At 69.1% G+C, this 111,268-nt stretch carries 106 protein-coding genes and 1 riboswitch (2 of these 107 cut by a window edge); of the genes, 65 read left to right on the top strand and 41 right to left on the bottom strand.

Annotated elements, in window-relative coordinates:
* Positions 1–1,072, bottom strand: partial view of a 3-hydroxyacyl-CoA dehydrogenase NAD-binding domain-containing protein gene (locus AC1Q87_RS20910; protein ID WP_492610760.1) — the 5' portion only. Its footprint begins 1,010 nt before the window's first position; the window shows 1,072 of its 2,082 coding nt (coding positions 1–1,072); the start codon lies at positions 1,070–1,072; its stop codon lies off the left edge, out of view.
* A 174-nt stretch (positions 1,073–1,246) separates the two neighbouring features.
* Here AC1Q87_RS20910 and AC1Q87_RS20905 point away from each other — a divergent pair, with 174 nt between their 5' ends.
* The 4 genes from AC1Q87_RS20905 (at position 1,247) to AC1Q87_RS20890 (ending at position 5,781) form a co-directional block, all read left to right on the top strand.
* Positions 1,247–2,026, top strand: coding sequence for an SDR family oxidoreductase (locus tag AC1Q87_RS20905; RefSeq protein ID WP_492610759.1), 780 nt, complete (start codon positions 1,247–1,249; stop codon positions 2,024–2,026).
* A gap of 82 nt (positions 2,027–2,108) precedes the next feature.
* Positions 2,109–5,189, top strand: a complete 3,081-nt coding sequence (locus AC1Q87_RS20900) for an intermembrane phospholipid transport protein YdbH family protein (RefSeq protein ID WP_492610758.1) — start codon at positions 2,109–2,111, stop codon at positions 5,187–5,189.
* Positions 5,190–5,221: 32 nt separating this feature from the next.
* Positions 5,222–5,404 (top strand): YnbE family lipoprotein, encoded by a 183-nt coding sequence (locus AC1Q87_RS20895; protein ID WP_183776208.1) that lies wholly within the window; start codon positions 5,222–5,224, stop codon positions 5,402–5,404.
* 11 nt (positions 5,405–5,415) lie between these two features.
* Positions 5,416–5,781, top strand: a complete 366-nt coding sequence (locus AC1Q87_RS20890; protein ID WP_492610757.1) for a YdbL family probable chaperone protein — start codon at positions 5,416–5,418, stop codon at positions 5,779–5,781.
* A gap of 265 nt (positions 5,782–6,046) precedes the next feature.
* Here the strand turns inward: AC1Q87_RS20890 and AC1Q87_RS20885 are convergent, their stop codons facing one another.
* Positions 6,047–6,253, bottom strand: coding sequence for a DUF4170 domain-containing protein (locus AC1Q87_RS20885; RefSeq protein ID WP_183776214.1), 207 nt, complete (start codon positions 6,251–6,253; stop codon positions 6,047–6,049).
* 189 nt (positions 6,254–6,442) lie between these two features.
* Between AC1Q87_RS20885 and AC1Q87_RS20880 the strand changes: the two genes are divergently transcribed.
* Together AC1Q87_RS20880 and AC1Q87_RS20875 are read left to right on the top strand one after the other, a co-directional pair.
* Positions 6,443–7,879, top strand: a complete 1,437-nt coding sequence (locus AC1Q87_RS20880) for a helix-turn-helix domain-containing protein (protein WP_492610756.1) — start codon at positions 6,443–6,445, stop codon at positions 7,877–7,879.
* A gap of 70 nt (positions 7,880–7,949) precedes the next feature.
* Positions 7,950–9,179 carry a TetR/AcrR family transcriptional regulator gene (locus AC1Q87_RS20875; RefSeq protein WP_492610755.1) on the top strand — a complete coding sequence of 410 codons (1,230 nt, stop codon included), beginning with the start codon at positions 7,950–7,952 and terminating at the stop codon, positions 9,177–9,179.
* On the opposite strand, the gene AC1Q87_RS20870 is transcribed toward AC1Q87_RS20875, so the two are convergent.
* Entirely contained in the window at positions 9,176–10,882 is a 1,707-nt protein-coding gene (locus tag AC1Q87_RS20870) for a GAF domain-containing hybrid sensor histidine kinase/response regulator (RefSeq protein WP_492610754.1), read from the bottom strand. The two genes, AC1Q87_RS20875 and AC1Q87_RS20870, sit on opposite strands and share 4 nt — an antisense overlap.
* Before the next feature lie 191 nt (positions 10,883–11,073).
* The gene (locus AC1Q87_RS20865) at positions 11,074–12,009 is read right to left on the bottom strand and encodes an isopenicillin N synthase family dioxygenase (protein WP_492610753.1); all 936 of its coding nucleotides are present in this window, start codon (positions 12,007–12,009) and stop codon (positions 11,074–11,076) included.
* 84 nt (positions 12,010–12,093) lie between these two features.
* Between AC1Q87_RS20865 and AC1Q87_RS20860 the strand changes: the two genes are divergently transcribed.
* The 4 genes from AC1Q87_RS20860 (at position 12,094) to AC1Q87_RS20845 (ending at position 16,195) form a co-directional block, all read left to right on the top strand.
* Positions 12,094–12,768 carry a YiaD family glycine zipper/OmpA-like lipoprotein gene (locus AC1Q87_RS20860; protein WP_183776239.1) on the top strand — a complete coding sequence of 225 codons (675 nt, stop codon included), beginning with the start codon at positions 12,094–12,096 and terminating at the stop codon, positions 12,766–12,768.
* 147 nt (positions 12,769–12,915) lie between these two features.
* Positions 12,916–14,763: a monovalent cation:proton antiporter-2 (CPA2) family protein gene (locus AC1Q87_RS20855; RefSeq protein ID WP_492610752.1), complete on the top strand. Its 1,848-nt coding sequence runs from the start codon at positions 12,916–12,918 to the stop codon at positions 14,761–14,763.
* Positions 14,764–14,835: 72 nt separating this feature from the next.
* Entirely contained in the window at positions 14,836–15,552 is a 717-nt protein-coding gene (locus AC1Q87_RS20850; protein ID WP_492610751.1) for a CoA transferase subunit A, read from the top strand.
* Position 15,553: 1 nt separating this feature from the next.
* Positions 15,554–16,195, top strand: coding sequence for a 3-oxoacid CoA-transferase subunit B (locus AC1Q87_RS20845; RefSeq protein ID WP_492610750.1), 642 nt, complete (start codon positions 15,554–15,556; stop codon positions 16,193–16,195).
* A gap of 4 nt (positions 16,196–16,199) precedes the next feature.
* Here the strand turns inward: AC1Q87_RS20845 and AC1Q87_RS20840 are convergent, their stop codons facing one another.
* Positions 16,200–17,120: a transporter gene (locus AC1Q87_RS20840; RefSeq protein ID WP_492610749.1), complete on the bottom strand. Its 921-nt coding sequence runs from the start codon at positions 17,118–17,120 to the stop codon at positions 16,200–16,202.
* Positions 17,121–17,317: 197 nt separating this feature from the next.
* On the opposite strand from AC1Q87_RS20840, the gene msrA reads away from it, so the two are divergent.
* Positions 17,318–17,896 carry a peptide-methionine (S)-S-oxide reductase MsrA gene (gene msrA, locus AC1Q87_RS20835; protein ID WP_492610748.1) on the top strand — a complete coding sequence of 193 codons (579 nt, stop codon included), beginning with the start codon at positions 17,318–17,320 and terminating at the stop codon, positions 17,894–17,896.
* Here the strand turns inward: msrA and AC1Q87_RS20830 are convergent.
* Positions 17,865–19,421 carry an ArnT family glycosyltransferase gene (locus AC1Q87_RS20830; RefSeq protein WP_492610747.1) on the bottom strand — a complete coding sequence of 519 codons (1,557 nt, stop codon included), beginning with the start codon at positions 19,419–19,421 and terminating at the stop codon, positions 17,865–17,867. The genes msrA and AC1Q87_RS20830 overlap by 32 nt on opposite strands.
* A gap of 271 nt (positions 19,422–19,692) precedes the next feature.
* Here AC1Q87_RS20830 and AC1Q87_RS20825 point away from each other — a divergent pair, with 271 nt between their 5' ends.
* The 5 genes from AC1Q87_RS20825 (at position 19,693) to AC1Q87_RS20805 (ending at position 26,048) form a co-directional block, all read left to right on the top strand.
* The gene (locus tag AC1Q87_RS20825) at positions 19,693–22,947 is read left to right on the top strand and encodes a TonB-dependent receptor (RefSeq protein ID WP_492610746.1); all 3,255 of its coding nucleotides are present in this window, start codon (positions 19,693–19,695) and stop codon (positions 22,945–22,947) included.
* Positions 22,948–23,070: 123 nt separating this feature from the next.
* Positions 23,071–24,081 (top strand): agmatine deiminase family protein, encoded by a 1,011-nt coding sequence (locus AC1Q87_RS20820; protein WP_492610745.1) that lies wholly within the window; start codon positions 23,071–23,073, stop codon positions 24,079–24,081.
* Positions 24,081–24,959, top strand: coding sequence for an N-carbamoylputrescine amidase (aguB, locus tag AC1Q87_RS20815; protein ID WP_492610744.1), 879 nt, complete (start codon positions 24,081–24,083; stop codon positions 24,957–24,959). Before AC1Q87_RS20820 ends, aguB begins: the two co-directional genes overlap by 1 nt.
* Before the next feature lie 34 nt (positions 24,960–24,993).
* Positions 24,994–25,521, top strand: coding sequence for a GNAT family N-acetyltransferase (locus AC1Q87_RS20810; RefSeq protein ID WP_492610743.1), 528 nt, complete (start codon positions 24,994–24,996; stop codon positions 25,519–25,521).
* Entirely contained in the window at positions 25,518–26,048 is a 531-nt protein-coding gene (locus AC1Q87_RS20805; protein WP_492610742.1) for a GNAT family N-acetyltransferase, read from the top strand. Before AC1Q87_RS20810 ends, AC1Q87_RS20805 begins: the two co-directional genes overlap by 4 nt.
* Here AC1Q87_RS20805 and AC1Q87_RS20800 read toward each other — a convergent pair.
* Both AC1Q87_RS20800 and AC1Q87_RS20795 read right to left on the bottom strand, forming a co-directional pair.
* The gene (locus AC1Q87_RS20800; protein WP_492610741.1) at positions 26,045–26,845 is read right to left on the bottom strand and encodes an acid phosphatase; all 801 of its coding nucleotides are present in this window, start codon (positions 26,843–26,845) and stop codon (positions 26,045–26,047) included. The genes AC1Q87_RS20805 and AC1Q87_RS20800 overlap by 4 nt on opposite strands.
* Before the next feature lie 56 nt (positions 26,846–26,901).
* The gene (locus tag AC1Q87_RS20795; protein WP_492610740.1) at positions 26,902–27,783 is read right to left on the bottom strand and encodes a MaoC/PaaZ C-terminal domain-containing protein; all 882 of its coding nucleotides are present in this window, start codon (positions 27,781–27,783) and stop codon (positions 26,902–26,904) included.
* A gap of 211 nt (positions 27,784–27,994) precedes the next feature.
* On the opposite strand from AC1Q87_RS20795, the gene AC1Q87_RS20790 reads away from it, so the two are divergent.
* Positions 27,995–28,798, top strand: coding sequence for a SapC family protein (locus AC1Q87_RS20790; RefSeq protein WP_492610739.1), 804 nt, complete (start codon positions 27,995–27,997; stop codon positions 28,796–28,798).
* A gap of 60 nt (positions 28,799–28,858) precedes the next feature.
* Here the strand turns inward: AC1Q87_RS20790 and AC1Q87_RS20785 are convergent, their stop codons facing one another.
* The gene (locus tag AC1Q87_RS20785; RefSeq protein WP_492610738.1) at positions 28,859–29,251 is read right to left on the bottom strand and encodes an acyl dehydratase; all 393 of its coding nucleotides are present in this window, start codon (positions 29,249–29,251) and stop codon (positions 28,859–28,861) included.
* A gap of 114 nt (positions 29,252–29,365) precedes the next feature.
* On the opposite strand from AC1Q87_RS20785, the gene AC1Q87_RS20780 reads away from it, so the two are divergent.
* From AC1Q87_RS20780 to AC1Q87_RS20765, 4 genes are all read left to right on the top strand, one after another.
* On the top strand, positions 29,366–30,010 hold the full coding sequence (locus AC1Q87_RS20780) for a CatB-related O-acetyltransferase (protein WP_492610737.1): 645 nt from the start codon (positions 29,366–29,368) through the stop codon (positions 30,008–30,010).
* Entirely contained in the window at positions 30,007–30,294 is a 288-nt protein-coding gene (locus AC1Q87_RS20775; RefSeq protein ID WP_492610736.1) for a hypothetical protein, read from the top strand. Before AC1Q87_RS20780 ends, AC1Q87_RS20775 begins: the two co-directional genes overlap by 4 nt.
* Positions 30,295–30,374: 80 nt before the next feature.
* A complete protein-coding gene (locus tag AC1Q87_RS20770) occupies positions 30,375–32,498 on the top strand; it encodes a protein-disulfide reductase DsbD family protein (RefSeq protein WP_492610735.1) in 2,124 nt (707 codons plus the stop codon).
* Positions 32,499–32,516: 18 nt separating this feature from the next.
* Complete coding sequence (locus AC1Q87_RS20765) at positions 32,517–33,125, top strand: thioredoxin family protein (RefSeq protein WP_492610734.1); 609 nt, start codon at positions 32,517–32,519, stop codon at positions 33,123–33,125.
* A gap of 5 nt (positions 33,126–33,130) precedes the next feature.
* Here AC1Q87_RS20765 and AC1Q87_RS20760 read toward each other — a convergent pair whose 3' ends face one another.
* Positions 33,131–33,568, bottom strand: a complete 438-nt coding sequence (locus AC1Q87_RS20760; protein WP_492610733.1) for a hypothetical protein — start codon at positions 33,566–33,568, stop codon at positions 33,131–33,133.
* Between the two features lie 98 nt (positions 33,569–33,666).
* Here AC1Q87_RS20760 and pgi point away from each other — a divergent pair, with 98 nt between their 5' ends.
* The 8 genes from pgi (at position 33,667) to hisG (ending at position 41,658) form a co-directional block, all read left to right on the top strand.
* On the top strand, positions 33,667–35,283 hold the full coding sequence (gene pgi / locus AC1Q87_RS20755; protein ID WP_492610732.1) for a glucose-6-phosphate isomerase: 1,617 nt from the start codon (positions 33,667–33,669) through the stop codon (positions 35,281–35,283).
* Positions 35,284–35,312: 29 nt separating this feature from the next.
* Positions 35,313–36,167, top strand: coding sequence for an SDR family NAD(P)-dependent oxidoreductase (locus AC1Q87_RS20750; RefSeq protein WP_492610731.1), 855 nt, complete (start codon positions 35,313–35,315; stop codon positions 36,165–36,167).
* Between the two features lie 78 nt (positions 36,168–36,245).
* Positions 36,246–36,602, top strand: coding sequence for an ArsR/SmtB family transcription factor (locus AC1Q87_RS20745; protein WP_492610730.1), 357 nt, complete (start codon positions 36,246–36,248; stop codon positions 36,600–36,602).
* Positions 36,589–37,059 (top strand): SRPBCC family protein, encoded by a 471-nt coding sequence (locus AC1Q87_RS20740; RefSeq protein ID WP_492610729.1) that lies wholly within the window; start codon positions 36,589–36,591, stop codon positions 37,057–37,059. The genes AC1Q87_RS20745 and AC1Q87_RS20740 overlap by 14 nt, the downstream gene beginning before the upstream one ends.
* Complete coding sequence (locus tag AC1Q87_RS20735; protein ID WP_492610728.1) at positions 37,056–37,706, top strand: glutathione S-transferase family protein; 651 nt, start codon at positions 37,056–37,058, stop codon at positions 37,704–37,706. Before AC1Q87_RS20740 ends, AC1Q87_RS20735 begins: the two co-directional genes overlap by 4 nt.
* A gap of 405 nt (positions 37,707–38,111) precedes the next feature.
* Entirely contained in the window at positions 38,112–39,581 is a 1,470-nt protein-coding gene (gene hisS / locus AC1Q87_RS20730) for a histidine--tRNA ligase (RefSeq protein WP_492610727.1), read from the top strand.
* Positions 39,578–40,711, top strand: a complete 1,134-nt coding sequence (locus AC1Q87_RS20725; RefSeq protein WP_492610726.1) for an ATP phosphoribosyltransferase regulatory subunit — start codon at positions 39,578–39,580, stop codon at positions 40,709–40,711. Before hisS ends, AC1Q87_RS20725 begins: the two co-directional genes overlap by 4 nt.
* Positions 40,708–41,658, top strand: coding sequence for an ATP phosphoribosyltransferase (gene hisG, locus AC1Q87_RS20720; RefSeq protein WP_492610725.1), 951 nt, complete (start codon positions 40,708–40,710; stop codon positions 41,656–41,658). The genes AC1Q87_RS20725 and hisG overlap by 4 nt, the downstream gene beginning before the upstream one ends.
* 357 nt (positions 41,659–42,015) lie before the next feature.
* Here hisG and AC1Q87_RS20715 read toward each other — a convergent pair whose 3' ends face one another.
* From AC1Q87_RS20715 to AC1Q87_RS20690, 6 genes are all read right to left on the bottom strand, one after another.
* The gene (locus tag AC1Q87_RS20715; RefSeq protein ID WP_492610724.1) at positions 42,016–44,061 is read right to left on the bottom strand and encodes a M13 family metallopeptidase; all 2,046 of its coding nucleotides are present in this window, start codon (positions 44,059–44,061) and stop codon (positions 42,016–42,018) included.
* A 90-nt stretch (positions 44,062–44,151) separates the two neighbouring features.
* Positions 44,152–45,783: an AMP-binding protein gene (locus AC1Q87_RS20710; protein ID WP_492610723.1), complete on the bottom strand. Its 1,632-nt coding sequence runs from the start codon at positions 45,781–45,783 to the stop codon at positions 44,152–44,154.
* A 112-nt stretch (positions 45,784–45,895) separates the two neighbouring features.
* On the bottom strand, positions 45,896–46,393 hold the full coding sequence (locus tag AC1Q87_RS20705; RefSeq protein WP_492610722.1) for a copper chaperone PCu(A)C: 498 nt from the start codon (positions 46,391–46,393) through the stop codon (positions 45,896–45,898).
* 10 nt (positions 46,394–46,403) lie between these two features.
* Positions 46,404–46,892: a YcnI family copper-binding membrane protein gene (locus AC1Q87_RS20700; protein ID WP_492610721.1), complete on the bottom strand. Its 489-nt coding sequence runs from the start codon at positions 46,890–46,892 to the stop codon at positions 46,404–46,406.
* Positions 46,880–48,931 carry a TonB-dependent receptor family protein gene (locus AC1Q87_RS20695; protein ID WP_492610720.1) on the bottom strand — a complete coding sequence of 684 codons (2,052 nt, stop codon included), beginning with the start codon at positions 48,929–48,931 and terminating at the stop codon, positions 46,880–46,882. The genes AC1Q87_RS20700 and AC1Q87_RS20695 overlap by 13 nt, the downstream gene beginning before the upstream one ends.
* 67 nt (positions 48,932–48,998) lie before the next feature.
* The gene (locus AC1Q87_RS20690) at positions 48,999–49,331 is read right to left on the bottom strand and encodes a DUF2946 family protein (RefSeq protein WP_492610719.1); all 333 of its coding nucleotides are present in this window, start codon (positions 49,329–49,331) and stop codon (positions 48,999–49,001) included.
* A 144-nt stretch (positions 49,332–49,475) separates the two neighbouring features.
* Between AC1Q87_RS20690 and AC1Q87_RS20685 the strand changes: the two genes are divergently transcribed.
* From AC1Q87_RS20685 to AC1Q87_RS20675, 3 genes are all read left to right on the top strand, one after another.
* The gene (locus AC1Q87_RS20685) at positions 49,476–51,278 is read left to right on the top strand and encodes a cation:proton antiporter domain-containing protein (protein WP_492610718.1); all 1,803 of its coding nucleotides are present in this window, start codon (positions 49,476–49,478) and stop codon (positions 51,276–51,278) included.
* A gap of 489 nt (positions 51,279–51,767) precedes the next feature.
* Entirely contained in the window at positions 51,768–52,958 is a 1,191-nt protein-coding gene (locus tag AC1Q87_RS20680; RefSeq protein ID WP_492610717.1) for an OmpA family protein, read from the top strand.
* 134 nt (positions 52,959–53,092) lie between these two features.
* Positions 53,093–54,877 carry an SLC13 family permease gene (locus AC1Q87_RS20675; RefSeq protein WP_492610716.1) on the top strand — a complete coding sequence of 595 codons (1,785 nt, stop codon included), beginning with the start codon at positions 53,093–53,095 and terminating at the stop codon, positions 54,875–54,877.
* Here the strand turns inward: AC1Q87_RS20675 and AC1Q87_RS20670 are convergent.
* Positions 54,874–55,431, bottom strand: a complete 558-nt coding sequence (locus tag AC1Q87_RS20670) for a TMEM165/GDT1 family protein (RefSeq protein WP_492610715.1) — start codon at positions 55,429–55,431, stop codon at positions 54,874–54,876. The genes AC1Q87_RS20675 and AC1Q87_RS20670 overlap by 4 nt on opposite strands.
* 78 nt (positions 55,432–55,509) lie before the next feature.
* Positions 55,510–55,656, bottom strand: a riboswitch (yybP-ykoY riboswitch).
* Between the two features lie 324 nt (positions 55,657–55,980).
* Between AC1Q87_RS20670 and AC1Q87_RS20665 the strand changes: the two genes are divergently transcribed.
* The 3 genes from AC1Q87_RS20665 to AC1Q87_RS20655 all read left to right on the top strand — a co-directional run bounded on the left by AC1Q87_RS20665 (position 55,981) and on the right by AC1Q87_RS20655 (position 59,423).
* Positions 55,981–57,846 carry a ribonucleoside-diphosphate reductase subunit alpha gene (locus tag AC1Q87_RS20665; RefSeq protein WP_492610714.1) on the top strand — a complete coding sequence of 622 codons (1,866 nt, stop codon included), beginning with the start codon at positions 55,981–55,983 and terminating at the stop codon, positions 57,844–57,846.
* A gap of 320 nt (positions 57,847–58,166) precedes the next feature.
* Entirely contained in the window at positions 58,167–59,006 is an 840-nt protein-coding gene (locus AC1Q87_RS20660) for a lipid A-modifier LpxR family protein (RefSeq protein ID WP_492610713.1), read from the top strand.
* 171 nt (positions 59,007–59,177) lie between these two features.
* Positions 59,178–59,423 carry a DUF2798 domain-containing protein gene (locus tag AC1Q87_RS20655; RefSeq protein ID WP_492610712.1) on the top strand — a complete coding sequence of 82 codons (246 nt, stop codon included), beginning with the start codon at positions 59,178–59,180 and terminating at the stop codon, positions 59,421–59,423.
* A 20-nt stretch (positions 59,424–59,443) separates the two neighbouring features.
* Here the strand turns inward: AC1Q87_RS20655 and AC1Q87_RS20650 are convergent, their stop codons facing one another.
* Positions 59,444–60,097 (bottom strand): glutathione S-transferase family protein, encoded by a 654-nt coding sequence (locus tag AC1Q87_RS20650; protein WP_492610711.1) that lies wholly within the window; start codon positions 60,095–60,097, stop codon positions 59,444–59,446.
* Positions 60,098–60,229: 132 nt separating this feature from the next.
* Between AC1Q87_RS20650 and AC1Q87_RS20645 the strand changes: the two genes are divergently transcribed.
* On the top strand, positions 60,230–61,258 hold the full coding sequence (locus AC1Q87_RS20645; RefSeq protein ID WP_492610710.1) for a ribonucleotide-diphosphate reductase subunit beta: 1,029 nt from the start codon (positions 60,230–60,232) through the stop codon (positions 61,256–61,258).
* Between the two features lie 142 nt (positions 61,259–61,400).
* Here AC1Q87_RS20645 and AC1Q87_RS20640 read toward each other — a convergent pair whose 3' ends face one another.
* On the bottom strand, positions 61,401–62,006 hold the full coding sequence (locus tag AC1Q87_RS20640; protein WP_492610709.1) for a class I SAM-dependent methyltransferase: 606 nt from the start codon (positions 62,004–62,006) through the stop codon (positions 61,401–61,403).
* Positions 62,007–62,083: 77 nt separating this feature from the next.
* On the opposite strand from AC1Q87_RS20640, the gene AC1Q87_RS20635 reads away from it, so the two are divergent.
* Positions 62,084–62,878 carry an enoyl-CoA hydratase/isomerase family protein gene (locus AC1Q87_RS20635; RefSeq protein ID WP_492610708.1) on the top strand — a complete coding sequence of 265 codons (795 nt, stop codon included), beginning with the start codon at positions 62,084–62,086 and terminating at the stop codon, positions 62,876–62,878.
* A 62-nt stretch (positions 62,879–62,940) separates the two neighbouring features.
* Positions 62,941–63,942 carry a pyridoxamine 5'-phosphate oxidase family protein gene (locus AC1Q87_RS20630; RefSeq protein WP_492610707.1) on the top strand — a complete coding sequence of 334 codons (1,002 nt, stop codon included), beginning with the start codon at positions 62,941–62,943 and terminating at the stop codon, positions 63,940–63,942.
* Positions 63,943–63,946: 4 nt separating this feature from the next.
* Here the strand turns inward: AC1Q87_RS20630 and htpX are convergent, their stop codons facing one another.
* From htpX to AC1Q87_RS20610, 4 genes are all read right to left on the bottom strand, one after another.
* Complete coding sequence (gene htpX / locus AC1Q87_RS20625; protein WP_492610706.1) at positions 63,947–64,921, bottom strand: zinc metalloprotease HtpX; 975 nt, start codon at positions 64,919–64,921, stop codon at positions 63,947–63,949.
* A gap of 68 nt (positions 64,922–64,989) precedes the next feature.
* Positions 64,990–65,817 (bottom strand): alpha/beta fold hydrolase, encoded by an 828-nt coding sequence (locus AC1Q87_RS20620; protein WP_492610705.1) that lies wholly within the window; start codon positions 65,815–65,817, stop codon positions 64,990–64,992.
* A 117-nt stretch (positions 65,818–65,934) separates the two neighbouring features.
* Positions 65,935–67,419 carry a putative bifunctional diguanylate cyclase/phosphodiesterase gene (locus tag AC1Q87_RS20615; RefSeq protein ID WP_492610704.1) on the bottom strand — a complete coding sequence of 495 codons (1,485 nt, stop codon included), beginning with the start codon at positions 67,417–67,419 and terminating at the stop codon, positions 65,935–65,937.
* 192 nt (positions 67,420–67,611) lie between these two features.
* On the bottom strand, positions 67,612–68,862 hold the full coding sequence (locus AC1Q87_RS20610; protein ID WP_492610703.1) for a dicarboxylate/amino acid:cation symporter: 1,251 nt from the start codon (positions 68,860–68,862) through the stop codon (positions 67,612–67,614).
* Positions 68,863–68,984: 122 nt separating this feature from the next.
* On the opposite strand from AC1Q87_RS20610, the gene AC1Q87_RS20605 reads away from it, so the two are divergent.
* Positions 68,985–70,433, top strand: coding sequence for an AMP nucleosidase (locus AC1Q87_RS20605; protein WP_492610702.1), 1,449 nt, complete (start codon positions 68,985–68,987; stop codon positions 70,431–70,433).
* Between the two features lie 144 nt (positions 70,434–70,577).
* Here AC1Q87_RS20605 and AC1Q87_RS20600 read toward each other — a convergent pair whose 3' ends face one another.
* On the bottom strand, positions 70,578–72,608 hold the full coding sequence (locus AC1Q87_RS20600) for a TonB-dependent receptor domain-containing protein (RefSeq protein ID WP_492610701.1): 2,031 nt from the start codon (positions 72,606–72,608) through the stop codon (positions 70,578–70,580).
* A 64-nt stretch (positions 72,609–72,672) separates the two neighbouring features.
* Between AC1Q87_RS20600 and AC1Q87_RS20595 the strand changes: the two genes are divergently transcribed.
* Positions 72,673–73,452 carry a hypothetical protein gene (locus AC1Q87_RS20595; protein ID WP_492610700.1) on the top strand — a complete coding sequence of 260 codons (780 nt, stop codon included), beginning with the start codon at positions 72,673–72,675 and terminating at the stop codon, positions 73,450–73,452.
* Positions 73,453–73,615: 163 nt separating this feature from the next.
* On the top strand, positions 73,616–74,287 hold the full coding sequence (locus AC1Q87_RS20590) for a CerR family C-terminal domain-containing protein (RefSeq protein WP_492610699.1): 672 nt from the start codon (positions 73,616–73,618) through the stop codon (positions 74,285–74,287).
* Here the strand turns inward: AC1Q87_RS20590 and AC1Q87_RS20585 are convergent.
* Complete coding sequence (locus AC1Q87_RS20585) at positions 74,284–75,156, bottom strand: LysR family transcriptional regulator (RefSeq protein WP_492610698.1); 873 nt, start codon at positions 75,154–75,156, stop codon at positions 74,284–74,286. The genes AC1Q87_RS20590 and AC1Q87_RS20585 overlap by 4 nt on opposite strands.
* Positions 75,157–75,237: 81 nt before the next feature.
* Between AC1Q87_RS20585 and AC1Q87_RS20580 the strand changes: the two genes are divergently transcribed.
* The 3 genes from AC1Q87_RS20580 to AC1Q87_RS20570 all read left to right on the top strand — a co-directional run bounded on the left by AC1Q87_RS20580 (position 75,238) and on the right by AC1Q87_RS20570 (position 78,461).
* Positions 75,238–76,242 carry a YeiH family protein gene (locus tag AC1Q87_RS20580; protein ID WP_492610697.1) on the top strand — a complete coding sequence of 335 codons (1,005 nt, stop codon included), beginning with the start codon at positions 75,238–75,240 and terminating at the stop codon, positions 76,240–76,242.
* Between the two features lie 50 nt (positions 76,243–76,292).
* Positions 76,293–77,066: a tyrosine-protein phosphatase gene (locus tag AC1Q87_RS20575; protein WP_492610696.1), complete on the top strand. Its 774-nt coding sequence runs from the start codon at positions 76,293–76,295 to the stop codon at positions 77,064–77,066.
* 225 nt (positions 77,067–77,291) lie between these two features.
* Positions 77,292–78,461: a pyridoxal-phosphate-dependent aminotransferase family protein gene (locus AC1Q87_RS20570; protein WP_492610695.1), complete on the top strand. Its 1,170-nt coding sequence runs from the start codon at positions 77,292–77,294 to the stop codon at positions 78,459–78,461.
* A 125-nt stretch (positions 78,462–78,586) separates the two neighbouring features.
* Here the strand turns inward: AC1Q87_RS20570 and AC1Q87_RS20565 are convergent, their stop codons facing one another.
* Positions 78,587–80,410: an ABC transporter ATP-binding protein gene (locus AC1Q87_RS20565; protein ID WP_492610694.1), complete on the bottom strand. Its 1,824-nt coding sequence runs from the start codon at positions 80,408–80,410 to the stop codon at positions 78,587–78,589.
* A 241-nt stretch (positions 80,411–80,651) separates the two neighbouring features.
* On the opposite strand from AC1Q87_RS20565, the gene AC1Q87_RS20560 reads away from it, so the two are divergent.
* The 3 genes from AC1Q87_RS20560 to AC1Q87_RS20550 are packed head-to-tail and all read left to right on the top strand — an operon-like array spanning position 80,652 to position 84,230.
* Positions 80,652–82,097 carry an MFS transporter gene (locus tag AC1Q87_RS20560; protein ID WP_492610693.1) on the top strand — a complete coding sequence of 482 codons (1,446 nt, stop codon included), beginning with the start codon at positions 80,652–80,654 and terminating at the stop codon, positions 82,095–82,097.
* A gap of 37 nt (positions 82,098–82,134) precedes the next feature.
* Complete coding sequence (gene pabB / locus AC1Q87_RS20555) at positions 82,135–83,469, top strand: aminodeoxychorismate synthase, component I (RefSeq protein WP_492610692.1); 1,335 nt, start codon at positions 82,135–82,137, stop codon at positions 83,467–83,469.
* Positions 83,466–84,230, top strand: coding sequence for an aminotransferase class IV (locus tag AC1Q87_RS20550; RefSeq protein ID WP_492610691.1), 765 nt, complete (start codon positions 83,466–83,468; stop codon positions 84,228–84,230). The genes pabB and AC1Q87_RS20550 overlap by 4 nt, the downstream gene beginning before the upstream one ends.
* Here the strand turns inward: AC1Q87_RS20550 and AC1Q87_RS20545 are convergent.
* Genes AC1Q87_RS20545 through AC1Q87_RS20535 form a run of 3 tightly spaced genes read right to left on the bottom strand, consistent with a single transcriptional unit; the run spans position 84,220 to position 85,807 of the window.
* On the bottom strand, positions 84,220–84,744 hold the full coding sequence (locus tag AC1Q87_RS20545) for a TadE/TadG family type IV pilus assembly protein (protein ID WP_492610690.1): 525 nt from the start codon (positions 84,742–84,744) through the stop codon (positions 84,220–84,222). The two genes, AC1Q87_RS20550 and AC1Q87_RS20545, sit on opposite strands and share 11 nt — an antisense overlap.
* Entirely contained in the window at positions 84,735–85,358 is a 624-nt protein-coding gene (locus tag AC1Q87_RS20540) for a TadE/TadG family type IV pilus assembly protein (RefSeq protein ID WP_492610689.1), read from the bottom strand. Before AC1Q87_RS20540 ends, AC1Q87_RS20545 begins: the two co-directional genes overlap by 10 nt.
* 56 nt (positions 85,359–85,414) lie before the next feature.
* Positions 85,415–85,807, bottom strand: coding sequence for a pilus assembly protein N-terminal domain-containing protein (locus AC1Q87_RS20535; protein ID WP_492610688.1), 393 nt, complete (start codon positions 85,805–85,807; stop codon positions 85,415–85,417).
* Positions 85,808–86,112: 305 nt separating this feature from the next.
* On the opposite strand from AC1Q87_RS20535, the gene AC1Q87_RS20530 reads away from it, so the two are divergent.
* From AC1Q87_RS20530 to AC1Q87_RS20480, 11 genes are all read left to right on the top strand, one after another.
* Entirely contained in the window at positions 86,113–86,289 is a 177-nt protein-coding gene (locus AC1Q87_RS20530; RefSeq protein WP_492610687.1) for a Flp family type IVb pilin, read from the top strand.
* A 95-nt stretch (positions 86,290–86,384) separates the two neighbouring features.
* On the top strand, positions 86,385–86,561 hold the full coding sequence (locus AC1Q87_RS20525) for a Flp family type IVb pilin (RefSeq protein WP_492610686.1): 177 nt from the start codon (positions 86,385–86,387) through the stop codon (positions 86,559–86,561).
* A 125-nt stretch (positions 86,562–86,686) separates the two neighbouring features.
* Entirely contained in the window at positions 86,687–87,202 is a 516-nt protein-coding gene (locus AC1Q87_RS20520; RefSeq protein ID WP_492610786.1) for an A24 family peptidase, read from the top strand.
* 139 nt (positions 87,203–87,341) lie between these two features.
* Positions 87,342–88,205 (top strand): Flp pilus assembly protein CpaB, encoded by an 864-nt coding sequence (gene cpaB, locus AC1Q87_RS20515; RefSeq protein WP_492610685.1) that lies wholly within the window; start codon positions 87,342–87,344, stop codon positions 88,203–88,205.
* The gene (locus AC1Q87_RS20510; RefSeq protein ID WP_492610684.1) at positions 88,202–89,788 is read left to right on the top strand and encodes a type II and III secretion system protein family protein; all 1,587 of its coding nucleotides are present in this window, start codon (positions 88,202–88,204) and stop codon (positions 89,786–89,788) included. Before cpaB ends, AC1Q87_RS20510 begins: the two co-directional genes overlap by 4 nt.
* Positions 89,785–90,468 (top strand): CpaD family pilus assembly protein, encoded by a 684-nt coding sequence (locus AC1Q87_RS20505; RefSeq protein WP_492610683.1) that lies wholly within the window; start codon positions 89,785–89,787, stop codon positions 90,466–90,468. The genes AC1Q87_RS20510 and AC1Q87_RS20505 overlap by 4 nt, the downstream gene beginning before the upstream one ends.
* Positions 90,468–91,955, top strand: coding sequence for a CpaE/TadZ family protein (locus AC1Q87_RS20500; protein ID WP_492610682.1), 1,488 nt, complete (start codon positions 90,468–90,470; stop codon positions 91,953–91,955). Before AC1Q87_RS20505 ends, AC1Q87_RS20500 begins: the two co-directional genes overlap by 1 nt.
* Positions 91,956–93,482: a TadA family conjugal transfer-associated ATPase gene (locus AC1Q87_RS20495; protein ID WP_492610681.1), complete on the top strand. Its 1,527-nt coding sequence runs from the start codon at positions 91,956–91,958 to the stop codon at positions 93,480–93,482.
* Between the two features lie 6 nt (positions 93,483–93,488).
* Complete coding sequence (locus tag AC1Q87_RS20490; RefSeq protein ID WP_492610785.1) at positions 93,489–94,466, top strand: type II secretion system F family protein; 978 nt, start codon at positions 93,489–93,491, stop codon at positions 94,464–94,466.
* Between the two features lie 4 nt (positions 94,467–94,470).
* Positions 94,471–95,457 carry a type II secretion system F family protein gene (locus AC1Q87_RS20485; RefSeq protein WP_492610680.1) on the top strand — a complete coding sequence of 329 codons (987 nt, stop codon included), beginning with the start codon at positions 94,471–94,473 and terminating at the stop codon, positions 95,455–95,457.
* Between the two features lie 46 nt (positions 95,458–95,503).
* Complete coding sequence (locus AC1Q87_RS20480) at positions 95,504–95,689, top strand: oxidoreductase-like domain-containing protein (RefSeq protein WP_492610679.1); 186 nt, start codon at positions 95,504–95,506, stop codon at positions 95,687–95,689.
* 6 nt (positions 95,690–95,695) lie between these two features.
* Here the strand turns inward: AC1Q87_RS20480 and AC1Q87_RS20475 are convergent, their stop codons facing one another.
* Positions 95,696–97,324, bottom strand: a complete 1,629-nt coding sequence (locus AC1Q87_RS20475; protein ID WP_492610678.1) for an ABC-F family ATP-binding cassette domain-containing protein — start codon at positions 97,322–97,324, stop codon at positions 95,696–95,698.
* A gap of 113 nt (positions 97,325–97,437) precedes the next feature.
* Positions 97,438–98,148: an oxygen-binding di-iron domain-containing protein gene (locus AC1Q87_RS20470; RefSeq protein WP_492610677.1), complete on the bottom strand. Its 711-nt coding sequence runs from the start codon at positions 98,146–98,148 to the stop codon at positions 97,438–97,440.
* Positions 98,149–98,227: 79 nt separating this feature from the next.
* On the opposite strand from AC1Q87_RS20470, the gene AC1Q87_RS20465 reads away from it, so the two are divergent.
* On the top strand, positions 98,228–98,683 hold the full coding sequence (locus AC1Q87_RS20465) for a hypothetical protein (protein ID WP_492610676.1): 456 nt from the start codon (positions 98,228–98,230) through the stop codon (positions 98,681–98,683).
* 4 nt (positions 98,684–98,687) lie between these two features.
* Here AC1Q87_RS20465 and lepB read toward each other — a convergent pair whose 3' ends face one another.
* From lepB to AC1Q87_RS20450, 3 genes are all read right to left on the bottom strand, one after another.
* The gene (gene lepB, locus AC1Q87_RS20460) at positions 98,688–99,443 is read right to left on the bottom strand and encodes a signal peptidase I (RefSeq protein ID WP_492610675.1); all 756 of its coding nucleotides are present in this window, start codon (positions 99,441–99,443) and stop codon (positions 98,688–98,690) included.
* A gap of 84 nt (positions 99,444–99,527) precedes the next feature.
* The gene (locus AC1Q87_RS20455) at positions 99,528–99,929 is read right to left on the bottom strand and encodes an Ltp family lipoprotein (protein ID WP_492610674.1); all 402 of its coding nucleotides are present in this window, start codon (positions 99,927–99,929) and stop codon (positions 99,528–99,530) included.
* A gap of 187 nt (positions 99,930–100,116) precedes the next feature.
* Entirely contained in the window at positions 100,117–100,944 is an 828-nt protein-coding gene (locus AC1Q87_RS20450; RefSeq protein ID WP_492610673.1) for a TauD/TfdA dioxygenase family protein, read from the bottom strand.
* Between the two features lie 84 nt (positions 100,945–101,028).
* Between AC1Q87_RS20450 and AC1Q87_RS20445 the strand changes: the two genes are divergently transcribed.
* Positions 101,029–101,709 (top strand): Crp/Fnr family transcriptional regulator, encoded by a 681-nt coding sequence (locus tag AC1Q87_RS20445; RefSeq protein ID WP_492610672.1) that lies wholly within the window; start codon positions 101,029–101,031, stop codon positions 101,707–101,709.
* Here the strand turns inward: AC1Q87_RS20445 and AC1Q87_RS20440 are convergent.
* Entirely contained in the window at positions 101,706–102,599 is an 894-nt protein-coding gene (locus AC1Q87_RS20440; RefSeq protein WP_492610671.1) for an NAD(P)/FAD-dependent oxidoreductase, read from the bottom strand. The two genes, AC1Q87_RS20445 and AC1Q87_RS20440, sit on opposite strands and share 4 nt — an antisense overlap.
* A gap of 104 nt (positions 102,600–102,703) precedes the next feature.
* On the opposite strand from AC1Q87_RS20440, the gene AC1Q87_RS20435 reads away from it, so the two are divergent.
* A complete protein-coding gene (locus AC1Q87_RS20435) occupies positions 102,704–103,141 on the top strand; it encodes an Rrf2 family transcriptional regulator (protein WP_492610670.1) in 438 nt (145 codons plus the stop codon).
* Here the strand turns inward: AC1Q87_RS20435 and AC1Q87_RS20430 are convergent.
* From AC1Q87_RS20430 to AC1Q87_RS20420, 3 genes are all read right to left on the bottom strand, one after another.
* Positions 103,138–104,952: a flavin-containing monooxygenase gene (locus AC1Q87_RS20430; RefSeq protein WP_492610669.1), complete on the bottom strand. Its 1,815-nt coding sequence runs from the start codon at positions 104,950–104,952 to the stop codon at positions 103,138–103,140. The genes AC1Q87_RS20435 and AC1Q87_RS20430 overlap by 4 nt on opposite strands.
* A gap of 349 nt (positions 104,953–105,301) precedes the next feature.
* Positions 105,302–105,727: a hypothetical protein gene (locus AC1Q87_RS20425; RefSeq protein WP_492610668.1), complete on the bottom strand. Its 426-nt coding sequence runs from the start codon at positions 105,725–105,727 to the stop codon at positions 105,302–105,304.
* A gap of 167 nt (positions 105,728–105,894) precedes the next feature.
* Positions 105,895–106,875, bottom strand: coding sequence for a hypothetical protein (locus AC1Q87_RS20420; RefSeq protein ID WP_492610667.1), 981 nt, complete (start codon positions 106,873–106,875; stop codon positions 105,895–105,897).
* A 187-nt stretch (positions 106,876–107,062) separates the two neighbouring features.
* Here AC1Q87_RS20420 and AC1Q87_RS20415 point away from each other — a divergent pair, with 187 nt between their 5' ends.
* Complete coding sequence (locus AC1Q87_RS20415) at positions 107,063–108,094, top strand: NAD(P)-dependent alcohol dehydrogenase (protein ID WP_492610666.1); 1,032 nt, start codon at positions 107,063–107,065, stop codon at positions 108,092–108,094.
* 195 nt (positions 108,095–108,289) lie between these two features.
* Here AC1Q87_RS20415 and AC1Q87_RS20410 read toward each other — a convergent pair whose 3' ends face one another.
* Together AC1Q87_RS20410 and AC1Q87_RS20405 are read right to left on the bottom strand one after the other, a co-directional pair.
* Positions 108,290–108,664 carry a hypothetical protein gene (locus AC1Q87_RS20410; protein WP_492610665.1) on the bottom strand — a complete coding sequence of 125 codons (375 nt, stop codon included), beginning with the start codon at positions 108,662–108,664 and terminating at the stop codon, positions 108,290–108,292.
* Positions 108,665–108,733: 69 nt separating this feature from the next.
* A complete protein-coding gene (locus tag AC1Q87_RS20405) occupies positions 108,734–108,916 on the bottom strand; it encodes a hypothetical protein (protein ID WP_436059857.1) in 183 nt (60 codons plus the stop codon).
* Between the two features lie 55 nt (positions 108,917–108,971).
* Between AC1Q87_RS20405 and AC1Q87_RS20400 the strand changes: the two genes are divergently transcribed.
* Together AC1Q87_RS20400 and AC1Q87_RS20395 are read left to right on the top strand one after the other, a co-directional pair.
* Positions 108,972–109,181: a hypothetical protein gene (locus AC1Q87_RS20400; protein WP_436059858.1), complete on the top strand. Its 210-nt coding sequence runs from the start codon at positions 108,972–108,974 to the stop codon at positions 109,179–109,181.
* Positions 109,182–109,990: 809 nt separating this feature from the next.
* Positions 109,991–110,167 carry a hypothetical protein gene (locus tag AC1Q87_RS20395; RefSeq protein WP_436059859.1) on the top strand — a complete coding sequence of 59 codons (177 nt, stop codon included), beginning with the start codon at positions 109,991–109,993 and terminating at the stop codon, positions 110,165–110,167.
* 16 nt (positions 110,168–110,183) lie between these two features.
* Here AC1Q87_RS20395 and AC1Q87_RS20390 read toward each other — a convergent pair whose 3' ends face one another.
* Positions 110,184–111,038 carry a tetratricopeptide repeat protein gene (locus AC1Q87_RS20390; protein WP_492610664.1) on the bottom strand — a complete coding sequence of 285 codons (855 nt, stop codon included), beginning with the start codon at positions 111,036–111,038 and terminating at the stop codon, positions 110,184–110,186.
* Positions 111,039–111,145: 107 nt separating this feature from the next.
* Here AC1Q87_RS20390 and AC1Q87_RS20385 point away from each other — a divergent pair, with 107 nt between their 5' ends.
* Positions 111,146–111,268, top strand: the 5' portion of a protein-coding gene (locus AC1Q87_RS20385) for a leucyl aminopeptidase family protein (protein WP_492610663.1). Its footprint extends 1,260 nt past the window's final position; 123 of the gene's 1,383 nt are visible here — the first part of the coding sequence; its start codon is at positions 111,146–111,148; its stop codon lies beyond the right edge, outside the window.

Raw genomic sequence — 111,268 nt, 5'->3', positions numbered from 1 at the left:
CGGTGATGCCGCCGCGCGAGGCGGTGCGCTCGTAGTTCTTGCGGATGGTGGCCAGGCCCCGGTCCAGCGGCTCCTGCTTCTGCTCGACGATCACCACCGGAATGCCGGCGTTGGCGAAGTTCATGGCGATGCCGCCGCCCATGGTGCCGGCGCCGATGATGCCGACCTTCTTGATCGGGATCAGGGCAGTGTCGTCCGGCACGTCCGGGATCTTCTGGGCGGTGCGCTCGGCGAAGAACGAGTAGCGCTGGGCGGCCGATTGCGGGCCGGTCATCAGCTCGCCGAACAGCTTGCGCTCGACGGCCAGACCCTCGTCGAAGGGCAGGTTCACCGCCGCCTCGATGGTCTGGATGTTGTATTCCGGGGCCAGGAAGCCGCGGAACTTGCGGGCGTTGGCCTTGCGGAAATCGGCGAAGATCTCGGGCTTGTCGCGGGCGGCCTCGACCTTTTCGTTCTGGTCGCGGATTTTGCGCAGGGGCTTACCTTCGGCGACCACCTTCTTGGCGAAGGCGAGGGCGCCTTCCTTCAGCTTGCCTTCTTCGACCAGCTCGTCGGTCAGGCCGCCGGCCAGGGCTTCCTTGGCGCCGACGTGGCGGCCCGAGGTCATCATTTCCAGGGCGCGCTCGGGGCCGACCACGCGGGGCAGGCGCTGGGTGCCGCCGGCGCCCGGCAGCAGGCCGAGGTTCACTTCCGGCAGGCCGAACTTGGCCGACGGAACGGCGACGCGGTAGTGGGCGCACAGCGCCACTTCGAGACCGCCGCCCAGCACGGTGCCGTGGATCGCGGCGATCACCGGCTTGGGCGAGTTTTCCATCATGTCCTGCACGTCGGTCAGGCTGGGACCAGCCATCGCGCCGCCGAACTCGGTGATGTCGGCGCCCGCGATGAAGGTGCGGCCTTCGCAGATCAGCACGATGGACTTGGCGGCGTCGTTGGCGATGGCGGCCTTGAAGCCTTCGAACAGGCCCTCGCGGACCTTGGCTGACAGTGCGTTCACCGGCGGAGAGTTGAGCGTGATCACCGCGACGTCGCCGTCGAGCGTGAGGTCGGTCACCGAATTGATCTCGGCCATGTGGCGCATCCTCGATTGCTTGGAGAGGGACGGCTCGTGGCGTGGCCGCCCTTGGATTCAAACGGTTGTTTACAGGCCCCGCTTGGCCGGCGCGAGTCAAAAATCCGTAGGGTTTTCGAGCGTCGAACGTGGGTCTATCACCCCTACAAGACATCACCTTAGGGGAAGCAAGACATGGCTCAGGGACTGTTCTCGCTGGAGGGCCGCGTGGCTCTCGTGACCGGCGGCTCGCGCGGCATCGGCAAGATGATCGCCAAGGGCTTCCTCGATGCGGGCGCGGCCCGGGTCTACATCTCCTCGCGCAAGCCGGCCGCCTGCGACGAGACCGCCGCCGAGCTCGGCGAGCGCTGCATCTCGCTGCCGCAGGACGTCTCGACGGTCGAGGGCTGCCAAGCCCTGGCCAAGCGCCTGACCGACGCCGAGCCGAAGCTCGACATCCTGGTCAACAACGCCGGCGCCGCCTGGGGCGCGCCCTTCGACGAGTTCCCCGAGAGCGGCTGGGACAAGGTCGTCGACCTGAACCTGAAGTCGCCGTTCTTCCTGACCCAGGCGCTGCACGGCGCGCTGAAGGCCGCCGCCAGCCATGAGCAGCCGGCCAAGGTCATCAACATCTGCTCGATCGACGGCATCCGCCTCAATCCGCAGGAGACCTATTCCTACCACGCGTCCAAGTCGGGCCTGATCTATCTGACCCGCCGCATCGCCGCCGAGCTGATCAAGGACTCGATCAACGTCACCGGCATTGCGCCGGGCGCCTTCGCCTCGGAGATGAACCGCGTGGCCCGCGACCAGGGCGACGAGATCGCCAAGCGCATCCCCTCGCGTCGCATCGGCCGCGACGAGGACATGGCCGCGGCCGCGATCTACCTGGCCAGCCGCGCCGGCGACTACGTGGTCGGCGAGACCATCGCCGTCGACGGCGGCGTGGCCCTGGCGACCACGGGCGGCCTCTAAGTCCGGGTGTAAACTTCCGACAGACGGCCACGCTTTCGACGGTTTTGCGTTATCAACTGCTGGTGAGCAGCAGGCGTCGCGTTTGACCGAATCCGAAACGAACCCGCCAACCCGGGCGGCCCGGCGCCGATGGCGCCGGGTCCATACGGCGCTGGCCGCCGGCGTGATCGTGGCCGTCGTGGTCGGCGGCACGGTCTATCTGACCCGCCGGGCGATCGCCCGCGAGCTGCTGGTCGGCTGGCTGGAATCGCGCGGCGTGCCGGCCGACGTCGAGTTCCGCGAATTCGAGTTCGGCGGCTTCACCGCGCGGGTCCGCGCCGGGCCCGAGAAGGATCCCGACGTCTCGGTCGAGCGGGTCGAGGTCCGCTACGGCTTCACCGGCTTCTGGTCCGGCGAGGCCCCCGGCGTGCGGGTCACCTCGGTCAAGCTCTACCGCCCGGTGGTCAAGGGCGCGTTCAGAGCTGGCAAGCTGAAGCTCGGCACGCTCGATCCGCTCATCGAAGAGTTCACCAGCCGGCCGCCGCAGCCGCAGGGGCCGCAGCCGCGGGTCGAGATCCACCGCGGCGTCGTGCGGCTCGACACCGACTACGGTCTGTTGAAGGCCAGCGCCGACGCGCGGCTGGCCGATGGCCGGCTGATGGCGATGGACGCGCGGCTCGAGCCCGTGGCGCTGAAGGGCGAGGGCGTGGCCGCGCGGCTGGGCGAGGTCAGCCTGAAGGTGGCGACCACCCGCGGGCGCGTGGACGTGCTGCTGCTGGCGCCGGTCGAAGACTTGGACGCGCAGGGCCTCAAGGCGCAGGACGGCCGCGTGCGGCTGTCGGTCCAGGGCCCCTATCCCGATACGGTCCGCAAGCGCGGCGAGGGCCGCCTGATGGCGCGGCTCGAGGCCTCGGCCGCCCGTGCGGCGCTTGGCGAGGACAGCTTAGACGAGCTGCGGCTGGTCGCCAATTTCGACGGCGCGACGCGGGGCTGGATCGAAACCCTGGTGCTGGAGGGCGACGGCGACCTGCAGGTCGGCGCACGCGGCGGCAAGGCGGCCGGCTTCACGCTGGCCGGGCTCAAGGGCGAAGTCTCGCTGGGCGACGTGCGCTGGACGCGGTCGGCCGACGACGTGGTCTCGGGCGAGATCAGCAGCCGCTTCTCGGCCGACCAGGCGCGCGGCGGCGACCTGCGCCTGACCGACGCCCGAGGCGAACTCGGCGGCCTGGCCGCCTATGACGGCAAGCGCGTGGACCTGGCCCTGCGCGGGGCGCTGACTTCGCGCGGCGGATGGTCGGGCCTGGGACCGGTCGCGGCGAGCGACCCGGCCGAGACCGCGGCGCTCAAGCGGGCCCTGGCCGACTTCCAGCTGACCGCCAGCTCGATCGCGCTCAACGCCTCGCGCGAGGGCGTGTCGGTAGGCCTCGGCCAGCCGGCGGTGGTGCGCACCGCCAGCGGCGGCGAGCTCAAGCTCCACCGGGCTTCGGGCGGGCCGATCTACGCGAACGGCGCCGGCGGCTTCGACGTCCTGGTCCGCGGCGGCGGATTGCCGGAGGCGACGCTGGCGGTGTCGCGCTATCGCCTGACCGACGACGGGATCGTCGCCACCGCGGCGCTGCAGGCCAAGGGCGGCTTCGCCCCGGTCAGCGCCGCCAGCATCGACGCGGCCGGCGAGGTGCGCATGACGGGCGGCGCCGTCGACTTCGTCGCGGCGCGCTGCGTCGTCCTGATCGCCGGTCACGTGGAGCTCGGCGACAGCGACCTCGAGCGGGCGAGCGGCGAGCTGTGTCCCAGCGCCGGCGCGCCGCTGATCAGTCTGCGGGGCGAGACCTGGCGGCTGCGGGGACGGGCCAAGGGCGTCGCGGCCGCGCTGCCGTTCCTCGAAGCGCGCGTTTCCCAGGCCGCCGGGTCCATCGACCTCTCCGGGGCCGGTGCGTCGATCAACGGCCAGGTCGCGGTGAGCGGCGTGCGTCTCGACGACACCGCCGCCGAAACCCGCTTCAACCCCGTGCGCGCGAGCGGTCAGGCCCGGGCCCGCGGCGGCGGTTGGACCGCGGACTTCGCGCTCACCGATCTGGCCGGGCGACAGTTGGCGACGGGCGATCTGCGCCACGGCGCCGACGGGCGCGGCGTGCTGGCCTTCGACACCGGCATGCTGAACTTCGAGGACGGCGGGCTGCAGCCGATCGGGCTGTCGCCCTTGGCCGCGATCGTCGCCTCGCCGGCCAACGGCCGGGCCCGCTTCGACGGCGAGATCGCCTGGGCCCCGGGAAGCTCGACCAGCCATGGGACGCTGACCGTCGAGCGGATGAATTTCCTCAGTCCGATGGGCCCCGTCAGCGGCCTCGCCGGCCGAGCCGAGTTCAACAGCCTGATCCCGCTGACCGCCGCGCCCGGGCAGGTGTTGAAAGCCGAAGTGGTCAACACCCTGGTGCCGCTGACCGACGTCGACGTGGTGTTCGGGCTCGAGCAGGACGCCGTCACCGTCGGCGGCGCGCGGCTGGCCATGGGCGAGGGGACGCTGTCGTTCGAGCCGTTCCGGGTGCCGTTCGACCTTAGCCAGCCGTGGAGCGGGGTGCTCGACATCGAGGGCGTGCAGGTGAAGGACCTGGTCGAGGCCTCGCCGTTCGGCGACCGGGTCGACCTGGAGGCGCGGCTGACCGGCAAGGTGCCGTTCGAGGTTCGCCCCGAGGGGGTTCGGGTGAAGAGCGGGACGCTGCGGGCCATCGAGCCGGGCCGCCTGTCGATCCTGCGCGAGGCGCTGGTGCCGGTGGCGGCGGAGGGCGGCGAGGTGGTCGGCGCGGCCGTCGAAGGCGCGCCGACGGTGCCGGTCGCGCCTGTCGCGACCGAGGCCGGCGAGATCAACGCCTTCAGCGAATTCGCCTATCAGGCCATGGAGCACCTGGCCTTCGACACCCTCGACGCCGAGGTCAACAGCCTGGAGAACGGGCGGCTCGGCGTGCTCATGCATCTGAAGGGCGAGCACACGCCCCCCAAGAAGCAGGAAATCCGCCTGACCCTGATGGACCTGATCCGCCGCGACTTCCTGAACCGGTCGCTGCCGCTGCCGTCGGGGACCAAGGTCGACTTGACCCTCGACACCAGCTTGAACCTCGATCAGATCCTGAAGGACTTCGGCGAGTACCAGGCGTTGCGCGGTTCACAAGCCGTTCAGCCGGAATGATCCACCTTGGCCGTGAATTTGGAGACCACCATATGATGAGAACCTTGCCAGCCGTGGCGGTCCTGGCCGGAGCAGCCCTCACCAGCGCCTGCACGCCGACCGTGCGGGTCGAGGTGGCGCCGATCTCGATCTACGCCAAGCTGGACGCCGACGTCCGGCTGCGCCTGGACGACGACGTCAAGGCGCTGATCAAGCAGAACCCGAACCTGTTCTAAGGGGATAGAGCATGACCTATCGCAATCTGATGGCGCCCGTCGCCGCCGTGGTCGCCACCCTCACCCTGGCCGGCGCGGCCCACGCCGATCCGGCCGCCGCCAAGGCCGCTGTCGACGCCGCCAAGGCCCAGGGCGTGGTCGGCGAGCAAGCCGATGGCTTCCTCGGCTTCGTCAACTCCGGCGCGGCCAGCGCCGATGTCCGCGCCGCGGTGGCCGAGATCAACGCTGGCCGCCGCCAGCTCTACGCCCAGGCCGCCACCCAGAACGGCGTCAGCGCCACTGCGGCCGGCGCCTCGGCGTTCCGCACCGTGGTGCAGGGCAAGCTGCGCCCGGGCGACTTCTACCAGGACGCCGGCGGCGCCTGGGTCAAGAAGTAGGCGTCACGCCGAATTCAACGCGAAAGGGCGTCCCGCGAGGGGCGCCCTTTTTCGTTTTCGCTGGTGGTCGCTGGCGGTGATCGGGGCAGGGAAGCGACCGAATACAAGCTTCCCCGCCCGTCACCCTATCCGCCCCCCTTTCGGAGGTCCCGGATGCCGTATCCGCGGCGGCTCGCGCGCCGCGGCAAGAACTCAAAAAAGTGAGCCCGCCCCACCCCGAAAGATCGGGCGGGCTCAAGGAGAGACAACTGGAAGCCCCGTGACCCTAGGCCGGCAGTACGAGCTGTTCGGACGCGATGGCGAAGCGCATGGTGGCCTGGCTGCGGGTCTCTTCGGACACCTTCGCCCAGGCCTGCTTGGCTTCGTCGCGGCTCTCGTACGGCCCCAGCACCTGGGGCGCGCCGTTCTTCAGCTTGGTGAAGGCGAGGCAGCTGTATTCCCCGCCGACAACCCAGAACCGTTCCTTGGTCATGGTCTCTTGCTCCCCCGGCTGGCGCCGGAACTGAGTCTTGTGAAAACCGATTTCGCCGGCCCGTGCTGTGAGCCGTCGATCGAACCTAGCTGTTGGCCGGGCGGGGGCGAAGAGGCCGGCTTGTGCAACAAGGCTCACTTGTCACAGTGCGACCTTGTAAATGCTGTAAATCTGTGACAACCCGACAGCATGGCCGTGACCACCACCGACCGGAAGCTGTTCCTGGGCGCGCGCCTCAAGCGCCTGCGCCGCGACCTGGGCCTCACCCAGACCCGGATGGCCGAGGATCTCGGCGTCTCGCCCAGCTATCTGAACCTGCTGGAGCGAAACCAGCGGCCGGTCACCGCCCAGGTGCTGCTGCGGCTGGCCGAGGCCTATGACCTCGACCTCAAGAGCCTGGCCACCGACCCCGAGGACGGCGGCGCCACCGGCCTCTCGGAAGTGTTCTCCGACCAGATGTTCCGCGACCTCGGCGTCGCCCGCCACGAGATCGCCGAGGTCGCCGAGAGCGCGCCGGGCGTGTCCGAGGCCATCGTCCGTCTCTACCGCGCCTATCTCGACCAGCGCAGGCTCACCGACCTGGGCGCCATCGGCCGTCCGGAGGAGGGTTCGAGCGGCCCGGCGGTGCTGCCCTCGGACTGGGTGCGCGACTTCTTCCAGGCCCAGAAGAACTATTTCGCCGAGCTGGAGGAAGCGGCCGACGCCCTGACCGCGGACCTCGCCTGCGAACCGCTCGACTTTGCGATCACCGCGCGCGAGCGGCTGGCGGGGCGGCACGGCATCTCTGTGCGGGTGGTGCCGGTCGAGGTGCTGCCGGAGTCGGTGCGCCGCTACGACCACCACCGCAAGCGGCTGTTCCTGTCCGAGGCGCTGACCGCCGAGGGCCGCGCCTTCGCCCAGGCTTATCAGCTGGCGATCCTCGAATACGGCCCGCTGCTCGACGCGCTGGTCGAGCGCTCCGGGCCGCCCGACCGCTCGACCCGCGGCCTGCTGAAGGTGTCGCTGACCAACTACCTGGCCGCGGCGGTGATGATGCCCTACGCGGCCTTCCACGAGGCGGCCGAGCGCAGCGCCTACGACATCGAGCTGATCCGCGCCCGTTTCGGGGTGTCGTTCGAGCAGGCCTGCCACCGCCTGACGACCCTGGCGCGGCCCGGCGCGCGCGGCGTGCCGTTCTTCATGCTGCGGGTGGATTCGGCCGGCAACATCTCCAAGCGCTTCGCCGGTTCGACCTTTCCGTTCTCGCGCTTCGGCGGCACCTGTCCGCGCTGGAACATCCACGCCAGCTTCCGCACGCCGGGCCGGATCGCCACCCAGATCGTCGAGACCCCGGACGGGCAGCGCTACTTCACCCTGTCGCGCACGGTCAGCCGCTTCGCCACGCCCTATGCGGCCGGCGACACCGAACTGGCGATCGGGATGGGCTGCGAGCTGAAGTTCGCCGAGCGGCTGGTCTATTCGCGCGGCATCGACCTGCGCGACCCGGTCGCCACCGCCATCGGCCCGGCCTGCCGGATCTGCGAGCGGCCGGCTTGCCCGCAGCGTGCGGCCGAGCCAATCAACCGTACACTGATGGTCGACGACTTCACCAAGTCGATCTCGCCGTACCCCTTTGCGTCGGGCTGACGCCTTGCGCGGCAAGGGGCTTGCGATAGAGAAGGGGACAGGGGCGGTGCAAGGCGTGCCAGGGGCTCGGATGGCGGAACGTAAGGGCGTGCGGGCGACGGACCGCTTCCGCAGGAAGCGCGACGCGATCCTTGACGCTTCCACCGTCCTCCTGAACCAGCGCGGCGTGAAGGGCCTGACCCTGGCCGACGCCGCCGCCGCGGTCGGGCTCTCGACCACCAGCGTCACCTACTACTTCAAGCGCAAGGACGACCTGGCCGCCGCCTGCATGATGCGCGGCATCGCCTGGCTGCAGGAAGCGGCCGAGACCGCCGTGGCCGAGCCGACCCCGGCCGACCGGCTGCACCGGCTGCTGGAGCTCTACTTCGAGCGCGTGCGGCGGATGGCGATCGGCGAGGGGCCGCCGATGCCGACCCTGGCCGACGTGCGGGCGTTGAAGGATCCGCACCGCGCCCAGGTGATCGAGGCCTTCGCCAAGGTGTTCCGCAAGGTCCGCACCCTGTTCGAGGCGCCCGAGCTGGCCTGGCTCAACCGGGGGCGCCGCACCGCCCGCACCCACATGCTGCTGGCTCAGCTGTTCTGGTCGGGGGCCTGGCTGAACAAGTACGACCCCGAGGACTACGGCCGGGTGCGCGAGCGGGTGTTCGACATCCTGGTCGGCGGCCTGGCGGTCGAGGGCGCGAGCTGGGCGCCGGCGCCGGTGCCGCTGGCCGAACTGGCGGCGAGCGAGGGCGCGGAGATGAGCCGCGAGACCTTCCTGCTGGCGGCGACGCGACTGATCAACTCGCGCGGCTATCGCGGCGCGTCGGTGAACAAGATCTCCGAGGCGCTGAACGTCACCAAGGGCTCGTTCTACCACCACAACGACGCCAAGGACGACCTGGTGGTCGCCTGCTTCGACCGCACCTTCGAGGTCATGCGCCGGGTGCAGCGGCTGGCCATGGCGCTGGAAGGCGACCAGTGGCTGCGGATCTCCAGCGCCTCGGCGGCGCTGGCCGAATTCCAGCTGTCGCAGTACGGCCCGCTGCTGCGGGTCTCGGCGCTCTCGGCCCTGCCCGAGGAGATCCGCATCGAGCAGGTCGCGCACTCCGACCGGGTCTCGGACCGTTTCGCCTCGATGATCTCCGACGGCATCGTCGAGGGCTCGATCCGGCCGGTCGACGCGGCCATCGCCGCCCAGATGCTGAACGCCACCCTGAACGCCGGCTCGGAGCTCACCTTCTGGCTGCCCGACGTCACCCAGAAGGCGGCGCCGGCGGTGTTCGCCCGCCCGCAGCTGATGGGGATCTTCGCCCGCTAGGCGCGCAGCGCCACGACGTTGGAGCCTTGCGCAGCGCGCGCGACCTTGTCGGCCCAGACCTGTTCGACCACGTGCAGCAGCCGCTCGGCGGTGATCGGCTTGGTCACGTGGCCGTCGGCGCCGGCCCGCGCCGAGGCCTCGGCATGTTCGGGCATGGCGTTGGCCGTCAGGGTGTAGATCGGGGTGCGACGGCCTTCGCGCGCCTCGCGGCGGCGGATCGCCGAGATCGCGGTCAGCCCGTCCATGACCGGCATCTGCATGTCCATCAGGATCAGGTCGAACGGGCCGCGGGCCGCCTCGTCGACCGCCTCGGCGCCGTTCTCGACCGAGACCAGGTCGATCCCCGCCGCGCCCAGGATCAGCTCCACCACCCGGCGGTTAGTCGGGTGGTCTTCGGCCAGCAGCACCCGCATGGCGTCGAGCTCGGCCTCCTCGGCGGCGTGGGCCTCGTGCTCGCCCCACATCTCCACCGCCCCGTGGCGGCGCGGCAGTTCCAGCGTCAGCACGAAGGTCGCGCCCTTGCCGATCACGGCGCTGGCGCTCAGCTCGCCGCCCATCGCCTCGGCCAGCGAGCGCGAGATGGCGAGGCCAAGCCCCGTGCCGCCGTACTGGCGGGTGATCGAGCCGTCGGCCTGCTGGAAGCGGCCGAACAGCCGCTGGCGGGCGGCCTCGTCGAAGCCGATGCCGGTGTCGGCGACGGTGAACGAAAGGTGGGTGGTGGTCTCGTCGCGGCGGGCGGCGACGGTCAACCGCACCTCGCCCTCGGACGTGAACTTGACGGCGTTGCCCAGCAGGTTGGTCAGGATCTGGCGGATCCGCGGACCGTCGCCCTCGAACGCTCCCTGGGCGTAGGGCTCGATCTCGACCTTGAGCGTCAGGCCCTTGGCCTGGGCGCTGGCCTCGAACAGCGCCGCGCAGGCGCCCACCGAGGTCGCCATGTCGAACGGCTCGGGCCGGATCTCGATGCGGCCGGCCTCGATCCGGGCCAGGTCGAGAATGTCGGTCAGCAGCGCTTCCAGCGTCTGGGCCGAGGTCTCGATCAGCTCGACCATCTCGGCCTGGTGCGGGCTGAGCGGCGTCTTGGCCAAGGCCCCGGCGATGCCCATCACCCCGTTCAGCGGCGTGCGGATTTCGTGGCTCATATTTGCGAGGAACTCGCTCTTGGCCTTGTTGGCGGCCTCGGCCTCGCCGGCGTACTTTACGAGGTCGCGCTGAGCATGGTGGCGCGAGCACTCGTTCGAGGCGATGGCGGCCAGGTCGATCAGGTAGCTGGCAAGGTCGCCGTCATAGGCGTGCGGACCACGGCTGGCGACGCAGACCACGCCGATCGGTTGGCCGTCGGCCAGCCGGATCGGAGCGCCGGCGTAGAAGCGCACGGCCTCGGGGCCGACGACGTGCGGATGGCCGCAGAAGCGGGCGTCGGTCAGGGCGTCGGCGACCCACAGCAGCTGGTCCTCGCCGACCACGACCTCGGAGAACGACTGGTCCTGGCAGATCTGCTCGTCGGTCCAGCTCGGGCCGACGCTCGCGTGCCAGGTGCGCTCGGCGCCGACCATCACCACGTCGCCCAGGTCCAGCCGGGCGAAGGCGCGCGCCAGGCGGCCGATCCGCTCGAAGGTCGGCTTCAGCTCGTCCAGATCGAGGGTGGCGATGGCGGCCAGCCGCGCGGCCTCGGCCTGCGAGGCCGATTCAGGCTTGGACATGTTGATCCCCCCGGGCCGCGTCCTTGCGCCCAAGATCGGGCGGCGCGGTTAAGTTTCCGTCTTTTTCCGAACGCCGTTCGGCAACCTTTGGTCGATCAGTTGTGGAAAACTGTCAAGCTTGGGGATTTCTTGCAGATATGGCGTGCAGCATGGCGAAAACCGACCCTCCGGCGCGGCGGGGCGGCTTCCGCCTATAGAAGCTTGATCTCGCGCAAACGTTCCTTGAGGAACTCGTCGGCGGTGATTGGCGCCAGCCCGCGGTCGGGATGCTCGGGGGTGATGCAACCTGGCAGGGTGCGGATCTCGTAGTCCGGATTGAAGTGCAGGAAGAACGGCGTCGAGTAGCGCGCGAAGCCGCGGCGCTCGGGCGCCGGATTGACCACCCGGTGGGTCGTCGAGGGCAGCACGTGGTTGGACAGCCGCTGCAGCATGTCGCCGATGTTGCAGACGACGGAGCCGGGCGGCGGATTGATCGCCAGCCACTGGCCGTCGCGGTCCAGCACCTCCAGCCCGGCCTCCTCGGCGCCGAGCAGCAGGGTGATGACGTTGATGTCCTCGTGCGCGCCGGCGCGGATGTTGGGCCCGTCCTTGGGCACCGGCGGATAGTGCAGCAGCCGCAGGATCGAGTTGCCGAAGTTCACGGTCGGATCGAAGAACTGGCGGTCCAGCTTCAGATAGACGGCGATGGCTTCCAGCACCTGCCGGCCCATGCCGTCCAGCGCGTTGAACAGCCAGGCGATCTCGGTGTGGAACGCCGGAACCTCGGCCGGCCAGACATTGTCGGGCATGAAGTCGCGGAACGGGTGGCCGGGCGGCAGGTCGCGGCCCATGTGCCAGAATTCCTTGAGGTCGAAGTGCTTGGCGTCCTTGGCGGTCTCGATGCCGAACGGGGTGTAGCCGCGCTGGCCGCCGGTCCCGACGACATAGGCGCGCTTGACCTCCTCGGGCAGGGCGAAGAAGGCCTTGGTGGCGGCCAGCGCCGCCTCGATCCGCGCTTGCGGCAGGTCGTGGTCGGAGATCACCGCAAAGCCGTAGCGGGCGAACGATCCGCCCAGATCATGGGAAAAGCCGTCGAAGTCGCCGTCGAAACGCTTGAACGAAACCGGCTTGATCGTCTCTGTCGTCACGTTTGAACCTTCGTCCCGGCTCGCGGGAACCTTGACCGTAGCGCTCGCGTTCGCACCTGAGTTTCACGATCGAGGAGATCGCTTATGCGCAAACTGACCGCCCTCGGGGCCTGCATCCTCGGGGCAGGGGCCCTGGCCGCCTGCACCACCACCGACCCCTACACCGGACAGGTCGTCCGCAACAACACCGGCACCGGCGCGATCGCCGGGGCGCTGGGCGGCGCGGCGCTGGGCTATCTGACCAACACCAACCGCAGCGAGCAGGGCCGCAAGAACGCGCTGATCGGAGCGGGTATCGGGGCGCTCGCCGGCGCCGGCGTCGGCAACTACATGGACCGCCAGCAGGCCGAACTGCGCCGCGAACTGGCCGGCAGCGGCGTCGAGGTCCAGCGCCAGGGCGACAACATCGTCCTGCAGATGCCGAGCGACGTGACCTTCGGCTTCGACCGCTCCGACATCCAGCCGCAGTTCTACGGCGCGCTCGACGACGTGGCGCGCAGCCTGAACAACTATCCGCAGACCCTGGTCGACGTGATCGGCCACGCCGACTCCACCGGCCGCGCCGACTACAACCAGACGCTCTCGGAACGCCGGGCGCTGTCGGTGGCCGACTACCTGACCGGCCGCGGGGGCGTGCTGCGCGACCGTCTCTATGTGGAAGGCCGCGGCTCGACCCAGCCGATCGCCGACAACTCGACCGACGCCGGCCGGGCCAAGAACCGCCGCGTCGAAATCGTGCTGCGGCCCTACACGGGCTGACGGGCGCCGGCCTGCCCCATCGGCGGGCAGGCCGGTCCCTCGCGCTGCTCAGGCGGCGGCCCCCCGTTGCGCCAGGGGGTCTTTTGACACCACATACGCGCGAGAGCCGCCCCGCTCGGAGGGGCGGTCGAACGTATTGGAGCGTCGATGGCGGCAGAGGCTGCGGGGATGAATCTTGGGCACGCCGTCGCCCTGCTGGCCGCCGGCGTCGTGGCCGTGCCCCTGTTCCGCAAGCTGGGGCTGGGATCGGTGCTCGGCTATCTGGCCGCCGGCCTGGTGATCGGTCCGTTCGGGCTGAAGCTGTTCGCCGATCCGGAAGCGATCCTGCACGTCGCCGAACTGGGCGTGGTGCTGTTCCTGTTCCTCATCGGCCTGGAGATGCGGCCCAGCAAGCTATGGAGCCTGCGCGGCGAGATCTTCGGGCTCGGCGCGGCCCAGGTGCTGGTCTGTTGCGTCCTGCTGTCCGGCGTCGCGATCCTCGGTGGGTTGCCGCCGGCCGCGGCGGTGATCGGGGCCAGCGGCTTCGTGCTCTCCTCGACCGCCGTGATCATGAAGATGCTCGACGAGCGCGGCGAGACCTCGACCGAGGCTGGCCAGCGCGCGGTCTCGATCCTGCTGCTCGAAGACCTGGCGGTGGTGCCGCTGCTGGCGCTGGTGGTCGTGCTCGGCTCGATGGGCGGCGGGGCGGTCGAGAGCGGCCGCCCGGTCTGGCTCGGCCTGCTGATTGGTCTCGGCTGCATTGCGGTGGTGATCGCCGCCGGCCGCTGGCTGCTGAACCCCTTCTTCCAGATCCTGGCCCGCACCGGCGCGCGCGAGATCATGACCGCCGCCGCTCTGCTGGTGGTGCTGGGCACTGCGCTCTTCATGCAGTGGGGCGGACTCTCCATGGCCATGGGCGCTTTCCTGGCCGGGGTGCTGCTGTCGGAATCGACCTTCCGCTTCCAGCTCGAGGCCGACATCGAGCCGTTCCGCGGCATCCTGCTGGGCCTGTTCTTCCTCAGCGTCGGCATGTCGCTCGACCTGTCGGTGGTGGCCGCCGAATGGGGCCTGATCGTGCTCGGCGTGCTGGCCTTCATGATCGTGAAGGCGGCGGGCATCTACGGCGTCGCGCGGCTGTTCAAGGCCGGTAACACCGAGGCGATCCAGCGCGCGGCGCTGTTCGCCCAGGGCGGCGAGTTCGCCTTCGTGCTCTATGCCGCGGCCGTCGCCGCCGGCGTGATGGACGGGCGCACCAGCGCGGCGATGACCGCCATCGTCATCATGTCCATGGCGCTGACCCCGCTGGTGGTGATCGTGCTGAACCGGGTGCTGCCGCCGCCCAAGGAATCGATGGACGGGGTCGAACTGGCCGCCAACCTCGAAGGCCGGGTGCTGATGATCGGCTTCGGCCGCTTCGCCCAGGTGGTCAGCCAGCCGCTGCTGGCCCGCGGCATGGAAGTCTCGTTGATCGAGACCGACGTCGAGATGATCCGCGCTGCCGGCACCTTCGGCTTCAAGGTCTACTATGGCGACGGCACCCGGCTCGACGTGCTGCGCGCCTCGGGCGCGACCAATGCCGAGGCGATCCTCGTCTGCGTCGACAAGCCGGAGGTCGCCGACAAGATCGTCGAACTGATCAAGGCCGAGTTCCCGCTGGCCAAGCTGTTCGTCCGCGCCTTCGACCGTGGCCACTCGCTGCGGCTGATCAAGGCCGGGGTCGACTACCAGATCCGCGAGACCTTCGAGTCCGCGCTGGCGTTCGGCAAGAACGTCCTCATCGAGCTCGGCGTCGACGAGGTCGAAGCCGCCGAGATCACCCGCGACGTTCGCCGCCGCGACACCGAGCGGCTGGAACTGCAGGTCGCCGGCGGTATCGCCGAGGGGCGCTGGCTGATGCGCGGCAACATGCAGACCCCGACGCCGGAGCCGTTCTCCGTGCCCCGCAAGGAGGGCGAGGCCGGCAACAAGGAGGCGGCCGACGCCATGAAGAAGTCGCCCAAGGCCCTGGCTGAGTAATTCTTCGCCATCTGATGAATTTTTTCACCTTACCCTGTTCTCAACGACGCGCTGGCAGCTTAAAGGGGCCTCATGGCTAAGACCCGCAACGACGCCGTGGACGCCCTGGCTGGGCTGCTGTTCGACGGCATGACCATCATGGCCGGGGGCTTCGGCCTCTGCGGCATTCCCGAGAACCTGATCGGCGCGATCAAGGAATCCGGCGTCAAGAACCTGACGGTGGTGTCCAACAATTGCGGGATCGACGGCTTCGGCCTCGGCGTCCTGCTCGAGAGCGGCCAGATCAAGAAGATGATCTCGTCCTATGTCGGCGAGAACAAGCTGTTCGAGCAGCTGTACCTCTCGGGCGCGTTGGAGCTGGAGTTCAATCCGCAGGGCACCCTGGCCGAGCGCATCCGCGCCGGCGGCGCCGGGATCCCCGCCTTCTTCACCAAGACCGGCGTCGGCACCCTGGTGGCCGAGGGCAAGGAAGTCCGCGACTTCGACGGCGAGACCTATGTGATGGAGCGCGGCCTCGTCGCCGACCTGTCGATCGTCAAGGCGCACACCGGCGACGCCGAGGGCAACCTCGTCTATCGAAAGACCGCCCGGAACTTCAATCCGATGATGGCCACGGCCGGCAAGGTCACCGTCGCCGAGGTCGAGAACCTCGTGCCGATTGGCTCGATCGACAAGGACCACATCCACACCCCCGGCATCTTCGTCGACCGCATCATCAAGGGCGCGGTCTACGAGAAGCGCATCGAGCGGGTCACCACCCGCCCCCGCGAAGAAAAGGCGAGCGCGTAAGATGGCCTGGACCCGTGACGAGATGGCCGCTCGCGCCGCCAAGGAACTGCGCGACGGCTTCTATGTGAACCTGGGCATCGGCATTCCAACCCTGGTCGCCAACTACATCCCGGACGGCATGCACGTGACGCTGCAGAGCGAGAACGGCATGCTGGGCATGGGCCCGTTCCCCTATGAGGGCGAGGAAGACGCCGACCTGATCAACGCCGGCAAGCAGACCATCACCGAGCTGCCGAGCTCGTCCTACTTCTCCAGCGCCGACTCGTTCGCGATGATCCGAGGCGGCCATATCGCCTTGTCGATCCTGGGCGGCATGCAGGTGGCGGCGAACGGCGACCTGGCGAACTGGATGGTGCCCGGCAAGATGGTCAAGGGCATGGGCGGGGCCATGGACCTGGTGGCCGGCGTCAAGCGCGTCGTCGTGGTCATGGACCACTGCGAGAAGTCCGGCGCGCCCAAGCTGCTGAAGGAATGCAGCCTGCCGCTGACCGGCGCCGGCGTCGTCGACCTGCTGATCACCGAGCTCGGCGTCTTCGAGATCAACCGCGGCAAGACGCCGGTGAAGCTGATCGAGCTGGCCCCGGGCGTGACGGTCGAAGAGGTGAAGTCCAAGACCGAGGCGGCGTTCGAGGTCGCGGCTTAGGACGTCAGTCGAACCACAAGGTGCGCCAGGCCACGGCGAACGACGTGAAGTCGCCGCCGTACCTGGTCAGGGCGCCCTGGGAATAGCTGAACTGCAGTGACTGGCGCTGGGTCACCGGCACGGCCAGCGTCAGGCCGATACGGGCGTTCTCCTGGCGATTGATGTCGCGCACTCCGCCGGTCTTGGTGGCGCCCCCGGTGTAGTAGGTGGCGTTCACGCCGGCCCAAAGTCCGGGGCGGAACGTGTAGGTCAGGTGGGCCTGGAACGTGCCCATCGGCTCCTGAGACCGGATCAGGCCTCGCAGGAAGTCGTCGTTGTCCGCATAGATCCAGACGCCGGCATAGGCATCGGCCTGCCACTTTCCCATGGGATAGGCGACGCCGATCTCCGGCTTGAACGCCCAGCGATTGGCGCCGAGGTTGATGATCTTGTCGGGCATGTACTCGCCGGTCGGCGCGACGACGAGCAGGCTGGTCCCGATGATCGGGCCGGGCGTCCTGGCCGCGAAGGCCTTGGGCGAGAGCGCCGGCCCGCCCACCAGCAGGGTGCTGAACTTCAGCCGCACGTCGCCGAACCCCGAACGCGAGATCGCGCGGCTGGCCTCGCCGACGTTTCCCTCGGCGTCGCCCCACAGATAGGGAACCGCCACGGTCAGGCTCGACTGATGGCCGCCCAGGTCGAACACCCGGCTGTAGCCTGCGGTGGCCAGGTTGATCTCTGCGTGCGCGTCGGAGATCGGGCCCGACGCGTCGAACAGGACCTCGCCGGTCGAGCGGCCGTAGCCGGCGACCACAAAGTTCGCGCCGACCGGCGACGGCGAATAGGAGCGCGGCTCCAGCTCCTGGGCGGCGGCGCCCGACGCCGCGAGGGCGGCAAGCAGGAGGCCGCTGGCGAGCCTCAGGTGTTCCACCAGTCGGCGGTTCATCGTGACTCCTCGGGCGAGGGCGCTTAGATTCTCGCCTAGTGGGACCGCAGCGCCCGTCCCCGGCTATCAGGTGAAACCCGCCCGCGCGCGCGGCCAGAACGCGCAGGCGCAAGGCATCCGCCAGCCACGCGGGATCGTATCTCCACCAGACAGCGGCGGGTCTTGTTCCGCCGCCTCGAGGTGAGATCATGACGTCCATGAAGACTCTTCGCACCGCCGCCGCCCTGGCGACGCTGAGCACCTTGGCTCTGGCCCCGGTCGCGCAGGCGGCGACCGCCGTATTCGCCGGCGGCTGCTTCTGGTCGACCGAGAAGGCGATGGAGAGCCTGCCCGGCGTGACCAGCGCCGTCTCCGGCTACGCCGGCGGCGCCCTGCAAAACCCCACCTACCAGAACCATCGCGGTCATCTGGAGGCGGTGAAGGTCACCTACGATCCCGCCAAGATCAGCTACGCCAAGCTGGTCGACGGCTTCTTCCACCACATCGATCCGACCGACGCCGGCGGCCAGATCTGCGACCGCGGGCCGTCCTACACGACCGCGGTGTTCGTCGCCGACGACACTGAGACCGCAACCGCCCAAGCGGTGAAGGCGCAGGTCGCCAAGACCCTGGGCAAGCCGGTCGCCACCCGTGTCCTGGTCGGCGGCAAGTTCTGGCCGGCCGAGGCCTATCACCAGGACTACGCCAAGAAGAACCCGGCCAATTACGAGGCCTATCGGATTGGCTGCGGCCGCGACCGGGCGCTCAAGGCTGTCTGGGGACCGGCTTACCGGTGACCGGGTCGCGGGGGGCCGGGGCAAAGCCCTCGGCGATGAAGAGCTCGGCCTTGCGCTTGCGCTTGCGGTCCAGCCAGATGCTGACGATCTCCTCGTCGGAGGCGGCGCGGAAGTCGGCCTTCATCTCGTCCAGGAACACCTGCTCCAGGCTGACGGCCAGCACCCGCTTGCCGTCGGCCGCGGTCAGCGGGGCGACGGTCTCGGCCTGGTTCTGCGGATGGGCCTCGCGCACCCACATCTTCAGCGGCGGTTCGCCGTTCTTGCCGAAGTAGTCGCGGCCGTAATAGGCGGCGGCGTTGAACAAGAAGCGGTCGTTGACGGCGATGGCGCTCAGCGAGCCGGGCGGCTCACGCATGGCGCGGTTCGCGACCGCCTCGGTCATCTGCTCCCAGCCTTTGGCCCGCTTGAAAGCGTTGGACAGACCCACGCGGTCGGCGAAGCCGGTGTTGAGCACGCAGGCCAGGAACACCGCGGCCACCGCCCCCTGCAGCGCCAGAGCCGCGATCAGCCACCATCGGGCGCGCCAGCGGATCAGCCAGGCGGCGACCACGATCACGCCGGGGACGTAGCCGGCCCCCGACCAGTTGGCGTTGGCGCGGCTGATGAACGCCTGGCCCGTGACGATCAGGATCGCCGGCAGCGCGAAGCACAGCAGCAGCACGTCGGCGGGCTGCAGCCGGCGGCGGAAGGCGAGCACAGCTGCGCCGCCCAGCAGCACCGCGAACGGGATCGGGCCGAACACCCCGAACTGCGAGGCCAGGAAGTCGCCCAGCTCGCCGAGGTTGAACAGCTGGTGTCCGCTCCAGTTGGCGTTCGCCGCGGTGTGCTGCACGGTCGAGAAGCCGTGCGCGGCGTTCCACATCAGGTTCGGGGCGAGGACCGTCAGCAGGGCGGCGAGGGCGGCGAGCGCGGACCTCAGGTTCCAGACCCGGCGGGCGTCGGGCGACAGGGCCAGGTGCAAGCCCAGGCCGATCAGTCCGTACACCGCGGCGTACTTCGACAGGAACGCCAGGCCGAGCGCCGCGCCGAAGCCGGCGGCCAGCCAGAGCCGGCGGCGCGCATCGCCGGCCGGCATCTCGACATAGGCCAGCAGCGCCATGGCCAGGAACATCAGCAGCGGGGCGTCGGTGGCTGCGACCAGCGAGGAGAGCTGCACCGCCGGCATCAGCAGATAGAGCACCGCGGCGGCGAAGCCGGTGGTCGAATCATAGAGCCGCCGTCCGATCGCGAACACGCAGAAGGTCGTCACGGCGTGCAGCAACGGCGCGGCGAACCGGACCCAAGGCTCGGCGTCGCCGCCGATCGAGGTCGTGGCCCAGATCAGCCACGCCACCATCGGTGGTTTCGAATAGTAGCCCCAGTCGAGGGTGCGCGACCAAAGCCAGTACTGGGCTTCGTCGGGATAGAGCTCCAGCGGGGTGGCGAACAGCGCGACCATGCGGACGGCGGTCAGCGCCAGGGTGATCATCAGCACCGCCCGCCAATGGCGTTCGATTCCGTGCGCTGACAGTGGGTTGCTGGCCAAGGTCGCCTCGTGGGTCGCGAATGGGCGGAAATTTGCGCGGCCCGGCGTGTCTGTAAAGCGACAGGCGCCGGCTTATTTGGCGTCCGTCACGTCAAGTGACCAAGCCGTCACGATTCCGTCACCCACGGGCGAATTTTCCAAGCTATAGGGACCACCAGGAGTGGGGGGCCTGGACCCTGCGTTCATCCCATTCCCGATGGATTAGGGGACCTCAATGCGAATGATGAATAGGCTCGCCGGCGGCGCGGCGCTGACTGCACTTGTGTGCGCCATGTCCAGCGCGGTGTACGCGCAGGAAACCACCGGCTCGGTGCGTGGTCAGGTTACGGACGAAAATGGCGCCGGCGTGGCCGGCGCGACGGTTTCGGTGACTCACGTCCCGACCGGCGCCACCTCGACGTCGGTCACCGGCGCCGACGGCTACTTCTCGGCGCGCGGCCTGCGCGTCGGCGGTCCGTACCGCATCGTCGCCACCGCGACGGACTTCGAGCGCACTCAAGCGACCCTGCAGAACGTCGGCGTCGGCGATCCGGCCAACGTCCGCCTCGACATGTTCCGCGCCGGTTCCGCGGCGGTTGAAGAACTGGTCGTCACCGGCGCGCTGGCCGCGCCGAGCCAGGGCGGCCCCTCGACGAACTTCTCGGCCGCTGCGATCGAATCGCTGCCGTCGATCAGCCGCGACATCAAGGACTTCGCCCGTCTCGACCCGTTCGCGACCATCGACGTCTCGAACCAGGACGCGCTGTCCTTCGCGGGCACCAACACCCGCTTCAACCAGCTGACCGTCAATGGCGTCCGCCAGAACGACGATTTCGGCCTGAACGGCAACGGCTATCCGACCCAGCGCTCGCCTTTCCCGCTCGACGCGGTCGGCGCGGTCAACGTCTCGATCGCCCCCTACAGCCCGATCAACAACGGCTTCACCGGCGGTCAGATCAACGCCGTGCTGAAGTCGGGCGGCAACGATTTCTCGGGCTCGCTGTTCGGTGAAAAGACCGGCCGCGACTTCCAGGGCGACACCATCCGCGGCGCCCCGGCCGGCTCGGCCTTCGAAGAGAAGACCTGGGGCGCCACGCTCGGCGGCCCGATCATCAAGGACAAGCTGTTCTTCTTCCTGGCCTACGAAAAGTTCGACGGCGAACTGGGCTTCGACGAAGGCCCGACCGGCTCGGGCGCCTCGGTGGTCATTCCGCGCATCACCACCGGCGCCGTCGACCAGTTCCAGGCCGACACCCAGCGCATCTATGGCTACGACCCGGGCAACTTCCTGTCGGGCGCCTTCCCGGTCGAGGACGAGAAGAAGCTCGTCAAGCTGGACTGGAACATCACCGACAACCACCGCGCCGAGTTCACCTGGCAGAACACCGTCGGCAACTCGCTGAACGGTTCGGTCACCTCGACCTTCGCCCAGGGCAACAGCGTCACCCAGCCGCGGATCGGCCTGGAGACCAACGACTACAACAAGATCGAGGAGCTGACGGTCTACACCGCGCAGCTGAACTCGCAGTGGACGGACGCCTTCTCGACCGAGCTGCGCTACTCGCGCAAGGAAACCGACACCCAGCAGCTGCCGCTCGGCGGTCTGAGCGTCGGCCAGGTTGACGTCACCGTGAACGACATGCCGGGCGTCCTGCCGGGCGCGGGCAGCGCCCAGTTCCGCTACGGCGCCGACATCAACCGTCACGACAACTATCTGAACGTGAAGGTCGACACCTTCGAGGCGATCGCCCGCTACCACTACGGCATCCATGACTTCATGGTCGGTCTGCGGACCGAACAGGACGACGTCTTCAACGTCTTCGTGGCCAACTCGCTCGGCTCGTACACCTTCTCGAGCTACGCCAACTACCTGAACAAGATCGCCTCGGGCTTCACCCTGACGGGCGGCGTCGATCCGAACGGCGGCACGGTTCCGGCCGCCCTGGGCACCGCGCGTCTCGGCGCGGCCACCTTCGGCTACCGCCTGACCAGCGCCTACGCCGAGGATCGCATCCAGATCCTGCCGAACCTCGACGTCCTGGCCGGCGTCCGCATCGACTCGTACTCGATGGACGACATGCCGACCTACAACTCGGCGTTCCAGTCGCGGAACGGCTTCTCGAACCAGCAGAACCTCGACGGCAAGTACGTCGTGCTGCCGCGGGTGTCGTTCAACTGGGCTCCGACCGACCGTCTGCGCGTGTCGGGCGGCTTCGGCGGCTTCTCGTCGACCGGTCTGAACGTGTGGGTGTCGAACGCCTTCTCGAACAACGGCGTCAACCAGACCAACGCCAACTGCGCCGGCGCGGTCCTGACCAACGTCGACATCACCAAGGCCCCGGCCGGCTGTACGTTCACGCCGCGCGGCGGCAACACCAACGTCGTCAGCCCGTCGTTCCAGATCCCGGTGACCTGGAAGGGCAACCTGTCGGTCGGCTACGAGTTCGACCTCGGCCGCTTCGGCGACGGCTGGCTGGTCCAGGCCGACTACGTGCGGATGTCGAACCAGAACGCCCTCTACTGGACCGACCTGCGCGCCCGTCAGATCGGCGTCGCGCCGGACGGTCGTCCGGTCTACGGCCGCACGACCACGGGCGACCTGACCGGCAACTCCTACGACATGATGCTGGCCAACACCGACAAGGGCGGCTCGGAATCCTACGCGATCACCATCGCCAAGGAGTGGAACGAAGGCTTCCTGGAAGGCCTGGGCGGCAAGTTCATCTACACCCACACCGAGTCGACCGACGCCAACCCGATGACCAGCTCGATCGCTCAGTCGAGCTACACCCGGTTCGCCTCGTCGGACGTCCAGAACCCGCCGGCGGCGACCTCGGACTACGAGATCCGCGAGCGCTTCGCGTTCGACGTCTCGTACGCCCGCAAGTTCTTCGGCGACTATGAGACCTCGTTCCGCATGTTTGCGCAGAGCCGCACCGGCCTGCCGTTCAGCTACACCTTCGCCAACAGCGCCACGAGCGGCTTCGACAACGACTTCGGCAACTCGGTCTCGAGCTTCTCGGGTCGTCAGGCCTCGTCGAACGCCCTGCTCTACGTGCCGGCGGCGGCCGGCGGCCAAGTCACCGCGACCTCGGACCCGCGCGTCAACTACGCGGCCGGCTTCGACGTGGCGGCGTTCAACGCCTTCCTGCAGCAGTCGGGCCTGATCGGCTACGCCGGCAAGATCGTGCCGCGGAACTCGTTCAACAATCCGGACGTGACCACGGTCGACCTGCGCATCAGCCAGGAACTGCCGGCGTTCTTCCCGAACGGCGCCAAGCTCGAGGTCTACATGGACATCGAGAACCTCGGGAACCTGCTCAACGACGAGTGGGGCATCGTCGAGCAGTACGACTTCTACCGCGGCGTGCCGGTGGTGAACGTCCAGTGCGGGGCCGGCGCCGCCGGCGCCTGCGCGGCTCCGGGCGCGACCTACACCTACTCCGGCACGGGCGTTAACGGCGCCTTCCAGCAGCCGGTGAAGCCGTTCCTGCGCAGCGAGAACTCGCTGTGGCAGATCAAGATCGGCGCGAAGTACAAGTTCTAGGACTTCGGTCTTAGAGCCAGATCGGAAGGGGCGGCTCGGCGACGGGCCGCCCTTTTTCTATGCGACGCTTGACGGGGGGACCGCGTCCGCCCATCTGCGCGCGTTCACTAGATGAAGGCAGCCATGACCGTTCTCGTTCCCGCCGAATGGGCTCCGCACCGCGCCATGTGGCTGGGCTTCCCCAGCCATGACGAGGGCCTCTGGGAGGAATACCTCGCCGACGCCCAGCAGGAGGTCGCCGCGCTAGCCCGCGCCCTGGCCGGCCCGGGCGGCGAACGCGTGCGGCTGATGACCGGCAGCGACGAGGGCGAGGCCGCCGCCCGCCGGATGCTCGGCGACGTCGCCGGAATCGAGATCGTGCCCGGCCGCTTCGGCGACGTCTGGCTGCGCGACACCGGGCCGATCTTCGCCAAGCGCGGCGGCGCCGACGTCGCCCAGGGCTTCCGCTTCAACGGCTGGGGCGGCAAGTACGACTTCCCGCACGACGACGAGGTCGCCGGCCAGATCGCCGCGGCGTCGGGCGTGACGCTGAACCAGCACGACTTCATCCTCGAGGGCGGCGCGGTCGACCATGACGGCGCCGGCACGGTGCTGACCACCGGCCAGTGCGTGCTGAATCCCAACCGCAACGCCGGCTGGACACAGTCTGCGGCCGAGGCGGCCTTCGCCCAGGCCTTCGGCGCGACCAAGACCATCTGGCTGGGCGACGGGCTGGCCAATGACCACACCGACGGCCACGTCGACAACCTTGCCCGCTTCGTCGCGCCCGGCGTGGCGGTCTGCCCGATCGGCTTCGGCCGCGGCGACGTGAACCTCGAGGCCTATGACGACGCCGCGCGGCGCCTGTCCGAGGCCACCGACGCCCAGGGCCGCAAGCTGAAGGTCGTGCGCGTTCCTTCGCCTGGCTGGATCGAAGGCGTCGACGGCCGCGCCGCGCCGGCCAGCCACATGAACTTCATCATCGCCAACGGCGCGGTGATCATGCCGACCTACGGCGAGGGTCAGGCCGCGGACCTGGCGCTGCAGGCGCTGGAAAGCGTCTTCCCCGACCGCAAGGTCATCGGCCTGCCGTCCACCGCCGTCCTCACCGGCGGCGGATCCTTCCACTGCATCACCCAGCAGGAGCCCGCCTGATGGCCCGCACGATCAACGTCGCCGCGATCCAGACCAGCTACGGCATGGACATGGCGGCCAACATCAAGAAGACCGAGGCCTTCATCCGCGAGGCCGCGGGCAAAGGCGCCCAGGTCATCCTGCCGTCCGAGCTGTTCCAGGGGCCGTACTTCTGCGTCACCCAGGAGGAGCACTGGTTCGCCCAGGCCTATCCCTGGCGCGAGCATCCGGCGGTTCTCGCCCTGGCGCCGCTGGCGGCCGAACTGGGCGTGGTGATCCCGATCTCGATCTTCGAGCGTGAAGGCCCGCACTACTTCAACAGCCTGGTGATGGTCGACGCCGACGGCTCGCTGATGGGGCTCTATCGCAAGAGCCACATCCCCGACGGTCCCGGCTACCAGGAGAAGTACTACTTCCGGCCTGGCGACACCGGCTTCAAGGTCTGGGACACCAAGTTCGGCCGCCTGGGCGTCGGCATCTGCTGGGACCAGTGGTACCCCGAGTGCGCCCGCGCCATGGCGCTGATGGGGGCCGAGGTGCTGTTCTATCCGACCGCCATCGGCTCGGAGCCGCATGACCCGACCCTCGACACCGCGCTGCCCTGGCGGCGGGCGATGCAGGGCCATGCCGTCTCCAACGTCATCCCTGTGGTCGGCGCCAACCGCATCGGCTTCGAGCCCTGGGACGGCTACCCGAACGGCGGCCAGACCTTCTACGGCTCGTCGTTCATCTCCGACCATCGCGGCGACCTGGTCTCCGAACTCGGCCACGCCGACGAGGGGATCATCCAGGCCAGCTTCGATCTCGATTTCCTGCAAGGCCACCGGGCCGCCTGGGGCTTCTTCCGCGACCGCCGCACCGATCTCTACGGGTCTCTGACCGGCCTGCGGCCGGCCTAGCTGCGGCCGGCCTGGATCATGTAACCTCGTTTGCATGATCCAGACCGAACGCCTGATCCTTCGCGCCTACCGCGAAGAGGACCGAGCGGACTTCGCCGCCCTGAACGGCGACCCGCAGGTCGGCGCGTGGCTGGCCGGCACGCTCGACCGGGCCGGCAGCGACGCGCTGCTCGACCGGTTTAACGCCCACATCGCCGAGCACGGCTGGGGACCTTGGGCCGTGGAGCGCAGGTCCGACGGTCGGCTGATCGGCATGACCGGCCTGGCCAGCGTCAACGAGGCGCTGCCGGTCGGCCCGGCGATCGAGGTCGAGTGGCGGCTCATCCCCGCGGCGTGGGGACAGGGGTACGCCAGCGAGGCGGCGAAGGCGGCGCTGGCCTGGGGGTTCGCGAACCTCGACCAGGAGGAATTCCTGGCCTTCACCGCCGACACCAACCTGGCCTCGCAAGGCGTGATGCGGAAGATCGGCATGGTCGCCGATCCGGCCCGCGACTTCGATCACCCGCGGCTCGCCCCGGACCATCCGCTGAACCGCCACGTCGTCTACGTGGCCCGCCGATGAGGCTGGAGACCGAACGCCTTATCCTGCGTCAGTGGCGTGAAGAGGACCTGGAGCCGTTCGCGGCGATGTCCCGCGACGAGGAGGTCATGCGCTGGCTGGGCGGGGTGCTGACCCGCGAGCGAGCCAGGGCCTACATGGAGCGCGCCCACGACGCCTTCGCGCGGCTGGGCATGGGCCGCTACGCGATCGAGCGGCGGTCGGACGGCGCGTTCGTCGGCGCTTGTGGCCTGATGCCCTCGTTCGAGGAACTGCCGGTCCCGCCGTTCGTCGACATGGGCTGGCGACTGAGCCGCCAGGCGTGGGGCCACGGCTATGCGACCGAGGCCGCCGCCGCGGTGCTGCAGGACGGTTTCACCCGCCTGGACCTGCCGGAGATCGACGCCATCACCGCGGCGGTCAACCTGCGCTCGCGCGCGGTGATGGAGCGGCTCGGCATGACCTATGACACCGAACTCAGCGGCTTCCCGGGTCCAGGTCACGCCGAGGGCGATCCGATGCGTCCGACCGTCCGGGCCGTGCGACCCTAGGCGGCGCAGCCGCTCGGCGCGGCCTTGGCGCGGGCGATCTCGCCGCGGGCCTTCTTCATGTCGGACAGGAACTGCGGATCGCCGTGCAGCCTCGCGACCATGGCGCTGGCCAGGGTGCGGCCGGCCTCGATGTCGCTGGCGTAGTGCACGCCGCAGATGATCCGGCTCTCGCCGATCTGCTTGCCGACGCCCAGCATGTCGTCGGCCTTGGCCGGGGCCAGCTCGGCCAGGATCAGCGCCCAGGCCCAGCCGGTCATCGAATGGCCGGACGGGTAGGAGGCGTTGGTCTTCATCCAGTCCTCGCGCGGGATGCAGATCGGCTTGTCGTCGCCGATCATCGGGCGCGGGCGGTCGTAGTGGTCCTTGGCCGGCTTGCCGACGGTGCGCACGTCCAGCTCGACGCGGTGCATGATCTTCAGCGCCGTCGGCGTCTGCTTCTCGTCGATCGAAACGCCCAGCTTGCAGGCGTACTGCTTCAGCGCCCCGCCGCCCCACAGGTCGTTCTCGACGATCGCCTGGTTCCAGCGCGGCGAGCCGGCCAGGGCGCGGGTCTCTTCGTAGCGGGCGCGGTCGGCTTGGCCGGTCAGGCTCTGCGGCGCGGGCGGCGGGCCAAGCAGGGCCGCGCCATTGAGGTCGCCCTCGGCGAGATAGCCGGTCAGGTCGGTGGGCAGCGGATTGAGCGGGGCGGGCGCCAGGCTCTCGTCCACGGGCGGCGCCTCGGCGGGCTTTGTGGCGGCGCAGGCGGCGAGGCCGGCGGCCATGGCCACGCCGGCGACAATACTGAAGCTACGGGTCATGGGCGCCTCTCTAGAACGGCTCCCACGCCTTGGGAACCGTTCCGGAGGTGGGCGAACTACCGCAGGACGGTGAGGCCGTTCTTGATGACGGTGGCGTTGCGCGCCTTCACGCGGGCCTCGAACGAGATGTTCTTGCCGTCCTTCCAGATGTCCACGGTGATGGTGTCGCCGGGGATCACCGGGGCCGAGAAGCGGGCCTGGTGCGAGTAGATCTGGTCGGGATCGAAGTTGACGACCTCCTGCAGGATCGCGCGACAGGTGATGCCGTAGGTGCACAGGCCGTGCAGGATCGGCTTGTCGAAGCCGGCCTTCTTGGCGACGTCCGGATCGGAGTGCAGCGGGTTGCGGTCGCCGTTCAGACGATAGAGCAGGGCCTGGTCGTCGCGGGTGTCGAAGTCGACCGAGATGTCCGGGGCGCGGGTCGGCACCACGTGCGGCTCGGGCGCGCCTTCCGAAGGGCCGCCGAAGCCGCCGTCGCCGCGGGCGAAGGTGGAGCCGGTCAGGGTGGCGACCTTCTCGCCCTTTTCGTCGGTCCAGACGGTTTCGTTGATGATCACCGCGCCCTTGCCGGGGCCCTTGTCATAGGCGCCGACGGTGCGGCCCTGGGCCGTGTAGGTGCCCGTGGCGGTCAGCGGCTTGTGCAGTTCCACCTTCTGCTCGCCATGCACGACCATCAGGAAGTTGATCTGGCTGGGGCGGTGGCCAGCCGGCATCTCCGGGGCCGGGCCCGCCGTGCCGCGCATGCTGGAGGCCAGCACGGTGGCGGCGGTCGGAATCACCTTGAGATTCTTTTCGTAGACGAAGGCGAGCTCCGTCTCGTTCATCTGGTCGCGGGCCATGCCGACGCCCAGGGCGTAGAGCATGACGTCCTTGTCGCCGTAGGAAAACGTCCTGGGCGCGGTCTTCTGGTCGAGAATGTCGGGATAAAAGATAGCCAAAATATATCCTCCGGTATGTGACCTTGGCGGCCTTATCGAATGAGACGAATTGAAGCGGTTCGGCCCGTCGGAGGCAAGCCGGCTGCGTGCAGGTTTGCGGGCGCCTGCCCGATCAGGTAGAAGCGGCGACTTCGCTCGAGACGGCGCACAAGCCAAAACAACCGCCCGCTCGCGCAATCCCATCATCGCCCAGGATCATCGAAGGTATTTCATGGCGAACGAAACCCCGACCGGCATGGGTCAGATCACCGGCAACGTGCTTTTCTATTCGAAGCCGGAACCGCTCTCCATCGACCTGCACAGCGGCCTGGGCGTGAAGAGCCTGCCGGGCCCGTTCACCTTCGCCAAGGAAGGCCACGCGGTCCCGCTGACGGTCACCGAATTCGGCGTCTCGTCGCTTTGCGGCCCAATCATCTTCGTCGGCGACGACAAGATTCCGCTGGCGGTCATGGGCCTGAACCTCGGCCAGAACATGTTCCTGCAGGAAAACGGCCTGTTCGAGCCGGGCGTCTACGTCCCGGCCTACATCCGCCGCTATCCGTTCGTCTTCGCCACCGACAACAACGCCGGCCAGATGGTGCTCTGCATCGACCGCTCGGCCGAGTTCATCGTCGATAAGGCCGAAGCCGACATGCTGTTCTTCGACGCCGACGGCAAGCCGACCGAGTACACGCAGAACTGCATCAACTTCTGCAACGACTACGAGATGGAGCGCCAGCGCACCCAGAGCTTCGTCGATCTGCTGAAGGGTCTGGACCTGTTCGAGACCAAGAAGGCGCTCTTCACCCCGACCAACCCGGACGGCAGCGCCGGCCCGCAGCAGACCATCGCCGAGTATTTCGGCGTCTCGGAAGAGAAGCTGAACGCCCTGCCGCACGACAAGTTCATCGAGCTGCGCGACAACGGCGCCCTGGCGCAGATCTACGCCCACCTGGTCTCGCTGGCCGGTTGGGACCGCCTGATCGCGCTGGCCATGGCCCGCGCGCCGCAGGTTCCGGCTCCCGCCAACGCCTAAGGCGCGGGCAAGGCTGAACATCGGAACGGCGGGCCGCGAGGCCCGCTGTTTTCGTTTGGCCTATCGGGCGAAGACGCTGCGGGTCAGGCAGGAGAAGACCAGCCGCCCGTCTTCGTCGAGCAGGTCGTGCTGGGCGATGATGATGCCCTTGCCGTCGCCGACCGGGTCCTTGCCCATTACCGTCATGCGGCCGCGCAGCAGCTCGCCGGCCGGCGGATTGCGCGCCCAGCGCAGGGCGTCGACGCCGAGGCGTTTGGTCTGCGGCCACTCCAGGGCCGAGGCGGCGTCTAGCCGGCACCAAAGCGCATAGACCATGGCGTCCGGCGCGCCGCGTTCGGTCGGCCAGCCCGGCGCGAAGGCGGCGATGAAGGCCTCGAGCGCGGCAGGCTCGACCGGGATCTCTCCCAACGAAACCACCTGACCCATTTCGATGTCATCGAATGACGCGGGCACGGTACGCACTCCAGTTCCGGAAAAACGCTGATTCGCCGATCATCGCGCCTGACGGTGACAAGTCGAGCTTTTGTGCTTTGTTTTGGCCTCGACCGGCGTCTAGAGACCGGGATCATGACTTCCCCCAAGCACTGGTCTCGCGTCGAGTACCTCCACGAGACGGTCAAGAACCCCAACATCCACATCCGCGGGACTGGCAGCTACTACAGCGACGCCTGGTCGGGCTCGTTCGAGGACAGCGTCGTCCGCTACCATTACGGCGACGCATACAGTCTGGCGGCCTGGGAGCCGCAGTGGCCGATCGACCAGCTTCATATCGGCGACTACGTCTGCATCGGCGCCGAGGCCGTTATCCTGATGGGCGGGAACCATACCCATCGCACCGACTGGTTCAGCCTCTATCCCTTCGAGGACGTCATCCTCGAGGCGTATGCGGGCAAGGGCGACACGGTGATCGGCGACGGCGCGTGGATCGGGATGCGCGCCATGCTGATGCCGGGCGTCGTCATCGGCGAGGGGGCCGTCGTCGCCTCCGGCGCCATCGTGACCAAGGATGTCGCGCCCTACATGATCGTGGCCGGCAATCCGGCGGTTCCCGTGCGTCCGCGGTTCCCGGAGGCCACAGTGGCGGCCCTGACCGCCCTGCGGATCTATGAGTGGGACCGGGCGAAATTCCAGGCGCTGAGGCCGCTGCTCTGCGCCGACGACATCGCCGCTCTGCAGGCCGCCGCGGCCCGCTATGACCTGGAGCATGCGTGAGCGGCTGGCTGATCGGGGTGATGCTGGAAATGCCCGGCGAGCCGGCGCCCGTGCGCCACTTCTTCGCGGTCGGGCATGAGGACCGCAACAAGGCCGAGTGGACCGCCATCGACCGGGCCATGCTGATCGGCGGCGTCGCGACCAGTCCGGTGAAGGGGCTGGAGCCGGTCCACGTCATCGGTCCGCTGGCCCCGCGCACCGTCAAGACGTTGGCGCTGAAGCCGGGCGAGGTGCGTTCGCTGGGCTGGAAATGGCCGCGCCGCTGGTTGGCCTTGGTCGAGTAGTCCGGTCGCGACGTCAGCGTCGCTTTGCGTGCGCGCTCCGGCGGGCCATATAGCGGGACGTACCTGATCGGGATGACCGGATGACGCGCCTTCTTGCGAAGCTCCTGGCGGCTTTCACCCTTGTCTGGGCGCTGCCTGCAGCCGCCCAGCCGGTGGACACCGGCCATCTGGTCGCCGAACTCGTCGCCCGCGACCAGTCGATCGCGCCGGGCGCGACCACCTACGTCGCCCTGCGCCAGAAGATCGACAAGGGCTGGCACACCTACTGGCGAAATTCCGGCGACAGCGGCGAGGCGACCCGCATCGTCTGGACGCTGCCGGGCGGCTGGACCGCCGGCGAGATCGTCTGGCCGGCGCCCACGCGCCAGCCGACCGGGCCGCTGATGAACTACGGCTACAAGGACGAGGTGCTGCTGCCGGTGCCGATCACCGCGCCGGCGACCGCCAAGCCGGGTGAGACGGTGACCCTCAAGGCCCACGCCTCGTTCCTGGTCTGCGAAGAGATCTGCGTCCCCGAGGACGCCGAGCTGACCCTGTCGCTGCCCGTCGCCGAAGGCCTGGCCGAGCCGAACCCGGAGTGGAGCGGCCCGATCGCCAAGACCCTGGCCAATGCTCCGGCCCCGGCCGGCCTCAACGCCGCCTTCGCCAAGCAAGGGCCGATGCTGGCCCTGGCGATCACCGGCGAGGCGCTGAAGGGCGCGGACCTCTCCGACGCCTACTTCTTCCCGTTCGACTCCACGGTCATCGACCACGCCAAGCCGCAGGCCATCGAGCGCGGCCCTGACGGCCTGACCCTGGCCCTGACGCCGGGCTACGCCTTCCAGCAGCCGCAGACCCCCAGCGCCATGGCCGGGGTGCTGACCCTGGGCGGAAAGTCCTACGAGGTCTCGGCCGCCGAGGGCGTGCTGCCGGCCGGGGCCGCGGGCCTTGGTCCGCCGGCCAAGGCCGGCGGCGGCGCGTCGCTCGGCTTGCCGCTTGCCGCGGCCTTCGCCTTCCTGGGCGGGCTGATCCTCAACCTGATGCCCTGCGTCTTCCCGATCCTGGCGATGAAGGCCGCCTCGCTGGCCGGCCATGCGCACGAGCGTCGCGCCGCCCAGGGGCAGGGCCTGGCCTTCCTGGTCGGCGTGCTGGCCACCTTCCTGGCGCTGGCCCTGGCGCTGATCGCCGTGCGGGCCGGCGGCGCGGCGGTCGGCTGGGGCTTCCAGCTGCAATCGCCGCCGGTCGTCGCGGGCCTGGCCCTGCTGATGCTGGCCGTGGCCCTCAACCTCTCCGGCGTCTTCGAGGTCGGCGCCTCGCTGCAGGGCGTCGGCACGGGCCTGGCCGGCAAGCGCGGGCTGGCCGGCGCCTTCTTCACCGGCGCCCTGGCCGTGGTGGTCGCCGCCCCCTGCACCGCGCCGTTCATGGCTCCGGCGCTGGGCTGGGCGCTGACCCAAAGCGCGCCGGCCGCCCTGACCGTGTTCCTGGCGCTCGGCCTCGGCTTCGCCGCCCCGTTCGCCCTGGCCGCCTTCGTGCCCGGCCTGCTCGCCCGTCTGCCCAAGCCCGGCCCCTGGATGGACGGCTTCAAGAAGCTGCTCGCCTTCCCGATGTACGGGGCGGCGGCCTGGCTGGTCTGGGTGCTGACCCTGCAGGCCGGCGACACCGCCCTGGCGCGGATCCTGATGGCGGCGATCGTGCTCGCGCTGGGCGCCTGGCTGCTCGGCGTCGCCCAGCGTCGCCACGCCAGCGGGGGCTCGGTGATCGCGCCGGCGGCGGTCGGCGGGGTGCTGGCGCTGGTCGCGGCCCTGGCCGCGGTCTGGCCGAACTACGGCGAGCCCGACGCGGCAGTCGCCGAGTCCGGAGGCGGCAAGGCGAACGTGCCCTACGAGGCTTACTCGCCCGAGAAACTCGCTGCGGCCCAGGCCGCGGGCAAGCCGGTGTTCGTGAACTTCACCGCCGCCTGGTGCGTGACCTGCCAGGTCAACGAGAAGGTCGCCCTGACCAGCCAAGCGGTCGCCGACGCCTTCAAGGACACCGGCGCGGTCTATCTGAAGGCGGACTGGACGCGGAAAGATGCAGAGATCGAGGCCGAACTCGCCAAACACGGGCGAGCGGGCGTTCCGCTCTACCTCGTGTATGGCGCCAAGGGCGGCGAGGGCGTTATCCTGCCGCAGATCCTCACCGAAGGCCTCGTCGTCCGGGCTCTGAAGGACGCGCAAGGCCGCTGACCCCCCAAGGAGGCGCCCATGCTCAGCCGTTCGATCCTTTTCGCCGCCGCGTTCGCGCTCGCGGCGCCCGCCGCCTACGCCGCTCCCGTGGTCGGCCAGGCCGCTCCGGCCTTCACCGCCAAGGACGCCGACGGCAAGACCCGCTCGCTCTCGGAGTTCAAAGGCAAGACCGTGGTCCTCGAATGGACCAACGACGGCTGCCCCTACGTCCAGAAGCACTACAAGTCGGGGAACATGCAGGGCCTGCAGAAGGGCGCGGCCAAGGACGGCGTGGTCTGGCTGACCCTGATCTCCTCGGCCCCCGGCAAGCAGGGCTATGTCGAGGGCGCGTCGGCCAAGGGCTGGAAGACGGCCAACAACGCCGGCTCCACTGCCCTCCTGCTCGACCCCGCCGGCCAGGTCGGCCACGCCTACGCGGCCAAGACCACGCCGCACATGTACATCGTCGATAAGACCGGCAAGCTCGCCTACATGGGCGGCATCGACGACAAGCCGACCGCCGATCCGGCGAGCCTGAAGGGTGCGAAGAACTATGTCTCGGCGGCGCTGTCGGACATCAAGGCCGGCCGCACCGTGGCGACCGCGGTCAGCAAGCCCTACGGCTGCACGATCAAGTACTCGGAGTAGGCGCCCTAGACCGGCGCCTGCGGCGGCGCGGTGATCACCTCGACATTGTCGTTCAGCAGATAGCCCATGTCGGCGACCGCCGCGTCACGCTCGGGGCCGGCCTTGGCCTCCTCGAGCGCCTTCAGCTTCAGCGGCAGGTCCTCGGAGATGCCGCGCAGTATGCACTTCAGGTCGCCGTCCAGATTGCGCTCGGCCAGGCTGCGATGCGCCTGCATGTCCAGCGCCGCCAGTTCGCCGACCTTGATCTTGAACGCCTCGCCGATCGGCGTGCCGGCGCCCTTGAACGCCTCGACCTCGGCCTTCAGCGCCCCGGCGCGCTTCACGATGTCGGCGAACAGCGGCTCGGTGGCGATCACCGGCGGCGGCGTCGCGGCAGGCCCTGCTCCGGCCGGCGCGGCGGCTAGCCAAAGGGCCGAGAGCATGGCGGCGGCGCTGCAGGACATCGGGCGGGACCTTCCTCGAATCGGCCAAGACAGGCCGGGCGCCTTTTGCTAACGGCGATACCGTAAACGCCCCGCTACCGTCTCAAGAAGGGTACCGCATGACCGACCTCGCCGCCGCCTGGACCACGCTGGAAACCGCCGCCCAGAACGCCCGCGAGCGTCGCATCGTCGATCTGTTCAAATCTGAGCCGGACCGGCTGGACACGCTCAGCGTCGAGGCGCCCGAACTGCTGCTCGACCTCTCCAAGCAGCCCTGGTCGCTGGCCGAGGCGCAGGCCGCCCTCGCCCTGGCCCGCGCCGGCGGGATCGAGGCGGCCCGCGACCGGCAGTTCGCCGGGCAGGCCGTGAACCCGTCGGAGGACCGCGCCGCCCTGCACATGGCCCTGCGCGCGGCCAAGGGCGCGGCCTTCGCCGCCAAGGGCGAACCGGTCTCCGCCGAGGTCGACGCCACCCGCGAGGCGATGGCCGCCATCGCCCGCGCCGTCCGTTCGGGCGAAAAGCGCGGCGCGACCGGCCAGCCGTTCAGCGCCATCGTCCACATCGGCATCGGCGGCTCGGACTTCGGACCGCGCCTGGTCTGGGAGGCGCTGCGTCCGCTGGCGCCCCAGATCGAGCTGCGCTTCGCCGCCAATGTCGATCCCGCCGACATGGCCCTGGCCCTCGACGGCCTCGACCCGGCCCGCACCCTGGTGGTCGTGGTCTCCAAGACCTTCACCACCCAGGAGACCATCGCCAACGCCACGGTCGCCCGCGCCTGGCTGCGCGCCGCGCTTGGCCAGGCCGGCGACGCCCACCTGCTCGCCGTCTCCGCGGCGCCCGCCGTGGCTCAGGCGTTCGGCGTCCCGGCCGATCAGATCTTCGGCTTCCGCGACTGGGTCGGCGGCCGCTATTCGGTTTGGTCGGCGGTCGGACTGTCGTGCGTGATCGCGCTGGGTCCCGAAGCGTTCGAGGAATTGCTCGCCGGCGCGCGAGCCATGGACGAGCATTTCCGCAGCGCGCCGCTGGCGGCCAACGCCCCGGTGCTGCTGGCCCTGGCGAACATCTTCAACCGCAACGGCCTCCACCGTCCGATCCGCGCCGTCGTGCCCTACGCCCAGCGCCTGCGTCTGCTGCCCAACTTCCTCCAGCAGCTGGAGATGGAGTCCAACGGCAAACAGGCCGGGATCGACGGCAAGCCGGCAGCCCGCGCCACCGCCGCGGCGGTGTTCGGCGACGCCGGCACCAACGTCCAGCACGCCTTCTTCCAGCTGATGCATCAGGGCACCGACGTCATCCCGCTGGACATCATCGCCGTGGCCCAGGCCACCGAGGGCGAACCCGCCAACCAGACCAAGCTGCTGGCCAACGCCATCGCCCAGGCCGAGGCGCTGATGGTCGGCAAGCCCGAGAGCGAAGTCCGCGCCGAGCTGGCGGGCCAGGGCATGGCGCCTGGCGCCATCGACGTACTGGCGCCGCAGAAGACCTTCCACGGGAACCGGCCGTCCAGCTTCATCCTGCTGGAGCGACTGACGCCCCGCGCGCTGGGCGCGCTGATCGCGCTCTACGAGCACAAGACCTTCGTCGAGGGCGTGCTCTGGGAAATCAACAGCTTCGACCAGTGGGGCGTGGAGCTGGGCAAGACGCTCGCCACCCGCATCCTCGGCGAACTGGAAGGCGGCGCGCGCGGCGCGCATGATCCGTCGACCGAGCGGCTGGTGAGCCGGCTCAAGGCCTAAGACAGAACAACACTAGGGGAGAGACCCGCATGCGCGACCTGACCGGAAAGACCGCATTCATCACCGGCGGGGCCAGCGGTCTTGGCCTGGCCATGGCCCACGCCTTCGGCGGCGCCGGCATGAACGTCATGCTGGCCGACATCGAGGAGGCGCCGCTCAAAGCCGCCGTCGCCGATCTCGAAGCCCGCCAGATACGCACCGCCAGCGTCATCTGCGACGTCGGCGACCGCGCCGCCGTGGTCGCCGCGGCCCAGGCGACGGTCGAGGCCTTCGGCAAGGTTCACGTGGTCTGCAATAACGCCGGCGTCGGCGCCGGCGGTCCGGTCGGCGAGGTGAAGTCCGCCGACTGGGACTGGATCGTCGCGGTCAACCTGATGGGCGTGGTCTACGGCATGGAGGCCTTCCTGCCGCACGTGCGGGCGCACGGGGAGGGCGGCTGCTTCGTCAACACCGCCTCGATGGCCGGAATGATCTCGGTGCCGGGCATGGAGCCCTACACCGCCACCAAGTACGCCGTGGTCGGCATGTCCGAGGGCTGGGCCGGCCAGCTGGCGCCCGAGAACATCAATGTCGCCGTGCTCTGCCCAGGCTTCGTGAAGACCAAGATCAACCAGTCGGGCCGCACCCGGCAGGCGCAGTATGGCGGCCCTGTCCCCAATAATCCGGTGGTCGGCCAGTCCAACGTCGACAATGGCATCGATCCGGAGTTCGTCGGCCGCCGGGTGCTCGAGGCTGTCCAGAACGACGAGCGCTACATCTTCACCCATCCCGACATGCGCGGGCTGGTGCAGGGCCGTTTCGCACGGATCATGGCCGGCTTCGACGCCGCCGACGCCAGCCCGGCGCTGGACGGCCTGGAGTACGCCACCCCCACGCTCGGCTAGTCCGGATCGAGGGCGTCTTCCGAAGCCTTCGATTCACGCCTTGCATTTAACTGATCAGTTAATTAACTTATCGATTAAATGAAGGCGACATCCGACCCGCTCAGCACCACCTTCCAGGCCCTGGCCGATCCGACCCGGCGCGCGATCCTGGCGCGCCTCGCCCTGGGCGAGGCGTCCGTCACCGATCTCGCCGAACCGTTCGAGATCAGCCTGCCGGCCGTCTCGCGCCACCTCAAGGTGCTTGAGCAGGCCGGCCTCGTTTCTCGGACGCGCGAAGCCCAATGGCGGCCCTGTCAGTTGAATGCGGGACCGCTCAAGGACGCCGCCGGCTGGATCGAGCACTACCGCCGGTTCTGGGACGCCAGCTTCGAACGGATGGATGAATACCTCGCCGAGCTCCAGGCCAAGGAGGCACAGGACAATGACCGCGACTGACGCCACCGTCCTTCAGGACGACGAACTGCTGATCGAGCGCATCTTCGATGCGCCGCCGGAGCTGGTCTTCAAGGTCTGGACCAAGCCCGAGCATCTGATGCGCTGGTGGGGCCCCAAGGACTTCACGGTCACCACCTTCGATCAGGACTTCCGCGTCGGCGGCGCCTACCGCTCCTGCATCCGCGACCCGTCCGGCGGCGATCACTGGATGGCCGGCGCCTATCGCGAGATCGTCGACGGCGAGAAGATCGTCATGAGCTTCCGGTGGGAAGACGGCGCCTTCGACGTCGACAACATCGTCACCGTCACATTCGCGAAGCTGGCCGGCGGCCGGACGCTGTTCCGCTTCCACCAGTCCCCCTTCGCCACGGTCGAAGCCCGCGACTCCCACACCGGGGGCTGGGCGTCTCTGGTCGACAAGCTCGTCGCCTATCTCGCTACGGAGGATGCACGATGATCGAGGTTTCCGCCTTCGAGTGGGTTCCGCCCTTCGCCCGCGGCTTGGTCCGCGACCTGCGCGTCCGCTGGGCGCTGGAAGAGGCCGGCGTGCCCTATCGCGCCCGGCTGATCGACTTCGACGACCGCGAGACCGCCGCCTATCGGGCGCTGCAGCCGTTCGGCCAGGTCCCCGCCTATCACGACGGCGAGCTGGCGATGTTCGAGAGCGGGGCGATCGTCCTGCACATCGCCGCCCGCGCGCCGGCTCTGATGCCCACGGACGCGGGCGGTCAGGCCCGGGCGACCACCTGGCTGTTCGCCGCGCTCAACTCGATCGAGCCGCCGATCCAGAACTTGGCCGAGCTCGACCTTTTCAACGCCGACCAGGAGTGGGCGCGTCTGCGGCGGCCTGCCGTCGTCGCCTTCGTGGAGCAGCGGCTGGGCGAACTGGCCGCTAACCTCGGCGACAAGGATTATCTGGAGGCGGACGGCTTCACCGCAGGCGACCTGATGATGGTCACGGTGCTGCGCAACCTGCGCCACACCGACCTGATGGCCAAGTTCCCGACCCTCGCCGCCTACCAGGCCCGCTGCGAGGCGCGGCCGGCCTTCCAGACGGCGCTCGCGGCGCAGATGGGCGACTTCGTGGAGCTCGAGCCGGCATAGCGGGCGATCAGTTGCTCCCCCTCTGGGGGAGCTCCCGGCCGGATGGCCGGAGCCGCGCTTCCTTCTCACCTTGCGGGAGAAGGAAGCATGCCCGCCGCCCCAAGGGGGGCGAATGAAAGCGCCGACTCGCCATCTTCACACTTTGCGTCTAAGACCCGGATCGCAATGACCCGGGTTTCGCACCATCACGGCCATCACCATCCGACCGCACACGCGGGATCGGCCTGGGATCGCATGGCCTAAAAGCGACCCCGCCCGAGCCTCCCGCACCAGCGGATGGGGCTCCGGGCATCCCAGCTCCATCCGTCGAACATCTCCTTCCAAAGGACCCGACGAATGGACATCTCCACTTCCCAAACCCAGCCGCGCCTTGCCGCGCGCGCTGCGACCCGCTAGGCGAGCGCCATGACCGACGCTCCCCGCCCCGAGGCCCGCGCCCCGCGCGGTTTCAACGACCGCCGCGCCCGTGACCTGGCCGCTGAGCGCCAGATCCTGGCCAAGGTCTCCGCCGTCTACGAACGCTATGGCTTCGAGGCCTTCGACACCGGGGCCTTCGAGTACGCCGACGCCCTGGGCAAGTTCCTGCCCGACGCCGACCGTCCGAACGAGGGCGTCTTCGCCCTGCAGGACGACGACGAGCAGTGGATGGCGCTGCGCTACGACCTGACCGCGCCGCTGGCTCGGTTCGTGGCCGAGACCAAGGAAGGGCTTCCCAAGCCGTTCCGCCGCTACGCCTTCGGCCCGGTCTGGCGCAACGAGAAGCCCGGTCCCGGCCGCTTCCGCGAATTCATCCAGTGCGACGCGGACACCGTCGGCTCGGCCCGGCCCGAAGCCGACGCCGAGATCATCGCCATGGCGGTCGAGGGCTTGGAGGCCGCCGGCCTCCCGGCCGGCTCGGCGGTCATCAAGATCAACAACCGCAAACTCCTCAACGGCCTGCTGACCACGGCCGGCGTCCAGAACGACGTCCAGAAGCTGGCGGTGCTGCGCGCCGTCGACAAGCTCGACCGCCTGGGGCCGGAGGGCGTGCGCCTGCTGCTGGGCGAAGGCCGGAAGGACGAGTCCGGGGACTTCACCAAAGGCGCGGGCCTGAACGCGGCCGGCGCCGAAGCGGTGCTGGCCTTTGTCGGCGCGGGCCTGAGCGGCCGGTCCGAAACTCTCGATCAGATCGCGAACATCATCGGCGGCTCGGCCGAGGGCGACGCCGGCCTCGCCGAACTCGCCGCCATCGACAAGGCGCTGACCAGCCTCGGCGTCGGCGTCGAGCGGGCCGCCTTCGATCCGTCGATCGTGCGCGGCCTGGAGTACTACACCGGCGCGGTGTTCGAGGCCGAGCTGCTGCTCAAGACCAAGGACGAGAAGGGGCGCGGCGTTCGCTTCGGCTCGATCGGCGGCGGCGGCCGCTACGACGACCTCGTCGCCCGCTTCACCGGCGAGCAGGTGCCGGCCACCGGCTTCTCGTTCGGCGTCTCGCGTCTGGTCTCGGCCCTGCGCGCCGCCGGCCGCGATCTCGGCGACGCCGTGCGCGGTCCGGTGGTGGTGATCGCCTTCACCCCCGACGACATGGCCCACTACTTCTCGGTCGTGGGTGAGTTGCGCAGCGCCGGCATCCCGGCCGAGGTCTATCTCGGCTCGGCCGGGATGAAGGCCCAGATGAAGTACGCCGACCGTCGCATGGCCCCGGCCGCGATTATGCTGGGCGGCGACGAGATCGCCGCCGGCAAGGTCACCATCAAGGACCTCGACCTCGGTCGAGCGCTGTCCTCGGGCGTCGCCGACAACGCCGAGTGGCGCGAGCAGCGCCCGGGACAGCAGACGATCGACCGTTCCGACCTGGTCTCGGCGGTGCGCAAGATCATCGAGGCCGGTCAGTGAGCGCCGAACCCGCCGTTCCCGCCGAGCCGCTGGCCGCGATCCGCGCGCCGTTCCTGGATCAGGCCGCTGAGGTCGTCGACGCGCCGATCCTGCAGCCGCTCGGCCTGCTGCTGGAGCTGGCAGGCGAGGCCATGCGCCCGCGGCTGTTCGTCGTGCAGTCCGAGGGCGGGCAGGAGACCTGCCTGCGCCCCGACTTCACTGTCCCGGTGGTGCGCCAGCACCTCGAAAGCGGCCGTTCCTCCGGCCGCTATTTTTATGAGGGCAAGGCCTTCCGCGCCTCGCCCGAGCCGGGCCGTCCCGACGAGTTCCGCCAGATCGGGCTGGAGAGCTTCGACGGCGCCGAGGCCTCGGTCGTGCAGGCCGACGCCCAGATCGCCGCCCTGGCCTGGCGCTCGGCCCTGGCCGGGGGCCGCAGCGACCTGTCGCTGTGGCTCGGCGACATCGCGCTCTTCGCCGCCTTCGTCGACACCCTGGGCCTGGCCGCGCCGCTGGCCGCCCGCGTCAAGCGGGTCGCCGCCCGTCCGCGGCTGCTGGCCGCCGAACTGGCCCGCGCGGACGCCGCCGCCGCGGCCCCGGCCGACGACGGCAAGCTGGCCGGCCTGCTTTCGGGCCTCTCGGAGGCCGAGGCCGCCACCGTCCTGGAAGAGGTCTGGGCCCTGGCCGGGATCGATCCGGTCGGCGGCCGCGGCCCGGCCGAGATCGCCCAGCGGCTGATCCGCCGCGCGCAGGCCGCTCAGGCCCCGGCCCTGACCGGCGACCAAGCCGACCGCATCCGCCGTTTCCTGGCCATCGAGGATGCGCCCGCCGCGGCGTTCGACGCGGTGGCCGACATCGCCGGCAAGGGCGCCCTCGACGCGCAACTGGCGGCATGGGCCGAGCGGCTGGCGCTTCTGCATTCGGCTGGCGTGCCGAGCGAGGCGATCCGCTTCTCCACCGCCCTCGGCCATGCCTTCGACTATTACGACGGCCTGACCTTCGAGATCCGCTCGGCCGCGCTCGACCCCGAGCGCAGCATCGCCGTTGGCGGACGCTATGACAGCCTGCCCTCGCGGCTGGGCGGGACGGCCGACGTGCGGGCCGTGGGATGCGTGGTCCGGCCCTGGCGGGCCTGGGCGGGAGGCGAGTCGTGAGCGAACCCCTTATCCTCGCCGTCCCCTCGAAGGGACGCCTGAAGGAGCAGGTCGAGGCCTGGCTCGGCGACTGCGGACTAAAACTGTCAGTGGCCGGCGGATCGCGCGGCTACATGGCCGAGCTCAAGGGTGTGCCCGGCATCCAGGTGCGGCTGCTGTCGGCCGGCGACATCGCCGAAGCCCTGGATCTCGGTGAAGTCCACCTCGGCGTCACTGGCGAGGACCTGCTGCGCGAGCGCGGTGGCGACGTCGACGCCCGCGTGCTGCTGCTGCGCGCGCTCGGCTTCGGCCGGGCCGACCTGGTCGTCGCCGTGCCCAAGAGCTGGATCGACGTCGAGACCATGGCTGACCTGGAAGAAGTCGGCCACGACCTGCTCGCCCGCTCCGGGCGGCGCATGCGGGTGGCGACCAAGTACCTGGTCCAGACCCGCGCCTTCTTCGCGCGGCATGGCGTCGCCGACTACCGGATCACCGAATCCGGCGGCGCGACCGAGGGGGCGCCGGCCGCCGGCTCGGCCGAGCTGGTGGTCGACATCACCACCACGGGCGCGACCCTGGTCGCCAACGGCCTGAAGGTGCTCGCCGACGGCGTGATCCTGAAGAGCCAGGCCCAGCTGACCGCCTCGCTGCGAGCATCCTGGAGCCAAGATCAACTTGCGGCGGCCGAACGGCTTCTGCGGGTGATCGAGGCGCGCGCCGCCGCCCACGACAGCGCCACCCTGATCTGGCCGTCCGACCCGCGCGAGACCTCCGTGGTCGAAGCCCTCGTGAAAAGCGGCGCCAGCCGCCGCCCGAACGGCTTGCTGGTTCCGGCCGGCAAGGTGGCGGAGGCCTCGCTGGCGCTGGCCGGGGCTGGAATCGGCCCGGTCACTGCGTCGCGTCCGGACTTTGTCTATGACGTGGGTTGTGCGTCGAGCGACGAACTACGCAGGCGAGTGCAGTTTTGACGATACCGTCAAAAAGAATCCCCTAAATCGCCCAAAAAGTCTCGCTCGCGCAAATCTGATCGATATTTCGCGGGGACATCGATTTCGGCGCATTGACTCGGGTCAGAAATTACCGTTTTCTCAGTCCTGCGAGAGACATGACGGCCACCAAGTCCGACAGTCTCCGGCGTTTCGGGGAGGAAACGCCCGCTCTATAAGAGCGACTGCTCAAAATAAGGCCCGCTGCGATTATCCCCCGCAGCGGGCCAAATTTTTGCCCGACGAAATTTTTGACTGATTGGTCAAAAATATTCGAGCCCAAAGAAAAGGCGGCGTCCGATGAGGATCGCCGCCCTTCCAGGTCGAACTAGGCGCGGCCTACCAGATCTTCACCCGGTCGCCCGGCGCCAGGTACATGCCGTCGCCCTGCTTGACGCCGAACGCCTCGTAGAAGGCGTCGATGTTCTTCACCGGCACGTCGACGCGGTACTTCGGCGGCGAGTGCGGGTCCGAGACCAGCTGCTGGCGCATCATGTCGTCACGGTACTTGCCGCGCCACACCTGCGCCCAGCCCAGGAACACGCGCTGGTCGCCGGTCACGCCTTCGAGCACCGGCGAGGGCTGGCCGTTCAGCGACAGGCGATAGGCGTCCAGCGCCACCAGCAGGCCGCCCAGGTCGGCGATGTTCTCGCCCATGGTCAGCTCGCCGTTGATGCGCGCGCCGGGCAGAACCTCGACCGCCGAGTACTGCGCGCCGAACTTCTTGGCCTGGGCGTCGAACTTGGCGGCGTCCTCGGCCGTCCACCAGTCGGTCAGCTTGCCGTCGCCGTCCGACTTGCGGCCCTGGTCGTCGAAGCCGTGGGTGATCTCGTGGCCGATCACGCCGCCGATGGCGCCGTAGTTGACCGCCGGGTCGCCGTCAGGATCGAAGAACGGCGGCTGCAGAATGGCGGCCGGGAAGGCGATCTCGTTCTTGGTCGACAGGTAGTAGGCGTTGATGGTGGCCGGGGTCATCAGCCACTCGTCCTTGTCGACCGGACCGTTCAGGCGCGCGACGCGGTAGTCCCAGTCGAAGGCGCTGGCCCGCTTGACGTTGCCGTAGAGGTCGCCGTCCTTGACCTCCAGCGCCGAGTAGTCGCGCCACTTGTCCGGATAGCCGATCTTGGCGCCGAACTTCGACAGCTTCTCCAGGGCCTTGGCCTTGGTGTCGGGGCCCATCCACTCGAGCTTCTCGATGCGGCCCTTCATGGCGATTTTGACGTTGGCGACCAGCGCTTCCATCTTCGCCTTGCTCTCCGGCGGGAAGTAGGCCGCGACATAGAGCTTGCCCAGCGGGTCGCCGACGTTGTTGTCGGTGGCGGTCACCGCGCGCTTCCAGCGCGGACGCTGCTCGGGCTGGCCCGACAGGGTCTTGTTGCGGAATTCGAAGCTGGCCTGGACGAAGTCCTTGGACAGGTACGGCGCGGCCTGGTCGACCAGGTGGAACGCCGACCACGCCTTCAGGGTGTCCATCGGGGTGTCGGCGAAGATCTTGGCGATCTTCGGGAAGGCGGTGTTCTGGGCGACGATCACCCGGTCGACCTTCTCGAGCTTGGCGCCCTTGAGGTACGCGGCCCAATCGAAGCCGGGGGCGTATTTCGACAGCTCGGCGACGGTGTAGGGGTTGTAGGTCTTGTCGTCGTCGCGGCTCTCGGCCCGGGTCCACGAGGCCTCGGCGATCTTCGTCTCCAGGGCGACGATCGCGGCGGCGTGCTCGGCGGGCTTGTCCCAGCCGGCCAGGCTCAGCTGCTTGGCGACATAGGCCTCGTAGGCGGCCTTCTGGGTCTTGAAGCGGTCGGTCAGGTAGTAGTCACGGTCGGGCATGCCCAGGCCGCCCTGGTTCACATAGACGGTGTACCGATCAGGCGCCTTGGCGTCGTCGTGGATGTAGGTCCCGAAGAACGCGCCGCCGAACTGGCGCATGGTCGCGCCCATCAGTTCGGAGAGCTCGGCCTTGGTCTTGATCTTGCGGATGACGGCCAGGTCGCCGGCCAGCGGCTTGGCGCCCAGGGCCTCGACCGCGGCCTCGTCCATGTAGCTGCGGTAGAAGGCGCCGACCTGGGCTTCCTCCCCGGTCGCGGCCTTGTTGCCGGCGGCCTTCTCGGCGACGGCGCGCATGCGTTGCTGCGACAGGTCCTGCAGGGCGTCAAAGGCGCCGAAGCGCGAGCGGTCGGCGGGGATCTCGAGCTTCTTCAGGTACGTGCCGTTGGCGTATTCGAAGAAGTCGTGCGACGGCGCGACGGAGGTGTCGCGGCCGGCCATGTCGAAGCCCCAGGGCCCCATCCGGGGCGCCTTGGAAAGGTCGGGCAGGTTGTCCGCCAGCGCCGGGGCCGACACGCAAAGAAGGGCCGCAGCGGAAGCCGCGCCCAGCCACAGGGTCTTCATCGGTGTTTTCGAGCCTTCTGAAGGTCTTACGAAAGAGGGCGCGACCGTGGACCGGCCGCGCCCCCTGAAGCACGTTACTTTTTTGTTACGTTAGGCGTCGGCGGCCAGGGCGGCGATCGCCTGGGCCTTCAGGGCCTTGTAGTCGAGCTTGCCGTTCGGAGCGCGGGCCACAGGGGCCAGCACCAGCTCGCGCGGCGCCTTGTAGTCGGCCAGCAGACCCTTCACGTGGGCCGACAGGTCGGCCAGCGTCGGCAGGTTGTCGCCGCCGAAGTCCACGATCGCGCCGATGCGTTCGCCGAAGCGCGGGTCGGGCAGGCCGACCACGGCCGCGTCGCGCACGCCCGGGAAGCGCTTCAGGGCTTCTTCAACCTCTTCCGGGAAGACCTTCTCGCCGCCGGTGTTGATCACCTGCGAGCCGCGGCCCAGCAGGGTGATCGAACCGTCCGCCTCGACGGTCGCCCAGTCGCCTGGGACGCTCCAACGACGGTCTTCGAAGGTGCGGAAGGTCTTGGCCGACTTTTCCTCGTCCTTGTAGTAGCCGATCGGGGTGTGGCCGCCGACGGCGACCAGGCCGCGCACGCCGGAGCCGGCCTCGACCCGCACGCCGTCTTCAGTGAACACCGCCGCGTTGGGGCCGGTCACGAACTTGGCGGTGCCGGTGGCCTGGCCCGCGCCCGAGGTCGAGGACGCCAGGCCGAGGGCTTCGGACGAGCCGAGGCTGTCCATCAGCATCACGTTCGGCAGGTGCTTCAGCAGGCCCTGCTTGTTCTCCAGGCCCCACATCGCGCCCGACGAGGCGATGCGCTTCAGCGACGGCATGGTCCAGCGGCCCGGATTGGCGTCCAGGGTCTCCAGCATCGGCGCGGCGAAGGCCGGGCCGACGATGATCAGGCCGGCGGCTTCCAGGCGCTCGACTTCGTCGAACAGCACCGCCGGATCGAACTTGCGACCGGTCAGGGTGGCGACCGCGCCGCCGCCGATCAGGGTGCCGAACGAGATGAACTGGCCGGTGGCGTGCATCAGCGGGGCGACCGGGATGGTGATGTTCAGCGGCGCGCCCGAGGCGTCGACCGCCTTGGCCCGCTGGCCGGCTTCGGCGACGGTCTCCAGCGGCGGCAGGCCGAGCAGCAGGTTGGCCCCGCCGCCCAGCGCCTTGAACAGGTCCTCCTGGCGCCACATCACCCCCTTGGGCATGCCAGTGGTGCCGCCGGTGTACATGATCAGCAGGTCGTCTGCGGTGCGGCCCCACGGGGCTTCGAAGCGGTCGGCGCCGCCGGCGACGATGGCGTCATAGTCGGCGGCCCATTCGGGGACCGGATGGCCGGCTTCCGGCACGGCGATCCAGATCTTCACCTTGGGCAGGCGGCCGCGGACCTTGTCGGCCATCTCGGCGAACGAGGCGTGGAACACCACGGCCTCGGCGTCGGCGTTGTCGAACAGGTAGGTCAGCTCGTCGCCGCCGTAGCGATAATTGGTGTTGAACGGCGCCAGGCCGGCCTTGAAGGCGGCGTAGTAGCTCTCGAGGTACTCGGGGCCGTTATAGAGATAGGCCGCCACCTTCGACTGCTGCGAAAGGCCGGCGTCGACCATGGCCTTGGCCAGGGCGTTGGCGCGGCGGTCGAAGTCGCGCCAGCTCAGGCGGCGCTCGCCATGGATGAGGGCGGGGCGGTCGGGGGTCGCGTCGGCGACGGACTCCCAGAGGTTTGCGTAATTCCAAACCAAGGACGATCCTCCATTCTTAAAATATGGAGGGCATAGACGACGCGGGGGGCGGCGCTGTCAACGCCGCCCATAGTCATCGCGCCGCGCTCCCGGCTCCTTGTCGCGTAACGCCTCAGTGATGCTGGTGAGCATCGGCCGCGGGGGCCTTGGCCGGGGCCGCGCCGGGCGCGCCGGCCGCCACCTGGAACTCGACCTTCAGCTTCGCGCCGCTTTTGAACACCAGGGTCGCGGGGATCTTGTCGCCGAGCTTGGTCGCCTTGCTCAGGCCCAGGAACATCACGTGATAACCGCCGGGCGCGAAGGCGATCTGCTTGCCGGGCGGAATGGCGACGCCGGCGTCCTGCCGCTCCATCTTCATCACCCCGCCGGCGGTGGAGGAGCGGTGCACCTCGGTCTTTCGGGCGGCGGTGGTTTCAACCGAGACCAGGGTGTCGGCCGCGGTCCCGCGATTGACCACTGTCATGAAGCCGCCGCCGTTGCCGTTGGCCGCCGCTGGGCGGCTCCACGGATCGACGACTTCCAGCGTCCCGAGACGGTAGCTCGCCGCCTGGGCGGCGGTGGACAGGGTCAGGGCCGCGGCGGCCGCGGCGAAGATCGCAAGGTGTCGCATGGGGCGTCCTCTAGTGCTGATGGGTTTCGGCCGCAGCGGCCTTGGGCGTGACGACGAGCGCGGGCGCCGGATGGCTGGCCCGTTCGCCCGGCGAAGGGATCTCCGTCCATTGGCTCTCGTCGGCGCCGCAGGACTGTACGGTCGGGAAATAAAGCGTCGTGGGCTGGTCGGGCAGTTTGAACAGCACCGCGAACTCGTCGAACTGGTCGCCCGGCAGCTCGCCGCGCCAGATGACGGCGACGACCTTGCCGTCCCGGCGCTCGATCTCCAGCGCCCAGCCCGGCTTGGGGCGGGGCCGGGCCGAGGCCATTTCGGCCGGAATCTCGATGCGCAGCGCCGTGGTCGCCGCCTCGCCGCAGCCGTGACCGACGCGGAACACGACCGCCTGATAGGCGCCGGCCTCCGCCCGGCCCGGATCGGCGACGACGTGCGCGCCGGCCGCGCAGGGCAGGGCCAGGAGCGCGCCCGCGCCGATCAGCAGGGTTCTCAGAACGCCCATGTCACGCCTCCGAACACCGAACGGCCTTCGCCAGGGAAGAACACCGCCTTCGACACGCTGGGCAGCCGCGCGTCGGTGATGGCGCTGAAGTTCGAGACATAGCGCTCGTCGGCCAGGTTGCGCGCCTCGACGAAGACGCTGACCCCGCCTGGTCCGCGCCAGCCGCCGCCCAGCGACCAGACCGCATAGGACGGCGCCTTCAGGGTGTTGGCGTAGTCGACATAGGTGTCGGTGATCGACCATTCGACCGAGGGGGCGATGAACCAGCCGCTGGGATGATCGTAGCGCAGTTCGGCCCGGTAGAGATGCTCGGGCACGACCGGCAGCCGGTTGTCGCCATAGACGCCGTCGCCGTCGAAGCGGAAGTCCGACCAGGCGTAGGTCTGGCGCAGTCTCAGCCCGCCGACCCGCCAGTCGAGCCCGGCCTCCAGGCCCTGGTGGATCGTCGGCCCGGCGTTGAAGGTGGCGGCCGGAATGCTGGGCGTGACCACGAAGTTCAGCAGCTCGTTCTCCAGCTCCGCCCGATAGAGCGCGACGTCCCAGGAGATGGCGCCCCGCCGGCCGCGGGTCCCGATCTCGGCGGTCCAGGCCTCCTGCGCCTTCAGCGGCGCGAAGCCGACGAACGGTCCCGTCTGCACCAGGGCGCTGAAGTTCGGCGGCTCCACCGACTTGGTCAGGTTGGCGAAGGCCTGCGCCCCGTCTTGCGCCTGCCACAGCAGCCCGACGCGCGGGGCGAACCACTCGTAGGAGATCGAACGGTCGGCGCTGTGGTTGAGGGTGTTGCGGAACTGCCGGTTCGCCGAGCCGAGCGAGCCGCCGCCGACCAGGGCCAGCTGGTCGGTGACGAACAGCCGGCCCTCGGCGAACACGTCCAGGGCGCGGGCGTTCTGGCGGCTGTCGGCCCGCTTTTCGCCCTTCGAGGACTTCAGGTTCACCCATTGCAGGGCGTCCAGGTCGCCGAGCCGCGCCGAAGCGCCGACGAACAGGTCGGCGCGGCGGCCGCCCAGCTCGCCCTCGACGTCCAGCCGGCCGAACGCGCCCCAGTTGCGGCTCTCCTGGTCGATGACCTGGAAGATCGGGTGGTCGAGGTCCTTCCAGCTTGCATAGACCCCGCCCTCGAACACGGCGTTGTCGGCCACCCGCCAGCGGGTCTGCAGCGTGCCGCGGACGCTGCGCATGTTGCGCTGGTACTCGTTGGCGATGTTGCCGGGGCTGGCCTTGCGCGGCGAGTTCAGCGCCTGGCTAAGCTCGACGGCGCCGGGGATCTCCTGGTCGACATTGTGGCCCGACAGGATGAAGCGCAGCTCGCGGTCCTCGCCGAAGGTGCGGCCGATGTTCAACGACACGTGCTGGGCGGTCTGGTCGCTCTGCTCGCGCCAGCCGTTGGCGGAGATCGCGGTGGCGGCGGCGAACATGTCCCACTCGCCCCACTGGCGGGCGACCTCGCCGTGACCGCGGATGGTGCGGTACGAACCGCCGTCCAGCCGCAGCAGGTTCTGTGCGCCGGCGTCCTTGCCGGTCGGCGTCACCATGTTGATCGCTCCGCCCAGCAGCGCGCCGCCGAAGCGCAGGGCGTTGCCTCCCTTGTAGACCTCGGTGAAACGGGCGATCAGCGGGTCGATCTGCTGGAAGTCGCCATAGCCGTCGGCCTCGTTGAAAGGCACGCCGTCCTGGGCCAACAGCGTCCCGCGATTGTGGTTGGGATTGCCGATCCCCGAACCGCGGATCGAGAGCCGGGTGTCGTCGCCCCACTTCTTCTGGGCGTAGACGCCGGGCACGTCGCGCAGGGTCTCGGCCAGCCCCTGGGCGTAGCGGTCGCGGTAGGCCTCCGCCGAGATGACGGCCACCGCGCCGGGGGTTTCGGACAGCCGGCGGCGGGCGTCGGCCACGACGGGCGGATCCTCGGGATCGGGATTGGCGGTGACGATCACCGCGTCGACGAGCGGGCCGGCGTCGTCGGCGTGGGCCATGGCGGGCAGCGAAAGGGCGCTGGCGGCGAGCAGCAGCGCGCGCGGCGAGGCGCGCAGAAAAGCGAACATGTCTGGTGGTGTCCCTGGACGTACGAGAAAGGCCGCAGGCGCGCGGGGCGCTGCGGTCGGCTTAGGCTCAGACGTTCAGGGAAGGGGGCCCTTGGCCGGGCGGGCGCGGCGGCGCGCGGGCGCGGGGCTGCAGGGTCGGCGCGGGCGCCGCGTGACGCACGACGACGCCGGCGTAGGCGACCGGGGCGACCGCCAGTTCGGGGGTGACGACCACCGCCATGCTCGCGGCCAGACAGTCGTGACAGGGCAGGCCGGCGAAGCCGCTCTTACGCTCCTGGCCGTCGGCGCCGATGACCACGGTCTTGGCCCCGGTCTCGGTGCAGAGCTCGACGCGGACGGTCGAAAACGATTCGGCCGCCATGGCCGCACCCGGCAGCAACGCCTGGGCAAGCAGCGCCACGAGGGCCGCAAGGACCCCCAGGCTCGCTCGCGTCGCGCGCTTTTTTCGACCGAAGTGCATGGGCGGGCGTCTTAAGGGCTGCCCGACGGGTTACGCAAGAGGCGTCGAAACCCCATAGTGGCGCTCATCACAGAAGGAGAGCGCATGGAAGGTCACGTTTCGCCCGGCGAGTATAAGGACGTCGTTCTCTTTCTCGCCACCGCCGGCGTGATCGTGCCTTTGTTCCGCCGTTGGCGGATCAGCCCCATTCTCGGCTTCCTTGGGGCGGGAGTCGTGCTCGGCCCTTTCGGCCTGGGCGCCCTCAGCGGCGCCTTTCCCTGGCTTAGCTACTTCACTATCGCCAATGCCGGCGAGATCGCCCAGCTCGCCGAGTTCGGCGTCGTCTTCCTGTTGTTCATGATCGGGCTGGAGCTGTCGTGGGAGCGGCTGCGGCTGATGCGGCGCTGGGTCTTCGGCATGGGCGCGCTGCAGGTGACGCTGTGCCTGGCGGCCATCGCCCTGGCCGGCATGACGCTCGGCCTCGACATCGCGCCGGCCGTGGCCATCGGCGCGGCCCTGGCCCTGTCCTCGACCGCCGTGGTCATGCAAATCCTGACCGAGCACAAGCGCCAGCACTCGCCGGCCGGGCGCGCGACCTTCTCGGTGCTGCTGTTCCAGGACCTGGCGGTGGCCCCGATCCTGGTGACCCTGGCGATCATCGGCCGCGGGGGCGACGGCGAGGCGTTTTCGCCGCGGCTGCTGCTGGCCTTCGCGCCTGCGGCGCTGGGGGTGATGATCCTCGTCGCGTTCGGCCGCCTGCTGCTGCGCCCGATGCTCAAGTCCGTGGCCCGGGCCAAGAGCGAAGAACTGTTCATGGCCGCCTGCCTGCTGGTGGTCATCGGCGCCGGGCTGGTCAGCGCGCTCACCGGCCTGTCGATGGCGCTGGGGGCCTTCATCGCCGGCCTGCTGCTGGCCGAGACCGAGTACCGGCACGAGGTCGAGGTCACCATCGAGCCGTTCAAGGGCCTGCTGCTCGGCCTGTTCTTCCTCTCGGTCGGCATCGGGCTCGATCTGTCGCTGCTGGCCGCTCAGCCCTGGGCGATCCTCGGCATGTCGGTCGGCGTCGTGGCGCTCAACGCCACGGTGGTGTTCGGGCTGGGGCGGCTGTTCGGCCTGCCCTGGCGCGGGGCGCTGGAGGCCGGGCTGCTGCTCGCCGGCGGCGGCGAGTTCGCCTACGTCATCCTCTCGGCGGCGATGGGCGACGGCATCGTGCCGCGGCCGCTGGGCCAGATGGTGCTGGTCTCCTCGACCATCTCGATGATGTGCATCCCGTTGCTGGCGGCGCTGGGCCTGAAGCTCGGCGGCCGCAAGACCGGCGGTCAGGGGCTGTCGGCCGAACCGGTCGCCCCGCCGGCCGCCGATCCGGCCGGGGCCGACGCCCCCAAGGTGCTGGTCGTCGGCTATGGCCGGGTCGGCAAGCTGGTCGGCGACATGCTGCACCGGCACGACATCGCCTGGGTGGCGGCCGAGCGCGACCCGAAGCTGGTCGAGGCTGCGCGCCACGCCGGCGAGGCGATCTACTTCGGCGACGCCTCGCGCCAGGAGTTCCTGCGCCGCTGCGGGTTGGAGACCGCTCCGGCCCTGGTGGTGACCATGGATTCGCCCGAGGGCGTGGAGGCGATCGTCGCCACCGCGCGGGCCATGCGTCCCGACCTGACCATCGTCGCGCGGGCCCGCGACGCGCGCCAGGCGGCGCGGCTCTACGAGCTCGGCGCCACCGACGCCGTGCCCGAGACGGTTGAAGCTAGTTTACAATTGTCGGAGGCGGTTCTGGTTGAGATCGGCGTGCCAATGGGACTAATCATCGCATCGATCCACGAGCGGCGGGATGAGTTCCGAAAGGCGCTCAACCGGCCCGAGGCCCTGGGGGGAAGAGTCCGGCGCTACCGACGCGCGCAAGAAAACTGACGGTCGCGGCGGAACTAAGCCGTAGGGGGGACGTTGTCCGCTCGAACCGGAGGCGGGATTCGCGTCTTAGGCGAAGGGGGAGTGATCAGCCAGACAGTTGAGCGATTGCCTGTGGTACGCGGATGTTCGCGTGCCAAGCGGACTGGACGGTCCCGGTGAGTGCGCTCATAGTTCAAGAGAATCAACCGGCTTCAGTCGGGCCGCACGCGCGCTGGGTAGCGCGCCGGCATTTCCGAACTGGATCGGATAACAAGAATTCGGCGTCGCGGTGGAGCCCAGGGCACATCGTTGGCGACCGAACGAGGGATGTGTCTCTCGCCCCGAAGTTGATCGCCGAGGGGAAGAATGTGTAACGTCCTGGGGTTGGATTTGAGAGGCGCCACGAATTGGCGAAGGTGTTGCTCTGGCGACACTTTCGTAATGGTTGGCCCTTGATATAACAGCGCTGGGTCATTTGGCCGCAGCAGAGGGCAAGAGAGGGCTCTGAATATGAAATTCAAACTCCTAGCGGGGGCCGCCCTGGCTGCGGTTTTCGCCGCGTCGGGAGCTTCGGCTCAAGAAGTCGGTTGGTACGGCGCTGTCGACCTCGGCTACCACTGGCCGGACGGCATCGACGGTGAATCGTCGAACAACTCGGCTGGCGGCTCGCCCTACAACTGGACGTTCAACCAGGAAGAGGATTGGACCGGCTTTGCTCGTCTCGGCTACCAGCTGAACGAACATTGGCGCGTCGAACTCGAAGGCGGCTACCGTCCGGGCGACATCGAGTCGATCCGCGGTGGTTCGAACAACTCGATCCTCGGCCTCTGCACCCCGGGCGTGGTGCGCTCGGCCGCTGCTCCGAACTGCGGCGCGGCCTCGGGTGACGTCACCTCGTGGACCCTGATGGGTAACGTGATCTATGACATCGCCCCCGGCGCGGTCATCAATCCGTTCGTCGGCGCCGGTATCGGTATCAACCACGTGAAGGTCGACACCGTCGGCCAGTTCTCGTCGGTGACCGGTGCGTTCAGCGCGACCAACCCGTCGATCCAGAACCTGAGCATCGACGACGACGACACCGCCCTGGCCTGGCAGCTGATCGCTGGTCTGGCCTGGCGCGCGACCGATCGTCTGAACGTGGACCTGACCTACCGCTACCTGGGCGGCACGGACCTCGACTTCGCGTCGACCGGTTCGCACGCTCTGCAGCCGGGCGTCTTCACGGGCGAATACACGGACCAATCGGTGACCGTCGGCCTGCGCTACTCGTTCGCGCCGCCGCCGCCCCCGCCGCCGCCTCCGCCGCCCCCGCCGCCGCCTCCCCCTCCGCCTCCGCCTCCGCCGCCGCCTCCGCCGGCGTATGAGGCCAAGCAATTCATCGTCTACTTCCCGTTCGATCAGTACGTGCTGACGCCGGAAGCCCAGACGGTGATCCAGGAAGCTGCGACCTACGCGACCAGCGGCAACGCGACTCGCCTGATCGTGGTCGGCCACACCGACACCTCGGGTTCGGCTGCGTACAACGTCCGCCTGTCGGAACGTCGTGCCAAGGCCACCGCCGACGCTCTCGTGGGCCTGGGCGTGAACCAAGCCGCGCTGCAAGTGGACTGGAAGGGCGAAACCCAACTCGCCGTCCCGACCGCCGACGGCGTGAAGGAACCGCTGAACCGCCGCTCGACGATCGACATCAACTTCTAAGTCGATCTCGGCGATCAGCCGAACTAGCGAAGAGCCCGGCCGAAAGGCCGGGCTCTTTTGCTTTGGGGCCGCAGCCTTCAACGCCGAGCGGCGTTGTCCAAGCTCCACCGCACGGGGTGGGGCAGGTAGCGACGATGACGCTCGACCAGGGACTGGCCTTCGGGCTCATCGCGCTGACCATCGGCGCCTTCATCTGGGGCCGCTTCCGCTATGACGTCGTCGCCGTCTGCGCCTTGCTGGCCGGCGTGGCGATCGGCGTGGTGCCGGCCAAGAGCGCCTTCGACGGCTTCTCCAACGACATCACGGTGATCATCGCCGCGGCCCTGGTGGTCAGCGCCGCCTTCGCCAAGTCCGGCATCGTCGAAGCGGTGCTGCGGCCGCTGATCCCGAAACTGAAGACCGAACGCAGCCAGGTGCCGGTGCTGACCGCGGCGGTGACCCTGCTGTCGACCGCCACCAAGAACGTCGGAGCGCTGGCGATCCTGATGCCAGTGGCCCTGCAGCTCTCGCGCCGCACCGGCTCCTCGCCCTCGCGGCTGCTGATGCCGATGGCGTTCGGCGCGATGCTCGGCGGCATCGTCACCTTGGTCGGCACCGCGCCCAACATCATTGTCTCGCAGGTGCGCGAGGAGCTGCTCGGCAAGCCGTTCGCGATGTACGACTACACTCCGGTCGGCCTGGCGCTAGCGGTGATCGGCTTCGTGTTCCTGGCCTTCGCCTACAGGATCCTGCCCAAGGACCGCGCGCCGGCCGTGAACCTCGAGGAGGCGCTGGCCGCCAACGCCTACATCACTGAGGTCGAGGCCCCCGATGACTGGTCCCTGGCCGGGACCCGCGTCGGCGAGCTGCACGAGCTGGCCGGCGGCGAGGCGCGGGTGATGATGCTGCTCAGCGGCGGGCGTCGTCGCGCGCGGCCGCACCCGAACACCAAGGTCCGCCCCGGCGACGTGCTGCTGCTGCAGGGCGAGCCCCAGGCCCTCGACGAACTGATCAATCGCGGCAAGCTGCGCCTGACCCGCTCCGACCGTCCGGTCGCCATGGAGGAGCCGACCGACGAGGTCCGCGTCGTCGAGGCGGTGGTCGGCGGGGAATCGGAGCTGATCGGCCGCTCGGCCCAGCAGTCGGATCTCTACGGCCAGCATGGCGTCAACCTCCTGGCGGTCAGCCGTTCGGGCTTCGATCTCAAGCAGAGCCCCAGCCGTATCCGCCTGCGCTCGGGCGACATTGTCGTGCTGCAAGGCTCCGAGCGCACCCTGCCCACCGCCCTGGCCGCGCTTGGCCTGTTGCCGCTGGCCGAGCGCGAGGTGCGGCTCGGCGGCATTCGTCACGCGGTCGCCCCGGCGGTGATCCTCGCCGCCGCCATGGTGCTGGTCGCCTTCCAGGTGGTTCCTGTCGCCATCGCCTTCTTCGGCGCGGCGGTGGCGATGATCGTGGTCGGCGCGCTGCGCATGCGCGAGGCCTACGCCGCCGTCGACGGGCCGCTGATCGTGCTGATCGCCGCGATGATCCCGGTGTCGGAGGCGATCTCGACCACCGGCGGCGCGGAGCTGATCGGCGGCTGGCTGTCCAGCGTCTTCCGCGGCCAGTCGCCGATGATCGCGCTGGTCTCGATCATGGCCGTGGCCATGGCCGCCACGCCGTTCCTCAACAACGCCGCCACCGTGCTGATCGTCGCCCCGGTCGGGGCGAGCATGGCCAAGCAGCTCGGCCTCAACCCCGACCCGTTCCTGATGGCGGTGGCGGTCGGCGCGGCGTCGGACTTCCTCACCCCCATCGGCCACCAGTGCAACACCCTGGTGATGGGGCCGGGCGGCTATCGCTTCGCCGACTATTCCAGGCTCGGCGCGCCCCTGACCTTGCTCGTTCTGGTCTTGGGCGCGCCGTTGATCGCCTGGTTCTGGCCGCTGACGGGCGGCTAGCTCGCGACCAGGATCCACACGCCGATCGCCGCGAAGCACGCCGCCGCCGCCCAGCGGATGTACTTGAGCGGCAGGCGCGTGGCCGCGGCCTCGCCGATCAGCACCGCCGGGACGTTGGCGATCATCATGCCCAGCGTGGTGCCGGCCGCGACCAGCAGCACCTGGTGGAACTTGGCCGCCAGGGCGACGGTCGCCACCTGGGTCTTGTCGCCCATCTCCACGAAGAAGAACGCCACCAGGGTGGTCAGGAACACGCCGGCCCGGTCCTTGGGCTTGTCGCTTTCCTCGAACTTGTCGGGAATCAGCGCCCAGATCCCGAAGCCGATGAAGGCCACGCCCAGCACCCACTTCATCCAGGGGCCGTTCAGCAGCGCGGCGGCCGCGACCCCGACCCAGGCGGCCAGGGCGTGGTTGGCGATAGTGGCGACGAGAATGCCGAGGATGATCGGCGCCGGTTTGCGGAACCGCGCGGCCAGCAGCAGGGCCAGCAGCTGGGTCTTGTCGCCGATTTCGGCGACGGCCACGAGGCCAGTGGAGACGAGGAAGGCTTCCATGAAGAACAGGCGTCCGGGCGGGGTCGAGACATACCAATGGCCTTCCGCGCCACCGACCCCGCATGGACCGACGCACGAAAGCCAAAGGTCTCGCCAAGCGCCTGGCCGCCGAAGCGACTCAGGTCTTTGCCGAACACGCCATGCGCCCGATCAAGCGATCTTCGGCAAGTTTGTTGACGCGTCCCCCGCTGGAGCTACGGGCGGCTACTCCCCAGTGACGGGGTGTGGATAGGGTGGTGGTCCGCGGTGGGCAAGTGCGAACGACTCGCGATTGAATCGCCCCCAGTTTTCACAGTCGCGTGAGCAGAGGCTTTGTCCGGGCGCGGAGCGCCTGTGGAAAACTCAAGCCCGCCAAGCCCTGGCTGCAAAGGTAAATGCGGCGTTAACGAAATTCTCGTGGGGATGACCGCTCCAGACCGTTGACGAGTCATTAGCCTTCATGGCCCCATATGGAGCGTATCGGGGGCGGGGCAGCCACTAGATATAGCGGTGAATACGGCCGGGCGGTGTCCCGGAGGCAAAGCGTCTGATAGTTATGGGTTTTGGGGCATGAGCAGCGGCGAAGCGGTGATGCGGACGGTTTCGGAAGCGACCCAGACGGCCCCGGATCGGGCTGACCGGCCTGCGCTTCAGCTCGTCCGGAAGGTCGAGGTGGATCGCTCGCGCGACGCCCTGCTGACCGATTTCGGCAAGACGACCCTCGAAGACCGCTACCTGCTGGCCGGCGAGAGCTACCAGGACATGTTCGCCCGCGTCGCGACGGCCTACGCCGACGACGCCGAGCACGCCCAACGGATCTACGACTACATCTCGAACCTCTGGTTCATGCCGGCCACCCCGGTGCTTTCGAACGGCGGCGCCGGTCGCGGCCTGCCGATCTCCTGCTTCCTGAACGCGGTCGGCGATTCGCTCGACGGCATCCAGAGCGTCTGGAACGAGAATGTCGCCCTGGCCTCCAACGGCGGCGGCATCGGCACCTACTGGGGCGGCGTCCGCTCCATCGGCGAGAAGGTCAAAGGCGCGGGCCAGACCAGCGGCATCATCCCCTTCATCCGCGTGATGGACTCGCTGACCCTGGCGATCAGCCAAGGCTCGCTGCGCCGCGGCTCGGCCGCTGTCTATCTCGACATCCACCACCCGGAGATCGAGGAGTTCCTCGAGATCCGCAAGCCGTCGGGCGACTTCAACCGCAAGTCCCTGAACCTGCACCACGGCATCAACATCACCGACGAGTTCATGGAGGCCGTGCGTGAAGGCGCCATGTTCGGCCTGCGCTCGCCGAAGAACCAGGAAGTGCTGCGCGAGGTCGACGCCCGCTCGCTCTGGCAGAAGATCCTCGAGATCCGCCTGCAGACCGGCGAGCCCTACCTGATCTTCTCCGACACCGTGAACCGCTCGATGCCGCAGCATCAGCGCGACCTCGGCCTGTCGGTGCGCCAGTCGAACCTGTGCTCGGAGATCATGCTCCACACCGGCACCGACCACCTGGGCCACGAGCGGACCGCGGTCTGCTGCCTCTCCTCGGTCAACGCCGAGAAGTTCATGGAGTGGCGCGACCACCCGACCTTCATCGAAGACGTGATGCGCTTCCTCGACAACGTGCTCGAGGACTTCATCCGCAGCGCGCCGCCGGAAATGAAGAACGCGGTCTACGCCGCCCAGCGCGAGCGCTCGGTGGGCCTCGGCCTCATGGGCTTCCACTCCTTCCTGCAGATGCAGAACGTGCCGTTCGAGAGCGCCCTGGCCAAGAGCTGGAACATGCGCCTGTTCAAGCACCTGCGCCGTCAGTGCGATGCGGCCTCGCGCACCCTGGCCGCCGAACGCGGCGCCTGCCCGGACGCGGCCGAAAAGGGCGTGATGGAGCGTTTCAGCCACAAGCTGGCGATCGCCCCGACCGCGTCGATCTCGATCATCTGCGGCGGCACCAGCGCCGGCATCGAGCCGATCCCGGCCAACATCTACAGCCACAAGACCCTGTCGGGCACCTTCGCGGTCAAGAACCCCTACCTCGAGCGCCTGCTCGACGAGAAGGGCAAGAACACCTCGCAGGTCTGGGACACGATCCTGGAGAACGAAGGGTCGGTTCAGCACCTCGACTTCCTCAGCCAGGACGAGAAGGACGTCTACAAGACCGCCTTCGAACTCGATCAGCGCTGGGTCATCGAACTGGCCGCCGACCGCACCCCGGACATCTGCCAGTCGCAGTCGGTCAACGTCTTCCTGCCGGGCGACGTCGACAAGTGGGACCTGCACATGCTGCACTGGCAGGCGTGGGAGCGCGGCTGCAAGTCGCTCTACTACCTGCGCTCCAAGTCGGTGCAGCGCGCGGCCCACGCCGGCGGCGAGGGTACGGCCATGGTCATCGACGCGCCGTCCGAGCGCACCGACTACGAAGAGTGCCTGGCCTGCCAGTAGGCGCCTGCTTCTAACCGCCGCCCCTCTCGGCGGCGGGAAAAACTCAAAGACCTGAGTCGAGGGGCCGCCGCGCCCCTCGACGGCTGTTGGGGCGCCGCCTTCGCCGCACCTCCGCTCGACGACGGCGCGCACGAATTGCGCGCATTTTCCTAGTTTTGTCCCAGTCTGGCGCAGTTTCGCGCCCGCTCACGCGCCACCTCAGGTGTAAACCCGATGTGACGCAGGGCAGAGGAACGGATTTCCCGTTGGCGTCATTCCATCATCATGGAAGGGTGCTTGTTGAGCCGCACGCTCAACGATGCGGTACGGGAGAATCGCTGATGAGGCTGTTGGCTGGGCTGGCCATCGCCTTGAGTTTTGGCGCTGCGACGGGGGTCGCCGCCCAAACACCGAGGCCTGCGGACGCCATGCAACTGAAGGACGCGACGACGTTCGCGCCCGACAAGGCGCCGAAGATCCGACAGGACGACTTCTCGAACATGGTCGAGCGCGAGCAGTTCGCCGCCGACGGGGCCCCGGTCCGCTGGAGCACCAACAACTTCCAGCTCGGCAAGACGGAGCGCGGCTCGGTCGACAACCTGCGGCTCAGCGTCGGCGGCGCGGTACGCTCGCCCAGTGGCCTGCCGGCCAACATCGATCCGCGCGCCGCCCAGTTCGACGCCGACGCCTACGAGGTGGCGGTCACCCGTGACTGGGCGCCGGTGCGCATGAGGGCCGGCGAGCTCGACGTCGCGGTCACGCCGCACACGGGCGTCGGTCTCTCCAACAGCGGCGGCCAGGCCGAGGCCGGCGCCACCCTGACCGTCGCCCAGAAGCGCGACGGCGAGGTCGAGGACCGCCTCAACGATCTCGGCGTTCGCGACGGCAAAGCCTATGGCGACCAGGGACGTTGGTACCTGTTCGCCGCCGCCAGCGGCCGCGCGGTCGGCCTCAACGTGCTGCGCAACGGCAACAGCTGGGACGGCCAGGGCCTCACCACCGATCCGTCCAGCGCCCTGGTCGGCGACGCCCATGTCGGCGTGGCCTACCGCAAGGGCGCGCTGCAGACCTCGTTCGGCTACATCCACCGCGAGGTGAAGGGCGAGCACATGGTCTTCGGCCAGGAGACCAAGGAAGACTCGGTGCTGGCCTTCACCTTCTCGATCAAACCGCAGAAGTGACGCAGTCGATCGTACTTGCGATATATCGAAGTTTCGCTAAGACGGGCTCCGCAGCGCGTCCCGTGCTTCCGTAAGCGTTTACGTCAGCCAACGCATCCACCCTGCCCAGCCGGGCGAGGGCTAAAGGTCCTGACGGGCCGGATGCATCGCGCGGCGTTTACGGAGTTCCATATGCCTGCACTTCCCCGCCGGCTGCCCGCGCGTTTCGCGGGCGTCGTCATGCCGTTCGTGCTTTCCATCCTGATGACCTTCATCGTCTCGGGGATTTCGACCCTCAAGAGCGTCGGCGCCACGCCGGCCATGCCCGCCGCCTGGATGGGGGCCTGGGGCGTCTCCTGGCTCGTCGCCTTTCCGGCCCTCTTGCTGTTGCTGCCGGTCGTCCGGCGCATTGTCGCACTGATCGTCGAGCCGGCCTGACCGGCGGGCGGGGAGGGCGCTCAGCCCTCCCATGCCCCTTCGAACGGCATGCGCTGCGCCCAGAAGTTTGCCAGCCGCGGCTCGGCGTCGACGCGGCGGACCACCGCCGCCAGCTTCGGGGCGACCTGGTAGAAGACCTTCCGCCGCGGGGTCCAGCGCGACATAACCGCCACATAGAGGTCGAGCACGCTCACGGTCTCTCCGAGGATGTAGTCGCCCGGCGCGACCTGCTCGTCCATCATCCGCCAGCAGTCGGCGATCCGCTGGGCGGTGCGCTCGCTGATCACCTGCTCGGCCGCGGCGTCGGCCGCCAGCCGGCTCGGGTCGTCGCGCACCCAGAACATCGAATATACCTGCGCCGGCAGGTAGATCATCCAGCGCAGGAATTGCGCCCGGTCCGCCGCGTCGATCGCCGGCGCCAGCCGCGCCTGCGGATGGCGATCGGCCAGGTGGATGAGGATCGCCGCGCTCTCGGTCAGCAGTTCGCCCTCCGGCGTGATCACCGCCGGCACCTGGCGCAGGCGGTTGACCTCGCCCACCGCATCGGCGGCGGCCGTGCTCGCCCAGGGCGCGTTCTCGATCACCCGATAGGGCAGGCCGAGCAGGGTCAGCGTGGCTTCGACGGGGACCGATCCCGATCCGGCCGCCCCGTGGACGACATATTCACCGCTCATCGTTCATCCCCGTGTTTCACAACATCTTGCGTGTGATGTGATGACCCAACCACAAGATATGCCCTTTCGCTGACGCCCTATCGGCGCCTAGATAGGCTCCAACACCAGCCGTCAGATTCGAAAGCCGCACCCGTGACCGCGACGTCCGCTCAGCCCGGCCTGCTCACTCCGTCCTTCGCCTACAAGCCGTTCCGCTATCCGTGGGCCTACGACTTCTGGAAGAAGCAGCAGCAGGTCCACTGGATGCCCGAAGAGGTGCCGCTGGGCGAAGACCTCAAGGACTGGGCGGCCAAGCTCAACGACAAGGAGCGCAATCTCCTCACCCAGATCTTCCGGTTCTTCACCCAATCGGACGTCGAGGTGAACGACAACTACATGGAACGCTACAGCCGCGTCTTCAAACCCACCGAGGTGAAGATGATGCTGGCCTCGTTCTCCAATATGGAGACGATCCACATCGCGGCCTACGCCCTGCTGCTCGAAACCATCGGCATGCCCGATAGCGAGTTCACGGCGTTCCTGGATTACCAGGAGATGCGCGACAAGCACGACTACATGCAGAAGTTCGGCGTCGACTCGAACGCCGACATCGCCCGCACGCTGGCCATGTTCGGCGGCTTCACCGAGGGGCTGCAGCTGTTCGCCAGCTTCGCGATGCTGCTGAACTTCCCGCGCCACAACAAGATGAAGGGCATGGGCCAGATCGTCTCGTGGTCGGTGCGCGACGAGAGCCTGCACTGCGAGGGCATCATCAAGCTCTACCACGCGTTCAACAAGGAGACCGGCGCGGTCACCAAGAGCGTGGGCGACGACATCATCGACTGCTGCAAGACCGTCGTCGGCCTGGAAGACGCCTTCATCGACCTGGCGTTCAACGCCGGCGAGGTCCAGGGCATGACCCCGGAAGACATCAAGCAGTACATCCGCTTCATCGCCGATTGGCGCCTGCGCCAGCTGCATCTGCCGGAAGTCTACGGCGTGAAGGAGAACCCGCTGCCCTGGCTGCAGTCGATGCTCTCGGGCGTCGAGCACGCCAACTTCTTCGAGGCCCGCTCGACCGAGTACTCGAAGGCCGCGACCAAGGGCCAATGGCACGGCGCCGACGGCGTCTGGTCCTCGTTCGACAACCTGCTCGCCAAGCGCAACGAGCCGGCGGAGTAAGTCTCAGGTGTCATCCCGGAAGCCGCGTAGCGGCTGTCCGGGACCCATGAACACCGGATGTTCGTAGGCTTGACGCGATCGCTGCAGGCATCGATGCGACCCGGTCTTGCTTCGCAAACCGGGATGACATTTCCGGGACGCGCTACCCCTTCACCGCATCCACGAACAGCCAGTCGCGCATCACGCCGTCGAAGCCGCCGCCCTTGCCAGGCGTGATTGTCAGCGTCGCCCAGTCGCCCGCCGCGCCATAGGCGGCCCGCAGCCGCGCCTCGTCTGGGAAATTGTAGTAGCGGCCCAGGCTGTCGCGCCCGCCGCCGTCGCCGGCCTTGAACCCGGCCTTGAACCCGGCGTTGAACCGCCCGCCCGGCTTCAGCGCCCGATGGATGCGGCCCAGCACGTCGGCCAGCCCGTCCTCGGGCACATGCAGCAGGCAGGCGTTGGCCCAGACGCCGTCATAGACGCCGACCTCGTCCAGCTCCTCGAACCGCATCACCCGCACCGGCCGTCCCAGCCGCGCCTGCGCCTGCGCCGCCAGTCCGGCCGAGCCGTCGGTGGGCGTGACGTCGAACCCGGCGGCGCTCATCAGCTCGGCGTCCTGGCCGCCGCCGCAGCCCAGCTCCAGAATGCGGGCCCGCGGCCGCAGCTGTTCGAGGAAGGCCTGCAGCCGCACCGGCGCGCCTCGCTTGCGCGCGGCATAGGCCGCGGCCTCGCGGTCGTAGAAGGCCAGGGTGTCGGCGTCGTGCAGCATGGGCGGTCCCCTAAGGTCTGGCCTCCACCTCCCACCGCGTTCATTGTCGCGTCAACGCAAGAACGAGGGGAAACGCCATGTCCAAGCTTGTCGAGACGTCCGACGCCGGCCACGTCCGCACCATCCGCCTGAACCGTCCGGAGAAGAAGAACGCGCTCTCCCAGCAGCTGGCCTGGGGCGTGATCGAGGCGGTCGACGCGGCCGCCCGCGACGACAACGTCTGGGTCGTGGCGCTGACCGGCTCGGGCGACGCCTTCTGCGCCGGCCTCGATCTCTCGGGTTCCGAGCCCTACCACCCGGACTCCGAAATGACCGCCCAGCTCGACGACATCAGCTGGGTCGGCCAGTTCGTGCTCGCCTTGCGCAAGCGCTGCGACAAGCCGGTGGTCGGCGGGATCAACGGCGTGGCCGTCGGCGCGGGCCTCGGCCTGGCCATGGCCACCGACGTGCGCCTGGTCGCCTCCAGCGCGCGGCTGATGGCCGGCTATACCCGCATCGGCGGCTCGCCGGACGCCGGCCTCACCATCACCCTGCCGCAGGTCATGGGCTATGAGCGCGCCATGCGCTTCATGATGGAGAACCGCACCGTCGTCGGCGCCGAGGCCCTGGCCTGGGGCATGGCCGGCGAGGCGGTCGACGACGCGAACTTCCACGCCCGGCTGGCCGAGTACTGCGCCCAGCTCTGCGAGTGGTCGCCGATCACCCTGCGCCTGCTCAAGCGCGGCATCGTGAAGTCCTACGAGTCGATCGATATGGAGCAGCAGCTCCGCTACGAGGTCTCCAACATCGGCCGCGCCTTCCGCAGCGAGGACGGCCAGGAAGCCCGCCGCGCCTTCCTCGAAAAGCGCAAGCCGGTGTTCCAGGGCCGTTGATCGCGCTGTTGCGAATGAATATCAACTAGAGCAAGGTGGTCGGACCTCGTCAGGAGCCGTCGATGTCCGACACCATTTCCTCGATCGCCAAACTCGAAGACTGCATCGGCGCCGCCGGCCTGCCGGTGAAGATGAAGATCATCGACCATCTGGATGTCACGGCGGCGCAGTGGATCGCCGCCTCGCCGGTGGCTTTCGTGGGGCTGGCCGCCGACGATGGTCCCCGCGTGGCGGTGGCCGGCGGCCCGGCCGGCTTTGCGCGGGTCAAGAACGCCGGGACCCTGGCCATACCCTTGGCCGCCATCGCTCCGGCGACGCCGCCGCAGGTCGGACGCGGCGCCGGCGTGCTGTTCCTGGTCCCCGGCGTCGGGGAGACCCTGCGCGCCAACGGCGCGGTCAAGGCGGTCAGCGCGACCGAACTGGAGATCGCCGTCGAGGAGTGCTTCGTGCACTGCGCCAAGGCGCTGATCCGCTCGGATTTCTGGAACCCCGGGCCGGCCGCCGCGCCCGACGATCCCGCCGCCTTCGTCGACGCCTCGCGCTTTCTGGCCCTGGCGACCATGGACGCCCAGGGACGGATCGACATCAGTCCCAAGGGCGATCCCGCGGGCCTGCTGGTCCGCATGGAGGGCGACCGCGCCACCCTGGCCGAGCGCCCGGGCAACCGGCTGGCCTTCGGCTACCGCAACATGATCGAGCAGCCCAAGGTCGCGGCGCTGTGCATCATCCCCGGCGCCCTGACCGTGGCCGTGCTGCGCGGCCAGGCCCACCTGACCCGGGACGAGGCCGTCCGCGCCGCTTTCGTGGTGGAGGAGAAGACGCCGCTCCTGGCGACGGTCATCGACGGCGCGCAGCCGGCGGTCCAGGCCAGCGCCGCGCTGGAGCGCGCCGGGCTTTGGACCCGCGCGCCGGCGACGCCGCAGATCGATCCCGCCGCGACCCTGGTCGCGCATCTGAAGCTCAACAAGGCGCGCGGCGCGGCCGCGACCCTGCTGCGGTTGGCGACCAATCGCGGCCTGGTCGCCAAGGGCCTGGAGACCAACTACCGCAACGACCTCTACTAGGCCGCTAGCTGTTCCAGGGGCCGCCTTGCGGCTTGCGCGGTTCGGTGGTCGGCACCGCGGTCGAGCCGCCGCCCCAACGGCCGCCGCCGCTGACGATCGGGTCCTGCTGGCGCGGCGGCGCGCCGCGTCCGCCGACCATCTTCATCAGCGCCGCGACGCGGTTGCCGGTGGCCGGGTGGGTCGAGAACAGGTTGTCCGCGCCGCGGCCCGCCAGCGGGTTGATGATGAACATCTGGCCGGTGGCCGGATTGCGCTCGGCGGTGACGTTGACGATGCCGTGGGCGTAGGCCTCGATCTTCTGCAGCGCGCTGGCCAGCGCCTGCGGGTCGCCGCTGATCTCGGCGCCGTGCTTGTCGGCCTCGTATTCGCGGCCGCGGCTGATCGCCATCTGCACCAGCGCCGCGGCCATCGGGGCCAGCACCATCAGCGCGATGGTGCCGATGATCCCGCCGGGCCGCTCGCGGTCGTTGCCGCCGAAGAACAGCGCGAAGTTGGCCAGCGACGAGATCGCCCCGGCCAGGGTCGCGGTGATGGTCATGGTCAGGGTGTCGCGGTTCTTCACGTGCGCCAGTTCGTGCGCCATCACCCCGCGGATCTCGCGGCGGTCCAGCATGCGCAGCAGGCCGACGGTGGCGGCCACCGCGGCGTGTTCGGGATCGCGGCCGGTGGCGAAGGCGTTCGGCTGCTCGGTCTCCATCACATAGACCTTCGGGCGCGGCATGTTGGCCCGGTCGGCGAGCTCGTAGACGTCGTTGACGTAGTTGCGCAGCAGCGGGTCGGAGGTGCTCACGTCGACTTCGCGCGCGCCGTACATGCGCAGCACGATCTTGTCGGAGTTCCAGTAGCTGAAGAAGTTCATCGCCACGCCGAGGGCGAGCGCGATGGCCATGCCGGTCGGTCCGCCGATCAGGTAGCCGATCCCGACGAACAGGGCGGTCATGCCCGCCAGCAACATGAAGGTGCGAAGGTGGTTGTGCATGGGCGCGGATATGGGGGCGCGGAGGGCGGCTGCGCAAGGCGTAGCCGCCCTCCCGTCGTCCGATTTCGTCAGGCCTGGATGAAGGCCAGCAGGTCCGGATTTACGATCTCCGGATGGGTCGTGCACATGCCGTGCGGCAGGCCCGGATAGACCTTCAGCTCGCCCTTCTTCAGCAGCTTGATCGAGAGCAGGGCGGAGTCGGCGATCGGCACGATCTGGTCGTCGTCGCCGTGCATGACCAGAACCGGAACCTCGATCGCGCGCAGGTCCTCGGTGAAGTCGGTCTCCGAGAACGCCTTGATGCACTCGTAGTGGGCGTTGGCCGCGCCCATCATCCCCTGGCGCCACCAGTTGTCGATCACCCCCTCCGACACCTTCGCGCCGGGGCGGTTGAAGCCGTAGAACGGCCCGGCCGGAATATCGTGGAAGAACTGCGCCCGGTTGGCGACCAGGCCGGCGCGGAAGCCGTCGAACACCTCGATCGGCAGGCCGCCGGGGTTCTTGTCCGACTTGACCATGATCGGCGGCACCGCGCCGATCAGCACCGCCTTGCCGACCCGGCCGCCGCCGCCGTGGCGGGCGACATAGCGGGCGACCTCGCCGCCGCCGGTCGAGTGGCCGATGTGCACGGCGTCCTTCAGGTCCAGGTGCGCGGCCAGCGCCGCCATGTCGGCGGCGTAGGTGTCCATCTCGTGCCCGCCCGAGGTCTGGGTCGAGCGCCCGTGCCCACGACGGTCGTGGGCGATCACGCGGAAGCCTTTGGCCAGGAAGAACATCATCTGCGCGTCCCAGTCATCGGCGCTCAGCGGCCAGCCGTGGTGGAATACGATGGGACGTCCCGAGCCCCAGTCCTTGTAGAAGATCTCGGCGCCGTCGGTGGTGGTGATGGTCGGCATCGTCCCTGCTCCGCTGTTGATCGCCGTCGCGCCGGGCGCGGCGCCGGGCATCTCGCGGGGTGGGGAGCGGTTTGTCGAGTCGGGCCGGCGCCCTAGCCGGCGGCCTGCGCCAATTGCCTAGAAGGCGGCCGTGCGGAGGGTCGCGGCGGCGGCCATGATCCGGTCGGTGGGCGCCTCGGCGCCGGCGGCCTGCTCGCGCATCAGCGCCTCGCAGGCATCGCCCGGCATCGGGCGGGCGAACAGGTAGCCCTGCATGCGGTCGGCGCCGGCGGCGCGCAGGAAGATGGCCTGGGCCTCGTCCTCGACCCCCTCGGCGACGATGCGGGCGTCCAGCGACTTGGCGGCGCCGAGCATGGCGCGGACCAGCTTGGAGACCCGCGGGTCGCGGCCGACCCCGCCGATCAGAGACTGGTCCAGCTTCACGGTGTGAATCGGCAGCTGCAGCAGCGCGCGCAGGTTCGAATAGCCGGTGCCGAAGTCGTCCAGCGCGATGCGCACCCCGCGCGAGGCCAGCCGCTCGATGTGGCGGCGCGCCAGGCTCAGGTCGTGCACCAGGAAGGTCTCGGTGATCTCGACGGTCAGCGCCGTGGCGGGCAGGTCGGTGTCGGCCAGCCGCGCGATCAGCTTGCGTGAGAAGGCCGGGTCCAGCAGCTCGCGCTGCGAGACGTTGCACGAGATCGTGTCGATCATGCCCTCGGCCACCCAGGGCGCGGCGCGCTGGCAGGCGGACTGGAAGATCGCCCCGTCCAGTTCACCGATCAGGCCCAGCTCCTCGGCCAGCGGCACGAACACGCCGGGCGGGATCATGCCGCGCTCGGCGTGGTTCCAGCGGGCCAGCACCTCGGCGGCGATGATGCGGCCGTCGGCGGCGTTCACCACCGGCTGGAACCAGGGGACGATGTCGCCGGCCGGGATCGCGCGGCGCAGCTCGGTCTCCAGGCTGTTGCGGGCCTCGGTGGCGGCGCGGAGGTCCTCGTCGAAGGCCGCCCAGCGGCTGCCGCCGGCGGTCTTGGCGCGATAGAGCGCGATGTCGGCGAACCGCTGCAGGTCGGCGGCGTCGGCGGCATCGGTCGGATAGACCGCCAGTCCGACCGACGCGCCAGGCGCGATCGCCCGGCCATATATGGTGTGGGTCTGGGTCAGGGCCGAGGTCAGCTCGGCGGCCCGCACGGCGGCGTCGGCGCCGGCGGCGATCACCGCGAACTCGTCGCCGCCCAGGCGCGAGACGACGTCGCCCTCGCGGGCGTCGGCCTTCAGCCGGCGGCCGATCTCGACCAGCAGCTGGTCGCCGGCGTCATGGCCCAGGCTGTCGTTGAGGTTCTTGAAGCGGTCGAGGTCGATGACCAGCAGCGCGACCGGCTCGCCGCTGCGCTGGGCCTCTTCCAGCCGCCCGACCAGGGCGGCGGTGAAGGCGCCGCGGTTGAGCAGCCCGGTCAGGCTGTCGGTCCGCGCCAGATGCATGGTGAGCGCGCGCTCGGTCTCGAGCTCCTCGATGCGCGCGGCCAGGCTCGCCGAGACCTGGCGCAGCTCCTGCCGCGCCTCGATCAGCAGCGCCTCGGCGTCGCGGGCCGCAGGTTCGATGGGTTGAGCGAAGGGGTTCACGGCGGTTCAGGCCCCCGGACGCCGTCCGGCCGGGCCCATGGAATCCGCCGCGGATCCCACAAACTCCGTCAAGACGATGCCCTTCATGCCGCCCCCTTCCGCATGTCCTGATAAATCAGGGTTACGCGTAATATGCGGCAATCCCGGAATCGTCCGTTAACGGGCGCCCGGAATGGGCGCCCGTCAGGGGCGTCAGGCGCGGGCGGCTTCGCTCTCGCCGGGCTCCTCGATCTGGTTCTCCCACTTGGCGACCACGGCGGCGGCCACCGAGTTGCCGACCACGTTGGTGGCGCTGCGGCCCATGTCCAGCAGGTGGTCGACGCCGAGGATCAGCAGCAGGCCGGCCTCGGGCAGGTCGAAGTAGGTGAGGGTGGCGGCGATCACCACCAGCGAGGCGCGCGGCACCCCGGCCATGCCCTTCGAGGTCACCATCAGCAGCAGCAGCATGGTGATCTGCTGGCCGATGGTCAGTTCGATGCCATAGGCCTGGGCGATGAACATCACCGCGAAGGTGCAGTACATCATCGAGCCGTCGAGGTTGAACGAGTAGCCCAGCGGCAGCACGAAGCTGGAGATCCGGCGCGACAGGCCGAACTTCTGCAGCTCTTCCAGGGTCCGCGGATAGGCCGCTTCCGACGAGGCGGTGGCGAAGGCCAGCAGCGCCGGCTGGCGGATCGCGCCCAGCAGCTTCAGCGCGCGCTTGCCGACGATCAGGATGGCCGCCAGGCTCAGCAGGCCCCACAGCACGCCGAGCGAGGCGTAGAAGCCCAGCACGAACTTGGCGTAGTCGACCAGCACGCCCAGGCCCTGGGTCGAGATGGTGGCGGCCAGCGCCGCGAAGATCGCCAGCGGCGCGGTCTTCATGACGTAGCCGGTGACCTTCAGCATGATGTTGGCGATCTGGTCGACCAGGGCGGTGACGGCCGGGGCCTTGTCGTCCAGGGCCGCAACGGCGGTGCCGACGAACACCGAGAACACCACGATCTGCAGGATCTCGTTGTTGGCCATCGCCTCGACGATCGACTTCGGCACCAGGTGGGTGACGAACTCCTTCAGCGTCAGCTTGCTGGCATCGACCGCGCCCGCCGCGTGGCCGGCGCTGTCGACCAGGCCCATGCCGACGCCCGGCTGGATCAGGTGCACCATGATCAGGCCGATGGTCAGCGAGACGATCGAGGCGGTGATGAACCAGGCCATGGTCTTGACGCCGACCCGGCCGATGGAGGCGGCGTCTTCCATGTGCGCGATGCCTGCGACCAGGGTCGAGAACACCAGCGGGGCGATGATCATCTTGATCAGCCGCAGGAAGACGTCGGTGATGATGGTCAGGTTTTCGGCGACGGACTTGGCCTGTTCGGGGCTCAGACCCTGGTTCACGCCCCAGCCGACGAGGACCCCGAGCACCATCGCCCCAACAATGAAGGCGGTGAAAAGTCTGTTCATGGCGGGTCCCCCAACGTCACTAGAGCTGGCCTTGTGCCGAGAATGGGGGCTTTCGTCCATAGCTTTGCAAAAGCGTGAAAGAGACGTCTCGCAACCTGCACAAGAGCAGGCTAAACTGACCCATGTTCAACGAAGAAAAAGCAGCCGCCATCGTCGAGCGGCTTAATACCGAATATCAGACGACCGTCGAAGCTCTGCGGAGCGCCTTGAAAACCTTCCTGGCCGGCGGCCCTCCGCCCAGCGCCGCGTCCCGCGCCGAAGGAATTTTCGCCTATCCCGAACTGCGGCTGACCTGGCCTCCTGGCCACAGCTACCCGCGCCTGTCGCGCGCCTACGCCCGGCTGTCGCAGCCCGGCGCCTACTCGGTGACGGTGACCCGGCCGGACCTCTACCGCGACTATTTGACCGAGCAGATCAGCCTGCTGATGGCCGACTTCGACGTCACCATCGAGGTCGGGCGCTCGCGCCAGGAGATGCCGTTCCCCTACGTGCTGGACGGCGCCGTCGACCTGGCGATGGCCGACATCGGCTCGGCGCAGATCGCCCGCCACTTCCCGACCACCGAGCTGGCCCATATCGGCGACGAGATCGCCGACGGCTTCTGGGACGCCAGCCTGGAGCCGACCCGGCCGCTGGCCCTGTTCGACGGCCTGCGCACCGACTTCTCGCTGGCGCGGCTCGCGCACTACACCGGCACTCCGGCCGAGCACGTGCAGCCCTACATCCTGTTCACCAACTACCATCGCTACGTCGATGAGTTCGTGCGCTGGGGCTGCCAGCAGATCCGCGAAGGCCATTACGACGCCCTCTCGGCCGCTGGCCGCGTCCTGGTCACCGCTGAAACCGAGAACCCCGAGCAGGTGATCGCCGACGGCGCCTGGCGCCGCCACCAGATGCCGGCCTACCACCTGATGGCCAAGGGCAAGCGCGGCCTGACCCTGGTCAACATCGGCGTCGGCCCGTCGAACGCCAAGACCATCACCGACCACCTGGCGGTGCTGCGGCCGCAGGCCTGGCTGATGATCGGCCACTGCGGCGGCCTGCGCGGCTCGCAGACCATCGGCGACTACGTCCTGGCCCACGCCTATCTGCGCGACGACCATGTGCTCGACGACGTGCTGCCGCCGGAGATCCCGATCCCGCCGATCGCCGAGATCCAGGTGGCGATGAACCGGGCCGCCGAGACCGTCACCGGCGAGAGCGGCGAGATGCTGAAGCGCCGGCTGCGCACCGGCACGGTGGTGACCACCGACGACCGCAACTGGGAGCTCCGCTTCTCATCGTCGTCGCTGCGGTTCAATCAATCGCGGGCGGTCGCCATCGACATGGAAAGCGCCACCATCGCGGCCCAGGGCTACCGCTTCCGGGTGCCCTACGGGACGCTGCTCTGCGTGTCGGACAAGCCGCTGCACGGCGAGATCAAGCTGCCCGGCCAGGCCAACGCCTTCTACGAACGCGCCATCGGCCAGCACCTGCAGATCGGCATCGCCACCATGGACCTCCTGCGCGAGGAGGGCCCCAAGCTCCACTCGCGCAAACTCCGCAGCTTCGACGAGCCGCCGTTCCGGTAAGGCGCGCCGCCATCCGTCTCGTCATCCCCGGCCGCGCACGCGTGCCGGGGATCCATAAGCGCCTGCGTATCCTGGTCAGGCTCGGCGTCTATGGATGGCCGGGACCTGGCGGCCCGGCCATGACGACTTGAGTGGGAGCAATTCCTAGAACCGCGTCCGCAGCCCGACCGCGAAGTTGCGGCCGCGCAGCGGCGCGACGTCGGTGATGAACGAGGCGTGGTTCAGCGCCTTCTCGTCCAGCAGGTTGGTCCCGCGCACGAACACCTGGCTGGCGAAGCCGCCGGCCGCGAAGTCGTAGGCCAGCGTGCCGTTGACCATGTCGTAGCCCGGCGTCTTGGTCTCGAACTGCGCGATGCGGTCCTGCTCGAAGACCCGCACGTATTCCAGGTTCCCCGACCAGTCGCCGCGGGCGAAGTCGCCCCGCACGCCCAGCCGCCCGGCCGGGATGCGCGGCAGGTCGCCGCCGTCGTCGTCGAACTCGGCGCGCACATAGTCGCCGAACACCGCCGCCGACAGGCCCGGCGCGAAGGCGTGGCGGACCTCGCCCTCAACCCCGGTGAAGGTCGCGTCGGCCTGGCTGTAGCGGATCAGCCGGAAGTCCTCGAACTGGTCCAGCGTGCGGGCGAAGATGTAGCCGTCATAGGCGTAGCGATAGACGCTGGCCGAGAAGGTCGTCGCCCCGCCGGTCTTCTTGAGGCCGAGCTCCACCGAATTGGCGGTCTCGACGTCCAGGGTCGCGGTCCCGATCTCGTAGGTGTTGGTCGCCAGGTGAACGCCGCGGGCATAGAGCTCCTGGGCGCTCGGCGCGCGCTGCGAGCGGGCGACCGACAGGCTGAGCGCATAGTCCGGCGCGAACCTCCAGGTCGCCGCCGCCGAGGCCGAGAACGGGCTGTGGTCGGTGTCGACGCGGCCCTGGGCGCGGGCGTCCTGCCACTCCTGGCGCAGGGCGCCTTCGAACCGCCAGTCGCCGAGCTCCAGTTCCTCCAGCACGAAGATCGCCGAGTTGGTCGTGCGGCTCTTGGGGATGAACGACTCCGCCCCGACCGCCGCGAAATCGCTGCGGGCGGTCTGTAGGCCGACCACCCCGCGCAGGGCGCCGATCGGCGCGTGCTGCGCTTCGATCCGCGCGTCATAGCCCTTGTTGGTGAAGGTGGTCGCCACCACGCCGTCGTCGATCTCGTCATGGGCGTAGTCGGTGTAGCCGCCGCGCAGGCGGATGCGCTCGATCCCGGCCAGCGGATCGCGCAGCTCGCCGCGCACGTCGACCCGCTTGCTCTTCAGCTCGACGATCGGCGCGCCGTGGTCGTCGCCCTCGCCATGTTCGTGCTCATGATCGTGGTCATGGCCGCCGCAGTGCAGGCTCGACCCGTGCGGGTGGCAGTCCTCGTACTCGTGGCTGTGGCCGGGCAGGCCGTAGGTGCTGCGCTGGTCGGTATAGGCCGCGCCCAGATAGCCCCGGCTGCCGACCCACGACAGGCCCAGCGTCGCCGTGCGGCTGCGATTGAACGAGCCGTCCAGCGTGTCCTCCGGCCAGTCCGGAACCTCGTAGTCGTCGGCCCGGCGGCCGGCCGCCTCCAGGCGGATCGCGAAATTGCCGGTCCCGCCGGTCACCCCGACCACGCCGGCGCGCTCGTTGTCGGCCGAGCCGAGCCGCACCTCGGCGACGCCCTCGAAGCCGTCGTCGGGAATGGCGGTGGGGATCTTCTTGTCGATCAGGTTGACCGCGCCGCCGATCGCCCCGCCGCCATAGAGCAGGGCGCTCGGGCCGCGCAGGATCTCGATGCCGTCCAGCAGCAGCGGCTCGCCCGACACCGCGTGGTCCGGCGAAACCTCGGAAGCGTCCATCAGCGCCGAGCCGTCGGTCAGCACCTTCACCCGCGGCGCGGTCTGGCCGCGGATCACCGGCCGGCTCGCACCGCCGCCGAAGGTGTCGGAGTTCACGCCCGGCAGGCCGGTCAGGGTCTCGCCCAGCGTCGACTGCCGGCGATGGTCGAGGTCCTGGCCGCGCACCACCGCCACGCTCGAGATCACGTCCTTGTCGGAGCGGCCCAGCGGGTCGCCGGTGACCACGATCTCGCCGACCTCGGTTCCGGGGCCGGATTGGTCGGCCCAGGCCGCGCTGGCGCTCACCGCCGACAGGCTGGCGGCGGCGAGTAGGACAGTTCGAAGTTGCATTTTACGGGACCCCGGCTCATGACTGAAGGGTCGTCCATTATGTTATAACATAACAATCATCAAGATGCTCTCGGCCACCGCTCCCAGAACCTCCGCGCTCTTCCGCCATATCGAACAGCTGCAGGGGGAGGCGCCGTGGGGCGCGTTCCTCGACGCCGGGACCGGCGTGAACTCGGCGCTGTGGTCGACGGCGCTGCCGACCGACCGCTGGTGCGCGGTCACCGGCTCGGCCGGCCATGGCGCGCAGGTCCGCGATCGCGCCGGCGCGCGCCTGCGCCCGCAGGACCGGCTGATCGTCGGCAACTGGACCGACCCGGACCTGCTGGCGGGGGAGGGGTTCGACACCGTGCTGGCCGACTATCTGGTCGGGGCGGTCGAGGGCTTCTCGCCCTACTTCCAGTCGCAGTTGTTCGCGCGGCTGCGGCCGCTGGTGAAGCGGCGAATCTATGTGGTCGGGCTCGATCCCTACATCGTCGGCGAAGCCGAAACCCCCGCCGCCCAGGCGGTCCGCGACATCGGCCGACTGCGCGACGCGGTGCTCCTGCTCGCGGGGGAAACGCCCTATCGCGAGTATCCGGCCGAGTGGGTGGTGAATGCGCTGCAGGCGTCCGGCTACCGGGTGCTGTCGGCGCGCCGGTTCGCCAATCGCTATCGCGAGGCCTGGGTGAACGGGCAGCTCGACATGGCGACACGCCGCCTCGTCAAGCTGCCCGACTCCGCCCTCGCCGCAGCCATGGGGCTGATGATCGAGACAATGCGGGGGAGCAGCCTCGATCTATGCCTGCGGCACGGCGGTCTCGCTCACGGCCATGATTATGTTATTGCGGCCGAGGCGTCCGCCTAAGGGCGGGAGTTTCTCCGAGGGGGTGGTTTCCTCCCGTTCGCGACATGCATCTGTCAGCGAAATCAGCGTTTCACGGAAATCTATCGGACGATAGCAATTTGTCTGTCGTGCGACAGGTTTTCACCCCACTTTGGGGCGCGCCGCTTCTGGGGGAGAATGGACGATGACCTCGGCCAGACCCGATCCGCGACCCGCCGGCTACCGCAAGGGCGACGAGACGCGCGCCCGCATGCTGGACGTCGCCGCCAAGCTGTTTGGTCAGCACGGCTTCGCGGCGGTGACCACCCGCCAGATCGTCGAGGAATCCGAAGCCAGCCTGCCGACCCTCAACTACTATTTCGGCGACAAGAACGGGCTCTACATGGCCTGCGCCGAGGAGATCGCCCTGCGCTACGAGGCCGCGCTCGGCGAGGTCGGCCGCCAGGCCCTGGCGGCGATGCAGGGGCCGATGACGCCGCCGGCCGCCCGCGCCGCCCTCAAGGCGTTCTACGGCGGCCTGATCGACTTCATGCTGGCGGACGAGGACACCAGCAGCTGGGCGCTGTTCATCCATCGTGAGATCGCCGTGCCGGGACCCGCTCACGAGCTGCTCTACTCGCGCCTCTGGGCCCCGGGGATGGAGCTTTCGGCCGCGCTGATCGCCCGCGCCATGGGCCATCCGCGCACCAACACCGAGGCCCAGGTCCGCGCCATCCTGCTGTCCTCCAGCCTCACCGCCTTCCAGGCCGGCCGCGGAGTCTACGGACGCATGCTCGGCGAGGGCGTGTCCCTGCGCGAGCAGTCGGACGTCGTCGCCCGGGTGATCGAGGAAGAGATCGAGCGCCTGGGGACCTAGAGCGCCTCCAGCAGTGCTGCGGCCGCGCGGCTCGGCCGGCGGTCGGGGTGGCGGACCAGGTCGAACGGCCGCGGCGGCAACTCCGGCCCGACGGCGACCAGCGCGCCGCTGGCGATCAGCGGCCGCGCCGCCAGCTCCGACACCGCCGCCAGCAGCCCGCCCTGCGCCACCGCCGCCAGGATCGCCTCGTTCGAGGCCAGCACCAGCGCGCAGGGCAGGGCGCTCGGATCGACCCCCAGGCCGCGCAGCGCCTGCTCGAACTCCGAGCGCGTGCCCGACCCGGCCTCGCGCCGCGCCCAGCGATGGTCGGTCAGCGCCGAGAGCTCGAACGCCTCGCCCCCCGCCAGCGGATGGTCGGGCGTCGCCACCATCGCCAGCCGGTCGGCCCCGACCTGCCGCCGCTCCAGCAGCGGCGCCTCCACCGCGCCCTCGACGAACCCCAGTTCGACCGCCCCGCTCAGCACCGCCTCGGTGACCTGGGCGGTGTTGCCGATCGCCAGGTGCAACTCGACGCCCGGATGGGCCTCTCCGAACGCCGCGAGCCGCGGCGGCAACCAATAGGCTCCGACTGTCTGGCTGGCGAAGATGTCGATGCGCCCGCGTTTCAGCCCGGCCAGGTCGTCCAGCAGCCGGCCGGCGTCGGCGGCGCGGGCCAGCACCGCCCGGGCCTCCGGCAGGAAGGCGCGGCCTGCCTCGCTCAGCGCCAGTCCGCGGCCCACCCGGTCGAACAGCCGCGTGTCGTGCCGCGCCTCCAGCGCCGCGATCGCGGCGCTGGCCGCCGACTGGGTGATGTTCAGCGCCTGCGCGGCGCGCGTCATGTGCTGGCGCTCGGCCACCGCCACGAAGATGCGCAGCTGTTCCAGGGTCATGCTGTTATGATTGGAATTACGGATTGAAATGGCAATAACAATGCGTTGGATCGATTGAATGGAAAGGCGGACAAGGGCGGGATGTCCATCGCCGCCGCCATCCGCGCCCGCCTTCCCGGCGTCCTGCTCTGCGTGTTGCTCGGCCTCGCCGCCGTCGGCCTGCAGGACGTTGAGGTTCGGCTGACCGGCCGCGCCTGGCTGGAGGCGCTGGTCCTCGCCATCCTGCTCGGCGCCGCGGTCCGCACCCTCTGGGCGCCGGGACCGCGGTGGATCGGCGGCATCGAGTTCAGCGCCCGCACCCTGCTCGAACTGGCGGTCGCCCTGCTCGGCCTCGGCGTCAGCGCCGCCAGCCTGGCCGCGGTCGGCCCCGCCATGCTGGTCGGGATCGCCCTGGTCGTCGCGCTCTCGGTGGCGGGCGGCTACGCCATCGCCCGCGCCTTCGGCCTGCCGCGCCGCATGTCGGTGCTGATCGCCGCCGGCAACTCGATCTGCGGCAACTCGGCCATCGCCGCCGTCGCCCCGGTGATCGGCGCCGAGCCGGACGATGTCGCCTCCGCCATCGCCTTCACCGCCGTGCTCGGGGTCGGCGTGGTGCTGGCCGCGCCGGCGCTGGCGGCGCTTCTCGGGCTCTCGCCCATGGCGGCGGGGGCCTTCGCCGGCCTGACCGTCTACGCCGTACCCCAGGTGCTGGCCGCCGCCGCGCCGGCCGGCGCCGCCGCCGTGCAGGTCGGGGCGCTGGTCAAGCTGACCCGGGTGGTCGCGCTCGGGCCCGTGTGCCTGGCGCTCGGCCTGCTGTCGCGCGGCGGCGAGCGCGCCGATCTTCGCCGGCTGGTCCCCTGGTTCGTCGTCGCGTTCCTGGCGCTCGCCGCCCTGCGGGCGAGCGGCCTCGCGCCGCCGGCGATGATCCAGGCCGCCGGCCAGGCCTCGGTCTGGCTGACCATCGCCGCCATGGCCGCGCTCGGCCTGGGGACCGACGTGCGCGCCCTGCTGCGCGCCGGACCGCGGGTCATCGCCGCGGCCAGCCTGTCGCTCCTGCTGCTCGGCCTGCTCGCGCTCGCGCTGCTGACCCTGCTCGGTTGGGCCTGAGGCGTCGCGCCCTCTCGAAATCGTCGCGGGGAGGCGCTAAATCCGCCGCCATGACGACGATCAAATTCGAAGCCATCGACAACTTCCGCGACTTCGGCGGCTACGGCACCGCCTGCGGCCGCGGCCTGAAGGCGGGGCGCCTGTTCCGCTCGGCCAACCACGCCTACGCCACCGACGGCGACCTCGCCGGTCTGCGCGACCTCGGGGTCGGGGTGATCGTCGACCTGCGCCGCCGCCGCGAGCGCGAGCGCGAACCGTCCCGCCGCTGGGAAGGCTTCGCCGGCGCGGTGATCGAGAACGACATCGACGGCCCCGAGCATGACTGGGCCGACGCCCTGAAGGCCGCGTCCAGCGTCAACGCCGACTGGTTCTTCAACGACAGCCTCGGCTTCTACCGCGCCGCGCCGCACGCCGAACGGATGATCGACCTGTTCAGCCGCTACTTCGCCACCCTGGCCAGCACCGAGGGCGCGGTGGTGGTCCACTGCGCGGCCGGCAAGGACCGCACCGGCATGATCTGCGCCCTGACCCACCACATCGCCGGCGTGCACCGCGACGACACCATGGCCGACTACCTGGCCACCAACGACGCCGCCGCCATCGACAAGCGCGTCGAGTTCCTCGGCCCCTGGATCCGCGACCTGACCGGCGTCACCGTCGACGACGCGGGCCTGCGCCAGGCGGTCAGCGTCAACGAGGCCTTCCTCGCCGAAGCCTTCGCGGTGATGGTCGAGCGCCACGGCTCGGTCGACAACTACCTGGCCGAAGTTCTCGGCGTCGACACCGCCCTGCGCGACGCCATCGCGTCGCGGATCCTGCGCTGATCTATCACTAGATCCTCCCCTCGTGGGGGAGGTGGATCGCTGCGCAGCAGCGAGCCGGAGGGGGACCGCTCTCAAGCAGGCGTGAGTCAAAGTCCCCCTCAGTCCGCCAAGGCGGACAGCTCCCCCAGAGGGGGAGCATCTATGGCCTGCAATGGCCGTCCTGGGCTGACATCGCCGCCCTGATCCCCTAAGCGTCCCCGCAACCAACAAAGACGGGGACCAGTCATGCAGAGCTTCCAGCCGCCGCGGCGCATCCTGATGGGGCCCGGCCCCTCCGACGTCAGCCCCCGCGTACTGTCGGCCCTGGCCCGTCCGACCATCGGCCACCTGGACCCGCAGTTCCAAGAGCTGATGGAAGAGATCAAGGGCGCCCTGGCGCGTCTCTTCAATGCGCCAGACCACGCCTGCGTCCCGCTGCCCGCCCCCGGCACCGCCGGCATGGAAGCGGCGATCATGAACCTGCTGGAGCCGGGCGACCGCGCCGTCATCGCCATCAACGGCGCCTTCGGCGGCCGCATGGCCGACATGGCCGACCGCGCCGGCGCCGAGGTGGTGAAGGTCGAGTTCGAATGGGGCAAGCCGGTCGATCCGGCCGCTGTCGAGGAAGCCCTCAAGGCCGCGCCGACCAAGGTCTTCGCCTTCGTCCACGCCGAAACCTCGACCGGCGCGCGCAGCGACGCGGCCACCCTCTGCGGCCTGGCCCGCAAATACGGCGCGCTGTCCGTCGTCGATTGCGTGACCTCGCTGGGCGGGATCACCGTCGATGTCGCCGCCTGGGACGCCGACGCCGTCTATTCCGGCACCCAGAAGTGCCTGTCGGCCCCTCCGGGCCTTTCGCCCTTTGCGCTGTCGAAGCGTGCGCAGGACGCCATCACCGGCCGCAAGACCAAGGTCCGCAACTGGCTCTGCGACTTCAACCTGCTGATGGGCTACTGGGGCGGCGAAGGCGGGCGGACCTATCACCACACCGCGCCGATCAACGCCCTCTACGGCCTGCACGAAAGCCTGGTCGCGCTGTTCGAGGAAGGCCAGCAGGCCGTGCTCGTCCGTCACGCCCGCACCCATGAAGCGCTCGCCGCCGGCATCGAGGCCCTGGGCCTGAAGTTCCTGGTCGCCGAGAAGGACCGCCTGCCGCAGCTCAACGCGGTGATCGTGCCGGACGGCGTCGACGAAGCCGCCGTGCGCGCCTACGTGCTCGACAAGTGGGACCTCGAAATCGGCGCCGGCCTTGGCCCGCTGAAGGGCAAGGTCTGGCGCATCGGCCTGATGGGCGCCTCGGCGACCCCGTGGCACGTCCGTCTGTGCCTCAACGCCCTCTCCGAAGCGCTCGCAGCCCAGGGCTTCAAGGCCGACGGCCAAGCCGCGCTGGCTGCCGCCGACGCCAAGCTGGGCTGATCCAACCCGCTCGTCATGGCCGGGCCGTCAGGTCCCGGCCATCCATAGTCGCGCGCCTCGCCGGATGGACTTGCGACTATGGATCCCCGGCACGCTCGCGCGACCGGGGATGACGACACGGCGAACTAGATGCTCGCCTGCATCCGGTAGAGCCGCTCATAGGCTCCGCCGGCCGCAATCAGCTGCTCGTGGCTGCCCTGCTCGGCCACGCCCTGGTCGGTCAGCACCAGGATGCGGTCGGCGTTCCTGACCGTCGACAGCCGGTGGGCGATGACCAGGGTCGTGCGGTTCCGGGCCAACTCGCCCAGCGCCTGCTGCACGGCCTTCTCGCTCTCGTTGTCGAGCGCGCTGGTCGCCTCGTCGAAGATCAGGATCGGGGCGTCCTTCAGAAACGCGCGGGCGATGGTCAGCCGCTGTTTCTGTCCGCCCGACAGCTTCACCCCGCGCTGGCCGATGTCGGTGTCGTAACCGTTCGGCAGCGCGCTGATGAAGTCGTGCGCGTTGGCCCGCCGGGCGGCTTCGACGATCTCCTCGTCGCTGGCGTCCGGCCGTCCGTAGCGCAGGTTCTCGGCGACGCTGCCGGCGAACAGGTAGACGTCCTGCTGCACCACCGCGACGTTGCGCCGGAGCGAGCTCAGCGTCAGGTCGCGCACGTCGATCCCGTCCACCTCGATCGCCCCGCCGCTCGGCTCGTAGAACCGGGGGATCAGCGAGCACAGCGTCGTCTTGCCGACCCCGGAGGTTCCGACCAGGGCCACGAACTCACCCGGCCGCACGTCCAGCGAGACGTTGCGCAGCACGTGCGGGCCGTCCTCCTCGTAGCGGAAGCTGACGTTTTGGAACGCGAGCGCGCCGCGCGGCCGATCCAGCACGATCGCGCCGGGCCGGTCGGCGACTTCCGGCGCGGTCTCCAGGATCTCCATCATCCGCGTGAACCCGGTGTAGCCCTGCTGCCAGAGCCGCACGAAGTTCGCGACCCGCTGGACGGGGTCGATCAGCACCGCCACGCACAGCAGGAAGGTCAGCATGTCGGCGATGCTGAGCTGGGCCTGCTGCACGCGGATTGCGCCCACGACGATGACCACCACGGTGATCAGCTGGGCGAAGGTGGTGGTCCCGACCGAGAAGTAGGCCTCGCTCTTGTAGCCGGCGCGCCGGGTGTCGAGGAACTTCAGGTTCTCCGCCTCGAAGCGCAGGTTCTCGACGTCCTCGTTGGCGAAGGACTTCACCACCCGGATCCCGGCCAGCGAATCCTCGACCCGCTCGTTGATCGCCCCGACCTGCCGCTTGGACTGGGTCAGGGCGACGTTCATGCGGCCGCTGAAGTGCAGGGCGTACATCACCGCGAACGGGATGATCGCCACGATCATCAAGGTCAGCGGCACGTCGAGATAGGCCAGGATCGCGATCGCCCCGGCGAACTTCAGCACCGCGATCGCCAGGTCTTCCGGCCCGTGGTGATAGAGCTCGCCCAGCATGAACAGGTCGTTGGTGATCCGGCTCATCAGCTGCCCCACCCGGGTCTGGTCGTAGAACCGGAAGGGCAGGGTCTGGCAGTGTTCGAACAGCTCCTTGCGAAGCGCGCTCTCCATCTTCGCGCCCATCACATGGCCCTGGTAGTCGACGAACAGCGTCGCCAGCACCTGCACCGCCAGCAGGCCCAGCATGAGCCCGCCGACCGCGTAGATCTGGTTCAGCGCCAATGGCGCGTCGCCGCTCGCGCCGAGTTGGCGGGCGACGTAGTTGGCGCACAGCGGCAGGAACAGCGCCGTCGCCGAGACGAGCACTGCACAGGCCAGATCCGCCACGAGCAGCGGAATGTGCGGCCGATAGTAGGAAACGAATTTCAGCGCCCGGGCGCGGGCCTGGGCCGAAAGTCCGGCGCTCGGCCGGAAGGCGAGGGGGTTATGCCGCGTGTCTGCGTGCGCCCCCAGGGTTCGTGATTGCATGAACCGTCATGTCCTGTTGCGAGGAATTTCCTTTCTGGCTGGACACGAACGTTCTCATTTCACTCTCCCTGCGCCGGCCCGTTGCGTGGGCCGTATCGACGCCGCGGACTATGCCGCCGCCTTGCCGCTCGGGCAACGCCGTTATCTGCGCGCCGTGCCGCTTTTTCGATTCCCAAGCCCGTGGCGGGGCGTAACGTGCCGGCCAAGTCCGCCGCCATGAGCGGGCGCCCGGGAGACTGCCTTGAGCACAGTTGAAGCCAGCGGGGCCGGCGCCGTCGCCGATCTGCAGATCGACGCCGAACTCATGGGGGACGGCCGCCTCAACCGCGGCGGGGTCGCTTGGTCGCTGTTCGAGGGCGCGCGCAATCCCTACGTCATCCTGATCACCATCTACATCTTCATGCCCTATGTGGCGGGGGTGATGGTCGGCGACCCGGTGCGCGGCCAGGAGGTGATCTCCCAGTGGAGCCAGTACGCCGGCTGGGCGGTCATGCTGACCGCGCCGCTGCTCGGCGCCTCCATCGACCAGCTCGGCCCCCGCAAGGGCTGGCTGGCGCTGATCGTCGGCCTGATGGTCCCGATGATGATCGCGCTCTGGTGGGCCAAGCCGGACCAGAGCGGCCTGACCGTCACCATGATCATGCTGCTGACCACCGCCATCGGGCTGCTCTTCGCGTTCAGCGAGGTGCTGCACAATTCGCTGCTGGTGCGGGCCGCCGGCCTCAACGGCGCCCACAAGGCCTCGGGCCTGGCCCTGGCGCTCGGCAACTTCACCTCGGTGGTGGCGCTGGCCTTCACCGCCTGGGCCTTCGCCCTGCCGGGCAAGGTGGACTGGGCCTGGGTGCCCAAGGCGCCGCTGTTCGGCCTCGACGCCGCCAGCCATGAGCCGGAGCGGGTGGTGGCGCTGATGGCGGCCGGCATCTTCGCGATCGGCGCCCTGCCGCTGTTCCTGTTCACGCCCGATGCGCCGAAGACCGGCATCCCGATGCTGACCGCCTTCCGGAACGGCGCGGTCCAGCTCGTGCGGATGGTCGCCACCGTGCGCCGCTACAAGGACGCGGCGATCTATCTGGTCAGCCGGATGTTCTACGTCGACGGCATGAACGCCATCCTCATCTACGCCGGGCTCTACGCCATCGGGGTGATGAAGTGGGGCGCGCTCGAGATGCTGATGTACGGCATCGTGCTCTCGATCCTGGCGGTGTTCGGCGGCTTCGTCGGCCGCTGGCTGGACGCCGGCCTCGGGCCCAAGGGCGCGGTGCGGGTCGAGATCTTCATGTCGCTGCTCGGCATCATCGCCATGCTCGGCATGGCGCCCGACAAGATCCTCTACTTCTGGGCCTTCGACGCCGCCGCCCATCCGCCGATGTGGGACGGGCCGGTGTTCCGCACCCTGCCGGAGTGGATCTTCATCCTGATCGGCTTCTCCAACGCGGTGTTCATCACCGCCCAGTACGCCTCCAGCCGCACCATGCTGACCCGGATCACCCCGCCCGATCAGACCGGGGCCTTCTTCGGGGTCTACGCGCTGTCGGGCGTCGCCACCGGCTGGCTCGGCCCGATGATGGTCAACTGGGGCACCAAGGCGACCCACAGCCAGCAGGGCGGCTTCGCCATGGTCACCATCCTGCTGGCCATCGGCTTCGTCGGCCTGCTGTTCGTGCGGGGAGGCGGCCGCCGCATCTGACTTTCCCTGTCGGCTGCGCGGCGCTAAGGCCCAGGCCATGACCTGCGTCGCCCAGCTTTCCGCGCCCTGGCGCGAACCGGCCGAGGTGCTGAGCGCCTTCGCGGACGAGCCCTGGGCGCTGGGCCTCGTCACCGGCGGCGCCGGCGCGCGCTGGTCCTATGTCGCGCGCGCCCCGGCCGCGACCCTCACCCACCGCCCCGGCGACGCCGGCGATCCGTTCGCCGCCCTGCGCGATCTGCTGGGACCGCCGGCTCCGACCATGGAGGGGCCGCCGTTCCAGGGCGGAGTGGTCGGCCTCGCCGCCTACGAGCTCGGCGACCATGTCGAGCCGCTCGGCCTGGCGCGCCAGGACGCCTGGCCCGACCTCGCCGCCGCCCGCTACGACGCCGTGCTGGCCTTCGACCATCAGGCCCGCGCCGTCGTCGCCGTCGGGCGGGGCGAGGATCAGGCCGCGGCCGAGTCCCGCGCCCGCGCCGCGCTCGGCTGGATTGACGCCGCGCCGCACGCGCCCCGCGCCGGCGTCCTGGCCGGCCCGCTGCAGGCGGGCGACCCCGGCGCCTACGAAGCCGCGGTCGCCCAGGTCGTGGCCCGCATCCGGGCCGGGGAGATCTTCCAGGCCAACATCGCGCGCGCCTGGACCGGCGCCCTGGCGACCGGCGCGCAACCGTACGACCTGTTCGCCCGCCTGCTCGCCCAGAGCGCTGCGCCGTTCGCGGCCTATCTGCGGCTGCCGGGCCTGGCCCTGGTCTCCAACTCGCCCGAGCGCTTCCTCAAGGTCCGCGACCGCGAGGTCGAGACCAAGCCGATCAAGGGCACCCGGCCGCGCGGGGCCGACCCCGCCGCCGACGCGGCCCTCGCCGCCGAGCTGCTGGCCAGCGACAAGGACCGGGCCGAGAACCTGATGATCGTCGACCTGATGCGCAACGATCTGGCCCGCGTCTGCGCGCCCGGCAGCGTCAAGGTCCCCAGCCTTTGGGCGCTTGAGAGCTTCGCCAACGTCCACCACCTGGTCTCGACCGTCACCGGCGCCTTGAGCCCCGGCCGCGACGCCCTCGACCTGCTGGCCGCCGCCTTCCCGCCCGGCTCGATCACCGGCGCGCCCAAGGTCCAGGCGATGAAGGTGATCGCCGAGCTCGAGACCCCGCGCGGCCCCTATTGCGGCTCGCTGTTCTGGGCCGGCGCCGACGGGGCGTTCGATTCCAGCGTGCTGATCCGCACCGCCGCCTGCGTCGAGACGCCGGGCGGCTGGCGGGTGGAAGCGCGGGCCGGGGCCGGTATCGTCGAGGGCAGCGATCCGCTCGCCGAGCGGCTCGAGACCGACGCCAAGATCGCCGCCCTCGCCAAAGCGCTCACGGAGCCGCCCTGCGCATGATCCCTCTCGACGACCGCGGCCTGCTGCTCGGCGATGGCCTGTTCGAAACCCTGTTGGCGGTGAACGGCGTCCTCGCCGCGCCGGGGCCGCATCTCGACCGCATGGCCGCCGGCTGCGGGAGCCTTGGCCTGCCGCCGCTCGATCGCGCCGCGGCCGGGCAGGCCATGGCCCAGGCCCTGGCCGGGCTGGCCGCGCCCCGCGCGGCGGTGCGCCTGACGCTCACCGCCGGCTCCGGCGGCCGCGGGCTCGACAGGCCCGAGGCGCCGCTGGTGCGGATGTTCGCCACCGCGGCTCCCGCGCTCATGCCGCAGGAGCCGGCCGACCTGATCACCAGCACCGTGCGCCGCAACGATCTCTCGCCGGCCTCGCGCCTGAAGACGCTCTCCTATCTCGACAACGTCCTGGCCCGGGCGCAGGCCCGCGACGCCGGGATGGACGAGGCGCTGATGCTCAACACGCGCGGCGACGTGGCCTGCGCGGGCGCAGCCAACGTCTTCTGGCTGTGGGGCGGGCGCCTCTACACGCCGCGGCTCGACTGCGGGGTGCTGGCCGGGACCATGCGCGCGCGGGTGATCGCCGTGGCGCAAGCGCAGGGGCTGGCGGTGGTCGAGACCCGCTCGGGCCTCGCCGAACTGGCTCGCGCCGACGCGGCCTTTCTGACGAACAGCCTGATCGGCGTACGTCAGGTGCGCGCGCTGGACGGATTTACCTGGGAGTCGTCGCCCCTGGTCGAGGCGCTGGCCGCCGCGGTCAGGGGTTGAGCGTGATCGGCACCCCGGCGCGGGGCGCCAGGTCCATCTTGTGCCGGAAGGTGAAGCTGCCCGGCAGCATTTGCTGGAACGGCGTGCGGTAGGTGTAGACGGTCTCGGCGCGCAGCACCGCGGTGTTCGGCGTGCGCATCGATGCGGCGACCGTCGAGACGTTGGTCGCCGCGATGGCCTTGCCGTTGTCCCGGGTCCACTTCTGGACCGGCGAGCCGCTGGCGTTGATCTCGATGCTCGTCACCCGGATCGCCAGCTGGTCGGTCGGGAACGGCTTCATGATCGCCGTGCTGGCGTTGAAGATGCTGTTCACGTCGTTGATCGTGACCTGGGCCTGCTGGGTGACGAGGTCGCCGACCGCGGTGGTGACGGCGCCGGCGCGGCGGTTGGCCAGCAACGCCTGCGTCGCCTCGACCATGCCGAAATAGAGCGCCAGCACGATCGGCACGATGAAGGCGAATTCGACGGCGGCTGAGCCGCGACGGTCGCCGATCAGGTTCTGCTTTACGGGCATCGCGTGCGGTTCCCGAGGGGGCGGAGCGCCGGGTTGAACGGCTCGTTGCGGAACAGCCGGGTCGAGTTGATCATCCGGCCGCCGTCGTAGTTCTTGAACAAGGGCCGCAGCAGCGGCGTCACGATCGGCCATTTGAAGTAGGTGGTGACCACGACGATGTCCTCCGGGTTGCCGGCGCACCAGTCGGTGTTCTGTGGGTCGAAGGTGGTGGGGTCGCGCGGCTGTTGCGCGCCGGCATCGGCGAAGGTGGCGAAGCTGCGGGCTTCGACGAACAGCGGATTTGGGTCGGGCTTGCCGGCTTCGGGCTCCTGAAGCGAGCACATGTTCTCCAGCCAGCTCATGTTGACGCAGACCAGCTGGCGGAAGCCCTGCTGGGTTACCGGGGCCTTGCTCTGGCCGCTCTGGAACTGGCCGGTGCGGATGTTGCGGGCGGCGAAGTCGGTTGCGGTGTCCAGGGTCGCCGAGACCAACAGGATCATCGCCAGCTCCAGCACCCCGAATAGCAGCATCATCAGCGGCATGGCGATCAGGGCGAACTCCACCGCCGTCGCGCCGCGGCGCGAACGGACGAACCGCCGGATGACGGTGCGGAGCTGGGATGCAGAGCGCGACATGGCGTCTCCAGGGGGCGTGACCGCCGGAGACTAGCCAAGTCTGGCTAACTGGAGGTTTAAGGCTTAGCTGAATCGGCGTCTTTGTCGCCGCCGGCTCGCTCGCAGCCGCCGGCGCAGGCGTACTCCGAAACCTTCGGGCCGCGGATCACCGACACCCGGCCTTCGTTGGGGGCGGCGACGACCACCTGGCGTTCCAGCACCGTGCGGCCCAACTGGTCGATGACCACCAGGTTGGTGACCCCATAGCCGCGGCCGCTGATCACCGCCTTGCCGGAATCGATCACCGCCACGTCGGCGATGGCCGGATTGCCGATCAGCACGTCGCGAGCGCCGCGCGGCAGGGTCAGCGGGGTGCTCTGGTCGATCGGAACCACCAGCGACGGCGCGGCCTGCGCGGCCCCCGCCAGGGCGGTCAGGGCGAGCGTCAGGGACAGGATCGAGCGGCGCATGGGCGTTTCCAGCATGAAGGCGTCGAGCGAAGACTCGATTGGAATGGTCAATAAAGCCTGAACTTTCGACTCCTCGCGTGCGCGAGAATCATTATGTCGAAACGCGAAAACCGCCCGTTTTCGGCTCCTTGGTTAATCGATATTTACAGTAAACGCAAGTAAACCATGGGTAAATCGGCGTTTATACATGACTGTTTACTGGCAATTAAGCCAAGCTTGCGAAAGTCATCCTGCGTTTCGGGGCGAGCAGACCAAAAAGGTTTGATGCCTCACCAATCTGCTCGCTAAACAAAAGGAGATCGAGCATGTCGAAGTTCGTTTCGCGCTTCCTGAAGGACGAATCTGGCGCCACCGCCATTGAATACGGCCTGATCGCGGCCCTCATCGCCGTGGCCCTGGTCACCGCCATGGGCTTCCTGAGCAGCGGCCTGACCACTGCCTTCACGGACATCAAGGGCACCCTTGAGAACCCGGGCAGCTAATAGCTCTTCGGTTCGACGGGCCGCGGCGGCGAAAGTCGCCGCGGTTACGTCGCTCTGATGGCGTTCCGACCACGGTTTTCTGGGAGGGCTTCAGGATGAGAAAGCTTCTCAAGCGGTTTAGCGTTCAACAGTCTGGCGCCACTGCTATCGAGTACGCCCTGATGGCCGCGCTTATCAGCGTCGTTCTGGTCGCCGCCCTCGGGCCGTTGACCACCGCGCTGACGGGAGCTCTGCAGACCGTCGCCAACGCCTTTCCCCAGTCGCTTCCCTAGGGAGGGGACCGGGATCGATAAGAAAAGGGTCGCTCTCGCAGCGGCCCTTTTTCTTTTCAATCATCCATTCACGGCTGCGCGCGCAGAGTGCCCGCGAACAAAAGTTCCGGACCGATCCAGAAATGATCACGCTCCTCCAGGCCGCGCTGCTGCTCTTCTTCCCGGTGTTGGTGATCGTCGGCGCGCTGCGCGATCTGACCAGCTTCACCATCCCCAACTGGATCTCGGGCCTGCTGATCGTCGCCTTCTTCCCGGCGGCGCTGCTGCTCGGGCTGACCCCCATGTCCATCGGGGCGCACCTGCTCGTCGGCGTCGGCGCGCTGGCGGTGGGCATCGCCATGTTCGCCCTGCGCTGGATCGGCGGCGGCGACGCCAAGCTGTTCGCGGCCGGGGCCCTCTGGCTCGGCGCGCCGACGGCGCTCTCCTATGTGGTGATGACCGGCCTGGCCGGCGGGGCGCTGGCGCTGGCGCTGATCAGCCTGCGCTCGCCGATCCTGCGCCCCTACGTGCTCAGCGGCCCGGCCTGGTTCGGACGCCTGGCCGACCCGGAGGAAGCGGTGCCCTACGGCGTGGCGATTGCGGCCGGGGCGCTGGCGACCTTCGCGGCCTCGCCGCTGATGCAGGCTTGGCCTGGTTTCTAAACGTGGCTTTAGGCCGCGTTAACCATGGGCCGCGCAAACAGACCCTGCCGGCAAAACGCCGGTCGACCGAATCGCGTGCGCCCGCGGACCGCGGCGCACCCGCCTGACACCCGCTTGCGCGGAGCCTTGAGCACCGACCATGGGTCCTGCCCGTATCGCCTTGCTGGCCGTCGCCGCGATCGCCGCCATCGGGCTGGCCTTCATCGTGCGCGGCATGGTCACGCCTAAGCGGCCGGAAGCGGTCGCCGCCGGCCCGCCGCCGCAACCCGTCGTCCAGGTGCTGGTCGCCAAGCGTGAACTGCCGATCGGCACTCGCCTGACCCCGGCCGATCTCGGCTGGCAGCCCTGGCCCGCCGACGCGCTCAACGCGGCGTTCGTCACCGACGGCGCGGCGCCGGCGCTGCCCGCCAAGATGCCGGACAAGGCGGTCCAGAAGGCGGCTCGCGTCGCCAACGACATGGTCATGCCGCAAGGCCCGATGCAGGCTTTCGAAGGCGCGATCGTCAAGGAAGCCCTGGCCGCAGGCGAGCCGGTGGTGGCCCGCAAGGTGGTCCGCGCCGGTCAGAGCGGCTTCATGGCCGTGGTGCTGCAGCCGGGCATGCGGGCCATGGCGGTTCCGATCAACGCAGAGACCGCCGCCGGCGGCTTCATCCTGCCGGGCGACCGGGTCGACGTGCTGCAGAGCCGCGCGGACTCCAACGGCGGCGCCAAGACGATGCTGACCGAGGTGCTGATGCGTAACGTACGCGTCCTGGCCATCGACCAGAATATCGAGCCGGCCAAGGACGCCCGCACCATCGTCGGCGGCGTCGCCACCATCGAAATCCCCGCGGCGGACGTCGAAGTCATCGCCCGCGGCAAGGCCCAGGGCGAGATGCAGCTCGCGCTTCGCTCCTACGCCGATATCGGCGGCGCGCCGGGCCGCGGCGTCGCCAGCCGCGCTTCCGCTCAGGGCGTGCGCGTGTTCCGCGCCGGGCAGGTCACCGAGGTCGCCAATCCATGACGCTGCGCCGAACCCTTATCGCGCTCGCCGCCTTCGCCGCCGCCCTCGCGCCCGGCGCGGCCTTCGCCCAGGTCGCCGAAGCGGCCGCCCCAGCGATGGCCGCGGGCCTCGCCGCCCAGTCGGCGGTGGTTCGCGTCAATCTCACGGGCGGGACCGCCTCCCAGTCGCTCAACCTGCCGACCGGCAAGTCGGCGATCATCGAGCTGCCGGTCGATGTCCGCGACGTCCTGGTGACCAACCCCGGCGTCGCCGACGCCATGCTGCGCTCGCCGCGGCGGATCTTCATCCTCGGCCTCAAGAGCGGCACCACCGACGCCGTGTTCTTCGACGCCGCCGGACGCCGCATCCTGGCGCTCGACATCCGCGTCGACCAGGATCCGACCGCGGTCGCCCAGACCATCAACCGCATCGTGCCGGGCGCCCGCGTCCAGGTCGATTCGATGAACGACAGCCTGATCCTCTCGGGCCAGGTCGCGAATCTGGCCGACGCCGACCGGGCGCTGCAGATCGCCCGCGCCGCGGTCGCCAAGCCCGAGCAAGTGATCAACATGCTCGGAGTCGCCGGCAAGGATCAGGTGATGCTCAAGGTGCGCATCGTCGAGATGCAGCGCAACGTCATCAAACAGCTGGGCTTCAACCTCAACGCCGTGCTCGGCCAGTTGGGCGAGACCCAGTACAAGTTCGGCACCGTCGCCGGCTTCGGCATCAACGGCTCGCTGCTCGGGGGGATCACCGGCGGCTGGCAGACCAACACCACTAAGCAACCCATCCTGCAGAAACCCTGTGGTTTCGACCCGACCAAGATGTGCGACTTCGTGGTCCGCGACGCCACCCAGGCCTCGAACTGGAACACCGCGACCATCAAGGATACCGCCGGCAGCCCGGGCCTCAACTCGGGCGACGCGACCATCAAGGCGTTCGAACGCGTCGGCCTGGTCCGCACCCTGGCCGAGCCGAACCTGAGCGCCGTCTCCGGCGAGTCGGCCAAGTTCCTGGCCGGCGGCGAATTCCCGATTCCGGTCGCCCAGGACAAGGACGGCGGCGTCACCGTCGAGTTCAAGCCCTTCGGCGTCGGTCTCGGCTTCACCCCGGTGGTGCTGTCGTCCGGCCGCATCGCCCTGAAAGTCTCGACCGAGGTCTCGGAACTGACCAGCCAGGGCGCGTTCTCCCTCACGAGCCCCGGCACCAGCGCGGCCTTGACCATTCCGGCTCTTACCGTGCGCCGCGCTGAGACCGCCGTCGAACTGCCGTCGGGCGGCTCGATGATGATCGCCGGCCTGCTGCAGGAAAAGACCAAGCAGAACATCGACAGCCTGCCGGGCATGACTACCCTGCCGGTGCTCGGCACCCTGTTCCGCTCGCGCGACTATCTGGCCGGCGAGACCGAGCTGGTGATCCTCGTGACGCCCTACATCGTCGACGCCGTGAATCCGGGCCGCCTGCAGACGCCGGTCGACGGACTGAAGATCGCCGACGACCCGTCCACCGTGCTGATGGGGTCGCTGATCAAGGCCTACAACGCCAATCCCCAGGCGCAATCGGGGCGCAGCTATCAGGGGCCGCACGGCTACGTGATCGAATGAGCGCACTTCGCCTTTCCGTCCTGTTGTTGGCCGGCGCTGCTCTGAGCGCCTGCGCCAGCGTCCCGCTGCCGGCGCCCGAGCTGACCCGCGCCGAGACCGCCCGCACCCCGACCGAGCTCTGGGCCGCCGAGGTCAAGCCGCAGGCGCAGGAGATCTACCTGGCGGTCCACGCCCAGGGTCTGTCGCCGACCCAGCAGGACGCCCTGGCCGGGTTCGCCGGCGACTGGCGGCTGGGCTCGCGTGGGCCGATCACCCTGCGCGCGCCAGTGGGCGGGCCCGACGCGGCGATGGTTTCGCGCGCGACTGAGGGCGCCCGCGCTACGCTGGCCAGCTACGGCGCCGAGGTCCGGGTGCAGGGCTACGACGCCAAGGGCGACGCCGCCGCGCCGCTCGTCGTCGGGCGGGAGAGCTACACGGTGTCGGTGCCGACCTGCGGTCTGGAGTGGGAGAACTTCTCCCGCTCGGCGACCAACCAGGTGCAGTCGCAGTTCGGCTGCTCGGTCACCGCCAACATGGCCGCTCAGATCGCCAATCCGGCTGACCTGCTGGCGCCGGCGGCGATCGACCCGGCCGACGCCCAGCGCCGCGCCGTGGTGCTCGACAAGTACCGCAGGGGCGAGGTCACGGCCTCGACCCGCGACCAGCAGGCGACGGGCGCCGTGTCGCAGGTGGTGAGGTAATGAAGCCGCAACAGGGTCACGATCCTTTCGATCTCGACTTCGACGCCGACGACGAGTTCTCTCCCGCTCAGGACGAAACCTGGCGCGAGACCCCGCCCGCCGCAGCCGCCGATCCGTTCGGCGACCCCTTCGCCGACTTGCCGCCGGTGCGCGAAGGCGCCCGCGCCGAGGCCCGTCTCGAAACCGTCGAGGACGACTTCGGCGACGCCCCGGCCGTGCCGCCGCTGCCGCCCGAGCGGCCGGCCGCCAATCCCGTGCACGACATGCTCGCCGGGGCCGAGGCGGCCTTCGGCGAGGCCAGCCTGCCGCGCATCACCGTCCACATCTATTGCGCCAACCCCGAGACCGCCGAGTTCGCGGAGATCGCCGCCGCCGATCGGCGGATGGAGCGGGGCGTCGTCGCCGTGCGCATGGGCGGCCTGTCCGCCGCGGTCGAGGCCTATCAGAACGAGGCCACGCCCTCGCTGGTGATGGTCGAAAGCGCCGACCCGGCCTCGGTGCTGCTGGCTCAGCTGGACCGTCTGGCCGAGGTCTGCGATCCGGGCACCAAGGTGGTGGTCATCGGCTCGGCCAACGACATCGCCCTCTATCGCGAGCTGATGCGCCGCGGGGTGTCGGAGTATCTGGTCCCGCCGCTCAATCCGCTGCTGCTGGTGCGCGCCGCCACCAGCCTCTACGCCGACCCCTCGGCGCCGTTCATCGGCCGCCAGATCGCCTTCTGCGGGGCCAAGGGCGGGGCAGGGGTCTCGACGCTCGCCCACAACGTCGCCCACTCGATCAGCGAGCGGCTGCAGACCGGCGCCGTGCTGGTCGACCTCGACCTGCCGTTCGGCACCGCCGGCCTCGACTTCAACCAGGACCCGCTGCAGGGCGTCGCCGATGCGCTCGGCCAGCCGGACCGCCTCGATCCCGTCCTGATGGACCGGATGATGGCCCGCTGCTCGGACCGCCTGTCGCTGTTCGCCGCCCCGGCGACGCTCGACAGCGACTACGACATCTCGGCCGAGGCCTTCGAGGAGGTCACCCAGAAGATCCGCAGCGCCGCGCCCTTCGTGGTGCTTGACCTGCCGCACGTCTGGAACGCCTGGAAGCGCAAGATCCTGCTGTCGTCCGACGATCTGGTGATCGTCGCCACGCCCGACCTCGCCTCGCTGCGCAACGCCAAGAACATCGTCGATCTGGTGCGCCGCGCCCGGCCCAACGACGCCCCGCCGCGACTGGTGCTCAACCAGGTCGGCGTGCCCGGCCGCCCCGAGATTCCGGTCAAGGACTTCGGCGAGGCGCTCGACCTCACCCCGGCGCTCTGCCTGCCGTTCGATCCCAAGCTGTTCGGCCAGGCGGCCAACAACGGCCAGATGATCAGCGAGGTGGGTCCGAAGTCGAAGTCCGCCGAGGGCCTCGACCAGCTGGCCCAGCAGATCGCCCGGCGCGAGCCGCCGCAGGTCCAGAAATCCTCGCTGCTCTCCAGCCTGTTCAAGAAGAAGTAGATGTTCGGCAAGCGCCCCACAGAAGGCGGGTCGCAGGCGCCGCGCCAGGCGCCGCCCCCCGCCGCCGAAGGTCCGGCGATCGCCACGCGGCCGCAGCGCATCGAGCCGACCGCCGCGCCCAGCGCGCCGGTCCAGACGCCGCCGCCGGCCGAGCGCGCCGCCAAGCCGGCAGCCGGCCCCAAGCCGACCATGGGCTTCGAACAGCTGCGCGCCGCCCAAGGGCCGGCGCCGACGACCCAGGTCGTGCGCGAGCAGAGCGACTACTACCACGCCACCAAGACCACGATCTTCAACGCCCTGATCAACACGATCGACCTGGCGCAGCTCGCCCAGCTCGACGCCAAGCAGGCCGCCGAGGAGATCCGCGACATCGTCGCCGAGCTGGTGGCGATCAAGAACGTCTCGATGTCGGTGGCCGAGCAGGACACCCTCGTCCAGGACATCATCAACGACGTCCTCGGCTACGGGCCGCTGGAGCCGCTGCTGTCGCGCGACGACATCGCCGACATCATGGTCAACGGCGCGGGCCGGGTGTTCATCGAAGTCGCCGGCCGCGTGCAGCTGACCAATGTCCGCTTCCGCGACAACACCCAGCTGATGAACATCTGCCAGCGGATCGTCAGCCAGGTCGGCCGCCGGGTCGACGAAAGCTCGCCGATCTGCGACGCGCGCCTGCCGGACGGCAGCCGCGTCAACGTCATCGCCCCGCCCTTGGCGCTGGATGGTCCGACCCTGACCATCCGGAAGTTCAAGAAGGACAAGCTGACGATGAAGAACCTGGTGGAGTACGCCTCCATCAGTCCCGAAGGGGCGCGGGTCCTCGGGGTCATCGGCGCCTGCCGATGCAACCTGGTCATCTCGGGCGGCACCGGCTCGGGCAAGACCACCTTGCTCAACACCCTGACCGCCTTCATCGACCCCTCCGAGCGGGTCATCACCTGCGAAGACGCCGCCGAGCTGCAGCTGCAGCAGCCGCATGTCGTGCGCCTGGAGACCCGGCCCCCGAACCTCGAGGGCCAGGGCCAGATCACCATGCGCGACCTGGTCAAGAACTGCCTGCGGATGCGTCCGGAACGGATCATCGTCGGCGAAGTCCGCGGCCCGGAGGCCTTCGACCTCCTCCAGGCCATGAACACCGGCCACGACGGCTCGATGGGCACGCTCCACGCCAACTCCCCGCGTGAGGCGATCAGCCGGATGGAGTCGATGATCACCATGGGCGGCTACGGCCTGCCCTCGAAGACCATCCGCGAGATGATCGTCGGCTCGGTCGACGTGATCATCCAGGCCGCGCGTCTGCGCGACGGTTCGCGCCGCATCACCCACATCACCGAGGTGGTCGGGCTGGAAGGCGACGTGATCATCACCCAGGACCTGTTCGTCTACGAGATCACCGGCGACGACGCCGACGGCAAGGTCCTCGGGCGTCACCGGTCCACCGGCATCGCCCGGCCGCGCTTCTGGGACCGGGCGCGCTATTACGGTCTGGAGCGCGAGCTCGCCGAAGCGCTCGACGCGGCGGAATAGCCGATGCTGCTGACGCTGCTGATCGCGGTCCTCGGGTTCGTCGCCATCGCCGGCGTCGGCCTGGCCCTGGCCGGCGGCTCGACCGCCGACGCCAAGACCCTGAAGCGGGCCCAGGCCCTGGTCGGCGGCGACGAGGTGCGCGAGGCCAATCGCCGCCGCCCGGCGGCCACCGCCCAGGAACAGCGCCGCAAGCAGCTCCTCAAGACCCTCAAGGACCAGGACCGCGAGCAGAAGAAGGCGCTGCTCAGCATCTCCTCCAAGCTGCGCCAGGCGGGCCTGGGCATGAAGGTCAGCACCTTCTGGATGATCAGCGCCGGCCTCGCGGTCGTGGTGCTGCTGCTCGTCTGGGCGGTCACCAAGATGCCGCTCGCCGCCTTCGGCCTGGCCTTCGCCGCGGGCCTTGGCCTGCCGCGCTGGGTGGTCGGGGCCATCGCCAAGTCGCGGATCAAGAAGTTCACCGAGGCGTTTCCCGACGCCATGGACATCGTCGTGCGCGGCATCAAGTCGGGCCTGCCGGTCCATGACAGCCTGCGGGTCATCGGCAAGGAGGCGCCCGAGCCGCTGGCCAGCCAGTTCAACCGCCTGGTCGAGAGCATCGGCATGGGCATGACCATCGACCAGGCGCTGGACAAGATGCACGCCGAGATGCCGACGCCGGAGGTGCGGTTCTTCGCGATCGTGCTGGCCATCCAGGCCAAGACCGGCGGCAACCTGGCCGAAGCGCTCGGCAACCTCTCGACGGTCATCCGCTCGCGCAAGCTGATGCGCGAAAAGGTCAAGGCGCTGTCGGCCGAAGCCGTCGCCTCGGCGGCGATCATCGGCTGCCTGCCGCCCGCCGTGGCGATCCTGATCTTCATCACCGCGCCCGACTACATGGGCCCGTTGTTCACCGACCCGCGCGGCCGCGTGATGCTGATGATCGGCGCCTTCTGGATGTCGCTCGGGGTGCTCTCGATGCGCAAGATGATCAACTTCAGGCTCTGACGGCATGGTCGATGCGCTCACCAACCCGGCCAACCTGCTGACGATCTTCGTGGCGCTGGTCTGCTTTGCGACCATCGTCACCATCGCCATGCCGATGATGGACCGCCGCAATCTTGAGGCGCGGCTGAAATCGGTGTCGACCCGCCGCGAGGAGCTGCGCCGCAAGTCGCGCGAAGCCCTGGCCGGGGGACGCGGCCAGAACACCCTGCGCCACGTCGACGAGGGCCTCTACAAGAAGGTCGTCGAGCGGCTGCAGCTCTCGCGCCTGCTCGAGGACCCGCAGGTGGTCGACAAGCTGGCCCAGGCCGGCTTCCGCGGCCCGCGGCCGGTGTCCACCTTCTACTTCTTCCGGTTCATCCTGCCGTTCGTGTTCTTCATCGTGGTCGGGGCCTACCTGTTCCTGGTCAACGATTTCGGCCTGCCGCCGATGACCCGCTTCTTCTTCGCGGTGGTCGGCCTCACCGCCGGCTACTACGCGCCCAACGTGTTCATCAGCAACGTCGCCCAGAAGCGCCGCGACTCGATCATCGGCGCCTGGCCCGACGCGCTCGACCTGCTGCTGATCTGCGTGGAAAGCGGCATGTCGATCGAGGCGGCGATCCAGAAGGTCAGCCAGGAGATCGGCGGCAACTCGATCGAACTGGCCGAGGAGCTGACCCTGCTGACCGCCGAGATCTCGTACCTGCCCGAGCGGCGCATGGCCTATGAGGGCCTGGCCCGGCGGACCAACCATCCGGGCATCAAGTCGGTGACCACCGCCATGATCCAGGCCGAGCGCTACGGCACGCCGCTGGGCGCGGCGCTGCGGGTGATGGCCAAGGAAAACCGCGAGATGCGCATCGCCGCGGCCGAGAAGAAGGCCGCCCAGCTGCCGGCCAAGCTGACGATCCCGATGATCGTCTTCTTCCTGCCGGTGCTGTTCATCGTCATCCTCGGCCCGGCCGCGCTCAAGGTCAGCGACCTGATGCGGGCCGGCGCGGCGGGCGGCTAGCCGCCAGGTCTGTTCATCGCGCGGCGCGCCGATTAGACCTTCGCCGGTGAACGCCGCCCCGATCCCGCCGCCGCCGAGCCGTCCGCATGAGGACGAATGCTGTCGACGCGGCTGCGATCCCTGCATCTTCGACTATTACGAGCGCGCCCTCGACCGCTGGAGCGAGCGGGTCCGCAAGCTGGGCGCCGATCCAGACGCCATTCTCAAGGCGCTCTCGCCGCCCGCGCCTTAGCCGCCGCTAGCCTTCCGGGTGCAGGCCGGGCGCTTCCTGGCCCGTCCGGGCGACATATTCGGTATAGCCGCCGCCGTATTGATGGACGCCCTGCGGCGTCAGCTCCAGCACGCGGTTCGACAGCGCGCCCAGGAAGTGGCGGTCGTGGGAGACGAACAGCATGGTGCCCTCGAAGTCCGCCAGCGCCGCGACCAGCATCTCCTTGGTCGCCATGTCGAGGTGGTTGGTCGGCTCGTCGAGCACCAGCAGGTTGGGCGGATCGAACAGCATCTTGGCCATCACCAGCCGCGCCTTCTCGCCGCCCGACAGCACGCGGCACGGCTTTTCGACGTCGTCGCCCGAGAACCCGAAGCAGCCCGCCAGCGTGCGCAGCGCGCCCTGGCCCGCCTGCGGGAAAGAGCCGTCCAGGGATTCGAAGATCGTCTCTTCGCCGTCCAGCAGATCCATGGAGTGCTGGGCGAAGTAGCCCATCTTGACGCTGGCGCCGACGTTGACCGTGCCCTGGTCCGGCGCGGTGGCGCCGGCCACCAGCTTGAGCAGCGTCGACTTGCCGGCCCCGTTGGCGCCCAGGACGCACCAGCGCTCCTTGCGGCGCACCAGGAAGTCGAGGCCTTCGTAGATCGGCTGCGCGCCATAGCCCTTGTGGATGCCCCGCAGGGCGACCACGTCGTCGCCCGATCGCGGCGGGCTCCTGAACTCGAACTGGATGTTCTGGCGGCGGCGCGGCGGCTCGACGCGTTCGATCTTGTCGAGCTTCTTCACCCGGCTTTGCACCTGGGCGGCGTGGCTGGCGCGCGCCTTGAACTTCTCGATGAACTTGATTTCCTTGGCCAGCATGGCCTGCTGGCGCTCGTACTGCGCCTGGCGCTGCTGCTCGGTCAGCGCGCGCTGCTGGTCGTAGAAGTCGAGATCGCCCGAATAGGTGATGAGCGAACCGGCGTCGATCTCGACCACCTTGCCGATGATGCGGTTCATGAAGGCGCGGTCGTGCGAGGTCATCAACAGCGCGCCGCTGTAGTCCTTCAGGAAGGCCTCCAGCCAGATCAGGCTTTCCAGGTCGAGGTGGTTGCTGGGTTCGTCCAGCAGCATGCCGTCGGGCCGCATCAGCAGGATGCGGGCCAGCGCCACGCGCATCTTCCAGCCGCCGGACAGCAGACCGACGTCGCCGTCCATGCGCTCCTGGCTGAAGCTCAGCCCCGCCAGCACTTCGCGCGCGCGGGCCTCCAGGGCATAGCCGTCCAGTTCCTCGAAGCGCTCCTGCACCTCGCCATAGCGTTCGATGATGGCGTCCATCTCGTCGGCCTGGTCCGGATCGACCATCGCCGCCTCGAGCTTGGCCATTTCCGCGGCCAGGGCGCTGACCGGGCCGACGCCGTCCATCACCGCGGCGACCGCGCTCTGGCCCGACATCTCGCCGACGTCCTGGCTGAAATAGCCGATGGTCATGCCGGCATCGATCGCGACCTGTCCGTCGTCGGGCAGCTCCTGGCCGGTCATCATGCGGAACAGCGTCGTCTTGCCGGCTCCGTTCGGGCCGACCAGCCCGACCTTCTCGCCCTTCTGGACGCCCATCGAGGCTTCGATGAACAGAAGTTGGTGGCCGTTCTGCTTGGTGATGTTGTCGAGGCGGATCATGGGGCGGCTGCTAGCGCGGGCGGAAGCAGAACGCCAGCCTCAGAGTTGCGTCAGGGCCGGGCGCGACGACGCGTCATCCCCGGCGCCCGCCGTCTCGGCGTCGGGGGCCGCCGTCAGGCGCCGGCGCAGTGCGACGCCAGCGCGCGCAGGGCCGCGGCGCCGTCGCCGCGAAACGACGAGCCGTGCATCAGCGCCAGGGTCGCCGGTTCCAGCTCGGCGAGTTGATGCAGCACGGCGCCGGTGTTGGGGGCCATCGACATCGCGTGGAACATGGCCTCCATCGCGATCGCCGGCCCGGCGACGTCGCTCTCGGTGAGCGCCGGGCCATCCCCGCCATGCGTCAGCAGATCGCCGCAGAACAGCGTCGCGGCGGTCTCCTCATAGAACAGACCTGCCTCCCAGCCGTGCGGCACGTGCGGGGTGTCCATCCAGCGCAGGCGCTTGCCGCCCAGGTCGATCACCTCGCCGTCCGCCAGCGGCCGGGGCGGGCGATCTGACAGGTCGTTCAGGGACACCATGCACGCGGTCTGGCCGTGGACGACCTCGGCGTTGGGCGCCGCCGCCAGCCAGGCGTTCAGCGCGCCGCACTCGTCGGCCTCGACATGGCCGAAGCCGAGATAGCGGATGGCCGCCAGCGGCGTCACGCGCGCCACGGCGGCGGCGATCGACTCGTGCATGCCCCGGTGCCCCAGGTGAAACAGCATCGGCGCATCGGCCATGATCAGGAACTGGTTGAAGGTGAAGGGCTCGGGCCCGACGCCGCTCACCGCGGTCGAAAAGCGATAGATGTTGTCAGCGATCTCGAACGTCTTCGTTTCGGTCATATCGCGCGCCTTTGCCGCGAACCCTTGCAGACGCGAGAATTGTCCACAAGACGAAAGGTCGCCCCGCGGCGCACCGTCCATGGCCAAGAGTTCACTGTCCTTCGCCGCCGAATGGGGCTTCAGTGCCCGTCCTCTCCAGTTCCCAGGCAAGACCATGACCCGGCCGCCGAAGAAGAGCGAAACCCTCGAGGTCCGCCTCCCCTACGAGGACAAGCAGGCGTTCATGGCCCGCTGTCAGGCCCAGGGCGTCAGCGCCAGCGAGGCCGTGCGCGGCTTCATCGAGGCCCAGCTCGCGCCGCCCGCGCCGGCGCCGCGCACGCGCCAAGGGCGCAGCCGGCTCAAGACGGTGCTCGCCGCCCTCACGGCCCTGGCGGTCGGCGCCACCGCCCTGCCGTCGCTGGCCGGCCAGGTCGACCGCAACAGCTTCGAGCGCCTCGACCTCAATCGCGACGGCGCGGTGACGCTGGCCGAGTTCGCCCGCCTCGACCGCGACCGCGACGGCGCGGTCAGCCTGGACGAACTGCTGGGCCGCTGAGCGATCAGGAAATTGGCATTAGGAAGCGGCCGCCGTCCAGGTTCAGCCAGGTCCATGGCTTGAGCAGCGACGCGCCGGCCTTCCACGACATCAGCACGATCTGAGCCTTGCCGACGATGTTCTCGGCCGGCAGGAAGCCCACGCCGCCGGCTTCGGGCGGGAAGCGGCTGTCCATCGAGTTGTCGCGGTTGTCGCCCATCATGAAGTACTGGCCTTCCGGCACGACATAGGTGTCGGTGTCGTCCACCGGCCAGCCGGGGCCGCGGTCCAAGGTCACATAGCGCGAGCCGTCGGGCTTGGATTCCCGGATCTGAGTGACCGGTTGTCCGGGATCGTCGTGGTCGAGGCCGGGGCCGTCCACGATCCGCGGGATCGCCTTGTCGTTGACGAACACCACGCCGCCGCGCACCTGCACCCGGTCGCCGGGCAGGCCGACCACGCGCTTGATCAGGTCCTTGTGCGGGTCCGAGGGCAGGTGGAACACCACCACGTCGCCGCGCTCGGGGCCCTCGCCGAACACCCGGCCCTTGCCCATCGGGGGCAGCAGCGGGAACGAGGCGTAGCTCCAGCCGTAGCTGAACTTCGTGACGATGATGTAGTCGCCGGTCACCAGTCCCGGCTCCATCGAGGAGGAGGGGATGGTGAAGGGCTGGAACAGCGCCACCCGCAGCACCAGCGCGATGGCCAGCGCGGTGAGGACGGTGGACGCGAGCTCCTTGAATTCGGCGGAAGCCGTGGGCGTGTCAGCGGTCGTGATCATGGCGCCATGACGGCCGCCCGGTCACGGCGATGGCAAGCCGCACCTTGTCCGGACACGTGCCGGGACGGCGCGTCGACGTCTGGCTTACGAGCAGGCGCCGGCTTGCCGCGCGCCGTAGGTCGCTTGGCTGACGGTGTACTTGTCGCCCGCGCTCGACGACAGTTGCTCGATGAGGCCCTTGCACGAGAAGCCGGTCAGGCTGAGGTATTGCTTCGCGGACTTGACCGCGTTCGCGTTCCAATCGACGCCGAGGCTGTCCACGGCGACGGTGGCGTCGGCGACCTCATAGCCCTCGCCATAGCTCGACGAGAGCTGCTCGATCAGCCCGGCCCGCGAGAAGCCGGAGATGCCAAGATACTGCTTGGCGGACCTGACGGCGTTCTTCTGGGGGCCGGTCAACTCCGCGGCGTTCGCCGCACCCACGGCCGTCACTGAGAGCGCCGTCGCGATCAGCACCGCGAACGCCGTCTTGGACTTCATCGTCATATTCATTTCCCCGCACGAGTTGGAAGCCGGGCGGGCGCGACGAGCGTGCCGACCGCGCTCGCAGCAGCGGTCAGCTTCGCCCTAGGTGCGCGTCCCCCGACGCCTCTGTTCACGGCCATAGGCTAGAACACGCCATCGGGGTGCGCTAGGCGCCATCGTCGCATAGGTTGCGGCCGGCGGCCGCCGCCTACGCCGCCAGCGGACCGCCGGCGATGGTGATGCGGTGCATCAGGCGGTGGTGGCCCTGGTAGTCGTTCATCGCCTGGTGCCAGGTGGCGCGGTTGTCCCAGATCGCCATCGAACCGGGCTTCCAGGAGAAGCGGTGGACGAACTGCGGCTTCACCGCGTGCTGGAAGAGATAGGTCAGCAGCGCGCGGCTCTCCTCGCGCGTCCAGCCCTCGAAGCTCAGGGTGAAGCCGGGGTTGACGTAGAGCGCCTTGCGGCCGCTGCCCGGGTGGGTGATCACCACCGGGTGCACGGCGCTGGGGGTGTCGGTCTTGCCGGCCAGGTGCGCCTGATCGGTCTTCCCGTAGATCCCGTCCATCCCATAAATGTGCTCGGAGGCGTGCACGGCCTTCAGTCCGGCCAGGGTCGCCTTCAGCCCGTCCGACAGCGCCTCGTAGGCCGCGTACATGTCGGCGAACATGGTGTCGCCGCCGCTCGGCGGGGTGTCGATGGCCAGCAGCACCGAGCCCATGGCCGGCTCCTGGTCATAGCTGTGGTCGGTGTGCCAGCCGCCGCCGATGTTGGTGGTCTGGGTCTCGGTCTTCTCGACCTTGGCGATCTGCGGGTACTTCTCCGACGGCGGGAAGTAGCGGTTGACCACGATCGGCCCGATCTGCTCGGCGAAGGCGATGTGCTGCTCGGGGCTCAGGTGCTGGCCGTGCAGAAAGGCGACGCCGCGGCGGAAGACCGTCTCGCGGATCAGGTCGATGTCGGCGGCGCTGGCGCTGGGCAGGCTGACATTGGCGATCTCCGCGCCGCAGCCTTCGAGTTCACGGACGATGGCGGTCATGTCTGTCGCCTCCCTGGCGTTGTCTTTCCCAGAGCCTAGGAACGGCGCTCGCGCAAGATTGTCACCAGGGTTACAGTCTTCGCCATGCCCGACGATCGCCGCCTGGCCCTGGACGTCCTCAGCGCCGCCGGCTGGTTGGCGCCCTATGGTCCAGAGTTGGCCCACGCCCTGCTCGCCGAGGGGCAGCTCGCCCGGCTCGCCGCCGGGCGATGGGCCCAGGCCGAGGGCGACGAGGAGACGGGCCTGCTGGCGGTGATCGAGGGGGCGGTCGACCTCTACTGCCAGGCCCCCGGCGACCGCGAGGTGCGCTTCAACCAGGCCGGTCCCGGCGCGGCGCTGGGCCAGAGCGTCAGCTTCGGCGGCGGGCCGCGCATCGTCACCGCCGTCTGCGCCCAGGACAGCCTGCTGCTGCGGGTCTCCGACGCCGGGCTCGAGCGCATCGCCCGCACCCGGCCGGAGATCTGGCGCGCGGTCGCCGGCCTCGTCTACCTGCAGCTGCGCGGCGCGGTGCATCTCGCCGCCGACGCCATCTCGCTGCCGCCGCGCCAGCGGCTGGCCTCGCGGCTGGCGGCGATGGTCCGCAGCCGCCTGGGGCCGCCGCGCCTGCCGCTCAGCCAGCAGGCGCTGGCCGAGATGGTCGGGCTCAGCCGCAAGACCGTGAACGGCCTGCTGGCCGACTTCGCCCGCGAGGGGTTGATCGCCCTCGACTACGGCGCGGTCGAGGTGCTCGACCTGCGCCGTCTCGAGCGCGTCGCCGAGAGCTAGAGCGCGACCAGCGACTGGTGCGTCCCGAACCCGGCCATCGCGCCTGCGGCCGAGGCCAGCGTGCCGTTGTGCATCTGCATCGCCAGGTCGCCCGCCGCATAGACGCCGGCCACGCTGGTCTGCTGCCTGTCGTCGACGCGCACATAGGGACCGGTCATGCCGTCCTCGAAGGCGCAGCCCAGCTGCGCGGCCAGCGGGCTGGCCGGGCTCGTGCGCGGGGCGACGAACAGGCCGGCGAGCGCGATCTCGCGGCCGTCGGCCAGCCGCGCCGCCGACAGCCGCGGCGCCTCGCCGACCAGCTGCACGATCGGCGAGGCCTCGATGGCGACCCCGCGCGCGGCCAGCTTGGCCGCCGTCTCGGCGTCGGGCGCCTCGCCGCCCTGTAGGAACAGGGTCGTCGGCCCCCATTCGGCGATCAGCCCCGCCTTCAGCGCCAGCGCCGGGTCGCCGCCCAGCAGGCCCAGCGGCCCGCGGTCCATCTCGTAGCCGTGGCAATAGGGGCAGTGCAGCACGCTCGTTCCCCAGCGCTCAGAGACGCCCGGCAGGTCGGGCAGGGCGTCGCGCACCCCGGTGGCCAGGATCAGCCTGCGCGCCGCCAGCTCGATCCCGTCGTCCAGTTCGACGCCGAACGCGTCGATCTCGCCCCAGGCGCGGGTCGCCAGGCCGTCGGCGAACTCGACGCTCGGATAGGCGCTGAGCTGGTTCAGCCCCGTGCGCATGATCGTCGCCGGGGCGACGCCGTCCTGGCCGAGGAAGCCGTGCGCGGCCTGCGCGAAGCGGTTGCGCGGCGCCCCGGCGTCGATCACCAGCAGCTTGCGCCGGGCCCGCGCCAGCTGCATCGCCGCCGACAGTCCGGCGAAGCTCGCCCCCACCACGATCGCGTCGTACATCGTCCATCTCCGCATTCGATACTTTCGAAGTTACGGATATGGGCGCGGCGATCGGTTCCGCAACTGGTCTTGTTACGATTGTGCGCAGGGGCCATATCTGCGCCATGCGCACCGACAGCCGACTTTCGCGAATGCTGCACGCCCTGATCCACATGGACCGGCTGGGCGGCAAGGCCACCTCAGAGCAGCTGGCGGCGATGCTGGCGACCAATCCGGTGGTGGTGCGCCGCACCATGGCCGGCCTGCGGCGCGACGGGCTGGTGGCCTCCGAGCCCGGGCAGGGCGGCGGCTGGGCGCTGGCCCGGCCGCTGGACGACATCACCCTGATGGACATCTACCGGGCGCTGGGCGAGCCGGCGCTGTTCGCGATCGGCCAGTCGCAGGACCATCCCGAATGCCTGGTCGAGCAGGCGGTCAACGGCGCGCTGGAGGGCGCTCTCAGCCAGGCCCGCGACCTGATCTCCGCGCGGTTCGCGGCCGTCACCCTCGGGGATCTCTCCCGCGACTTCGACGACCGCTTCGCAGCCGGAAGAGGGCTCTAGCGGAACTCCAGCCCTTCGAACTGGCCCGACTTGCGCCAGCCGTCGATGTACTGGAAGTAGGCGCTGGCCCCGGCCGGATAGCCGACGTTCAGCTTCGCCGCCGGGCCCGGATCCTTGCCCTCGTTGTTGTAGTAGCCGGGCGTGCAGTCCGGCGCGCCCATCATCCGGCCCATGCCGCTCAGCATCAGTGCGACCCAGGCGTCCTGCGCCTCCTGGCTGACCTCGACCTCGCGGAACCCGCCGTCCAGCGCGTGCTTGATGGTCACGGCGATGGTGCGGCCGGAGTCGGTCAGGTTGTGCGGAATGTTCGAGATCAGGTTCGCGCCCTGGGTCGGCTGCACGAAGAAGGCGTTCGGGAAGCCGCGCACGTGGATGCCGTGCTTGGACTTGATGCCCTCGCCCCAGGCCTCCGACAGCGTCAGGCCGTCGCGCCCCACGACCTCGAAGCCCGAGCGGCGCTTGTAATCGGTGCCGACCTCGAAGCCCGAGGCGTAGATGATGCAGTCGACCTCGTACTCTTCGCCGCCGACCACGAAGCCGTTCTCGGTGATCGCCTCGACGCCCTGGCCGTCGGTGTCGATCAGCACCGTCCCCGGGGTGTTGAAGGCCTGCAGATAGGCGTCGTGGAAGCAGGGGCGCTTGCAGAGCTGGCGATACCAGGCCTTCAGCTTCTCGGCGGTGTCGCCGTCCTGCACGATGCTCTCGGCCCGCGCGCGGATCTCCTCCATCTTCTCGAAGTCGGAGTCCTCGTAGGCGGCCAGCATCTTCAGCGGCGTGCGGTCTTCCGGCGCCAGCTGCATGATCTTGGCGCGGATGCGGCGCGACAGGTCGGTCCAGCCGTCCATCACGAGGTCCTCGTCGGCGTTGCCGCCGGCCTGGTTGGCGGTGAAGTTCTCCAGCCAGCGCTGCTGCCAGCCGGGCGTGGCGATGCCGGCGAACCATTCCGGATCGATCGGCGCATTGGCCCGCACGTCCACCGAGGACGGCGTGCGCTGCACGACGTAGAGCTCCTTGCAGGCCTTGGCCAGGTGCGGCACGGCCTGCACGCTGGTCGCCCCGGTGCCGATGATCGCCACCTTCTTGTCGGCCAGCTTCTCCATCAGCGCCCCGCCCGGATCGCCGCCGGTATAGTCGTAGTCCCAGCGGCTGGTGTGGAAGGCGTGGCCCTTGAAGCCCTCGATGCCGGGAATGCCGGGCAGCTTGGGCACGTGCAGCGGCCCGGTGCCCAGGCCGATGAAGCTGGCGGTGAAGGCGTCGCCGCGGTTGGTCGAGATCACCCAGCGCGAATGCGCCTCGTCCCAGGCGATGTCCGTCACCTCGGTGTGGAACAGCGCCTTGTCGTACAGCCCGAACTGCCGGCCGATCCGCTGGCACTGGGCCAGGATCTCCGGCGCGTGGGCGTACTTCTCGGTCGGCATGTGACCGGTTTCTTCCAGCAGCGGCATATAGATCATCGAGGCGGTGTCGCACTGCGCGCCCGGATAGCGGTTCCAGTACCAGGTGCCGCCGAAGTCGCCGCCCTTCTCGACGATGCGCACGTCGGTGACGCCCTGCTCGGCCAGCCGCGCCCCGGTCACCAGCCCGGCGAAGCCGCCGCCGACGAAGGCGAAGGTCACGTGGTCGGTCAGCGGCTCGCGCTCCACCACCGGGGTATAGGGATCCTGCGCATAGTGGGCGAAACGGCCGGTCAGCTGCTGGTACTGGTCGTTGCCGTCGGCCCGCAGCCGCTTGTCACGCTCGGCGATGTACTTGGCCAGCAGCGCCTGCTTGTCGATCTGGCGCTTGGCCGGCGCATCCGTGACAGCGGTCATGCAAAATTCCCCAACTTGATCAGACTGTTGCCGCTCAGCGCGCCGCCCGGCCCAAGCCGAAGCGACGCCCCGACGAGCGTCCTGTTTTTCGAACATACAGTATGTTATCGGCGTTCTGCAATCGGAGAGCGCGAGCGCCGGCGGGCGTAATCGATGTCAGAATGCCAGCGCGGCTTGGATCATTGGCGCCCAGGCGGTCAGCCCGGCCGTGTGTGTGGGGGTACCATAGAACGTGTTCACGACCCGCATCAGGGGCGGGAATGCTGTGCTTGTCTGTCGCGGTCACCCCGCCATTCCGGTGTCTCTGGCCGCACCGCTTAAATCGCGCAACTTGATGGTCAGCCGCCGTCTAATCGAGCTCTTGGTGAACTCGCTCGGCCAAAAAGTAGAGGCCGAGGGCTGTGCAGAACACAACTTTTGCTCCCACCAGGGACGTTCCGAGCACGAACAATGTCCGCATGATATCGGACAGTAATATCTCACGTCCGCGCCGCCCATTTGCCATCATAATGGCCATTTCAGAGAAGTTGTTGGCTAGAAGAGAGCTTGCGGCGCAAAGGAAGAATCCGCCAAAGGAGATAGCTGTTAGGTAAGCGAATAGATAACTAAGAAATATGCGAAGTGTAATGGGGGTTTCCCCGCGCTCTCCTCTGATTGTCATCACTGCAGTGACGTTACTCATCTCGCGATCAAGATCAGCTCCGTTGAACGTCGCTACCGCTGCAAGTGCCGCAATGAAAAATCCTGGCAGGCTGGCAAAGAAGGGTGCAGCCATGGCTGCTACGGACGAGTCTCCAATCAGTGGTACTCGGAGCGGGAGAGACCAATAGGTCGTCAAGCTAATCGCGGCCGCTACCCAGGGTAGGAGGTCGCGATAGTATCGGAGGCCCGGCCCCTTGATCTTACCGAACGCAAGCGGCCTGCTCAGTTCGTATGCGATGGTCACCCATCCCGCTCCTTCTCAAGCAGCCCCGACATCTTGTCGGCAAGCTGATCGACTATCGAATGTGCAGCGGCGCGCAAAAATGGATTGAAGCCAGAGAGAGTTTGTCGTCGGAAGTAGGCTTCACCAATAACGGCGCCGGTATCGGTATCAAATTCAAAGGATGTTGCGGATGTGCTCCCCGGAGGCGCTAGATATATCTTGGCCCTGCTGTAGTCGGATTTTTGGGTATTAACGGCGCCAAGAATGGTGTTCCAGCGTTGACCTTTAGGGATGTCCTTACTTACGGTAACTTTTATTTCGTGATCGCTGATTTCCAGGTAGTTTCCACTTCCTATGCTCTTCTTGGGCATAGGCTTAATCAATTTGAGGCCATTGATTCGACCTTCTTCAATGTCACGCTTGAAGGCCGATGAGGGGTTTCCGGCCAAAATAATATTCGGGATGAAGTTTTGGACCTTTGCTTTGCCCGATACCTTTGCCCCGGAAACCACGCTAAAACTGAACAGCGACGGATCCTTCTCGCAATAGAATTTGACCACATCGTTCAGCATTGACTGGATGCGTGGAATTGAGAGCGTGGGCATGCGCTCTACTAAGCAGGCATAAGTTTCTGGGTATCCTGGACGATGGGTAAGAGAAAACACTACGTGCGCTGAGTGCTCATTGCCCTCGTCGGGACCCTTTTCGACAGTACGCGAGCTGCGTTTGACGTGGTTCCCATAGGTGGAATCGGGCGCACGTTTGTCCGCTACGCTTAAAAGCACGATGGCAATCTGCCTTGCCTCATCTACTCGGACGTCATTTACAATGCAGCTTGCCTCGCCTTTGTCGAAGAGCTTCGGCGGGAGTTTTTCATCAGCGGCGCGTCGCCATAGCTCAGCGAGCTTTCTCAGTTCTGGATATGGAGCGTGTTGAGCGCGACGTTTGACGATGAAGTCACAAAATAGAATTTCACGAGTATGAGCTTTTAACGCCAAAACTGCCTCCCCGCGGCCAAGCTACTATACATTAGCGGGCACCGGACGTGTTCGACAACCTTGACGATGTTCGTGTTTTGTTCTACACCGGCTGGAGGTATTGCACAAGCGGTTTCACAGCCCCCCCCCATTGCCTTCCCCGCCGCCAGGCGCCCAAACTCGCCGCTCCACAACCAGGAGTCCCGGCATGAAGGCTGTCCGCTTCATCGAGTCCGGCCGTCCGCCTGAGATCGTCGACATCCCGAAACCCGTCCCCGGTCCCGGCCAGGTGCTGGTGCGCATGGGCGGGGCCGGGGTCTGTCACTCCGACCTGCACGTGCTCGAGCACGGGCTCGGCGGGCTCGGCCCCTTCACCCTCGGCCACGAGAACGCCGGCTGGATCGAGCAGCTCGGCGAGGGCGTCGGCGGCTGGAAGGAGGGCGATCCCGTCGCCGTCTACGGTCCCTGGGGCTGCGGCCAGTGCAAGACCTGCCAGTCCTCCGCCGAGAACTACTGCGAGCGCCACGCCTCGATCCCCAGCTACGGCGGCGGCCTCGGCTCCGACGGCGGCATGGCCGAATACATGATAGTGCCCTCGGCGCGGCTGCTGGTCCCGCTCGGCGGCCTCGACCCGCTGGCCGCCGCCCCGCTGAGCGACGCGGCCCTGACCCCCTATCACGCGATCAAGGCGGCGCTGCCGCTGCTGACCCCCGACGCCACGGTGCTGGTGCTCGGCGTCGGCGGCCTCGGCCACATGGCCGTGCAGATCCTGCGCGCCCTGACCTCGGCCAAGGTGATCGCCGGCGACATCGACGACGGCAAGCTGGCCCACGCCCGCCAGCTCGGCGTCGCCCATACGATCAACACCCGCAACGCCGACCTCGCGGCCGAGGAGATCTCCGATCTCGCCGGCCCGCGCGGGATCACCGTGGCCCTGGATTTCGTCGGGGCGCAGCCGACCATCGACCTCTGCGCGCGCACGGTCGGCCGCGGCAGCCGCCTGACCATCGTCGGCCTGGCCGGCGGCGTGCTCAGCTATTCGGCGAACAACCCGCCCTACGGAACCCAGGTCAGCGTCCCCTACTGGGGCTCGCGCACCGAGCTGATGGAGGTGATCGCCCTGGCGCAGTCCGGCGCCATCAAGGCCGACATCGAGACCTTCGCCCTCGACCAGGCGGTCGACGTCTACCAGCGCCTGCGCGAGGGCAAGATCCACGGCCGGGCGGTGCTGCGGCCCTGACGGGCCTCGCGGGGGGCGTTCCCGCATGCCGGTTGGCAGTGTCATCCCGGTTTCGGCGCAGCCGAAGACCGGGACCCATTCGCGCCTGAGCCTGAAGATGGGCCGCGGCCGAGCCGTCGCCTGCACCATCCGGTGTTCATGGGTCCCGGTCTTGCTTCGCAAACCGGGATGACACCCCCCCTAGTGCGCCGCCGCTCAGTGAGGAAACCGCCCCCGCACCAGCTGCAGCCGCACGGGTTGCCCGTCCAGCGCCTTGGCCGTCCAGGCGGCGCTGACGTCCCGCGGGGCCGGGGTGCAATAGACGATCGGGGCCGGGAACGGGCGCAGCTGGCGCAGGCAGACCTCGCCGCCCCTCAGGCTCCAGCGTCCGCTGGAGCGCTGGCCGCGCCGGCCGCTGGCGCTATAGGCGCCGTCTTCGTCGAACCAGATGTGCTGGGTCTTGCCGTCTGGAAAGGTCGAGACGACGGTGTTGCCGAACGCCGCCTCGATCGGCGGCGCGGCCCAGGCCATGCTTGAGACCTGGCCGGCGGCCAGCGCGAAAGCCAGGACGAGCGGCGCCGCGATTCGCATGGCGCCAGGATGCTCGCCGCCTGTGTCGGGCTGGCGACAATCGGGCGTCACGGCGATGACGCGCGCCGGCTACTGATGGATGGTGCGGTCGCCGCGCTCCTGGTCGCTGTTGAGACGCTCGACGAATTCGTCCGCCAGGAAGGCCGACAGCCCGACCAGCCGCACGCGATTGAGGATTACGATCATCCCGGTCCAGCGATCGAACACCGTCCAGCCGGCGTCGTCCCGGCGGGCCTCATACTGGAGGGTCATCGTTCGCCCCGGTTTGAGGTGGCGCGCCCTGACCGCAGGGCGTAGCGTTCCGGGCATGGAAACGCCCGCTGACATTCGGCGACGCTGGTCGTACCTCCGCGGATTGCTCATCGAGCAGCTCTCGCGCTTCGAAGACGGGACCTACCAGATCATGTCCGACAGCAAGGACGTGAGCGTCGAGACGATCTACCAGCTGCGAGACGCGATCAGGGACTTCGACGACCTCATCGCCGCCAGCGAAACCCGCTCTCCACCCGAGGGGTGACGTGTCTGGAACGCCGGGGCGGCCGGCCGCCAGGCATTCGACACGGGGGCTACTCGTCATTTGCGGGCTGCACGCGCGACGCCGCGCAGAGCTCGCGGATCTGGCGCTTGAGTTGCGGTCCTTCGATCTGATTCACGCTGAAGCCTTCAACGCGAAGACGGTCGACGACGGCCCCCAACCCCGAAAACTCCCCGGTTCGGGCGAGTTGAAACGCACGTTCTAGTGGTGTCGGTCGAAAATCCATAAAGTATAAACCCGTGAAAACTGGAATAGTTGCCGCTACTTTGTGATGTCCTCACGTTTTAGATAAATCACAATTTTTGTTTCGAGGCGGCAAAATTCGGCGTACCGTGCGTTTCGGTGAACTTAAGACTGAAATTCTACTGAATTCAGGAAGCTTTTGGCTGCACCGGGAAGCTCCCAATCAGAACCGGAGCCGACGATGAAGCTCTACATGATCTATCCCGCCAAACCCGATGGCGTGTCTGCGAGTTTCGAGGCGATCTATTGTTCCAGCGACGCCCGCGCTAGGCGGCGAGCGTCGGCGGTGCTCAGCCAACACGACAGCGCGACCAGGGTCTCGGTGTGGCAGGGCGATCGATTGGTGTCGCCCAGAGGGCAGCGCTCGCGGCTATGTGCAGGCGCAGCGCGATGAAACTCTATCCGGGCGGCGCCCTCGCCGACAGTCGCGCCAATCACCAATGGCTGAAGCGCCAGAACGCGCAGGCGGCGGCGCTGGCGGGCAGGACGCCCGACCCGTCACAACCGATGTCTCGTCCGTGCCCGCGCGCGGCCGAAGAGGTCCGGCCATGACTCCGCTCGTTTCGCGACTTCCTCTCAACTCGATCATCCAATTGAGGAAGTGGCTTCGCACCGCAGCGCCCTACGAGATTGAACAGCTGCTCCTGGAAATCGAATTCTGGCCGCCGGATGGGCGGGAGACCCTCATCGCGATCATCGAGGAAGAGGGCCCCACGTCGCACTGACCCTGCGCGCCGCGCCCTACGGCGTCTGCCGCAGGCTCTCCCACGAGCGGGCGCCCGGCGCGCCGCCGCTGGCGGCGACGGGGGCGCGGGCGCTGCGCAGCCAGGCGAGGTTGTTCTCGACCATTTCCGGCGGCAGGTCCTGGCGGGCCAGGCGCTCGGCCTCGTCGATCCGGCCCGACAGCCCGACCACCAGGGCCAGGTTCTGGCGCACGGCGATCGGCGCGTCGGGGCGGGCGGCGGCCTGGCGCAGGGTCGCCTCAGCCTTGGCCGTGTCGCCGCGCGCGGCGTAGTACATGCCAAGATTGCCCAGCGCGACGGGATTGTCCGGGGCCAGGGCCAGCGCCTCGCGGTGGGCGGCCAGCGCCTCGTCGAAACGGCTGGCCTGCTCGTAGGCGACGGCCAGCAGCGAGGGGATGCGCCAGTCGCGCGGGGCCAGCTTCTGCGCCTGCCGCGCCGGTTCGATGGCGTAGAAGCCCTGGCCGCGGCCGACCTGGCTGCGGGCCGCTTCGAGCAGCGCCTCGACATTGTTCGGCGCGGTGATCAGCGTGCGCTCGGCCGCCTGCAAGGCGTCGCCGTAGTTGCCCATCTGGCGCAGCGCCTGGGCGAGCTTGACACCGGCGTCGGCGTCGTTCGGGTCGAGCTCGGCCTCATGCGCCCAGAATGCGGCGCGGGCCAGCGGGTCCAGCCGCGCCACCTGGGCGCGCTCCTGGGCGGTGGCCTTGCGCGGCGCCGGCGCCTTGTCCGCGGTGGCGGGCGTCTTGTCCGCGGCGGGGGCCTTGTCGCCGCTCTTGCCGAACGGGAAGGCCAGGGCCGGGCTGGCGGCGACGCCGGTCAGGGCGAGGGCGAGGGCGGTTGCGGCGAGGGCCGACATGCGACACATGGAATGACGGGCTCCGGTGAGTGCGCCAAGCATCCCCCCGCCCGCTTAAAGGAAGCGTTAAGCATAATTTCCGCCGCCCGGCGGGGCAGGAGAGCGCCATGACCGAAGTCGTCGTCGACCACGCCGAGGGCGCCGTCGTTCCCGTCCACGCCCTGCGCGACAGCGAGCTGGGGAACTTCCTCGACGGCCGCCAGGCGTTCGTGAAGGCCTTCGCCGAACTG

The organism is Phenylobacterium sp. GW823-FHT02A09 (genome assembly GCF_058797775.1).
Note: the sequence above shows the minus strand (reverse complement) of the source record. Positions and strands in the feature narration are given on the sequence as shown.

Coding starts and splice junctions, on each gene's coding strand:
- AC1Q87_RS20550 (WP_492610691.1), top strand. CDS start 83,466: ATGATCCCTCTCGACGACCGCGGCCTGCTGCTCGGCGATGGCCTGTTC.
- AC1Q87_RS20495 (WP_492610681.1), top strand. CDS start 91,956: ATGTTCGGCAAGCGCCCCACAGAAGGCGGGTCGCAGGCGCCGCGCCAG.
- AC1Q87_RS20450 (WP_492610673.1), bottom strand. CDS start 100,944: ATGACCGCCATCGTCCGTGAACTCGAAGGCTGCGGCGCGGAGATCGCC.
- AC1Q87_RS20605 (WP_492610702.1), top strand. CDS start 68,985: ATGTTCAACGAAGAAAAAGCAGCCGCCATCGTCGAGCGGCTTAATACC.
- cpaB (WP_492610685.1), top strand. CDS start 87,342: ATGGGTCCTGCCCGTATCGCCTTGCTGGCCGTCGCCGCGATCGCCGCC.
- AC1Q87_RS20715 (WP_492610724.1), bottom strand. CDS start 44,061: ATGAAGACCCTGTGGCTGGGCGCGGCTTCCGCTGCGGCCCTTCTTTGC.
- AC1Q87_RS20435 (WP_492610670.1), top strand. CDS start 102,704: ATGCGCACCGACAGCCGACTTTCGCGAATGCTGCACGCCCTGATCCAC.
- AC1Q87_RS20695 (WP_492610720.1), bottom strand. CDS start 48,931: ATGTTCGCTTTTCTGCGCGCCTCGCCGCGCGCGCTGCTGCTCGCCGCC.
- AC1Q87_RS20475 (WP_492610678.1), bottom strand. CDS start 97,324: ATGATCCGCCTCGACAACATCACCAAGCAGAACGGCCACCAACTTCTG.
- AC1Q87_RS20660 (WP_492610713.1), top strand. CDS start 58,167: ATGAGGCTGTTGGCTGGGCTGGCCATCGCCTTGAGTTTTGGCGCTGCG.
- AC1Q87_RS20410 (WP_492610665.1), bottom strand. CDS start 108,664: ATGCGAATCGCGGCGCCGCTCGTCCTGGCTTTCGCGCTGGCCGCCGGC.
- AC1Q87_RS20525 (WP_492610686.1), top strand. CDS start 86,385: ATGAGAAAGCTTCTCAAGCGGTTTAGCGTTCAACAGTCTGGCGCCACT.
- aguB (WP_492610744.1), top strand. CDS start 24,081: ATGGCCCGCACGATCAACGTCGCCGCGATCCAGACCAGCTACGGCATG.
- AC1Q87_RS20535 (WP_492610688.1), bottom strand. CDS start 85,807: ATGCGCCGCTCGATCCTGTCCCTGACGCTCGCCCTGACCGCCCTGGCG.
- AC1Q87_RS20590 (WP_492610699.1), top strand. CDS start 73,616: ATGACCTCGGCCAGACCCGATCCGCGACCCGCCGGCTACCGCAAGGGC.
- AC1Q87_RS20805 (WP_492610742.1), top strand. CDS start 25,518: ATGAGGCTGGAGACCGAACGCCTTATCCTGCGTCAGTGGCGTGAAGAG.
- AC1Q87_RS20870 (WP_492610754.1), bottom strand. CDS start 10,882: ATGTCCAAGCCTGAATCGGCCTCGCAGGCCGAGGCCGCGCGGCTGGCC.
- AC1Q87_RS20890 (WP_492610757.1), top strand. CDS start 5,416: ATGACCTATCGCAATCTGATGGCGCCCGTCGCCGCCGTGGTCGCCACC.
- AC1Q87_RS20455 (WP_492610674.1), bottom strand. CDS start 99,929: ATGACGATGAAGTCCAAGACGGCGTTCGCGGTGCTGATCGCGACGGCG.
- pgi (WP_492610732.1), top strand. CDS start 33,667: ATGACCGACCTCGCCGCCGCCTGGACCACGCTGGAAACCGCCGCCCAG.
- AC1Q87_RS20500 (WP_492610682.1), top strand. CDS start 90,468: ATGAAGCCGCAACAGGGTCACGATCCTTTCGATCTCGACTTCGACGCC.
- AC1Q87_RS20880 (WP_492610756.1), top strand. CDS start 6,443: ATGGCCGTGACCACCACCGACCGGAAGCTGTTCCTGGGCGCGCGCCTC.
- AC1Q87_RS20700 (WP_492610721.1), bottom strand. CDS start 46,892: ATGGGCGTTCTGAGAACCCTGCTGATCGGCGCGGGCGCGCTCCTGGCC.
- AC1Q87_RS20825 (WP_492610746.1), top strand. CDS start 19,693: ATGTCCAGCGCGGTGTACGCGCAGGAAACCACCGGCTCGGTGCGTGGT.
- AC1Q87_RS20820 (WP_492610745.1), top strand. CDS start 23,071: ATGACCGTTCTCGTTCCCGCCGAATGGGCTCCGCACCGCGCCATGTGG.
- AC1Q87_RS20760 (WP_492610733.1), bottom strand. CDS start 33,568: ATGTCCTGCAGCGCCGCCGCCATGCTCTCGGCCCTTTGGCTAGCCGCC.
- msrA (WP_492610748.1), top strand. CDS start 17,318: ATGAAGACTCTTCGCACCGCCGCCGCCCTGGCGACGCTGAGCACCTTG.
- AC1Q87_RS20840 (WP_492610749.1), bottom strand. CDS start 17,120: ATGAACCGCCGACTGGTGGAACACCTGAGGCTCGCCAGCGGCCTCCTG.
- AC1Q87_RS20470 (WP_492610677.1), bottom strand. CDS start 98,148: ATGACCGAAACGAAGACGTTCGAGATCGCTGACAACATCTATCGCTTT.
- AC1Q87_RS20540 (WP_492610689.1), bottom strand. CDS start 85,358: ATGTCGCGCTCTGCATCCCAGCTCCGCACCGTCATCCGGCGGTTCGTC.
- AC1Q87_RS20570 (WP_492610695.1), top strand. CDS start 77,292: ATGCAGAGCTTCCAGCCGCCGCGGCGCATCCTGATGGGGCCCGGCCCC.
- AC1Q87_RS20770 (WP_492610735.1), top strand. CDS start 30,375: ATGACGCGCCTTCTTGCGAAGCTCCTGGCGGCTTTCACCCTTGTCTGG.
- AC1Q87_RS20670 (WP_492610715.1), bottom strand. CDS start 55,431: ATGGAAGCCTTCCTCGTCTCCACTGGCCTCGTGGCCGTCGCCGAAATC.
- hisS (WP_492610727.1), top strand. CDS start 38,112: ATGACCGACGCTCCCCGCCCCGAGGCCCGCGCCCCGCGCGGTTTCAAC.
- AC1Q87_RS20845 (WP_492610750.1), top strand. CDS start 15,554: ATGGCCTGGACCCGTGACGAGATGGCCGCTCGCGCCGCCAAGGAACTG.
- AC1Q87_RS20745 (WP_492610730.1), top strand. CDS start 36,246: ATGAAGGCGACATCCGACCCGCTCAGCACCACCTTCCAGGCCCTGGCC.
- lepB (WP_492610675.1), bottom strand. CDS start 99,443: ATGATCACGACCGCTGACACGCCCACGGCTTCCGCCGAATTCAAGGAG.
- AC1Q87_RS20635 (WP_492610708.1), top strand. CDS start 62,084: ATGTCCAAGCTTGTCGAGACGTCCGACGCCGGCCACGTCCGCACCATC.
- AC1Q87_RS20850 (WP_492610751.1), top strand. CDS start 14,836: ATGGCTAAGACCCGCAACGACGCCGTGGACGCCCTGGCTGGGCTGCTG.
- AC1Q87_RS20705 (WP_492610722.1), bottom strand. CDS start 46,393: ATGCGACACCTTGCGATCTTCGCCGCGGCCGCCGCGGCCCTGACCCTG.
- AC1Q87_RS20665 (WP_492610714.1), top strand. CDS start 55,981: ATGAGCAGCGGCGAAGCGGTGATGCGGACGGTTTCGGAAGCGACCCAG.
- AC1Q87_RS20895 (WP_183776208.1), top strand. CDS start 5,222: ATGATGAGAACCTTGCCAGCCGTGGCGGTCCTGGCCGGAGCAGCCCTC.
- htpX (WP_492610706.1), bottom strand. CDS start 64,921: ATGCACAACCACCTTCGCACCTTCATGTTGCTGGCGGGCATGACCGCC.
- AC1Q87_RS20405 (WP_436059857.1), bottom strand. CDS start 108,916: ATGACCCTCCAGTATGAGGCCCGCCGGGACGACGCCGGCTGGACGGTG.
- AC1Q87_RS20395 (WP_436059859.1), top strand. CDS start 109,991: ATGACTCCGCTCGTTTCGCGACTTCCTCTCAACTCGATCATCCAATTG.
- AC1Q87_RS20445 (WP_492610672.1), top strand. CDS start 101,029: ATGCCCGACGATCGCCGCCTGGCCCTGGACGTCCTCAGCGCCGCCGGC.
- AC1Q87_RS20735 (WP_492610728.1), top strand. CDS start 37,056: ATGATCGAGGTTTCCGCCTTCGAGTGGGTTCCGCCCTTCGCCCGCGGC.
- AC1Q87_RS20655 (WP_492610712.1), top strand. CDS start 59,178: ATGCCTGCACTTCCCCGCCGGCTGCCCGCGCGTTTCGCGGGCGTCGTC.
- AC1Q87_RS20680 (WP_492610717.1), top strand. CDS start 51,768: ATGAAATTCAAACTCCTAGCGGGGGCCGCCCTGGCTGCGGTTTTCGCC.
- AC1Q87_RS20545 (WP_492610690.1), bottom strand. CDS start 84,744: ATGCCCGTAAAGCAGAACCTGATCGGCGACCGTCGCGGCTCAGCCGCC.
- AC1Q87_RS20740 (WP_492610729.1), top strand. CDS start 36,589: ATGACCGCGACTGACGCCACCGTCCTTCAGGACGACGAACTGCTGATC.
- AC1Q87_RS20875 (WP_492610755.1), top strand. CDS start 7,950: ATGGCGGAACGTAAGGGCGTGCGGGCGACGGACCGCTTCCGCAGGAAG.
- AC1Q87_RS20585 (WP_492610698.1), bottom strand. CDS start 75,156: ATGACCCTGGAACAGCTGCGCATCTTCGTGGCGGTGGCCGAGCGCCAG.
- pabB (WP_492610692.1), top strand. CDS start 82,135: ATGACCTGCGTCGCCCAGCTTTCCGCGCCCTGGCGCGAACCGGCCGAG.
- AC1Q87_RS20750 (WP_492610731.1), top strand. CDS start 35,313: ATGCGCGACCTGACCGGAAAGACCGCATTCATCACCGGCGGGGCCAGC.
- AC1Q87_RS20780 (WP_492610737.1), top strand. CDS start 29,366: ATGACTTCCCCCAAGCACTGGTCTCGCGTCGAGTACCTCCACGAGACG.
- AC1Q87_RS20885 (WP_183776214.1), bottom strand. CDS start 6,253: ATGACCAAGGAACGGTTCTGGGTTGTCGGCGGGGAATACAGCTGCCTC.
- AC1Q87_RS20390 (WP_492610664.1), bottom strand. CDS start 111,038: ATGTCGGCCCTCGCCGCAACCGCCCTCGCCCTCGCCCTGACCGGCGTC.
- AC1Q87_RS20595 (WP_492610700.1), top strand. CDS start 72,673: ATGCTCTCGGCCACCGCTCCCAGAACCTCCGCGCTCTTCCGCCATATC.
- AC1Q87_RS20565 (WP_492610694.1), bottom strand. CDS start 80,410: ATGCAATCACGAACCCTGGGGGCGCACGCAGACACGCGGCATAACCCC.
- AC1Q87_RS20600 (WP_492610701.1), bottom strand. CDS start 72,608: ATGCAACTTCGAACTGTCCTACTCGCCGCCGCCAGCCTGTCGGCGGTG.
- AC1Q87_RS20855 (WP_492610752.1), top strand. CDS start 12,916: ATGGCGGCAGAGGCTGCGGGGATGAATCTTGGGCACGCCGTCGCCCTG.
- AC1Q87_RS20650 (WP_492610711.1), bottom strand. CDS start 60,097: ATGAGCGGTGAATATGTCGTCCACGGGGCGGCCGGATCGGGATCGGTC.
- AC1Q87_RS20685 (WP_492610718.1), top strand. CDS start 49,476: ATGGAAGGTCACGTTTCGCCCGGCGAGTATAAGGACGTCGTTCTCTTT.
- AC1Q87_RS20430 (WP_492610669.1), bottom strand. CDS start 104,952: ATGACCGCTGTCACGGATGCGCCGGCCAAGCGCCAGATCGACAAGCAG.
- AC1Q87_RS20860 (WP_183776239.1), top strand. CDS start 12,094: ATGCGCAAACTGACCGCCCTCGGGGCCTGCATCCTCGGGGCAGGGGCC.
- AC1Q87_RS20765 (WP_492610734.1), top strand. CDS start 32,517: ATGCTCAGCCGTTCGATCCTTTTCGCCGCCGCGTTCGCGCTCGCGGCG.
- AC1Q87_RS20790 (WP_492610739.1), top strand. CDS start 27,995: ATGGCGAACGAAACCCCGACCGGCATGGGTCAGATCACCGGCAACGTG.
- AC1Q87_RS20640 (WP_492610709.1), bottom strand. CDS start 62,006: ATGCTGCACGACGCCGACACCCTGGCCTTCTACGACCGCGAGGCCGCG.
- AC1Q87_RS20620 (WP_492610705.1), bottom strand. CDS start 65,817: ATGCCGACCATCACCACCACCGACGGCGCCGAGATCTTCTACAAGGAC.
- AC1Q87_RS20810 (WP_492610743.1), top strand. CDS start 24,994: ATGATCCAGACCGAACGCCTGATCCTTCGCGCCTACCGCGAAGAGGAC.
- AC1Q87_RS20610 (WP_492610703.1), bottom strand. CDS start 68,862: ATGAACAGACTTTTCACCGCCTTCATTGTTGGGGCGATGGTGCTCGGG.
- AC1Q87_RS20465 (WP_492610676.1), top strand. CDS start 98,228: ATGGCCAAGAGTTCACTGTCCTTCGCCGCCGAATGGGGCTTCAGTGCC.
- AC1Q87_RS20530 (WP_492610687.1), top strand. CDS start 86,113: ATGTCGAAGTTCGTTTCGCGCTTCCTGAAGGACGAATCTGGCGCCACC.
- AC1Q87_RS20510 (WP_492610684.1), top strand. CDS start 88,202: ATGACGCTGCGCCGAACCCTTATCGCGCTCGCCGCCTTCGCCGCCGCC.
- AC1Q87_RS20675 (WP_492610716.1), top strand. CDS start 53,093: ATGACGCTCGACCAGGGACTGGCCTTCGGGCTCATCGCGCTGACCATC.
- AC1Q87_RS20400 (WP_436059858.1), top strand. CDS start 108,972: ATGGAAACGCCCGCTGACATTCGGCGACGCTGGTCGTACCTCCGCGGA.
- AC1Q87_RS20800 (WP_492610741.1), bottom strand. CDS start 26,845: ATGACCCGTAGCTTCAGTATTGTCGCCGGCGTGGCCATGGCCGCCGGC.
- AC1Q87_RS20580 (WP_492610697.1), top strand. CDS start 75,238: ATGTCCATCGCCGCCGCCATCCGCGCCCGCCTTCCCGGCGTCCTGCTC.
- AC1Q87_RS20905 (WP_492610759.1), top strand. CDS start 1,247: ATGGCTCAGGGACTGTTCTCGCTGGAGGGCCGCGTGGCTCTCGTGACC.
- AC1Q87_RS20505 (WP_492610683.1), top strand. CDS start 89,785: ATGAGCGCACTTCGCCTTTCCGTCCTGTTGTTGGCCGGCGCTGCTCTG.
- AC1Q87_RS20425 (WP_492610668.1), bottom strand. CDS start 105,727: ATGGCTGCACCCTTCTTTGCCAGCCTGCCAGGATTTTTCATTGCGGCA.
- AC1Q87_RS20415 (WP_492610666.1), top strand. CDS start 107,063: ATGAAGGCTGTCCGCTTCATCGAGTCCGGCCGTCCGCCTGAGATCGTC.
- AC1Q87_RS20485 (WP_492610680.1), top strand. CDS start 94,471: ATGGTCGATGCGCTCACCAACCCGGCCAACCTGCTGACGATCTTCGTG.
- AC1Q87_RS20440 (WP_492610671.1), bottom strand. CDS start 102,599: ATGTACGACGCGATCGTGGTGGGGGCGAGCTTCGCCGGACTGTCGGCG.
- AC1Q87_RS20630 (WP_492610707.1), top strand. CDS start 62,941: ATGTCCGACACCATTTCCTCGATCGCCAAACTCGAAGACTGCATCGGC.
- AC1Q87_RS20575 (WP_492610696.1), top strand. CDS start 76,293: ATGACGACGATCAAATTCGAAGCCATCGACAACTTCCGCGACTTCGGC.